This is a genomic window from Paenibacillus assamensis DSM 18201 (genome assembly GCF_000422445.1).
Classification (GTDB): domain Bacteria; phylum Bacillota; class Bacilli; order Paenibacillales; family Paenibacillaceae; genus Paenibacillus_B; species Paenibacillus_B assamensis.
The window spans coordinates 1-115,343 of the sequence record NZ_KE383838.1 but is presented as its reverse complement, the minus strand read 5'-3'; the positions used below and the strand labels follow the sequence as shown (position 1 = coordinate 115,343).

The following is a 115,343-nucleotide window of genomic DNA, read 5'->3' as shown; positions in this document are numbered from 1 at the left end:
AGACGCAGACTACGATTCACGGTACACTGCAGCAAATTAAAGATAATATTCATTATCGAATTAACGATGTCATAAGGGTATCATCCACCATTTATTATGATTATAACTTAGCTGATGCGATTCGCTACTATGAAGAAGGATGGGAAACGCATGAGAAAACCATTAAGATTGTCGTTCCAACTTTACATAATGCCATTACTTCAACGAATTTGAAAATATGGGCGTCTGTTTTTTTTCATAATGAAACACTACCGGAAATATATCATAAAACTTTTATAAATGAAGAACCAGATCAGACCGGACGGACCTATAACATTTTTCATATAAAACGAATAAAAGAACAATCATGGTATCAAGAACATCCTGTTGAACAGTACAGTAGAACATGGGCGTGGAGACAGGTGCAGTCTGATGCTGATTTTGGAAGAATCTCTTTGCTTCGAAGAATCGTCGATATTCAGCAGCCTTTAGATATGAAAGAAATTGGTTTTGTGAGAATCAGCATTAAGTTGTCTGATTTATTCGAAAGTGTGGATTACGCTAAAATTGGCGATGGAAGTATATTGACGGTCAGGGACAGATACGGGAATACGGTCTATCGTTCAGCAGCAAGTTCAGCCCCAGATCACGCTCGTGTAAATGATGAAACGTTCATGACGATTGAAGAAGCGTTAGATGACGGAGGATGGGTATTAACTGCATCCATACCTACTATGATTGTAGAGCAAGATGCGAAGCGTATTCGAATGTTTACGATATGGGTAGCTCTTTCCTGCCTCATCGTATGTACGTTCGCGGCTATTTTTATCTCTAGACATTTTTCATTACGAGTAAACAAAATAATTACGATATTAAATGCATTTCGTGAAGGAGATCTCCATAAACGAGTTCATTTACGCAACAAAGATGAATTCTCTGAAATTGGCAATGCAATTAATGAAATGGGAGAAAATATAGGGGATCTTATCAAAGAAGTATATGTCACGCAGCTTCAAAAGAAAGAGGCTGAACTAGAATCTTTACAGGCACAAATCAACCCTCATTTTCTGTACAATACGTTATCATCTATTAGTAGATTAGCTAAGTTCGGGGATACCGAAAGACTGCATCAAATGGTAATGGAATTGGCAAAGTTTTATCGCCTAACGTTGAATGACGGTAGAACGAATATTCCATTAGCTACGGAGTTAGAACAAGCACAAGCTTATATTGAAATCCAAAAAATTAAATTTGGCGAACGGATGGACGTTCTATTTTTAATAGATAGTGATATATGGCCTTATCAAACGATTAAGCTAATCGTACAGCCGTTTCTTGAAAATATATTCGAGCACGCATGGTGTGGGGATCGAATTCATATCCGTATTGAGGTTAAATGTTTGGATGAGCATATCAAAATTCGCATTGTCGATGATGGGGTTGGAATGACGGCGGAACGCATTAGTCATATTTTCGATTCGCAAGATCACGTGAATGGCGGCTACGGAATTCGCAATGTTCATCAACGTATACGGCTGCAGTATGGAGAACAATATGGGGTTAGCATTTTTAGCCGCATCGGAATCGGAACGGTTGTGGAAATCTCCATTCCAACTGTTAGACGATAATGTTGCAACATAAGGTCGAGCGTGAATGACTTTCATAATCTAATGGTCGTGGACGTAATTAATTATTCTATCATTTGTATGGAGGGATGCGTAGTATGCTGCATAATAAACGGATTCGGATTCGGTCACTCGTTCTAGGCGGCTTCTTCATACTATGTGTTACCGTTATTTTGATAAGACTTTTCTGGATTCAAGTGGTCAATTTTGAATTTTATGAACAGCACAACAATAAGACTTGGGCGTACGAAGTTAAAATGCCTGCACATCGTGGTGATATTGTCGACCGTAATGGGAAAGTGCTTGCTGCAAGCGCGCCATCTTATCATGTCGTTCTGCATCCTGAAATGGTGAGAGATAACAAACGTGAAGCGGATGTTGCGCGTGAACTATCACGACTATTAGGGACAACAGAATCCAAGGTGATGGAGCTCGTTAATAAGAAAAAGACGCAAGTTGAGTTACACCCACAGGGTCGACATTTGCCTTATGACAGATTGGAAGAGTTCAATCAAACGTTTGGGCAGTCTCGTATCCAAGGTCAAGATATCGTTTTCTATGAGTACGGTGTACGTTTGCAAAGAGATACGAAGCGCTATTATCCCTATAATGAGACGGCGGCTCATATTCTCGGATATATCGATCGAGAAGGTAAGCCGATTATGGGGGTTGAAGCTGAATTGAATAATGCACTATCTGGAAAAGACGGTTCAATTAAAGGACAGCGTGATCTCAAGGGTTATCCATTACCTCAATCGAAACCAGAAGTCGTTCAACCGAAAGATGGGCAGCAAGTTCAGTTGACGATAGATGTTGATATTCAAAAAATATTAGAAGATTCCATGCAAGACATGATGCGGCAATGGAATCCAAAGTTTGCAGTGGGATACGTTATGGATCCGAAGACGATGGAAATATTAGCGATGGCAAGCGCGCCGACTTTCAATCCGAATTCGTATTCGAAATCCGATCCGATACGTGATATGAAGAATAATGCACTGTATTCACGGTTTGAACCGGGTTCGACGTTTAAGCTCGTTACGTTGGTCGCTGCTGTGGAAGAGAAGAAGTTTAATCCTAATGCTGAGTTTCTATCCGGTCATATTAAAGTTCCAGGTATTAAGATTCACGACGCTAATGAAGTTGGCTGGGGCGTAATAGACTATTTAACGGGTGTGAAAAAATCAAGTAACGTTGGTTTCGTTAAGATGGGCCAAGCACTTGGAGAAGATACATTTATGAACTATGCCGATGCCTTTGGCATGAATGGAAATACGGGGGTTGAACTAGGCGATGTAGCGGGTTTTGTTAGATATAATCGTCCTTCTGAGTTCGCGACAACAACCTTTGGTCAAGGGGGGGCGGTTATAAGTGGTCTGCAAATGACTACTGCCTATGCAGCTGTTGCCAATGGTGGTGAATGGATGACACCTCAACTGATCAAAGGTGATACTTCACCTAGTGATAGCAATGAGCATAAGGATGAGCGTAGGCGAGTCATATCAGTTGCCTCAGCTAAGCAAGTGTCTGAAATATTAGAAGAGGTAGTACTGGATGGAACGGGACAGACTGCTCAAATACCTGGTATTCGGGTAGCTGGGAAGACAGGTACGGCCCAAAGAGCCAAAAGTGGCGGTGGATACTCAAAAACAACATGGCTGGTCTCCTTTGCAGGATATGCTCCTGTTGAAGACCCAAAGTATGTCATTGGCATTTTCGTGGATGATCCACAATTGGGTGGAGATTACACGTTGGCGAGCCAAGTTGCGATGCCAGTATTCAAGTCTACGATGGAGCGTAGTTTGCGATTAAGTGGTGTAGTACCTTCAACAGAGGAAAAGGCTAAGGCTGCTATCAGGTATCAACGTAAAATGCCGGATGTGACGAATAAGCCGGTTGGAGATGCGGTAAAGGCCATTCAAGCAGAAGGGATGAAGATTCGCCGATTTGGTCAGGGGGACAAAGTGTTGAAACAATATCCTTCTTCACAGACAGCCCTTTCAAAAGGATCGACGGTGTATATATTGACTGACAAGCCAGAGAATATTCCTACGCCTGTTTTTGATGGGTTGTCGCTTCGGGATGTACTCGCTATAAGCTCTTTCCTTGGCATCAAGGTGCGGGTAGAAGGGGAAGGGTATGTGACAGAGCAGACTCAAATTTCTTCAGAAGGTGAGCCGACTGAAGTGATGTTAAAGCTAGCTTCTCGAACTGTAGCTGCTCAGCCTCCAGATTCTGGTTGACAATCATATGATGAAATGATTAGAATCCTTCTTACTATTTTTATATCATCGTAAACATATTAAGGTGGAGGGGCTTGCTATGCCGCATATTTTAGGACAGAGAATTCGGTTAAGAGAGTACCGCAAGGAAGATATCGAAGAAGTTCGCAAATGGGTCAATGATGGCACGGTCACCGCTGGACTTCATGATCTTTTTCAAGCACCTCAATCGATCAATATGACAGAATCTTTTATAGAGATGAGAATGAAACCATCCCAGAAGGAGTACGGTTTCGTTATTGCTGAGCTGGATTCAGAGGCGTATATTGGACAAGTTGATTTGCAAATCGACTGGAAAAATCGAACGGGTACGTTCGGTATCGTTATTGGCAACAAAGCCTATCATGGCGCTGGTTACGGTGAGGAAGCATTGCGCCTGTTGATGGTGTTTGCTTTTGATCAATTAGGCTTGCACCGATTGCAGCTAGATGTAATTAGTAACAATGAACGCGCATACCGAAGTTATAAAAGATGTGGTTTTACAGAAGAAGGTCGATTGAGAGAGCGGATATATCGAGATGGAATGTATTTTGACTTCATCGCTATGGGAATATTGCGTAAAGAATTTTATCAGGATGAACGGAATCAAGTATTCAGACAATTGGCAGCGTGGACTTCGCCGCAAGTAACATAGATGGTTTGCTGCTTAATAAGAAAAAGAGGGAAGAAAGCGACGATAGATGTCGTTTATCTTCCCTCTCTTTGTAATTTCGCATGTGCCGCAAAAGGTTCTAATTATTCGTTGCGAAGACGATACCGATCGTATTCGGCCCACAATGACTTGAAATGACACAGCCTGTATACGAAGTATACACATGCTTAGCTCCCGTGAGCAGCTTAAGCTGGTCAACCACATAGGCAGCATCTTCATCAGAATAGGAATGAGTGACAAATATTGTGTCATTATCCATTCGATCTTTCAAATTCAGAGGATTGCTTAGAAGCTGCTCCAATGCTTTTTCACGTTTGCCGCGTACTTTGCTGGCTGCAATCATTTTGCCATCTACGACTTTAATGACTGGACGAATGCGAAGCAGCGTTCCAATGATGTTCTGCAAGCTGCTGCATCTGCCGCCCTTGTGCAAATAATCAAGCGTATCGATAATGAATTCGGTTTCGATATGCTTTCTCATTTCTTGTATGTGTAGAATGATATCTTCAATGCTGTTTCCAGCTTCAGCCATACGTGCAGCACGAAGAACCTGAATGCCGATCCCTGTTGATAAATTCATGGAATCAATAACATGAATACGTCCAGAATGTTCTTCAAGCATTTGAGATGCGATAATCGCATTTTGAATCGTTGAAGAGAGCTCTGTAGAAAGACCGATATAGATAATATCTTGTCCAGCTTTAACGAACGGTTCGAACTTTGCGACAAAGTCACCTGGAGACGGTGCAGCAGTCTTAGGAAGCTGACCACCTTGATCTACCATTTCATAAAGCTTGGCAGGGTCCATGTCCACGCCATCTTGGAACGCTTGATCACCGAATGTCACATAGAGGGGGACAATCCCGATATCATGTTGTTCAATTAGTGATGGTGGTAGGTCGCATGTACTATCAGAAAATATTTTGATCGATGCCATTGTTTAACCTCCTGCAGCAATCTGACAATCTATCTATTATATAATGAATTCCCTCATAAAGACATCGTTTCTATTATACTTCAATTCTCTAATTCATTCACGCTTAAATATGAACCCTAATTATGGATGAAAATACACTCGTTGTATGTGCACTTATTCTATATATAGGTGGAAGCTCTCTTGCTCGTTGCTTGACTGCTGAATCAGCGGTATACTGATTCACGTATGCAATATGATAGAACTATAGAATGTAACGGTACTTGATTGTGATTAGAGATGAAAGAGACAACAGGAGTTTACTTCAACAAGGGAGTCGGTTGGCAGATGAACCAAGAACAACAAGCATTTAAAAAGATATTATGGGGGCTAATCTTCTTAATTGATATTCGATTATGGGGGGTTATAGATGTACTTCCCGATGTGTTCGGAATGTTGTTAGTATTGAAGGCTTTGACAGAGCTGCAGCAAACAGCCCCATCTTTTTATCGCGCGAAGCGATTTATGCCTGTAGTAATCGTATTGACGGGTTATGAGTTTATTGGGCCCTTTATAGCGGGATTAATGGGTGAACAGTTATGGTTATGGTCTGCGATTATTCAGAGTATCGCTATTTTAGCAACGAATATTTATTTAATCTGGCTGCTTACATCTGGTGTGCGTGAATGGGCGAATGGCAAATCTTTATCGAAATTAGCTGATACAGCTAAGCGTCGTGGTATGTTTTATGGTGCCATTAACTTATTTGGTACGATAATCATGCTAGCTTTTTCTATCGTCTCTCCTCTGATATTCAAGGCGCTTGGTCAGCCGATGTCATTTTTGTATGTCGTTACAACGGTTATGGTTGTTGCCTTATTTAAACAAGCAGCCGCCACTGCAGTTGAAAAATAAAAAAGATACAGTATCCCCTCTTTAAGTAATCACGTGAGAACAACCATGTTCTCATGACGGTGAAGAATAAGGAGGGGATTTTTTGCGAAATAACTGATAATTCGACAACAAGATATGATAAACAATTTCATTGTTATATAAATATAATGAAATTGCATGTCCCATGTTCAACCTTTTGCCTATTGAAAATTCATCGTATAGAAAGAGAGAAGAGCGAGAAAAGGGTGATGGTATGAATCATTATTTGTTCTTTCGTAGAAGTCATCTAAATTGTTACAGAATCTCAGTTGCTCATCAGTTGCTCAATTGTGGGCATCAAGCAGAATATCTTTTTTATAATTCCTATGAAAGCTCGGATAACCTATATAAAGAGTTAATAGAGGAGAAAAAGGGTTTTTGGCTTTTACATATGGAGTGCTTGGAAGATGCTGACCTTTTACAAGTAGGCGTGAAGTTTACGGATTTCGAGGGCTCATCTATGGGTGAGGCTGTGCGGTTTGTTGAAATGAATTTGCATAATAAAAATGTCGTGTTTGCTGGTTTAAAGCCGAAGTATTTTCCAGAGCTTCATTTTATGGATGGAGAATCTACGCATTATATGATGATAGAGCAGTTTGTGAATCAGAAACATGCTGTATTGAATGATATTCGACATGTTGCATCGGAGACGTATGATTCAGAATTTGTACTGAATGTAGTCAGTCAATTGGAGTATCCGCTGTTTAGCATGCATGTGCAAAATATTGAGTTCACTGCTGAAACGAAGCAATTATTTCTCGATAGAGCGATTCAACAGATCATGAAGGAAGCGGGAAGTTCCAGATTGTTTGATAAAGCTCTTGACATGGTCAATCAGCTTCCATATGTAACGATGGAAGAGAAAAAAGACATCTTTCACACATTATTACAGCTGTTTGTTGTGCTCTGTGGATCACGATATATGTTCTCCAGTTATGTCAAACTTCTTCAAGTCCCCTCCTATGTGTCCAATATGCTGCATTACTGTTCTGATCTGGCGGAAGGGCTTAAAAATGTAATTATTAAAAAAGAAGCACAAATTCATATATTAAAACAGCCTATACAAATTGATGATTTAATTGAAAGATTGGCAGGGTTACGTGAATACGAACGCTTAACATTACTTGTTTTGAAAAAAGAAGTAGCAAAGGATGCTGAAGCATCTTCGTGGAACAAGCCCGAACAATTAGCAGCTGGTCCATTTCATTTAAGAGCAATGGCAATCACGAGCGATAGTATTGCTATTGAATGGGAAGCACCGATGCTAAAAGATCACGTCATAGCATTTGAAATTACGATAAATGACATGATGGTTGAAACGAGGGTGACGAGATATAAGTTCCAGAACGTAAAGCCAGATACAGACTATCATATCGTCGTTCGCTCAAAAGATATTTTTGGAAACGTATCGCAATTGCAAGCGGAGATTGAAGTAAGAACGGAGCCTAGCTTACTAGGAGAAGATTGGGCTTTGAATAAAATGGTATCAGCCTCGTCTGTTGAACCAGGTTTTGACGGTATGACTTTTCCAGCTAGTCATGTGGTAAATGGGAATAGTTCAACACGTTGGAGCAGCGAATTCTCGGAGCCGCAGTGGTTATATATTGACTTAGAAGAGAGAGTGGCTGTTTCACGCGTTGTTGTCCAGTGGGAATATTCTTTTGCTACGAAGTATGAAATACAAGTGTCGGATGATACTGAAACATGGGTAACGATAAGCACGAAAGAAAAAGAGAGAAGAGAAGGAGAAGAAGAGGTGGAAGTGAGTGAAGAAGTCATTGTTTGCCATGGTGAGGGCAGGTACGTTCGCATACTTATGTTAGAAAGGGAAACTACATATGGATTTTCCATATGGAATGTAAATGTATATGGACATAAGGTAGAAAGTGAGTCAATGTGCAAAGTTTAGTTTTTAAAAAGAGAGATTAGCTTCCGTCATTCCGTGATGTAACGAGTGTGTGAATGACGGAGCATCTCTCTTACCTATTTCTGCTGCACCCAATGGGAAAGTACGAATAAAGCAGGGGAATTCCAATAGATAGCTACTTCATTGGTGGCGTAACTATCTTCATGATCGATAAAGCATTGAGCTGGTGGCAGACCTTGGAGGCATTTTTTTGAAATATCATCATGTAAGCCAGCATTAGGTCCACCGCTAACAAGTCCAGGTACAGGGTCTTTAATGTCATCTGCAATACTTGGGCGGTAATGTGGATGTTGGACAGGACGATCTCCGAAACCTGTTATATAACTTAGATCAAGTGAATTACGTCCTAAAAGGTAATGAACATGATTCAATGCGGCTGCTTCGTATCGTTTGTCTTCAAAAAAGCGATAGGCTATCAATAACAGCATAGCGTTGTTCATCACAACTTTGTTGCTGCCCCAAATATATTCATCTTTAAGCAGTGAAATGCCATAACCGTCTGTTGTGCTCTTCCAGAGCATATAGTCGGCTTCATTCCGAAGTCCACTTAACAACTGATCATATAATTCGGAATCCGTCTGCGTAGTAACGCTCAGTAAATAGGCTATGGTGCCGTATCCACCGATATTGGACCAGCAAAGCCCAAATTTATGGAACGCTTCTTTGCTCATCGTCAGCAGTGCATCATGATAAACAGGGTTATTTGTCGTAGCGTACAATTCACAAGCAGCCCAATAACGATCGTCTATGTCTTGTTGGTCACTGTAATCGCCTGTACCGATGTCAGGTGGATTACGGAATGCGAGTACATCTGGATTGTTTACTAACCACTTCCATGCGAGAACAGATGCTTGCATACACTTGTGTGCATAGTCTGCATCGAATGGTTGGTAGATTCGTGCAGCCTTCGCCATTATCGCAGCAAAACAACCAGTTGCTGTCGATGACATGGGAGAAAAGATAAGCGGTTCTAGATCGTGCTCCGGCAAAGTAGTTAATGGAGGGAACTGATGTGTAGTAAGTTTGTGAAACACACCTCCGGACGGGTGCTGCATCTTAAACATCCAGTCTAACTCCCAACGGCATTCATGCAGTATATCTGGAAGGATTCCATCTGTTTCTGGAATAGGGACAGGACGACGAAAGGCGCTGGGATACAGCTCATATGCGAGCAGCAAGTCGGCAACCGCTTTTGCTCCAGGTACTATATATTTTCCGTAGTCGCCAGCATCATGCCAACCCCCTGAGCAATCCAAGCTTTGCTCAGGATTGTCATAAATGAATCCCACTGCTAGGTGGCAGGCACTATGGTGCCATGGGCCAGCAAGTTCTGGTGTAAGCTCTTGTCCACAGCGAAAGTAATAGAATGCTTTTAATAGTCCGTGATGAAGAGCGGTATATGGATGTGGCTGGATCGAAAATGAGGCAGAAGTCACGTTTTCCATTTCATGTTGTATGTAGAATCTTCCAACTTCGTTCAACTCGCTAAAATCACCGAGAGCCACCATGTGACCGCTAGCAGGATCGTTGTTTAAACAACTCGTTCGCCCTGTAAAAACAATTTTCCCACTGTTTTCGTTCACAACATGAAAGGTTCCATCCTTTGTGAACACAGCTTGTTTAGTGCTATGGAGAGGATAACCGATCTGATTAACAACAATGGCACGACTCGACCTTCGATTCATGAAATGAGGCTCCTTTCTATTTTGTTTCCAAATAAACGAAAAAAACTAATCTTATTATAGCTTAAAATATCTGTTGTCTGCTTCTTGTATGTTACAATATTTACGTATATCTTCCATTTTCGTTGATAGATACAAATAGGTTAGTAGTATGTATGGCGATAGTAGAGACAGAACGGTCTTTGCAGCTTGAGACTGACGATGACGCTAACGATTGCTTAAGGAGTGGACATAATAGTGGAAGTAATGAACAAGTATTGGCAGCCAATCGTGCGGCCGAGCGGCGAACAGTTGAAGAGCGCTCAATTTGATATGCGAAATAGTATACGTTATGTGGGTAGAATAGATTGGTCAGATGATGGTGGACCTATACTATCTTGGCCGGGAAGTTCGATTGCAGCTCGGTTTAAAGGCTCTTCCATTACGATGTATATGACCGTGAAACATCGAGATCACTCATGGGTAAATGTGAGCATAGATGGTGGCGAGCCCTACAAGCTCTACATTGATGCAGGGGTATCGGTATACACGCTGGCAACAGATCTTCGTGATGACGTACATACGATTGAAGTATATAAACGGACGGAAGGGATGTTCGGAAGTATTCAGTTTATGGGCTTCACCCTGTCTGAAGGGGGAACTTTTCTAGAACCGCCAGCACGGTTAACGCGCAAAGTAGAGATTATTGGCGATTCAATTAGCTGCGGTTCTGGTAATGAAGGCAGGGAAGAGGATCTAACGAAACCCGAAAATGAAAATAACGAACTTGCTTATGGCACGATTGCGACTCATGCGCTTGACGCTGAGCATCACACGATAGCTGTATCAGGTATCGGTTTGGTCGTTAATTATGACAATGATAGAGACAACACGATGCCAGTACAATATAAGAGGCTCAATCCAATCATACCTGAATCAAGATGGGATTTCTCGAGCTGGATTCCTGATCTCGTTGTCATTAATTTAGGAACCAATGATAATAACTTTGCTATTGATCAACAAGAGTTTGTCACAACCTATTGTAGATTCGTTACACGTATACGCAGCAATTATCCTCAGGCGAAGATTGTAATGACACTTGGTCCATTTCAACAATGGCCACTTAAAGATTATGTTGTTGAGGCATGTGAACAACTTCGAGCGGCAGGCGATTTGAATATTTACTCACTTATATTTGATTTGATTGATACGCAGCGGGATGGGCTTGGTGAAGAGGGGCACCCGACTACGAATACACATGTTAAAATGGCAGATCAACTTACTCAAGAGATTAAGCGTATAATGGCTTGGTAAAATGGTATAGGTACAGTAACAGGGGATGCACTTGGCATCCCCTGTTATACATTCATGAAATGATTGAGCTATCGGATTGACTGCCGTTCTGCTAATAGTACTCGATTGAGTTGGTCTATGTCATTTATCTCCATCCAACGTTTCAGTTCTGGAGAAGAATATTTGCTAACCAAATATTCTTTCTTTTGCATCAGTTCCAATTTTCCCTTTTCTTCATCAATTTCCCAGTCGTGCTCTTTCTCATGTGGGAAGTGAATGCTCATTGAAGCTCGCGCCAGTTTGATGGTAGCTCCATGTTGGAGAAGTGCCAAGGCTAGATCGATATCTTCTCCACCCCAAGTGGTGTAGTTCTCATCGAACATCCCGATTTCGAGCAGCGTTTCCCGAGGAACAGAAACATTACATGTCCAGAGTACAACAAATGGGGCAGGCCATGCTTCAAGATCGTCCCCAAACTCAAGATAGTGCTTTTCACGAATATCAAGAATTTTCATATTGCGCAATGTTTCTATAGCACCATCTATAGAGTTATCTTCGACAACTCCTCGTATCTCCTCATGATTGCTGGTTGCCATGTCATAACCGTAAACATAGCCCAGCACAGCACTTGGCTTACTGCTTTCTTGGTGAGCATTGATATGCTCTTGAATCGCATCTTTGTGCAGAATAATCCCATTATCAATGAAAATGCATAGATTACCTTCCGCATTGCGAATACCTAGATTGCGTGCAGCAGCAGCTCTGAAACCTTTGTCTTCTTGATAAAAGTATTTGATGTTCAATAGTCCATCGTATTTCTTCGCTAATCCTAGCGTATCTTCACTTGACCCATCGTCACAAATGAGAACTTCAAATTCATCTTTAGGAAGCTGCTGCTCGACTAAAGAATCCAATGAGCGTTTCAAATTGTTAATACGATTGTAAGTAGGAATGATAACTGAAGCTGAATAGATGTGTTCCATTAAAAGCCCTCCACTCATTTATATATGTATAAAATGTGAATAAACAATTAATCGAAAAGCCATTTCAGTTACTATCATTTCTGTGCAAATCAAAGAAGTAATAGGATAGTAGCTACACAACAATATGTAAGTAGATGGAAAATAATCTCCAAAGTTCAAGCGCTATAACAATTGACAGAACATATAGTTAGCGGTATTCTTCTAGATATAGCAACTTATTAGCAATATTTTCATGCTGTTAATGATTTATTAAGAAGTATAAACAATATAATTAAGAGAATCAATAATATTTGCAAATTATTGGTGTATCTTTAGGTTGATTTTAGGAAATCTGTACACTCTCGGGAAGTAATACTTTGAATACTTGTTATGGAACGAACGTGCATAATTAGGTATTTGCGAGGCAATCTTCTTTTTTGCTTATGTGTACGTTGATGTTTATCTATTCAGTGAACAATTATGTATATATTCGTATATTTATAAATGTTCTATTTATGTGCAAGTATATGTAATGCTTGTGTTATTCTATTAAACTACATCATGGATAATTCCTCATGTAAGGCTACAGGCTCTGCTTCGAATCATTTTAATTACACAATTATGCCAATCAAACGATTATCAGGGAAAGAGGTGCTCGTACATGCAGTATTCCATACCGTTAACACCGTACAACGATTTTTGGATGAATTGCATTTTGAACTCCCACTATACGATTGCAAGCCAGTTAGAACCAAGCTATAAATACGCCTCATATATGAACGACTATTCTTATAAAACATGGGGGGCAGCTATTGATTATTCATTTATGACGCCTACCATCGAGGTGTTGGATTATAGTACGAACTGGGACAAATACATATTGAGCAAAGTCATTGTTAAAGAAGAGCCAATATTCTTTAAAGACATGGATCATTTTGTTGAAGAGCTTAAGCACATTATTTTGGAAAAGAAGCAGCTTGTTAAGATCCACGTTGACTTATTTTATTGGCTGCCTAAAAATATCGCGTGGGAAAAGTTTCATATGAGTCATTATTCCATCATTAATGGTTATGACCCTGAAACGAATATGTACGCTGTCCTAGACGATGATATTGAAGGCTATCGTACTCATGAAGTGCCCGAGGAAAGGCTTATTCGTGCGTTTATGAATTCTACAGCGGTGACAACTCCAGCCAACGGAGAACCGCATGCTTTTACATATCAATTTAATGATGAAATTGAACCCTATCAACTATCGATTCGAGATGTAAGGCGCAATGCAGAACGATTGGTGGAGGAGTTAGCACAATTCTCATTTGATGGATTATGGGATATCAAGGCAGCAGCGGATCAGTTTGATGATTATATTAGTATTTCTTTAATTGGCATAAATATCATTGAGAATCGACATCTCGGCAATAACTTTTTGATTCAATCATTAGTTGAAATAGGCCAGATTGATGAAGCGCTAGGAAAAGAAATGAGTCGGGCAAACAAGCGTATTCAACAAGGTTGGAAAGCTATCAAACAAATCTTCATCAACAAAACACTTTCAGATGATAAACAATTGAATCTGAATCTAATCCATGCAAAGGGAAAAGAATTACTTGAGATGGAAAAAGAAATGTGGTCGTTGACGCTAGTAGCTGCAAAATAAAACGGAGCAATCTAATCAAATATTATGGGGTGGAAAAATGGAATCAACAGTAGAGTCGAGAGTTCGTGAAATATTTAAAACGTATAGTGTCGTAATGTCCGAGGATGAGTTGGATACGCCAATTGATGAACTGTGGGGCATCGATTCTATTACTCACGTGCAAATATTGACTGCAACCGCACAAGAATATAATTTCAAAATATCAGATGAAGATTTTTTATTTTCTGACCTCACGACTTTCAATAATATCGTAGCATTCGTGAAGAAAAAATCAGCGTAACACTTGTTAAATCAAATGTGTGAATCACTTTGTTGTATCGAAAGAGCACCTTTCAGCCGTACATGAGATGGTTGAAGGGTGCTCTATTTATTTGTGATGGTAATGAATGATACAACATGATAATGATGCTTTTTCTCAAGCAAACATTGACACGAATTGCTCATACCCTTCTTCCTTTAGTCTAGAAGCAGGAATAAAGCGTAATGCTGCCGAGTTTATGCAATAGCGAAGCCCTGCTGGGGTTGGGCCGTCATCAAATACATGCCCCAGATGCGAATCTCCGAAACGACTGCGGACCTCTGTTCTGATCATACCGTGGGTTAAATCCAGTTCCTCTGTAACGTTAAAAGGGTGAAGTGGCTTGGTGAAGCTTGGCCAGCCGCAGCCTGAATCGTATTTGTCCACGGAACTAAATAATGGTTCGCCAGAGACGATATCCACATAAATGCCTTCTTCTTCGTGATCCCAAAATTCATTTTGGAAGGGGGGTTCAGTAGCGTTATTTTGCGTAACGTGATATTGCATTGGATTTAACTTTTCTTTCAATTGATGTCGTTCTACATCACTGACTCCCCAATGTTCTGCGATGAATGCATCTCGTCCTGAACCTTTGCGATATCGTTTATAATGAGCTGGATTTTTCATGTGGTAATACTGGTGATACTCTTCAGCTTCATAAAACGTTGCAGCGGGTACGATCTCAGTGGCGATTGGTTTGTTGAATCTTCCACTGGCTTCAAGCTGCTGCTTAGAATGCTCCGCTAGCTCGCGTTGTTGCTCATTGTGATAGAATATGGCTGTCCGATAGGAGCGTCCACGATCATAAAATTGTCCTCCAGCATCTGTGGGGTCAATTTGCTGCCAAAAAAGTTCGAGCAGCTTTTGATAAGGAAAAACATGTGGATCATATGTAATCTGCACAGCTTCAGCATGACCCGTAGTTTCTGAACATACTTCTTTGTAAGTGGGATTTTCGGTGTGACCGCCAATATATCCGGAGACGATCCCGTGTATGCCTGGAAGTTGTTCGAATGGTGTCACCATGCACCAGAAACAGCCGCCAGCGAACGTTGCTTTTTCTAAGTTAGATGCGGCAGAGTTGTTACTCACAGCAATCACCTCTCCAAGTTATTTTGTTATCATCATAACCAAATCATACCCGATATTGCAATTGCCCAAGCAATCTCAAATAAGTTAAAAAAACTTGGTAAAAATACTCTTGAACTTATAGTATACCCGTGATATTATTATTACACGTTAAAGCACGTGACGGTTGGTATTTATACAACATCATAACTCCATAAGGGGAGTAGCTATACAGTATAGTCGTCATTCCAGGTTGCGCGGGCGTGCACCTCGGCTATGCTGGCAACGAATTCGTTGTTTGCGAGACCTTGCCGACAAAAAGGTGAAGGTCTCTTTTACGTGCGCCGTTACTTTTTTGGGTAGCGGCGCTTTTATATGCAAACGATATAAGGTACAACGACCAAATGAGGGGGATTACAATGGAACTATTTTCAGTGGAATGGTTCGGGGCATTACTTAGTATTATTTTGCTCGACCTTGTCCTAGCAGGCGATAACGCACTCGTTATCGGTATGGCTGCTCGTAACTTGAAGAAAGAAGAGCAGAAGAAGGTTATTTTCTGGGGGACTTTTGGAGCAGTAGCTATTCGTGCGGTAGCGACGATCTTCGTCGTTCAGTTGCTTGAAATTCAAGGCTTAATGTTAGTCGGAGGATTGCTTCTCGTCTGGATCGCTCTTAAGTTAATGCTTGAGGACAAAGGACATGAAGAAGTCAAAGCAGCTAGTACATTAATGGGCGCAATTCGTACAATTATTATCGCAGACGCTGCGATGGGTATCGACAATGTTATCGCGGTTGCAGGTGCTGCAAACCATGACAATATGCTTGTTATTATCGGTCTTTTGATTTCCGTTCCAATTGTTGTTTGGGGAAGTACGCTTGTTATTAAGTTGATTGATCGCTTCCCGATTGTTATTACAATTGGTGCTGCCATTCTTGCCTTTACAGCATCCAAAATGTTCGTTGGCGAAAGCTTCTTGAAGCCATACTTCGAAAATCCGGTTGCAAAATACAGCTTCGAAGCAGCTGTTGTAGTTGTTGTAGTAGCTACTGGTCTTCTTATTAAACGTAGCCGTGCTGCGAAGAAAGCTGCGCAAACAGCTGAAACTGCACATAAGCGTGCTAACTAAAATATACACAGGGCTGAGCGGGTAAATACCTGCCTCAGCCTTTTTTATTGCGATTCATTAGAATATGCAGTACGTAGGTATGAAGTTCATGGACTGTATGGACTTCATATCGGATATAGAATGATCATTCACATGCAAATCCGTACCTATAAAGTGAATAATGAGTACCAAAAATAACCCTCCACTCAAATGAGCAGAGGGTTTTACATTCATTAGCTATTCCGTCTCATGTAGGGTACGACGGTTCAATCCTGGAATAAGTGCAAACGCGAATGTACACAATGGAGATATCCAAAGGAACAAGGCAAATGGCGCGTAGGTGAGAACATCCATCCCGATTGCACTTGTCATCATTGCACCACTAACGCCCCATGGGACTAATGGATTTATAAGTGTTCCACAATCCTCTAATGTCCGTGAAAGCGTGAGACGGGGAATGCGTCGTTGTTCATATTGCTCTTGGAACATTTGTCCTGGAATTAGAATGGACATGTATTGTTCACCGGTCATAAAGTTAACACCAATGGAGCTCAATCCGGTTGTTACGACCATCGTTTGTTTCCGTTTAATGCGGGCCATTAACGGCTCAATCCAAGACCGAATAACTCCTCCGTGCTGAAGCAGCCCGCCGAACACAAATGCAATTCCAATCAAGGAGATAGACCACATCATGGAATCGATTCCCCCGCGGTTAATGACAGGAGCAAGCGTCTCAAGTTCAAAGTTTATTTTTAATCCACTTTGCATCGTCTGCATCCACATGGATACGTTCCAATTGCCTTGTATGAAGCCTGTAATAAGCAATGCTGTGCCGATTCCCATAAGCATCGTTAACAAGATGGGAATACGCTTCAAAGATGCAATAAGAACGACAACTAACGGAAGCAAATTCAGCAGATGAATATGGAATACTTGTTGAAGTTCCTGTTTCATCGCAAGAATAGAACTCATATCATTTGCCGTACTATGTCCAAGTATGGAAAAAGCAACGATTGTTATAAGGAAAGCAGGAATTGTCGTTTTCGTCATGTTGCGAATGTGACTTGTAATGCTAACTCTTGAAACAGCTGCGGCAAAGTTCGTCGTATCTGATAATGGGGACATTTTGTCACCGAAGCAAGCACCTGAAACAACAGCACCTGCCACAAGAGCAGAATTTGCACCCATAGCTTCAGAAATTGCAATAATCGCAACGCCAAATGTAGCTACCGTTGTAATCGAGCTGCCGATGCTCATCGAAACAACTACGGTCAAGAGCATAGCACTTAAAGCAAACCATTCAGGTAGAAAAAAGTTTGTGCCGTATACAAGCATGGCTGGAACCGTTCCACTCATCATCCATGCCCCAATAAGAATGCCGATCAGTGACAATAGCATGACAGGTTGAATGGAATCTTTCATGCCGCGGACAGCGGATTGTTCAATCATCTTCCAGCTTTGGCCGCATAATTTCAAAGCAAGCGCAGTACCGATGGCTGCAATTAATAAAGGCATATGCGGTTGAGCTTGCAAGCCGAGTATGGCATACAACAGCCATCCCAGGACAAGGATGAAGATAGCGGCTCCTTGCTGCCATGAGAGGGAAGACGGATGAGGCTGTTCCGTGTGATTGTGATTCATGTTGCATTCTCCTAATCTAGATGTTCTCTATTTCATGCAAGGTTGATTTGCTTTTTCACTTACACGCTTACACGCTTTTATGTGATAAAGTAATTTAACATATAATTTAATTTACTTCTCTTTCTAATATTCGTCAATAGAAAAAATAGGAATAATTACGTTGTTTCTAACAAAAAACCTTCCGAATCCGTATTAGGACAAGGAAGGTTTTATATAATACTTTAAATTTTATGGATAATAAACATAATAGCAATTACATAATTATTAATTCTATTGAATTGACTATGCCAAATTATAGACTTTTTCTTGTTAGTTGTCTTCCACTTCAACGATAATTTCGATCTCTACAGGAGTATGGAACGGAAGATCGCTTGTACCGATAGCAGAACGTGCATGGCGCCCAGCTTCTCCAAAGATGTCGATGAGCAGGTTGGATGCACCGTTGATTACGTACGGTTGGTCTCCAAAGCCTGGAGCGCTATTAACGAAGGCAAGCATCTTCACGACTTGTTTCACGCGATCAAGATCGCCTACTTGTTGTTTGACAACAGCCAGTGCGTTAATGATACATTGACGCGCACATTCTTGACCTTGCTCGATTGTTAAGTCGCTACCAACTTTACCTTCATAAATAAGCACGCCATCAACGCGGCAGTCCATACCAGAAGTGTAAACAAGGTTACCTGTTCTACGGCTTGGTATGTAAGAGAATTTCGGCTCTCCTACCTCAGGTAGAGTAATCCCTAGCTCTTGTAAACGTTGTTCGATACGTGACATTACATTCATCTCCTTTAATATAGGTAATGGAAGCAGGGGAATGATTTATCGAATGATGCATCGATTCACATTCCTGATTGATTTAGTGTCCACCACAGCAATGACGGACTTGGCGAGCAGCTCGCAGCATCTCGCCAGCATATACATTACGGAACTTTCCATGTTCCATCGTCCATTTTCCATTGACGAAAACATGCGAGATACCGTGCGGGTATTGTCTAGGATCTTCAAAAGTTGCAGTATCCTCAATCGTTTCAGGATTGAAAATGACCATGTCTGCTGCATAGCCAGGTACTAATAGGCCGCGTTTGCCAAGACGGAAACGTGCAGCGGGATACGATGTTAACTTGCGTACAGCATCCTCAAGCGTAATAATTTTACGTTCTCGTACATACTGAGAAAAAATACGAGGGAACGTACCATACAAACGCGGATGCGGTTTGCCTGTCTCACAGTGAAGACTATCAGAAGCCACCAAAGAGTAAGGGTAGCGAACGACTGCATCAACATCATCAGTTGCCATATGATAATAAACAATGGTTACTTTTCCTTGTTCTTCTAACAGAAGATCCATCATTGCATCAACAGGATGAATGCTGCGTTTCTCGGCTATTTCGGCAATGGACAAGCCTTCCAATGCCTTGTTGTTGTCGCTGTGTAGCGCAGATACAACGACACTATGCCAGCCTGTAGAAGCAACGAGGTTGTCCCAGTCATCCTGCTCTTCCGCCAACTCTTCATGCAGACGTTGGCGTATGCTAGGCTGCTGGAGAGCTTCCAGTACGCCAGCAAGTCCGCCTTGGAGCAGCCATGGCGGCAGCACTGTAGTTAACGTTGTTGATCCTGCATGATAAGGATATACATCACAAGTAACATCCATGCCGCGTGCTCGCGCTTGATCGATACGCTCCATCGCTTCTTGTACTTGTCCCCAGCTGCGTTTGCCAGCAGCTTTGAGATGACTAATATGAAGCGATACACCAGATTGCTCCGCGATCCAAATTACCTCGTCGATAGAAGGCAAAAGATGACGGCCTTCACCACGAATATGAGTGGATAGTAAGCCTCCATATTGAGCAACGACACGGCATAGTTCAGCGATTTCATCACGGTTAGCATAGCTGCCTGGCGCATAAAGTAGTCCAATGGATAGACCAATCGCTCCAGCTTCCATTCCTTCCTTCACGATCGCTTTCATCGCTTCAAGCTCTTCCGTTGAAGGAGGGCGGTTGTCAAAGCCCATTACACCGATGCGCAGTGCACCGTGGGCAACGTAAGTGGCCATGTGTTCAGCTGGCTTCAATTGATGAATCGCATCCATATATTCGCCAACAGAGTTCCAACTCCATTGATGTTTCGTCGTGCCGATAACGGGTGTTATATACTCTTGTAACATAGCAGCCCGCTCGGGAACGAAAGGCGCAGGAGCAAGACCGCAGTTGCCGACAACTTCGGCAGTAACACCTTGCTGCATTTTAATACCGCTTTCAGGATAGTCCATAATCATTAAATCAGAATGACAGTGGCCATCAATGAAGCCTGGTGTTAACAATTCACCTTTAGCATCAATAATTTGAGCGGCACTGACATCAACCGAACCAGGACCTCCCACGTGTGTAATGATACCGTCTTTAACGCCTACTTCACCCCAGTACCATGGATTCCCAGATCCATCAGCAATTCGAGCCTGTTTAACAATCAAATCGAGCATGGCGCCTTCGCTCCTTCATCCCAAGATGTAATTGTAATCAGATGTAGAACTAATTTACGTGTGACTATTCAACAACTACCAGTTATGGCCTCTAGCTGCGATGTTCATTTGATAAGGACTTTCTGTGCCATATATCCAGACGTTGTTATACAAATTTAAAGAGCTGCAAATATGGTTCGGAATAATATGCAGTCGATCTCCGACCTGTACGGAATGACCAGGCTGAATGCGGATGACACCATGCTCTTCTGACAGCCGCTCTAACACAGCATCGGGATATTCTACAATATGCCCGAATCCTTTCATAAAGAGAGGAGCGCCGTTAGGCTGAACATCAGTAGCGAAAGCTTTACTGCCGCCATCAATGACGAGTTGATCTTCATATGGACAGCTGACAACCGTTACTACAATAGTTGCGGCACAATCATGACGATCTACAAGATCGAATGCCATTTGCATACGATCATTGAAAATATATGTACCAGGTCTAATCTCAGACACGCCAGCCACTGTACCAGCTGCTAATCCCGTAGGAGAGGAGCCTACGCTGATCTCCAAAATAGTATGACCTGCTTGTCGCAACGTGTCAGCTACAGCCAGCATCAATTCGCTTTCCTCCACGCCAGCAGCATGCAAATCCGTAGTTGCTTGACCAGCGAGCATTGCGCCTCTAAAGGTAAAGATTCCTGTTAAATCCAAATGAGGGCAGGCTGCGATACGATCGGCAGTTCGAACAATGGCATCACCACTAACTCCTGTCCTACGCAGCCCCGTGTCTATTTCCAGTCTAACTTCAAAGCGAACTTGAAGCTCTTCGGCGATTTGATTAAGTATAGCGGCACCAGCTTCACTATCTACACCAACTATAATTCGTGCACGTTGTTGGAGAGCTGCTGCTCGACGTATTTTAGATGGCGTGACGATTGGGTAAGCGATAAAAATATCCGTAATTCCTTGCTCAACCATAACTTCAGCTTCAGATACTTTGGCTACTGTAATTCCTATTGCCCCCGTATTGAGCTGTTTCTGCGCAAAGTAAGGCATTTTATGCGTCTTGATATGGGGCCTTAGCTTAACACCCAACTTGCTTGCCTGCTCAGCCATTCGTTTTAAGTTAAGATCTACTTTACGCTCATCAATGAGAACAAATGGTGTTTCGGCTTCCGCTAAAACTGGAAATGAATCGATTGCATCCGTGCTATCACAGGTTTGAATTCCGCTTGATTGAGTCAAGTCACTGTGTTCCATTGCTATTCCTCCGCATTCCATTGTTTAACTTCATCTAGATAGCTATAGAGTGAATATTTGGATATCCCTAAGTACAGACAAATTTTCTCGCTAGATTTCTTAATAAGGAAAGCGCCCTTCTGGTCCAATAGAGCAATCATCTTCATTTTATCTTCCTTGCTCATGACAGCGACGGGCTTGCCTATTCCCTCTTGTGTTTCTTGAATAAGCACGTCCAACAAATCGTTTACGTTGGTAACGAAAGATTCTTTGACGTCGGTTTGCAAGTTGGTCATCGTGATTGATTGCAGCGTCTTCTCCGCGATCATAAGACTTGTAATATCAAAGTTGATGCAAAGTGATCCGATAATAGTTCCATCTTGGTTGTTCATATACAGCGAAGTTGAGCGAAGTAAGCGCCCGTCTTTCGTTTGTGTGACATAGTTCAGCTTATGACCATTCTCTGTGGATCCGCGAAGCAGCTCCAAGCCAAGATTCGTACCTGGATCTCCGACTTTTCTGCCTGTGACGTGGCCATTTTCGATGGCAACAATCGTTCTATCATAAGGAAGTGTCAGGTCATGGAGCACAACCTCGCAATTGTCTCCAAATTGAGCGGCGATGCCTTTTACTAGTGCTTGAAGAAACGGGAGCTCGTCTTGTATCGATTCCACTATCGCTTGACCTCCCTCTCAGCGTACAATAATGATAGGTGTATCAGAAATATTTGGTAAAGAACGATTATAGCTTATCACAATTTTTTAGCTGATCAAACAAAAAGTTTTTCTCCCTAACAAAAAGACATCATGATACAATCATTCATCAAAAGGAAGGCGAGGGGATAGCAGAATGCAATGGATCGTTCGTTCGCTTCATCGCAAAATGTCATTTATTCTTATTTTTGCAACTATGGTCCCCATAGTGTTACTAGGCTTTATCTCCTATTACACCGCATCAAAAATAACAGAAGAGAAAGTCACGATGTCCAATTTGAATACGTTGCGACAAGTCAACTCGTATATGGAAACGATTGTTCAGGATGTAGAGAATATGTCGGTCTTTCTTATCGGACAAGAACAAGTTCAATCTTATTTGAACAATACAAGAGCGAATGCAACCGATTATTTAGATATGACCGGGTTTTTGACGAATTTGGCATTTTCCAAGCGCTATATTTCAGAAATTCGTATCATATCGCTGCAAGGTATGCCAGAAGTCAGCAACAATACGATTCTTGAATCCTCTTTATTTCAAGTTGCGGATATGTCGGAATCGTACTGGAAGCAGCACTCTAAATGGTGGTCGCCACCCTTAGAATCCACCACGAGCGTAGGAAAGAAGCGTTCTGTATTTCTAGTAAGACCAATTCGTGACATAAATACGTTCAAGACGCTGGGCATGCTGTCGATTGGGATTGATACTGCGGTGGTGAGTGAGCAATTGCGTGTGGCTGTGCAGGAGCATGGTGTTATGTTTTTGCAAAATGAAAAAGGTCAAATTATCGCATCCAGTACATCGGATCTTGATCATGATGTGCTTGCGAATATACGGCAGCAGCCTAAATTGCAAGGCTATTCCGAACAAATGTGGGAGATGAATAACGGCTCAGGGCGCCATATTGTCATCGCAGATGACGTTCCGCTTATTTCATCGTGGCAAGCATATACTGTCATACCTTACGATGCTTTCAGTGCACAAAATCGATATGTGTTATTGCTAACAGCCGTTGCGGTTGGACTGGCGCTCCTAATTACAGCATTTGCTGTCATGTTTTTTGTGAAGCAGGTAACTAAACCGTTAATTAGGCTTACGAGGTATTTAGCAACGATAAATCCTGAAAGTGTATATCGTAGATTGCCCATTGAGACGCCAGATGAAATTGGACAACTTATTAAAACATATAATCGACTAAGTGAAAATATTGGACAGCTCACTGAGCAGGTGAAAATGAATGAGGCGATGAAGAAGGAGGCTGACTTGAAAGCACTTCAGGCCCAGATTCAGCCGCATTTTTTATACAATACACTTTCTTCAATACAGTGGATGGCATGGATGAATAAACAAGACCAAATTGCAGAAATGGTAGGTTCTCTTAGTGATTTCTTGCGATTCAGCTTAAATCGTGGTGTAGAAGTAACCAGTGTTAGACAGGAAATCGAACATGTTCGAAATTATATGAATATTCAAGCTATTCGTTATCCCGAACGATTCGATATGGAAGTAAATGTGCCTCCAAACTTATTGGAAAAGCCTATACTCAAACTGCTTCTGCAGCCGCTTGTCGAAAATGCTCTGCTTCATGGTATTTTAAAGGACGCTATGAAACAGCGCGGGCACATCATGATCGATCTACGTGAATGCGAAGAAGGATGGATGGAATGCCAAGTGTGCGATAACGGTGTTGGTATATCGGAGGAACGTCTCCACGAGTTACAAATACATATGTTGAACATCGCTGATGGCAGGCGGGGGACTTTCATTCCTAGCGATCCACTATTGGAAGCGGATCGGGCATCACATGGAAGCGGATGTGGATTAATGAATGTTCAACAACGTCTGTTGCTCCATTATGGAATTTCTGCACAAGTAAGCATCAGCAGCCAATTGGAACATGGAACATGTATTATATTGCGCTTTAAAGGAGAATGGTAGTTTTACATTTTAGTAGCACGAAGGTCAAGCCAATACAGTGGCAGCAAGTCCATCATGAATGGCGGGGGGATTTAAAATGAAAGCATTAATCGTAGACGATGAGGTCATTATTCGTAATGGATTATCTCAAGTAATTCCTTGGCAAGAGCTTGGGTTTGAGCTGCTTACTCCGTGCCAATCCGCTGAAGAAGCGATGAAATTGATAGCAGAGGAGAAGCCAGAGCTCGTATTGACTGACATTCGAATGAATGGTATCGATGGATTAACGCTTGCGGGTTATATACGCGAATGCAGCCCGTTAACAGAAACGATTGTATATACCGGTTATGATGACTTTACTTATGCACAGCAAGCGATCCGTCATGGGGTATCAGATTACTTATTGAAAACAACGCGGCCAGATGATATCGTTCGTGCAGCGCTCAAAGCAAGAGAAAGAATAGAATCTCGTCGTATGGAGCAGGTAGAACATGCGAAAAGAGAAGGGTTTTATCGTGATCAGTTGCTGCGCAGATGGTTATCCGGCCAATTATCTGTTGAAGAATCCAGAAATGCTGCTGAATTGCTTATCCATGAGTCTCATTTGTCTAGCCATTCTAGCAAGGATCAAGCAGTCGGTTATTACGAAGTCGCTGAATTGAAAGTAGAGGGTTGGGATTCCAAAGAAGAGTCGCTACTCCTATTTGCCGTTAGCAATATGCTGCGTGATTCAATCCGCTGTGCGGTGCTCCGAAATGATGCTCGCTTACTTGTTGTACGCTACGAAGCTTCCCAATCATGGGTACATGAGTGGGAACGGTTGATTTCGATGATTGAGCAGCAGCTTAAGTGCAGACTGTTCGCGGGAATCGGGCGTGCAACTTCCTTAGTGGAAGGCGTGTGTCATTCTGCAGCCGGTGCAGCTAAAGCAATATCCTACCATGTTATAGCAGCGAATCAGAAAACGGTGAGGGTTGAAGAGGCAGAGATGCGAACAGGACTCCCCTTACTTAGGCATGCGGAAGATGAGTTTGGTCTGATCCAACAATTGAAGTCTGGAAATGCTAGCGAATTGAGGTGCTGGATATCTGAATTTGTAGATCGGCTTACGAGTCATCCACAAGCGACACCGCATTCGCTGCAAAGTTATGTGAGTTCCTTATTTATAGGGATTCAACGTTGGATGGATCGAATGGCCGAAGATGCTTCTGCTAACATGCATCAGTCAATGTGGCAGATAACGATGATAGGTACTGCAGATTCCATGAATAGAGAACAATGGGAACGAGAACTTTATGCCGCTTTACAGCAGGCTATGCAAAGATATATTCATCTTGTAAGCAATACTTCTCAGTCTGTTATTTTAAAAGCAAAGCAGTATATTCGAGAGCATGCTGATGGTACGCTGACATTGAAGCGGGTTGCCGACGTCGTTCATGTCCATCCTCATCATTTGAGCGAACGTTTTAAGATTGAAACAGGGATGAACTATATCGAATTTGTAACGATGGTACGGATAGAGCGTGCTTGTGAGCTCCTACAAAATACAGAACTAATGGTGAATGAGATCGCTAGAATTGTTGGATATGAGGATGTTAAATACTTTGCTCAGCTGTTCAAGCGCTATATGAAATGTACACCTTCTGATTATCGTCTAAAAGCCTGAAAAAGTTCCCGTACGCATCGGAAAAATATCCCTCACGCTAAAAGTAAGCGCTTCCTTATAATTGACTCATTACCTACTCCTGCACAACAGGAGAGGCAGAACTATTAACAGGGGGGATTGTTAATGCGTAGAAATTGGATGATCGTACTCACTTTGCTTATCGTTGTTACGATGTTTGCAGGATGCTCTGGAGATAAGGGAGCGACTGGTATTAAAAGTGCTGAAGGGGATAGTATCAAGCTGTCACTTTGGCACAATTTCACGGGCGATGATTTGCGTGCTCGAACGATGAGAGAAATCATTAGTGAGTTTGAAGCGGCTAACCCAGGTATTAAGCTCAATGTTCAGGCTATTCCGCCAGACGGTTATCGAGCTCGTCTAAAAACCGTCGCAGCGGCAAATGAAATGCCAGACGTATTTATTATGTGGCCAGGGGCTATGACGAAGGAGTTTCAAGGAGGAGGCCTCATTCAACCTGTAGATGAGCTATTGCAAGCAAATGCGGCTTGGAAAGATGGCTTTTTGCCAGGTTCATTTGATAATTTCACAATAGATAACAAGGTGTATAGTGCTCCAATGAGCTTGACTCCAACCTCTATTCTTTATTACAACCAGTCTATTCTTGACAGTCATGGAGTGAAAGTGCCGCAAACATGGGATGAGCTGCTACAAGCTGTCCGTACATTAAAGGCTGCCAAAGTAACACCAATTGCACTTGGAAACAAAGCGGCGTGGCTGGCTCAATCCAGTATTCTCAGTTCATTGGCTGATCGTGTTACAGGTACGGAATGGTTCATCAAAGCCGCTGCTCAAGAGGGTGCAAAGTTCACAGATCCAGAGTTCGTACGTGCGCTTGAACTATTACAGCAGTTGCAGCAGGAGGGCGCATTCCAAGAAGGCTTTAATAGTATGGATAACACACAGATGGAAATGATGTTTGCTCATGGTCAAGCGGCTATGATGATCGATGGCGGATGGGCCTTGACGAATTTAACGGCAAATGCAACACCAGATGCGATTAAGCAAATGGGCGTAACCGTACTGCCTGCTATTGCTGACGGAAAAGGTGATCCAAATACAACATCAGGTGTAGTTGGGGTTGGACTTGGTTTGAGTGCAAAGACGGAGGGAAAAGTTAAAGAAGCAGCTCATAAGCTCATTTTTGCAATGTCGGGTCCTGAGGCTCAAAAGCGCACATTGGAATCCAATCAGTTGGTCAGCTATAAGGTTGAACTGGATAAGAGTAAAGTATCACCGATTTTCTCTAAAGTTTATGAACTGGTTAATGACATTCAATTTACGCCTGTCTATGATGGCATGCTTACGAGCGCAGGGGCAGACGTAGTGAATAACGGGATTCAAGAGCTTCTTATGGGCGGAGATCCAAAAGCAATCGCTGCAAAAATTCAAGAGGCACAAGCTAAATCACTTGGCAAGTAACATACATGAAGTTTAAAGAATGAGAGAGCAATGCCTTGCTTAGAGGCATCATCTTTGCAAGGCATTGCTAATCATAGAAGTGGAGGTGCACGATGCGAATTGGAACAGCTAGAAAATTATTTGTCGGATTTGGCCTGCTTCCATCTGTGCTGCTATATGCCGTGTTTGTTGTCGTGCCAGTATTCTGGTCAGCATATTATGGTTTCATGGATTGGAAAGGAATAGGTGAGGCACGCTTTATCGGTTTTGACAACTATGTGGAAGCGCTAACGCATGATATTTTTTGGCAATCGCTTGGAAATAACTTAATTGTCGTCGCGGCTTCCGTATTTGGACAAGTTCCACTTGCCTTATTATTAGCACTATTGCTTAGCCAAGGTACATGGTTTCAACGCTTCGTACGTGCTTCTGTGTTTATGCCAATGGTACTTTCTTCTGTAGTCATCGGTATTATCTGGTCTTATATTTATCAGCCGCAAATAGGATTGTTAAATGGCATACTCTCTTTTGTAGGGCTAGAAGAGTGGAAACGTGCGTGGCTCTCTGATCCGAGTATTGCAATGTGGATGATTGCCATTCCGATTATTTGGAATTTCATTGGACCCTACTTAATTATGTTTCTTGCCGCTTTGAGCAGCATCCCACAGGAGTTAAACGACGCAGCTGCCATTGATGGAGCGACAAGAACACGTAGATTGTTCTCGATAACACTGCCCATGATATGGGATACGATAAAGGTAGCAATCGTGTTGTGTATTTCCGGAAGCCTCAAGGCATTCGACCTCATCTATGTAATGACAAAAGGAGGCCCAGCACACGCCACCGAATTGTTGGCTTCGTACATGTATAACAATACATTTAATGTTTATCGTTATGGGTACGGAAGTGCAGTCTCGACGCTAATTGTAATTATCAGTCTACTCTTAATTGCAGGGTCGCAAATACTTATGCGGCGCAACAATCAATAGTTTAGGTGAGAGGTAAAGATACGGTTCTGATATAGAGAGGAGTGCAGCCTATGAGTACGTCGATGCCAGCACTGGACACAGGGTTGCATAAGACGCAACGGCAGAATAAGTGGTGGAGAAGATCGATTCGGAATATATTGCTTGGCTTGTATGCGTTAGTGACACTGTATCCATTATTTTGGATGTTTATGAGCGCGTTTAAGTCGAATGCAGACTTCTTTGCCAATCCGTTTTCACTGCCGCAGACTTGGAATTGGAGCAACTTTGTTCGTGCATGGGAAGTGTCAGGAATGGGCAAGGCAACGATGAACTCGCTATTTGTTACCTTTGTATCGTTGGTGTTAACGCTGTTCTTTGGAGCATTGACTGCCTATATCATATCTAGGTTTGAGTTCAGGGGCAGAGGGATATTGTATAGCTTATTACTGCTCGGATTATTAATTCCAATCCATAGCACGTTGGTACCATTGTTCAGTATGATGAATATGATGGGGATTTTTGATACGCATGCTGCGCTTATTTTACCTTATACAGCGTTTGAGCTGCCGATTGCTGTGTTCATTATTACTGCTTACTTGGCAAATATACCAAAGGAAATGGAAGAAGCGGCGCTTGTTGATGGAGCAGGCTATACGGGAATATTTCTCCGTCTTATTCTTCCCATTACACTTCCAGCATTGTCTACGGTAGCTATTTTAGGGTTTCTTCGCTTTTGGAATGACTTTGCGTTCGCACTAGTCTTTATCAATGACCCTAGTCTTAAGACATTGCCATTGAGCTTGTCCGTATTTGCAGATGGATTTACGACAGACTACAGCTTAACGATGGCCGCATTATCTATGGCATCTTTGCCAACGATTATTGTGTATTTAATGTTCCAAGAACAAGTGATGAAAGGGATGGCAGCAGGGTCAGTTAAAGGATAGTGGCATCATTTTCATAGGTCTATATGGATAGTAACTGTTTTTTGTATGTAGAGCTGGACGTGCCTGAACGATGGCGACGTCCAGCTTTTGTATTTCAACAACAATAATCGATGGGGCATTGAATGGAACGCCTGAAGTTAAATCATCATCTGAGGCATGTATAGGAGGTCGAATAAACGAATGATAGACTAGGGGAAAGTCACTCTAGCGGGCTATCAAGTAGCTCCTTTATACATTTAGTACGTTGCGATAAGTGATGAAGCAGAAATATCTTGAACAGAACGATTAATATGAACCTCACATGGTAGTTTAACGGATTTAGGCGCTTGATTGCGATTACGAATACGCTCTAACAGCAGCTGGATGCCATGCTGCCCGAATTCGTATGCGGGCTGGGATACGACGCTTATGAAAGGGTTTACTTGTTCAAGCATACCTAGATCGTCATAACTAGCAACTGAGACTTGTTCTGGTACTTTTACGCCCTCTTCTTCCAATTTGTTCAGTACGCTCATTGCCAACATATTATTTGCAGCAAAAATGGCAGTTGGACGCTTGTCCGGTTCGGCTTGAAGCCAGTGTGATAAGGAGAATTGCTGTTTGTCGTGCACATAGCTTGAATTCATCATAAGGCTTTCTTCAATCGGGAGCCCAGCTTCTACAAGAGCATCCTCATAGCCGAGTCTGCGTTCTCTCGCTGTCGAGACATTTTCTAAACCGTTTACAAGAGCAATTCTTTGATGCCCTCGCTTAATAAGTTCTCTTACAAGTTGCTTCGCACCTATACGGCTGTCACCAAGCACTGTGTCACAAGCGATACCAGGGACTTCGCGATCCAGCAGGACGAATGGAACATTTTGACGCTCAAGCCAACGTAAATGTTCGATCGACATATCATTGCTTGGAGCAAATAATACGCCATCAACACGCATTGATAAAATCATTTCAACATACTGGCGCTCTTTGTCTAGATTCTCGTCGCTATTGCCGAACATAAGGCGATAGCCGTACTTATGCGCCATATCTTCCGCACCGCGTGCCATCATCGTAAAAAATGGATTCGATATGTCTGTTATGAGCAGGGACAATACTTTGCTCTCTTGCGTGACGAGGCATCTTGCGACGGAGTTAGGAATGTAGTGCATTTCTTCCATGACTTGCTTAACCTTTGTACGAGTCTTCTCGCTCACGCGTCCTGTGTTATTGATGACACGAGATACTGTCATTGCTGATACGTTCGCTTGCTTCGCAATATCGTAGATAGTTGCCATGACGATTCTCCTACCCTTGTGGAATGATGCCTGAATTGTAAAGTTATACCGATTTTATTTTATTCCAACATTTCCATAAGGGCAAGAGGATTAAAGAAGGATGTTTGCAATTAGACTAACATTTTTTTGTAGAAGATTGTAGAATCCAGTTATTTAACTGTTCACGGGTAGGCATTCCGGCTTGTGCACCGAATTTCATAACTGACATTGCTCCAGCCGCAGTTGCCCATTGTATCGCCTCTGGTAGGCTACGTTGTTCTGCTAATGCGACAGCTAATGCACCGTTAAAGGTGTCGCCTGCTCCAGTTGTATCCACAACGGTCACTTTGTATCCTGAGCTGTGATGGATATGCCCAACTTCGTCTGCCCAATAGGCCCCATCCGCTCCTTTTGTCATAATAATGCGCGTAGGGGACTTGCTAAGCTTCTCTTGCCACTGTGTATCCTCTGGAATAGAGTTAAGCTGTAAACCAGTTACGATGTCCAATTCATGTTCATTAGGTGTAATCCAGCTCAATTGAGCAAGAAAAGACTCGTCGAGATGAATCGCTGGTGCAGGATTCAGCATGATTGGAACTTGATGCTGATTGGCTACTGCGACCGCTTTCTCGACAGCATCTTGTGGGATTTCCAATTGTATGAGAACGAGATCGGATTGGGCAATAATCGACTCATAATCTTGAATGTATGCTGGAGTGACTTCTTCATTTGCTCCAGCTACGATGATGATTCGATTGTCTCCCTCAGCAATGGTAATGGCTGCTATACCCGATGTCTGATTGGGAATGGTACGAATGCCTTCCGTATTTACGCCTTCATTGCGAAGGTTAGTTTGCATCATAGTGCCAAATGCATCGTCACCGACGCAGCCAATCATAGTTACTTGAGCACCGAGTCGGGCACAAGCGACCGCTTGATTGGCACCTTTGCCACCGCAAGTTGTGGCGAACCGTTCACCGTGAACGGTCTCACCTGCATTCGGCACGTTAGAGGTTACCGTCACTAAGTCCATATTCAAGCTGCCAATTACCGTGATGCGCGGCTGCGACGTCGTTTGTAGTTGTGTCATCTGAGATTTGTTGCTCCTTCCTATTTGCCATGCAGTGTATCTGTATCTAGAATACCAGAAACAGTCAAAGTTAGGTTGCGAGATATTTATTTTTCCACTGAACTATGATAACATGAAATATACTTACATTTTGTTAGCGATGAGGAGGGATGGTATAGATGGAACACCAACCGCTATTATGTCCAAGGTTCGAGGCTGCTTTTTGCATTTTAGGGAAACGTTGGAATGGATTGCTTATTCATGCACTTGTCTCGGGACCAAAGCGCTTCAAAGATATTTCTACGCTGATTCCGACGATGAGCGACAAAATGTTGAGCGAACGTATGAAGGATCTAGAGACAGCAGGCATTATTGTTCGAAATGTCTACCCAGAAACACCGGTTCGTATTGAATATGAACTAACGGAGAAGGGGCAGGCGTTGAAGCCAGTTATGGAAGCTGTTGAACAATGGGCAGCACAGTGGCTAGATGACCAAGAATTTACTCAGTCTGGATGTTCTTCCAAGGATCAATCATAGTCATCAACATCGAATCGAAGATGCCTATATCTCAAAGATATAGCCAACAAGACCGTGGGAACCCCATCGGTCTTATTTCTGTTAAGGGCATAGCGGGCAAGGAAGGTGTTGTATAAATTTAGGAACCAACACTCAAATGGAGCGTATGTAAAAGGTGGAAAGGGAGGTGGGCCATATTCAGCCCAATACGATACAGCTGCATTATATAGAATGGGACTCAGACTTGATGCAGGAGAAGGAGATTATCTCGAACTGGAATGTCACACGTGACTATATGTTCGTATGCAAGCTGACAGATGCGGTCCTCATTCGTAATCGACTCTGGGAGCATGTATCTCATGAGACGAATCAGTTGCAGCAGGCAGCCATTTACATTATACCATTTCTCGGAAAAAATGTGAAAGACTATATTTCAGGAATTCAAAGCGCTATTTTTGATGGTCAGTGTCAGGCTGCAGAACAATTTACAGTAGAGTGGCACTTGTGGAAGGAACAGTGTTTTCAACTCCTAACTTCTTATCAACCTCAAGGACCATTGGATGCAGCCTCATTGCTGTTAGACCATTATGCCTTTGTGGATCAAAGAGAAGTAGAAATGTTGTTAACGGTGTTGGATACGGATCGGAATACCTTATTGCTGTTTGCGAAGCAAGTTTAGCTTAATAAGCGAGTTTTGTTCTTAGGGAGTAAAGCAAATGAGAAAGAGAAGAGAGGAATGGAAATGACAGAAGAAGGAGCAACGACAGCCAGAACGAATAAAAAGCGAGCTTGGGCGTATGCTTTGCTTGGTTGTATGCCGCTTGCATTGACGGCTTGCGGAGATTCTGAGGTAGAGCCGACTGCTTATGAGGAATGTGTGTATGAAAAAGAAAAAAACGGACACTGGGAAATTGACTGCGATGATGATGGAAGCAGCAGTAGTGGTGGACGCAGCAGCAGCAACTGGTATGTCATGAATGGGTATAGTTCTAAGTCCTCCTATGCAAAGCAAGGTACGAAATTTTATAACTCTTACTCAGGTATCGGGAAAAGCGGCTATTCAAGCGGGGGATAGAGATGGAACGTAAAGATGCTACGCAAATGAGACCAACCATGAGCTTACCGTTAACAGCGAGCGAGGCGTTTCACGCAGAGCGCTTGCAGCATGTTCCTTATGTTCGGATGCATCAGCAGGAATATTGTATGACACATGCCATGCTTTACACAGAAGATGAAATAGCAGAACTACGTACAGCATCAGAGCAGTTACATCATATTTTTATGAAAGCACTACGCCTTGTACAGGAAGAGCTGCCGGATGAAATTGTTGCACAGCAAATAGGAATACCTGCTAAGCTGCTGGGAAGCGCTCGAATTTCCTTTGCCTTTAGCGGAATAGCTCGACAAGACTGGATTAAAGGGCCAGAGGGCTGGAAGTGTATTGAGAATAATGCGGATACGCCTACAGGCATACCTGAGACAGCATATTTAGCTGAACAGCTGCTGGCAGATAGCCGTGCAGCGGATCATTCATGCCAGACTCATTTATATAACCCTTCGGTTGACTTAGCGTATCGCTTGCAGCAAGCCCTTGGAGAAATGCTAGATCAGTATCGGGAGTTAGGCTTTGGTACGCGTGTAGTATGCAGCTCATTTGCAAATCACGAAGAAGATAGAGCCAATACGGCATATGTAATGCGTCTCATGCAGCAATTAGGATGGGAAGTAGAGTATTGCCCACTTGAAGAACTGCGCGTGGAACCCGCTCGTGGACTCATTGCCTATGATCGTCCTGTTGATATCTGGTATCGCCTATATCCACTAGAGTATTTGATGGATGATCTTGCACCTGACGGCTTTCCAGTCGGTGAAGCTGTGTTATCACTTGCGGAGGAAGGTCGGCTTGCGATAATGAATCCCCCTCAATCAATCATCTTGCAAAGCAAAGCGCTTCTAGCATTTGTGTGGGCGTGTTTCGAACATCATGATACGTTAAGTGAAGCTAGAGGAGAGCGGCTTTATTCAGAGGAAGAGCTTGCTGTTATTCAGCGTTATTTGCTGCCAACGTATTTGAATGAAACTCCCTTCCGCGAACGACAGCTGCCTTATGTGCAAAAAAGTATTTGGGGACGTGAAGGGAAAGGAACGAGCATTTATGGGGCAGACGGGAAGCAATTCCACACAGAAGATACGATCCGCAAAGTCGATTTGTCAGAATGTACAGTAGAAGAGCAAGAAGAGGTAATGCGCTATTATAACGATCAGCTCAAAATATATCAGCAATATGTCCCGATGGAAGCTGCTCGATTGGAGACGGAAGAGGGATATATGGATGGCTTCGTACTAACGGGGGTTTACACGCCAAATGGTCGATTTGGTGGCGTACTGCCTCGACTGGGTGGAAGAATAACTGGGGATTTGGCACGTTTTTGCCCTGCGGCAGTATGGAAGCGAGCGATATATAAGCTGAACTGATGAAATGAGGAGGAAAAGAAGTGAGTTCATTCAATTCATTTTTAGTAGATTTGGGTAATGTAGGTATAGGGTTGCTGCTTCTCATCGTAATACTATTAGCAGGTGCTTGGGTATTTAGTCGATTGACTCGATTTGATGATAAAAAGGAAATCGGGAAAGGGAATGAAGCTGCGGGCATTTATATGGGCAGCAAGCTGTTAGGCCTGTGTATTATTGTCGCGATGGTATCTTACTCGACTAGTAGTTGGCTCATGATGTTGGCATGGTCAGCCGTGGGTATCGTTGTTCTATGCCTTGTCTATTTCCTTGTAGATAAACTTCTTCCAGCGTTCCGCGTATGTGAAGAAATTGAAAAAGGAAATGTAGCCGTTGCCCAATTGCTGCGCTGCATTATTATTGGTATCTCAATTGTTGTAGGTACCTTGTTAATGTAAGTGGGTAAGACTGGTGTTTTATGCCTTCTTTTTACCGTTGTCAAGATGAAGCTAGCACCTTTATAATAATAGAATGGTACAGACAGAGAAGATGCTGTAAACACTACGATAGACAGGAGATTATCATGACTATTCATATCATCACGGATGGTAGCTCTGATTTGACACCGGAATTGGCTAGTAAGTTCGGAATACACATCGTTCCGTTGAATGTCCAATTCGGAGATGACATGTATACCTCAGACATGGAATCCAAACTATTTTACCAACGTATGAAGGAAGAGAGCGAGCTGCCGAAGACATCTAGTCCATCACCAGCTGCCTTCTATAATATGTTCAAGTCTCTTGATGCCGATAAAGACATTTTTGTTCTATGCTTGTCTGCTACGTTGAGCAGCACGTATAATCATGCTCTAATGGCGAAAGAAATGTACGAAGAAGAAGGACATCCTAACAAGGTCGAAGTTATTGACGCAAAGACAACCTCGATCGGTCTAGGTTTGCTTGCCGTTCGTGCTACGATTATGGCTAAGGCAGGCGAAAGTCTTCAAGAGTTGAATGACAAGATGAAGCAACTAGCGAAACAAACGAATACGTTCTTTTCGCTGGATACGTTGGAGAACGTTATTCGCGGTGGGCGGTTGAGCCGTTTGAAAGGCTCGGTAGCTTCGATGCTGAATATTAAGCTTGTGATGCGAGCTGCTGATGACGGATCTGTTGAAATGATCGATAAGGTCCGTGGGACACAGCGAGCAGTAAAGCGCCTTATTGAAAAAGTGGAAGAAGCATGGCAGCATCACGCTGATCGTGAATGGATTGCGTTTGCTCATTCTAACTGCGAAGAGCGGGCTCGTGAATTTATGAATATGATTCAAGAAAGCTATCCGTTCAAAAATGTGCTGCTTGTGAACATGGGGGCGGTAATTGGAACCTATGCAGGCGAAGGTGGCTTGCTCGTTACCTTTTCACAGTCGGACGCAGCAACGAACGAGTAATTGGACGTAATAATGAATCGATAGAACCTCTTGCTCCTTATCAGTCCAGGAGAGCGAAGGCAGTTGATTGCCTTCGTTTTCAAGTTACTGAAGGTGGCAGGAGGTTTTTTATTTTAGTTTATAACTTTTAGTTATGCCGGAAATGTGGGATCAGGTGATTGATCTGAATGTAAAAGGCGTATAAAAAGCTCCCGCAGCAGCGGAAGCTGTGAAAGAGTCTCCGTAACCGAATTATGTAAATGGGTTACATATGAATCCCTGTATTTGCTTTTACGAGTACCTCGTCAAACTTGGCATCCCGATTGTTATCTTTATTCGCCGATCTACTGGTCAATATTGTACCGAGCCATGCGCCTATAAAGCCGAGAGGTATGGAAATGATGCCTGGGTTCGTTAATGTAATGAGAGGTTCTCCAACTAGAATCGCTTTCCCTTCTGGTCCCCATACACTTGGGCTGATTGCAACGAGGATGATAGCAGAAAGCAATCCAGTCAACATCCCGGCAATTGCTCCAGCTGTGTTGAATCTTCTCCAAAATACAGTAAACAGGATAACGGGAAGATTCGCACTTGCTGCAACAGCAAAAGCCAAACCAACAAGGAAAGCTACATTTAGCTTCGAAGCAAGCAGAGCTAAAATAATCGAGAGTACAGATACCCCGATCGATGCCCAACGTGCAGCTGACATTTGTTCCTTTTCACTGGCTTTGCCCTTCCGAACGATGTGATTGTAGAAGTCATGTGCAAAGGCAGATGCGGCAGATAGGACAAGTCCTGTGACAACCGCTAGTATGGTGGCGAAGGCAACAGCAGAAATGAGGGCAAAGAAGAAGTCTCCACCAAGCTCACGAGCTAGCAGAGGAGCTGCCATATTGCCGCCTTTATCTGCAGCTGTTATAAGATCAGCTCCAACAAATGCAGCTGCGCCAAACCCTAAAAAGATGGTCATGACATAGAAAAGACCGATGACCCATGTTGCGTAAACAACAGAGGAGCGAGCAGTAGGCGCATCTTTAACGGTAAAGAAACGAATAAGAATGTGAGGTAAGCCTGCAGTGCCAAGCACGAGACCTAAATTTAGGGATAAGGTGTCTAGAGAATTGGTATATTTGTTGCCAGGGTTTAAAAATTGTTCGCCCAGCGGAGTGGCGGTTTTCATCGCTTCGAACATTTTAATTAGGTTGAAGTCGAACTTGGAGAACACGATCATGGAGAGTAGGAACGTACCACCCATCAGAAGTACGGCTTTAATAATTTGGACCCATGATGTAGCATGCATACCGCCAAACACAACATACAAGGTCATAAGACAGCCTACGATGATAACCGACCATACATAGTCGATACCGAGCAGCAGCTTAATAAGAGCACCTGCACCAACAAGTTGGGCGATCATATAAAAGGTTGAGATCGTAATCGTATTAAGGGCAGCAACACCTCGTACTTTGTTAGCCTGAAAACGCGCTGCTATCATATCTGCTAACGTATATTTGCCTAAGTTGCGGAGTGGTTCAGCGACGAGGTACAACACAACGAGATAAGCGACGAGGAATCCGATGGAGTAGAAAAATCCGTCGAATCCTACTAATGCGATGGAACCAGCAATCCCTAAGAAAGAGGCGGCTGACATATAGTCCCCCGCAATAGCAAGACCATTTTGCCAACCAGTTAGTCCCCCGCCTGCTGTGTAGAAGTCTGAAGCGGAGTTCGTTTTCTTGGAAGCAAAGTAGGTGATGACCATCGTAAGCAGTACGATGACACAAAATAGCAGGAAAGCGGTCATATTCATCCTCGTTCACCGCCCCATTCATTTTTCAATTGCTGTACATCTTGGTCAAATCGAGCAGCACGATGAGCATAGATCATACAGAGTGTCCACGTCATAATGAATTGAGCAAAGGCAAACACCCACGCCCATGTGATAGGCCCCAATGCAGATTGGTTCAGTATCGTTGTGTAAGAAGTGAGAATAGGAAGGGTAAAGTAAAAGGCGAAGAAAAATAAGGTCATTGGTAGAATGAATTTCTTTTTGCTCCGCATTAGTGATTTGAACTGCGCGGATTGAGCGATCTCAGCGTAATTAATATCGGACTTCATAAATGTATGTAACCTCCTGTCTATACCCATGTTTATTAGCGTTAGGTGTAGTTCTTGGTGGTTATAACTATATTTAATTAGTAAGCGCTTTCACCTCCTTTTCCGAGTATAAGTAAAGTTCATAATTATGTCAAATTAATTACAATAAGTGGGATATTGATAAGTTTGAGTAAGTTTTATCCGATACTGCATTATGCTATGATGAATAGGGAGTGTTTCATGAATGAAACTTCCTTCATTACTCACAAACTACGTTGCTAAACATAAAGATTCATGAACGGAGGAACAAGATGTATCGCATCATGATTGTGGAGGACGATGACAAGATTGCTTCCATGCTTCAATCATCGTTAGAAAAATATAATTATTTAGTTACGAGAGCTACAAATTTTAAAGCATTAAAGGAAGATCTGATTGAGACACAGCCAGATCTTATTCTGCTTGATATCCACTTGCCGGCTTACGACGGTTTCTATTGGTGCAGGCAATTTCGCACGGTTACGAACGCACCTATTATTTTCGTATCGGCGCGTGCAGGAGAGATGGATCAAGTTATGGCGATTGAAAATGGCGGAGATGATTATATTACGAAGCCATTCCACTTAGATATCGTATTGGCAAAGGTGAAAAGTGTACTTCGTCGTACTTATGGTGAATATGCCGTTGTCAGTGCTACCAATGGTGAAGAATTAAATCTTAATGGCTTGCTGCTTCATCGTACGAAAAATACGTTGGAATGGCAAAGTAAGCGCGTCGATCTAACTAAAAATGAATCCCTTTTACTCGGCTGTCTCATGGAAAAGGCGGATACGATTGTGCCGCGGGACACCTTACTGGAAGCTCTATGGGACGATGTAGATTTCGTAGATGACAATACGTTGACGGTTAATGTTACTCGTGTTCGTAAGAAGATGGAGGAACTTGGGTTGAATAAAGTGATTGAGACGGTTAGAGGACAAGGGTATCGACTGTTGACGGATTGGCATGAAGACGGTGTGGTCGAATGACTTTTTGGAAATATGTAAAAGATCGCTTCTTACTTATGGCAGCATGGATACTATCCCTGATGATGTCGCTAATCGTGGTTCATTTTGATATGCAAATTGGGGCGCGCGTGATTCGCAGCAACAGTCTTGTGTATGTGTTTGTTCTCGGTGTTTTTATTGTCGGAGTAGGAATTATTTATGACTATTTGCGGCAGCGGGAATGGTACAAAGAAATAAATTACGCTCGTATCCATGAAAATGACAATGAGTTTTCGTTATGTTTACAGAATCCAGTAACCGAAGAACAACAGGTTATGTACCAGCTCTTGCAGCGCCAATACAGCGCATTTACAGACCAAATGATGCTGATGAGGCAGCAGCGCGAGCAGCATGTACATTTTACAAACCAATGGGTTCATCATATGAAGACGCCTGTATCGGTGCTTCATTTGATTACACAGCAGCCCGCGCAGCGGATGAATGAGGAAGAAGTGCGTGCGTTGTTGGCAAATGTAAGTGAAGAGACGGACCGTCTTACAGGGGGACTGGAACTCATGTTACATACGGCTCGCTTAGATAAGTTTGAGCTTGATCTGCATGTCTCACAAGTGTCGCTTCACCATAATATTAGACAAGTTATTAACCAACATAAGAAGATGTTTATTCGTTACCGTATTTTCCCGAAAGTTATAGGTGAAGATAGACTCGTCGAAAGTGACAGTAAATGGCTGAGTTTTATCGTGACTCAGCTTGTGACGAATGCAATCAAGTATTCGAAAGATATACAAGGATCGAAATTGTTGCATTTTGAAATCGAAATGGCTGAAAATGATGATACGGTGTGGCTGCATGTTATGGATGAGGGAATGGGCATTGCACCTCATGATATCCCGCGTGTCTTTGAAGCTTTCTTTACGGGGGAGAACGGACGCAAGGAAGGCGATGCAACTGGAATGGGGCTATACTTAGTAAAGCAGGTGTGCAGCCGTCTAGGTCATCGAATACAGATTACATCCGAGATCGGAGTCGGAACGAAAGTCAGCATCGGATTTGAATCACGCACGATTCATAAAGGATTACTTTAATGGGATGAACATGTACGTGAAAGAAGGGGCCAATCAATGACGACAGTTTTGAAGGTCGAACAAATAACAAAAATATATGCTTCCAGAGGAAAGATGACCTACACCGCGCTAAATGATGTGAATATGCAGCTTGAACAAGGCGAATTCGTTGGAATTATGGGTCCATCAGGCAGTGGCAAGACGACGCTGCTCAACATCTTAGCAACAATAGATAAACCGACCGCAGGGCGAATTTCAATTAATGGTCACAATCCGTTAAAGATGTCCAACAGGGATCTATCAAAGTTTCGTCGTCGTGAATTGGGTTATGTGTTTCAAGACTTTAATCTTATCGATTCATTATCGATCAAAGAAAATATGATTCTCCCATTAGCACTGGACAAGGTCTCAAGTAGTGAAATTGAGCGTCGAGTGCAGTTAATAGCGGAACGCCTTGGCATTGAACATATATTGGATAAGCGTACGTATGAAATATCCGGTGGACAAAAGCAGCGCACGGCAATTGCCCGTGCTGTTATTCACGAGCCGTCCTTGTTGCTTGCAGACGAGTTAACAGGAAATTTGGATTCAAGGGCTGCTAAATCGGCCATGGATGCTTTAGAGCAGTTAAATACGGAGCTCGGAACGACTGTGCTTGTCGTTACCCATGATCCGTTCACAGCTAGCTATTGCAAGCGCATTTTGTTTATTAAAGATGGGAAGTTATTTACAGAAATAAGACGTGGTTCAAGCAGACCAGCTTTCTTCCAACAAATTCTTGATACATTGAGCTTGTTGGGAGGTAATTTTGATGACATTCCGAGCACTCGCCTTTCGTAATATTACATCCAACTGGCATCGATACAGTGCCTATTTTTTGAGCTGCACGTTTTCCGTGATGATATTCTTTTTGTATGTCTCCTACATGTATCATCCTCAGCTTGTGAAAATACAGGGGCAGCTTGGGGAAATCGGGCAAGGCATCATTGTCACATGTTCAGTTCTCATTTTTGGAATATCGTTTTTCTTTGTGCTCTATTCGTCTTCAGGATTTATAAGCTCCCGTCAAAAAGAAGTGGGATTGTTCTCCCTCTTCGGGATGTCCAAGTGGCAGCTGCGGCTTATGTTTGTGTATGAAAACTTATTCATAGCGATAGCTTCCATAGCAGTAGGTATAGGAACAGGTACAATATTGTTAAAGCTGTTCTTAATGAGCATGTCTTACTACATGATTCTCGAATCACCACTTCCTTTTTATTTTCCTATTCATGCCGCGATATTTACCACTATTGCTTATATGGCATTGTTCGGACTCATTACGTTGTGGACATTGCGCAAGGTAGGTAGGAAGGAACTCGTACAATTGATTCGTTCTGAGAAAGGGAATGATCAGAAGCTGCGATTTTCTTGGTTGTTGGGCATATTGTCTATTGTTAGCCTCGTATACAGCTATTATTTAGCTTGGCATACCTATGGGGAGCAACTTGGATCAAGAATGGTACCTATATTTGTTCTAGCTATAGCGGGAACTTACTTTTTATATACACAATTCAGTGTGTTAATCGTTCGAGTGTTGAAGCTGAATCGCAGTTGGTACTATAATGGGACAAATTTGTTGAATATATCCCGTGCAGCTCATCGCGTAAAGGAGAATGCGCGTGTTCTATTTACCATCTCCATTCTCGTTGCAGTAGTCTTGACTTCTTCGGCCTCTGTATACGCCTTGGATCGATCTATGTATCAGTTTAGCCGTGCCTCACATTCGTTTGCGTTTTCGATGTTGGAGGTACATGACAAGCCTTTTTTGCTAACGATTGATCAAGTCAAGACGGTTGCAGAGCAATATAAACATCAAATCACGGCTGTAGAATCGTTAAAAATGATCGATGCGGAGTCGAGCAGCATTTACGGTTACTTAGGAAGTGTATCTCTTATTCGCCAATCTGATCTCAATCGATTACAAGCCACATTAGGAATACAGACACTGGAACCACTCGAAGAGGATGTTTATTGGATTGATCAAAGAGTTACGGAGCTGTTTCAGGGTGGGCGAAGAAACAATCCAGAAACAATCGAAATCAAACTAAAAGAAGTGGATGAGTCATTCAAATTTAACATTAAACAAAAAATAGACACAACACTTATTCCGACTAGATATGCAGGTGGGGATGTACTTGCTCTGCCAGATCGTCAGTGGGAACAAATATATAATCAGTCATCACCTAAGCTAATAAGCAAGGTGATGATGGTGGATTGGACCAATTGGGAACAATCTTATTGGTTAGTGAAAGAATTAGAACGATTGGCGGACGCACCGAATTCTTATTATATGACAAGTCGAATCACTGATAACTATGAGGTACAGCAAACATCGTCGCTAGGATTTTTTATCGGGATCTTTATTAGCTTGATGTTCTTTGTAGCCAGCGGCAGCATTATTTATTTCAAAATGTTTAACGATTTACAAGAGGATAAGAGTTATTACCAATCGCTTATTCGAATTGGACTCTCTGTTCAGGAAATCAAGCGAGTTGTAAATGTGCAGGTCGGTATTATCTTTTTCCTTCCGTGTATAATCGGGAGCCTGCATACGATGTTTGCTATGAAGACGCTAAGTAATCTTATGAACGTAGATGCTATGAGCTATGGATTTACAATTGTACTCATATTTATAGCTCTGCAAACCTTGTATTTTTTGGCATCAAGAAGGGCGTATTTAAGGGTTATTTTACAGGGGATTGCAAGATAAACCTTTATCCGCACATATATGTTTACACTTATAAGCTTGATGTCATTTTACTATAAAATGGACACCACGGCGGATTGTAACGGGTTTGAAACTTTTTTGTCCTACATTTCGTGCATAATATAGTCAATAAGAGGCAGGCTTGGTGACTCGTAAGCCGGAAAGTGAGAGGAGACTATGAGAACACCACAACGACATAAGAGGATGACAGGGTGGGTATGCTGCTTTTTAGCTCTATTTGCAATGGGCTGTTCGACAGAAGTAAAGGTTTCACAATATGCATCACAACCTGCTCAACAGGCTCAGGCAAGTGAAGCAAGCAAACCACAAGTGGAACTTGTTATAGACGGCGGCACCTATGTACCAAATGTGAAGGACCGCGTTCAAATAGACTGGCATGAACAATTAACACTTAGAGAAGCATTGTTGAGTACAGGTAAGGTCAAGATGAAGGAAGACGGAGCGGGAATTGCTTCTGTCGTAGATGTTGGATTAGATTCCAAGACGAGATGGAGCGTTATGCTCAATGATAAGGAGCTTACAGCTCGCCAGTCGTTCGACTCTGTCATATCCCTTAATGATAAAATTACGGTATATGCGAAGAAATTGGATGTCGGTACGAGTGGTGCTACTGAGCCGAGTGTAACTTTGACGATAGATGGTGGAGATGCACTGAATGAAATTTCCAATTCTTATCTTATCCCATGGAAGCAGTCAGATACATTAGCAGGTGTCTTTGCAGAATTTGATTTGGTAAAGCTGTCTGAAGATAAGACGCGCATCGTACAGTTTGGCAAGCATGAATTAGATGATAAGTACAAGTTGTCTCTGAAAGTAAATGGAGAAAAAGTACAGCATAAAGATGTTTTAAATATGACCATTAATGCGAACGACCACATCGTTTTAGAATTGAAGCCGAAGACAAGCTCATAATGAAATGATATACAAGAACCTCCAAGTTCCACGAATTGCGTGGAGCCTGGAGGTTTTTAGGTTGTGCGATTATTTTGTTAAATACGGCAAATCGCTTTTGGACACATTTCACAATGGCATACTTCTTGCAAATGTTCTAATTCACGAATGATAATCATACCGTTATCATATTCAAGTACATTTTTTTTGCGTAAATCACTCAACATGCGATTCACACTTTCTCGAGTAGCACCAATCATATTTGAAAGATCAGTATGTGTCACTTTTTTATTAATGAGGATGCCGCCGTCTTTTAAATCTTCCCCGTACGTATTAGATAATCGGATTAGGGTAGAGCAAAGTGCCCCAGGCTTGCCATACAGCATTAAGTCTCTAACTTTTGTTTGCGTGAGTCGATGGTGAACACTCATCCATTTCATAAAATCAAGTGAAAAGTCGCAATGTTGGCAAATAACGAGTTCTAAATCACGCTGTTCAATAACAGCAACATCACATTCTTCAAGCACTTCCGCTGTAAAGCTGTGTTTACTTGCATGAAATGGATCGACTTGACCTACAATATCCCCAGCATGATACATATAAAGGATGAGTTCTTTTCCTTCATCTGTTGACTTTGTGACTTTGACGCGACCACTTTTCAAAAAATACAACTTATCGGCTGCGTCTCCTTCCCAGAACAAATGAGATCCCTCTGGATAGGTTCGTTCTTTGGATATTTCCATTAATCGCTCTCTATTCTGTTCTGAGAAACACATAATGTTGCTATGCTCGTCGTAAGGGGTTGTCATTGTCATATCGTCCACTCCGTTCTTGATAATGTCTATGTGTAAATGAGTTGAGGTATATAAAATAAATTACAGTAATCTTAACTTTGTGACATCTTTCACTATATCTTATGATACTTCTATATTGGACGTTCCCGTTAGTATTGTCAATTTAATTAACAATTAAAATTTCAAATAATTTTATAATATGATGCGATTTTCATTACTTTGACATCTTACTTTAGCCTCGTTTTGATATATGTATATTCTGTGATATTTCTTGCTGCAATCTGTGCTGACTGGATGTAATAGAACTTGTGTAAAATTATACTATTTTTTATGGTTTTATTGGTGTGATAAAGATCACATCCAAACAAAGAAAAATGAGGTACACTAAATTTGTGAAATGATTCACAAACAATATAAGGTATCCGGCCTGGCTCGATAAAGTATCTACCTTGCCTGTTTTGAGCTAAGGCATGAATCCACATATGGAGGCGGAGAACGATGTCAACAAAAGCTGATGTGAAACAAATTGCAGATAAAAAAGGAACCCCAAATGTAGAAGCGCATATTCAACAACTGATTGATCGTGCTAAACAAGCACAGGCAGCATTTATGAATATGAATCAAGAGCAAGTGGATCTTGTCGTTCGTCAAATGGCATTAGCGGGTTTGGATCGTCATATGGAACTGGCGAAGTTAGCTGTTGAAGAAACCGGCCGTGGTGTCTATGAAGACAAGATCACGAAAAATATTTTTGCTACGGAGTATATCTACAATCACATCAAGTATACAAAGACAGTTGGCGTCATCGAAGAGAATGCGTATGAAAACTGTGTAAAAATAGCAGAGCCCGTTGGCATCGTAATGGGGGTAACTCCTGTAACCAATCCGACTTCGACGACAATGTTCAAAGCGCTAATCTCCATCAAAACGCGTAACCCGATAATATTTGCCTTCCATCCATCCGCTCAAAGATGTAGTGCAGAAGCGGCGAAAACACTAGCACAAGCTGCCGTGAAGTATGGTGCTCCTGAGCATTGTATACAATGGATTGAGCTGCCTTCGATGGAAGCGACAAATGCATTGATGAATCATCCAGATGTGGCGCTCATACTTGCTACAGGAGGATCAGGAATGGTTCGCGCAGCGTACAGCGCAGGTAAGCCAGCACTTGGGGTTGGTCCTGGTAACGTACCATGCTTTATTGAGAAGACGGCCAATTTGGAACAGGCTGTAACGGATTTAATTTTATCGAAGACGTTTGACAATGGCATGATCTGCGCATCCGAACAGGCAGTCATTATCGAAGAATCTGTATATAAAGAAGTGAAGCAGCTGCTTCAGAAGTACGGTTGCTATTTTACGAATAAAGAAGAGACAGCTAAACTTCAGGCGATGGCTATTAAAAGCGAAACGTGTGCGGTTAATCCAACTATCGTGGGTCAGTCTGCTGTCAAGATTGCAGAGCTTGCTGGATTAAATGTACCTGCAAATACGAAAATTCTCATCGCAGAAATCGATGGCGTCGGCGCTAAATTCCCGCTGTCAGCTGAGAAGCTTAGTCCGATATTGGCCTGCTACAAAGTGAAGACGGCTGAAGAAGGTATCAATCGTGCAGCTGAAGTTGTAGCATTCGGCGGTATGGGTCACTCTTCTGTCATTCATTCCAATGATGATGAAGTAATTGCGAAATTCGGCGATCGCTTGCAAACAGGGCGTATATTGGTCAACTCCCCATCTACACATGGAGCAATTGGTGACTTGTACAACACGAACATTCCATCATTGACGCTTGGCTGCGGTTCTTATGGCCGCAACTCAACATCGAATAACGTTACATCAGTCAACTTAATCAATATTAAACGGGTGGCGAAGCGTACCGTGAATATGCAGTGGTTCAAAGTACCGAATAAGATTTATTTCGAAAAAGGAGCTACCCAATACCTAGCAAAAATGCAGGATATTAGCCGTGTGCTTATTGTTACGGATGAAATGATGGTGAAGCTTGGCTATGTGGAGAAGGTTGAGCATTATTTACGCCAACGTCGTAATCCGGTTGTTATCGAAGTATTTTCTGATGTTGAGCCGGATCCATCTACGGTTACGGTTCGAAAAGGTACGGAATTAATGGCGCAGTTCAAGCCAGACTGCATTATTGCTCTTGGCGGGGGTTCGCCGATGGATGCTGCGAAGGCAATGTGGTTGTTCTATGAATATCCAGATACAGACTTCAACAACTTGAAACAGAAGTTCCTTGATATCCGCAAACGTACTTACAAATATCCGCGCCTTGGTCAAAAGGCTAAGTTTGTAGCCATTCCGACAACGTCAGGAACGGGATCGGAAGTAACATCGTTTGCTGTTATTACGGATAAGGAGCACGGCAATACCAAATATCCATTAGCTGACTATGAATTGACACCAGACGTAGCGATTGTTGATCCAGAGTTTGTATACTCTCTTCCTCGTGTTGCAGTTGCAGATACAGGTATGGACGTCCTGACGCATGCGATTGAAGCCTATGTGTCAGTCATGGCGAATGATTATACAGACGGATTAGCGATAAAAGCAATCCAGCTTGTATTTGAGTATTTGGAGAAATCGGCAAATGAAGCTTGCCCGCTTGCACGTGAGAAAATGCATAATGCATCTACGATTGCAGGTATGGCATTTGCCAATGCATTCTTAGGCATAAATCACAGCTTGGCTCATAAATGGGGAGCGGAATATCATACAGCACATGGTCGTACAAATGCGATATTAATGCCTCATGTCATTCGCTACAATGCGAAAATGCCGACGAAGTTTGCGTCGTTCCCGAAATACGACCACTTTGTGGCGGATAAGCGCTATGCTGAGATTGCGCGCATTCTTGGCTTGCCGGCGAGCACAACCGAAGAGGGCGTAAACAGCTTGATTGAAGCTATTCGCGAACTGAATCGCAAGTTAGGCATTCCAGAGAGCTTCCAAGCCATTGGCTTTGATGCGAAACTATTCGAGGAGAAAGTGGACTATTTGGCTGACCGTGCGTTTGAGGACCAATGTACGACAGCGAATCCGAAGCTTCCGTTGGTGACGGAATTAGCGGACGTATACCGTAACGCTTTCTACGGTAGATTCTAAAGGTTACATGGAGGCAGCAGGATATGATAATGTTCTGCTGCCTTTCTTACTAAGATAAGAGGCAATGACATAGAGAGCAAGTGCCAAAGAAACACGTAAGAAGAAGCAAACAGAAACTTTTAAGCTGAAGAAAATAAGCTTAAAAGTTAATATTGTGATATTAATCACATAATAACTTTGTGAAAAGTATTACAATAAAACCATAGCAAATCGCTTGCATCATAAGCAGGATGTAAATAGAAAACCTACTTAATTTGGAGGGATTCAGATGTCGGTAGCTGAAAAAGATTTGAAAGCAGCAGAAGCAGTTCAACCATGGCGTGGATTTACAACAGGTAAATGGGGCAGAGAAGTTAACGTAAATGATTTTATCGAACAGAATATTGCCCCTTATCATGGGGATGAATCTTTTTTACAAGGTGCCACGCAAAATACGAAACAACTATGGGATATTGTCAGCAAATTATCCAAAGAAGAACGTGAAAGCGGTGGCGTGTGGGATGTCGATGTAAATACTCCTTCTTCTATCGTATCGCATCAACCTGGATATTTGGATAAAGAGAAGGAAAAAGTAGTTGGCGTACAAACTGATGCTCCGTTCCGTCGTGCCATACAACCATTTGGCGGCATCAAGATGATGATTGATGCTTGTAAAGCTTATGGCTTTGAAATGCCACAAGAAGTCATTGATATCTTTACGAACATACGCAAAACACATAACCAAGGCGTATTCGATGCTTACACTTCTGATATGCGACTAGCACGCAAATCGGGCGTTATTACAGGCTTGCCTGATGCATACGGACGTGGCCGAATTATCGGTGACTATCGTCGCCCAGCTTTGTACGGTGTAGATTTCCTAATCAAGCAGAAAAAGCAGGATTTGCTAAATCTCGAATTGGATGCATTGGATCAAGATACGATTCGCGATCGAGAGGAAATTTCGGAGCAGATTCGCGCATTGGGTGAATTGAAGCAGCTTGCTGAGATGCATGGCTTTGATATGTCGAAGCCGGCAATGAACGCTGCTGAGGCGTTCCAATGGCTGTACTTTGCTTATTTAGCAGCAATTAAAGAACAGAATGGTGCTGCGATGTCATTAGGACGTGTATCCTCGTTCCTTGATATCTACATTGAGCGTGATTTGAAAGAAGGAACACTAACGGAAGAAGAAGCGCAAGAACTCGTTGACCATTTCGTTATGAAATTACGTATCGTGAAATTCCTTCGTACTCCTGACTATAATGAATTGTTCTCAGGTGACCCAACATGGGTAACGGAATCCATCGGCGGCATGGGGATGAATGGTACAACTCGCGTAACGAAGAACAGTTTCCGATTCTTGCATACACTATATAATTTAGGGCCTGCACCAGAACCGAACTTAACGGTACTTTGGTCAGAGCAGTTGCCTGAAGCATTCAAAAAATATTGTGCAAAAGCTTCAATTGAAACGAGCTCCATTCAATACGAGAACGATGACTTAATGCGTCCGTTCTTCGGTGATGACTATGGTATCGCATGTTGTGTATCCGCGATGCGGATCGGTAAGCAAATGCAGTTCTTCGGTGCACGTGCCAACTTAGCGAAAGCTTTGCTGTATGCAATTAACGGCGGTAAAGATGAGAAACTAGGCATTCAAGTTGGTCCTGAGCTTCCGCCAATTACGAGTGAGTATTTAAACTACGATGAAGTCATGAAACGCTTTAAGCAGATGATGGAGTGGTTGGCGAAACTGTATATGAATACGTTGAACGTCATTCACTACATGCATGATAAATACGCTTATGAGCGCATCGAAATGGCCTTGCACGACCGAGAAATTTTACGCACGATGGCTTGCGGTATTGCAGGGCTTTCGGTGGCAGCAGATTCCTTGAGTGCGATTAAACATGCGAAAGTGAAACCAATTCGTAATGAACAGGGCATTGCGATTGACTTCGAAGTGGAAGGCGAATACCCTTGCTACGGTAATAATGATGACCGAGTGGATGGCATTGCCATTGAATTGGTTGAATCGTTCATGAACATGATTCGCAAGCATAAAGCTTATCGCAACGCACTTCCAACTCAATCGGTGCTGACGATTACATCAAACGTTGTATACGGTAAGAAAACGGGCACCACGCCAGATGGTCGCAAAGCAGGCGAGCCATTCGCACCAGGTGCGAATCCGATGCATGGTCGTGATAAGAAAGGTGCACTAGCATCCCTTAACTCGGTTGCGAAACTGCCGTATGAACATAGCTTGGATGGTATTTCGAATACGTTCTCGATTGTACCGAAAGCGCTTGGTAAAGATATGGATGGTCGTACGGCTAACTTGGTAGCAATGATGGATGGATACTTTGGACGTGGTGCACATCATCTGAACGTGAACGTGTTCGATCGTGAACAGCTTATGGATGCGATGGAGCACCCAGAGAACTATCCACAGCTAACCATTCGTGTATCAGGATATGCCGTTAACTTTATTAAACTCACTCGTGAGCAGCAAATGGATGTAATTAATCGTACTTTCCACGGTGCTATGTAACGGAGAGATAACCGTTTCAGTTTGAATATAAGTTGACTGAATAATGAAGTATGATCGAAAGTAACAGGGTAGGGCGCAATAAGTCGGAACAAACGAACCGTCTCGGTCGTGAACCTGACGGCTGCGCCCTTTTTTGCTAATGAATATTGTCTTGAATGCGACTTGCGTGCTCAAGAGGTGAAAGGGATGGATCGCAGATGAACGCACGAGTACACTCCATTGAAACGTTTGGGACTGTAGATGGACCTGGGATTCGTTTTGTATTATTTTTACAGGGTTGTGCACTTCAGTGCCAATATTGCCATAATCGTGATACATGGGACTTATCTGGCGGCAAAGTTATGACTATAGATGAGGTGTTGAGTGAAATTGAGCCTTACTTACGTTATTACAGATCCTCTAATGGTGGATTGACCGTAACCGGAGGAGAACCGACGCTGCAAGCCCCATTTGTGACTGAATTGTTCCGTGAAGTAAAGAAAAGGTGGAATCTTCATACGACGCTGGATACAAACGGGGTCAATGATGTGAATAAACTCAAGGATCTTTATGAGGTGACTGATCTTGTTCTGCTTGATATAAAACATATCGATAATAACAAGCATCTAGACTTAACGGCTGTATCGAATGCAAGAACACTAGAAACGGCACGTTGGTTGTCGGAAAACAACAAAAAAATGTGGGTCCGACACGTCTTCGTTCCTACGAAATGTGATGATGAACAGGATTTGTTGAATTTGGGACGATTTATTGGAACCTTGAATGGTGTAGAAAAGTTTGAACTGCTTCCTTATCATCAAATGGGGACGTTCAAATGGGAACAACTAGGGTTACAATATCCGCTAGCAGGTGTGGCTTCTCCAACGGAACAAGAAGTCGAACGAGCTATTCAGCTCATTGAGAAGGGGAGACAGGATAAAGGTGAAGATACAGAAACGAATGTAGAAATTGACTCAGATAAAAGGTATCCTTCTGTTTCATAGTCACATATCTGATTATATAGGAACTCGGCGCAGCTCTTGGAGAGAAGGGTTGCGCTGTTTACAATTTCCACCAAGAAGTGTATGATTATATGAAGATTTTATCCTATTTTAGTGGAAATATATCTCTTACTCAATGTGAATGAATTGTCATATAATCACATGTAACAATAGATCTCATAATATGGTTACTCTACAATATTTTCTCTCGAACTCATTCTATCTTCTGCCTTTTCTAAATTAAGTTTCACGCTAGACCGTGATGCGCTTACCCTTCTTGAAAGTATGAACCTCAAAAGTCACAACATTTTAAAGCGCTTACTTTTTTCTCCTAAAGTAAGCTATAACCTTTTTTCCTGCTGACATTATCATGAGCCGAGCCTAATTTTTTAATACGACCATATGGAGGAGCTTACATGATCCGAGTAAATCGTGTGGAAGTAACGAGAAAAGACTTCGAATACTTGTTGATCAACGTCGGTCAACAACAAGAAATGAAGCACGTTAAGGGGAAAGTGTTAGCGCTCTGCATGTCTGATCCAACTCACCTACTTGCCTGTATCCAATATCTTCGCAGCCAACATTGCTCGATGCTGCTCATACACGGGGAAACACCGCAGCAGACAGTCATTCAGCTTGCTCATCAAGCGGAGGTTCCGATTGTACTTGTGCAGATGTCTCATTCTTAATGGTCTGATATGCGGTGTACTTGCCTCATTAGCAAGAGGGGTCACACCTATTATGATTACGAATCGCAATCCGAAGCTGACATGGAATATGATTCGCGAGAATCTGATTTCATTTCATATACAATGCTCAAAACATGAGGAGGAGTTAATATGCAAAAACAAGAAATCGTACAATTTTTAATGGAGAGAGTAAAAGCAATGTCAACGAAGCCACAGGCTGTAGAGACAATGACAGAAGCGACGGAGATTAGCGCGTTGGGGATAGATTCCGTAACTCTTATTAATTTAGTTGTAGAGATTGAGCAGAAATTCGATATTTTCCTAGAAGATGATGAAATGACGGTAGAGCGTTTTAATTCTGTCCAAGACATTGCAGCATTGATTTCTGGAAAAATCTCAGTTAGCAATTAATTCACAACATGGAACAGTTTCATTGTTCACTGAGCTGCTTTCTCACCTACATCACGACTAAGAAGTGAATTGGTTTACACAACTGTTTAACGTTGATGTCTCTCAATAGTATGTGTACCATCTGGATCGACAGCAACATTATCGGAGGCTGCATCAATATTTGCGTCGTAGTCCTGAATCGCGCTCAATTATAGTTCAGCTGGACATGTATTACATGCCATATATGACTATATTCTATCATAAACAGCAGCTACCTCATTATGTAATCTTACAACGACTCTCATCAGGTGCTTAGTAGGATTGAAGAGCTTGTTCAAGCGGTAAGAAGAGAAGAAGCAGCATTTATGCAAAACATTATATCCCAAGAGGTGTCTTCATGAATGTATCGGTCTGTACGATATCGTTTAGGCACATGTTACTGTCATTTGCAGATATTGCTCAATATGTGCATGAGCAGCAATTTCAGGCGATTGAATTGTGGGGGGTTCATGCAAGGTCACTTTCCCAAGGTGGAGCAGCTGTAATCGAACATTGTCTCTCTTTATTGAAGCTATATCATATTGAGGTTTCTATGATTAGTGACTATATCGATGTCTCACCACAAGCTGATAGGAATGCATCGATACTAAAATGTGATGAACTTATCGCATTAGCTCATCAATTTGGCACGAATAAGATTCGTACTTTTGCTGGCAAAGCAGCTAGCCAGTCGGTGAATAGCCATGAACGTGAGATGATCGTGAATCATCTTCAAATTATCGGAGATCGCTGTGCAGCTGCAGGCATCATGCTTCTCATAGAGACGCATCCTTACACACTTGCTGATCATACAGAGTCAACTTTGCAGTTGATGAAGGAAGTCCGTCACGATGCAGTGAAAGTGAATTTGGATTTTCTACACTTGTGGGAAGCGGGAGATGATCCATTGGCTAGCTATGTGCAATTGCAAAATTGGGTCGAAAACTTCCATTTAAAAAACATTACATCCCTTGAAAATTGTAAGGTTTTTGATTCCAACAATGTATATGCGCCAAGCGGCAGTCGTTCTGGCATCGTTCCGCTATCTGATGGTCAAGTGGATTACACTTCCATTTTACGAGCCATTCATAAGTCGGGTAAAAATGCTTCTCTGGAATGGTTTGGTGATGATCCGCTTCGTTATTTGGCTCAAGACAGACAATGGATACAGCATATTGTCTAACGCTGCTGACTTGCCTAACGGAAACAAGCAACTAATTGATTAGAATATAAGGAGATAAAAATGATGAATGATAGAATTATTCAAGCGCTCAACACAGCAAATGCTCAATATGGGACGCCCTTCTATTTGTTCGATGAAGCTCAACTGAAGTTGGATTATGAGCAGCTACGCAATCATCTACCATCATCTGTGTCTTTGTATTATTCTATGAAAGCAAATCCGAATCCGGTCGTTATTCAGCATTTGCTAAAATGGAGTGCACAATTGGAGATTGCTTCCATTGGTGAGTTTCACCGCGCCATAGAGCTAGGAGCGGATGTGGCGAGTATCGTATTTACGGGACCAGGTAAGACGGTTGAGGATATGGAAATATGCTTGCGCAAAGGTATCGGAATTATTAACGTAGAGCATTTACAAGAGTTAGCTGTCGTAGAGCAAGTTGCTGCTAAACTTAGTATGGTCGCATCGATAACACTGCGTCTGAATTTAAGCCTTGATTCAACAGGCTCTAGGATGGCGGCCGGCGGTGGTGCAAGTCCATTTGGCATTGATGAGGAATGTATAGATGAAGCTGTTTCTATTATTAATAAGTGTGAACATCTTAAGCTTGTTGGTATTCATACCCATCAAGGCACTCAAAATTTTAGTATAGAGTACTATGAACAAGCAACCGAACGGATGCTGTACTGGTATCGAAAGCTTCATCAAGTTTATCAGTTTCAACTGACTACACTTGGTCTTGGTGGTGGATATGGAGTACCGACATTTATTGAGGATGAACCATTTTCAATTGAAATGTATGAGCAAATGCTGAAGCAGAAGTTGAATGAAAATGCAGACCTTGAAATCCCAAATGTGTTTATTGAATCAGGACGTTATATTGTATCGCGCATGGGCTATTTCGTGTCCAGTGTGCTGTATGAGAAACAATCCAAGGACAAAAATTATTTGATTATTGACGGTGGGACGAATCAACGTGCTGGTCTCGGAAGGACATTTAAGAAGCCACTTCCACTGTTAAAAGTGTCAGCGGATGGGCAAGTGGAGATTTCTGGCGAACAGCCAAATTCCACCTCGTATACCATAGTAGGTCCACTTTGCACACCTATGGATATTATGCAAAGCGGGGTTGATTTTGCAGAGGTTCATCAGGGAGATCTGATTGTATTTTCCAATTCTGGTGCGTATGGACTTACCTATGCGAATGTCCATTTTTTATCACATCGTCTGCCGCCCGAACTGCTGCTCACACAAGATGGCACCTTGCGTGATATTAGTTTGATCAGTCCGTTGAGGGAGGAGTCGATGACACGATGAACCATTATATTCATGATCTGCTGGATGCAGCGGCGTCTCGTTATCCAGACAAAGTTGCTATCCTTTCAGAAGCTTCGTCATGGAATTATACTGAATTGCAGCAACGAAGCAGTCATTTATACAGATGGTTAAAAACACAAAACGTACAAGTAGGAGACCGTATTTTATGTGCAATGCCGAACAGCAGCTTTGTACTTGCGGCATTGTTTGCTGCTTCTCGCCTCGGTGCTGTATTTGTACCAATACATGAGGAATTGAAGAGCAAGAATTTATCCTATATCGTTAGCGATTGCGAACCGACCATTATTTTTGCGGCACCAACAACAGCCAAATTGTTGGGATCTACTCATTCGTCTGTCGTAATAATGGACACAGTTGATGATGCATCTTTATGGGATCAGTTTGGTTTAGAGTGCGAGCCATATGAGCTAGCAACTGGAGATCATGGGTTAGGCTCACAAAGTGACATGGAAGTAAACGCGGATCAGCCTGTTTTGTTCATTTATACGTCTGGAAGTACCGGCAATCCGAAAGCGGTTATCTCCACTCATCAACAGGTTCTGTTTGCGGCATCTTCCATTCAGCAATGTTTACAGGTGCAGCATGATGATATCATCGGCAACTTTTTGCCGCTCTCCTTTGACTATGGACTGTATCAAATGTTCCTAGTCTGCTACGAAGGAGCTACACTAGCTCTAGGTCATAAAAAGGATATTGGCCCAATGTGGCTGAAAAAGCTCTATGCCTGGGGAGTTACAGGACTTCCGCTGATGCCGGCAATGGCTGACGGATTGTTGAAGTTGTCACAAAGACCACGCTCTCAACTTCCTGCTTTACGCTTTGTAACCAATACAGGAGCAGCTTTTCCAGCCTCCTATGTAGATTCATTAAGTCATTTATATCCAGACTGCAGTATATTTTTAATGTATGGGTTGACGGAGTGCAAGCGGGTTGCTATTTTACCAGCTGAAGAAGCTCGGGTGAAGGTTGGTTCTGTTGGTAAGCCGATTCCTGGTACAACATGCAAAGTGATAAATAAGGAGGGCGGCGAGGCAGCACCATTTGAAATAGGTGAGCTTGTAGTTCGTGGTCCTCATGTCATGTCGGGATATTGGAAACTACCGGAGCTTACGGCAACAAGATTCAGTATAGCCAAAGATACAGGTGAACGGCAATTGTATACAGGCGACTTTTTCTATGCAGATGAAGATGGATATCTCTATTACCAGGGCAGGTCTGATGATGTTTTTAAACAGCAAGGGTATCGTGTGAGTGCGATTGAGTTGGAAGAGACAGCGGTGAGTCACCCGAATGTTCGGATGGCTGTCTTATTGAAGCCTGATGAACAGTATGCATGTGTCCTTGCTGTCACAGGAGAGGTAGAAGAGAGAGAGCTGCTGCTGTTTATGGCAGAACAATTAGAGTATTATAAGCTGCCTGAACGCATAGTCGTTCTGGATGCTCTTCCTACTACATTGAATGGAAAAATTGATAAACAGGCTCTCAGATTATTGCTAGAAGCAGTTGGGAATCAGACAATTTAAAAAAAGCATAGGTACGGAGAACTGCTGTTAAGGTGAAAAAAGATAGTGAAATAGTAAATATGGGCTCTTAGACGGTTTATAGAATAGTTCTATAGTCGTTCTATAAGGGTCTTTTTTTGTTAAGGTGCACAATTTTATTTGGATAGTAGATAATTTTATCCCTCTGCTGTCGAATTATCATCCTTACAAGTATTAACATCGCGGTTTATAATGAAAGCGTATTAAAAAACCTTAACAAACTTTAAGGGAGGTCATGAGATGAAAAAAGGTCTAGTTCTACTAACGACACTTTTGTTCATCGCTACAACTGCATTGACGGGTTGCGGCGGAGGCGCTAAAGAAAGCGGTTCTTCAAACGGCACAACTACGCCAGAAACAAAAACAGACACAAAGACAGAAACGAGCAGTGAGCCATTTGATTTGAAGCTTCGCCATACGCAAGTTGGTGAATCCAAGAAAAACCGCTTTAACATTCTTCAAGACGTAGTTAAGAAAACAGAAGGTGAAATTGCTGGTTTGTCCGTCAAGTTGGACGGTGTAGAATCAGAAGTTAACCGTAAAGAAAAACTACGCGCGGAGATGACAAACGGAGATCCACCTGATATTTTCGACGCTTTCGGTAGCCCGGACGTTAAGCTTTATGCTGAAAATGGACTAGTTGCTGATATCGCTCCAATTCTTGATGAGTTGGGAATTAAGGACGATTTCCTATCTCATACACAATGGGAGAAGGACGGCAAGATCTACGGTTTGCCAGTAGGAGCTTCTATCGAAGGTTACTTCTATAACAAAGAATACTTCGAGAAGAACAAAATCGAAATTCCTAAAACATTGGCTGAACTAGAAGCTATCGCGGAGAAAGTGAAACAGGATGGCAAAATTCCATTCGCAATCGCTTCCAAAGATGCATGGGTTCCATTGATGACAACAAACAACTTGTGGACTTACTACGCAGGTGCTGATGTTACTAAAGGCTTCGCTAAAGGCGAAACAAAGTGGAACGATCCGAAAATGATCGAAGCTTTTGCTAAGCATGCTGACTGGTTGAAGAAAGGCTACTTCAAACAAGGTGAGCTTGGTCTTGAGTACGCTACACAACGTAACCAAATCATCAATGAAGAAGCAATCATGATGTACGATGGTTCTTGGGCTACATCTGTATTTGCTGACAAAGCTCAATCTGGTAAAATGCACGGAAAAGTTGGTTTCTTCATGATGCCTCCTCTTAACGCAGGCGATGGCTACAGCATCATGTTCGACTCTAACAACGGATATGCGTTCTCCCAAAAAGCAATTGATGATCCTAAGAAGCGTGAAGCTATCAAAGCATTCATCAAAAACTTGTACAATGAAGAAATGCAGCTTCGTGGCTTGAAAGAAGATGGCGTTATTCCTTCTATGAAAGTTGAACAAGCGAAGTTGAACGAAACAGCTAAAGGCAACGACTTGCTTGAAGCTATTCTAGCTCAAATGGGTGAAGTTAAGTACACATGGCCTGCGTTTGACGCTCTAGTACAAGCAGACGTGAACACTGCACTTAGCCAACAAATTCAAAAAATGATCAGCGGTCAAGCTACACCTCAACAAGTGGGCGATGAAGTACAAAAAGTTCAAGACGAGGCAAACGCTGCTGAATAATCTTTTATACAAAAAAGTAGAATAAATCTACTACAAGAGCACCGCCCTACTTAGCAGGGGGTGGTGCTCTATACATTATAGTCTGTTATTTCGGGATAGATCTCTCGATATTTGGAACGGACGGAGGGAAATCATGAACAAAGCACTTAGAAGTCCAATTACTTATTTCTTATTTTTGCTTCCAGCTCTTGTACTGTTCATTGCTTTCTTTATTTATCCTGTAATAGTAGCGATCTATTACAGCTTTACAAACTGGAACGGATTTGCAAACTATAAGTTTATCGGATTCGATAACTATATACGAGTGATGAGCAAGGCTGATTTCTGGGCATCAGTCAAAAATAACGGATTCTTTATTTTATTCTCATGCTTCGTCCAAGTTCCGTTAATTATTTTCTTCTCACTGCTCATCTCCAATGTCAAGCGTTTGAGAGGTCTATATAAGACGGCAGTGTTTATGCCATCTGTTATGTCAACAGCTGTAATCGGAATCTTGTGGGGATTCATTTATGACCCTGATGTCGGTTTGCTGAACAAGATTTTGGGAAAGCTCGGCATAGATCCGATCATGTGGTTGTCCGATGAAAAGTGGGCAATGATCTCCATTCTTATTACGAACGCTTGGCAGTGGACCGGTTTCTATATCGTTATGGTGTTGGCAGCAATCCTCTCTATTCCTAAAGAATTAGATGAAGCTGCTATGATCGATGGAGCAACAGGTATTCAACGAGCTCTCAAAATTACAGTTCCATTGATTATGCCTATCGTATCTGTAGTTATCATGCTTTCCATTGCTGGTGCAATGAAAGCAGCTGATATTATTATCGTAATGACAAAAGGTGGACCTGCAGGTTCCACTGATGTTATGACAACGTATATGATGAAACACTCGATCGCTAGCTTTAAGTATGGCTATGGTTATAGTATTTCAGTCCTTATTTTCATCTTCACGCTCCTCATTACGCTTGCATATCAGTTCTTGATTGCACGTAGAGCAGAAAGGATTGAATACTAATGGTCAAACTACTAAAGAAAAGTGTCAATCATATTTTCCTACTAGGTTACCTGGTCGTAATTTTATTCCCATTCTTATTTGTCCTTTTCTCTTCAGTTAAGACAGATAACGGGGCTATTTCAAGTAATCCATTCGGTATCCCGACGGAATTTGCTTGGGATAATTATGTAAAAGCTTGGGTTAATGCAAATATCGGGGGATATTTCTGGAATAGTTTGTGGATTTCAACGGTAGCTACAATAGCTACATTGATTATTGGCTCGCTCGCATCTTTTGCAATTACTCGTATGCGTTATAACAAGCTCAGTTTCATTACTTTCCAATTTATTTTACTAGGTTTGTTGATTCCAGGAAACGCATTGCTATTGCCTATATACGGTATTCTCAAACAACTTGATTGGTTGAATACACCAATGGCCTTGCTTCTTCCATACACAGCGTCAGCAATTCCGTTTACAGTTATTATATTGGCAGCGTTTATGCGCTCTATACCTTCAGAAATTGAGGAAGCAGCTGTTATCGACGGATTGAAAGCACCTGGTATTTTTGCTAGAGTCGTGATGCCGTTGAGTGTTCCAGCATTAGTAACTGTATTTATCGTAAACTTTATGAGCAACTGGAATGAGTTCTTGCTTGCTAACTACTTCCTAAGTGATGATACATGGCGTACATTGCCAGTAGGTATGGTAGGCTTCCGTGATGCTTACAATACGAACTATGCTCAAATGAGTGCTGGTATCGTATATAGTGTCGTACCTGTAATGGTCATCTATGCATTCTTGCAAGAGAAGATTATTGAGGGACTAACAGCCGGCGGCGTAAAAGGATAAAAAAAGTTGGAAATAATCGAATAATACAAGTGAATTGTTCTCTATAGCGTGGTAAACTGGAAAAGGTTCATCACAATAATAGAGACTAAAGGGGTAGTGAGAAGAATGAACTTACGTTATAAATTGTTTAGCGGCTTTGTTCTTCTGATCATTATCCCTTTATTTTTATTGGGGACGATAACGTTTACAATTACGTTTCAAATGATAGAGAAGAAGTACAGTGAACAGACCGAATTTTCTATGCAGGCGATGGGACATAGCATTCGATCCGTATTTAAGGAAGTAGAGAAGATTATTGATAACGGAATAGCCAATAATATTTTTCAACTTGCGTTAATTTCTCCGAATGTGAAAGATCAAGACTTAGTTCGGGCGGAAGAGACGGATGCTAGCAAAAATAAGGTCGGCGGGACTGAATCCGTTCAACCTCCATTAAAGGTTACCGATTTAAAAGGGATTGACTATTTGGAGATGAATAACCGTCAGCAGGTCTTTCGGCGGTTGTTGTTCAATCATCCGTCCATTAGTTATGCCTTTTTGTATAATTTAAAAGGCTATACATATTATCCAGGGTCAGGTTATACTGACATTATCCCAATATTCGCCAAAGAAAATTTTAAAACGATGCCTTTCGAGGAATTTATTAAGCATCCTATCTATGATGAGGTAATGAATAGTAAGGGGTCACCTGTTTGGCTTGGACCAAATGAAATACCGGAGCTGACTGGGTCAGAGCAAGTGTTTACACAAATTAAAGTCGTTAAGGATTTGTATACGCTCAAAAATTTAGGTGTCCTTATCGTTCAAGTAAACGACTGGGATATCGAGACGTTCTTTAATAACTTTTATCATGTGGAACAAATGAGGAATTCTAGATTTTTCATCGTGAACGAGAATGGGTTAATATTGTTCGATAATGAGAAGAGATTGAACGGCAACAAACTCCCTAATTATTTGGACAAGCCGTTGGAGATGAAAGAAGGCTATCACAGTTACAAAGACAAGTTTAATGATCAGGACAGTGTTCTTTCTTTTTATGAGATTCCTGAATACGGTTGGCATTTAGTATCTGTCCGTTCATGGAATTCCTTATCGAATGAGATGATGGAATACATCAAATGGGTATCGATTATTATGCTTATTTGTATGTTGGGTGCCTTGCTATTTCTATTTTTGTTCATGAATCGGGTTACGAAGCATATCGTTCGTACGGTTAGATTTATGAGAAGAGTAGAAGAGGGCGATCTTCAAGCGCGTGTAGATGAGGAAGGGCAAGATGAGCTTCGCTTGTTATCTCGTGGCTTCAACCGACTTATTGATAGAGTAACTGATTTGCTAGAGCAGGTGAAGCAGGAGCAGCAGCAGAAAAATAAAGCAGAAATGCGTGTGCTTCAAGCTCAGATTAAGCCTCATTTTCTATTCAATACACTAGAATCGATCAATGTGCTAGCTATACAGAATGAAGGTCGCAAAGTTAGCCATATGGTACATCGACTTGGGAATATATTGCGCATTAGTATTCAAGATAAAGAAGAGATTACGATTCGTCAGGAACTTGAGTACTTAATGAGCTATTTAGAAATACAAAAGTTCCGCTTTGAAGATGTATTTAATTTTGAGTTCGATGTGCCTGAGGAATTAATGCACTGTATGATTCAAAAATTAACGCTGCAGCCGCTTGTAGAGAACTGCATTCAACATGGATTTGATGGTATTTCTTATACAGGTTTGATTCGTATATCGGCATGTTCGATTGATGGAAGAATAATATTGAGAGTAGAAGACAACGGAGTAGGAATTTCCGCAAAGCAATTAATGCGGTTCCAATATATGCAGGATGATGATTCGAAATCACTTATTCCGCAAGAAGAAAAGGCGCTAAATATGGAGCGCCGTGGATTAGGCGTACGAAGTGTGGCTGACCGTATTCGCATTCAATATGGAAGTCAATATGGGTTAATTATTTGTTCGGCTCCTGATGAAGGGACGATCATACAATGTACAATACCGAGATATGAGCAGGGTGAGAACAAATGAGTGTGAAGGCTATTTTAATTGATGATGAAGTTCCGATCCTAAACAACTTGAAAATTGTGCTTCCGTGGGAAGATATGCAAATTCAAATTGTTGGTACTGCTCGTAATGGAGTAGAAGGGCTGAACCTTGTCCGAGAGCATGAGCCTGATCTGATTCTATGTGATATCCGAATGCCAGTAATGGACGGGATGGAATTTCTGAAGGAAGTGAGGCAGCTGGGCGGAGAGGTCGAAGTGCTCATGCTGACTGGATATCAGGAATTTGAATATGCTCGTATTGCACTCCAACATAGTGTAAGAGATTATATTTTGAAACCTATTAATTATGAAGAGTTAGAAAATACAGTACGTAAAGTTGCAGACATTATACGCAATCGCAAAATGGAGAAGAAGATGGCTGAGCGCCGGTGGGGCAAGGTCATCAGTCTTGCGTATGAGAAGATGATGTTTGATGTAATTATGGGCTTCTCTGCTGGTCATCCAAGTTATTTTACTGTCGATGATAAGGACCAGGCTGATCAGCTTGTATATACAGTCTTACTAGTAGACTTAGATCAATACGCGCAGCAGACGGTTTCTTGGAGCGATAATGAGCGCAGATTGTGGAATTTTGCTGTACGCAATGTCCTGCAAGATGCGCTGCAAGGTGATGAATGGCTTAAGTATGCTGTACTACAAACACGTGAAGGCGAATGGTGCATCCTGGTCCAATTTTATAAAGACCGCTTCGAAGTGGAAGAAAAAGATGTGGCAAATTGGTCATCCATGATTCAAGATGCAGTACGCAATCACATTAAGTTTACCGTGAGTCTCGCATGGGATTCTGGTCCTGTACCGATGACAGGCTTATCGAGTACGTTCAAGCGGCTTCAGCGTGTCCTGCTTCTCCATCCTGATGATGAAGTACTTGTCTCGGTAGATGAGAGCTCTATCGCTCGTCAAGCTGCATCTGTATCGCAGTGGCAACCTGTTGAGGAAATCGTATCAGGGATGAAGCAGAACGATAAAAAGAAGATAGAGCAGGGACTTGCAGCGCTTCAATCCAGTCTGTTGCAAATCTCAGAGCATTCTATTGTACGCGCCGAGAAGTTCCTACACTACGTTATTATTCATCTGTTGAGGGAAATGCGTGAATTGGAACTGCTTAGTAAGCAAGAAGAAGAGCAGGCATGGGAGAGGCTTCAGCACTGTGTCAGTGTAAAAGATTTAATGATCGTTATTTCGCAACTTGTTGTACAGACGAAGGAACATGCGATGAATAAGAAGTCTAGCGAGTTAATGATGATTGCCGCTAAAGACTATATCCAGCGCAATTTAAGCTCTGACATTGGCATTGATGAGATTGCTGACTATTTGGGCATAAGCTGTAGTTATTTTAGTTTATTGTTCAAAAATTATTATAGTGAGACCTTCGTTGAGTATGTAACCAAACAGCGCATGGAGCTAGCAAAATCCATGCTGCTCATGACCGATAAGAACATCACCCAGATTGGCAGCTTGGTCGGATATTCAGAGCGTCGATATTTCTCCAGAGTGTTTCAGAAGTATACGGGGCTTACGCCTTCTGAATATCGTGAGAAAGAAGCTCAAAGTTCAAGTGTATAAACTATAAAAATATATTATTTCATAAGGATGGGATTCATTATGAATATTAGTGAACTAACGCTGGAACAAAAAATCGGTCAAATGGTCATGTGTGGATTTAAAGGGTTAGAAGTTGACGAAGACATTACGACATTGATTGAGAAGAATCATCTTGGGGGTATTATTTATTTCCGTCGTAATTTAGATAACAAAGAACAGACTTGCAAGTTGTCACGTGATTTGCAATTGATCTCAAAGAAGCAGACGGACATTCCACTCTTTATCTGTATCGATCAAGAAGGTGGAATGGTCGCTCGTATAGACTGGGATGATGTTACATTAATTCCTGGAAATATGGCTGTAGGTGCAGCACGCGATGCGCAGCTGGCATATGATGCGGCTCGTATTTGCGGCGAAGAGCTATTGAAGATGGGTATAAATATGAACTTTGCTCCAAGTGTTGATATTAACAACAATGCAAAAAATCCAGTAATTGGAGTTCGTTCGTATGGTGAACGTCCTGATTTGGTTTCACAGCTTGGCAATGCTCAAATTCGCGGTCTTCAGGATGCGAATGTATCTGCTACAGCGAAGCATTTCCCTGGACATGGAGATACCGCAGTTGATTCTCACCATGGGTTGGCTTCTGTAGCTCATGACGAAGAACGATTGACGAATCTGGAATTGGTACCTTTTGTGCAAGCGATCTCAGCAGGTGTTGACCTGATTATGACAGCGCATGTTATGTTCCCTGCATTTGAACCTGAAGAGCGCCCGGCTACTGTGTCACGTCGCGTATTGACTGACTTGCTGCGTAATAGATTGCAATACCAAGGGATTATTGTAACGGATTGTTTGGAAATGAAAGCTATATCTGATGTGTATGGTGTTGCTGAGGGTGCTGTTATGTCAGTTGAGGCGGGAGCAGACGTAGTACTAGTTAGCCATAGATTTGCTGAACAGACAGCAGCGATTGAAGCGCTTGTTGCTGCTGCTCGTGCTGGCCGCATTTCTGAAGCTCAAATTAACGCGTCTGTAGAACGTATCCTTCAATTGAAGCAGCGTCGTCAAATGGACATATTGCCTGAAGTGACAGCTGACTTTGCTGAACAGTTTGCTACCGATGCTGCGAAGGCAGTTGTAGAGCAAATTTGTGAAAAGAGTATTACCCTTATTAAGGATGAAGGATTGCTGCCACTTCAATCTGAATTGAAGACGTTAGTTATTTGGCCGGAAGTACGTGAGCATACTGAGGTTGATGAGCCAATTGTTCAAAAATACACAGTTGCTACAGGATTGGAACCATACCTTGGCGATGTTACCGAGTATCGAATTGGAACACAACCAGATGCCGATGCAGTTGCTGCGGCGGTCAAATTCGCTGCCGACTATGAGCAAATTGTTATCGTTACGTATAATGCGGTATCCCAGCTTCATGCTGGGCAAGTTGAGATTGTAAATCAACTAGCAAATAGCCATGAACGGGTTATTGTAGCGTCGTCTCGCAATCCTTACGACTTGAATCAGTTTGACTCTGTGAAAACGTACTTGTGTTGCTACGAGAATCGCCCTGCATCAATGACGGCATTAGCAGAAGTGCTAGTTGGTCGTAAACAAGCGGAAGGCAAACTTCCTGTTACCATTAATGCTGACTATCCTTACGGATATGGATTAAACGATAGCAAGCAACCGATAGCTTAGTCGAGTTTTTAGTCATATTGTTGAGGCCCGCATGACTGATGAAATGCGGGTTTTTTCGTGCGATTATTTTACATAGGTGTAAAAAAATGCTAGGTTAATAGAAGTGATTCAGGTATAATGATAGGCATTGTTCTGTCAATAAAGGTAGAATGTGTCTTTAGACAAATGAGCATATTTATAGAAACTTTTCTATTCTTCGTGACGTCTATTACTATGTCTCCTTGAACAAGATGATCGGTCCAACGACGTTACGAGAGCAGACGAGGAATACTTTAGGAGTTAGGAGCGAAGGAATGAGTCATTTTAGATGGAAACGCACAATTGCTATGGCTTTAGTAGCACTACAATGTGCTGCTGTGATGCCAGTAGCAAGTGCATTAGAGCAGAGAGAGATGAATGATGCTGCACAAGTTCAAACGTTTGAGTCGCAATCTGTAGATGGCTACCAATCGTCAATGGATGGACAAGACTTGAGTGGTACGGAGCAAACGGGCAACAATGAAACTACTGAGGGCGAGGCAACGAATGGAGAAACGGTAGATCCTAATGTCGACGGTTCTACAGACCCAGCTCAGCCTTCTGACGGAACAAGCGGTGATCCTAATGCAACGGATGGTTCAACGATTGAGAATCCGGGCACCACAGTACCGAAATCTGCCGAGCATAATATAGATACAACGATATATGGTTCAGATGTACTCGTTATTTTGGCTAATAGTAACGTCATCGTGCATAACAATGTGACCCATTATTCTAAAGAGCCTATTACCGTTAAAAATGGTGTATCTTACATTTCTGTTCGTGGTTTAGTTGATCGTTTTGGCTTTCAGCTAGACTTCGATAATACAACGAAAGAAACGATTATTAGGCAGGGAGATCGCGAGCTGCGATATAAAGCGAAGTCAGATGTTTATCAAGTCAATGGCGAGTTGACCAAGATGAGCGGTGCTTCCTACTTGCAGAACAATACGTTTATGGTCCCATTGACATCAGCCCTACAGGCTATGCAAATGAAATATAAGTGGGAGCAACATACTAAGCGTATTATTGTGCAAATGTCTGCTGCGCCTGTAGCTAAGTTCAAAGTAACACCTGAACATATTTTTGCAGGTCAAACAGAAGTTGTGGTTGAGAATCAATCCTTCCATCCACGTGGTTTACAAATTATTGATTATGAGTGGACAGGACTAGAATCGTTCTATTCTGAGGCAGGTCAGTATGTGATTTCACTCCGTGTGCTCGATGAAAAAGGGGTATGGAGTGAACCGTACAGCGTCACCATCAACGTACAACCGCCTAATATGCCGCCTGTCGTAGACTTTTCAACGAATAAGAGTCAGTATAAGATGGGTGAACTGATCGAGTATTCGAATGAGAGCTATGATGATGAAGATGCGATCGATAAGGTAGAATGGACAAACAATAAGCAAGCGTTCTTTACTCCTGGTGAGCAGCAAGTGACGTTGAAAGTAACAGACAAGCATGGTTTATCAGCAGAAATAACGAAGTCTGTTACCATTACAAATGAAACCTTGTATACCTTTGATGAGTTCAATAAGATATATACGCAAGTCGGTCATGTGTATCCACTTGATGGATCGTCTATTCTAGGAATGAAGGAAATATTGCCGCAATTGCGCCACGGTCAGCGTACACTGTACCGTTCGAATAGCCCTGAATCCATCGTACAAGATGGTATTCTTTATAAAGATCACATTGCAGGTGGAACTCGTATTCTACTACATCATAAAAATGCGAAGCCTACGGATATCAAATTGTATGTTGTCGTTAAGAACGTTTCCAATGAAGATGCAGTCGTTCGAGTGGAGCGTGCTGGTACAGCAGGACCAAGTCTACATCCTCAGCAGACAGGTAAAGCAGCAGCGCAGCGCTACTTCCAGTCGTTCCGTGAGCACGGTATTATCTCAGAGCAGACATTGAAGCCGAAACAATCTGCACTTTTAATGCCTGAGATGAGCAATAGAGCGATTAAGCCGCAGCAAGTATTCACGATGTATGCTGATTTCTTGGGAGACAATAACTTGGAGTATAAAATTATTGCACTAGATGCAAGTAAGGATATTTGGAAAGAGCTACCTAACTTGCAAATTCTCCCGTCAGATGGTACACATATTCGTGGATCATTCAATAATGCAGACCGTACACTGACAGTCTCTGAATTAGTGGGCGAGGAATCTTCTCGCATTGTAATTGGAGATAACAAATCGGATAAAAAAATTGGAGGCTGGGATACAACTTCCAATAAAGATGTGGACAATGCAGGTAACTATGGGGTATTATATCGTGTCGTGTTGGATCGTGTTGCTCCAAATACATTAATTGGTGTTAATGCCCGCGGTGGTCAGTACTCTGGCTCTATCTTGGTTAACGGACAGGAAGTCGGACTACCAATCAATGGTATTTTGAAAAATAAAGATGAAGCAACGCCGATATACCGTACTGGTGATCGTGAAGAGAAGGTCGAAATTTGGTTCACACCAGCTGCGGCAAGTAATATGCCAGTGAATATATTTATGACACAGCTTCCACCGAAGCGTACGTAAGTATATTAGTTAACCAGTGACCATGTAGCATACGATTATGTAAGATCATCTATTATTCTAGCATTAGGTCTTATTGATGCTTATATTGCTATTGTTTATGTATGTTGAAAGACGCTGCAGCTTGCAGCGTCTTTCTTGCCGTTTGACAAGGTGTCAACCTTAACGCATTATAAAGATAGGGGGGACGAAAATGCTGAAGACTGAGCAAATGCTGCAAAAAATGTCGAGCCAAGGTTTACGTATTACAGAGCAGCGCCGCACATTAGCTACGCTCTTTGCTGAGACGGAAGGTTATTTGACACCGAAAGATGTATATGAATATATGGGACAGCAATATTCAGGACTTAGCTTTGATACGGTATATCGCAATTTGCGTGTGATGCATGAATTAGGTGTATTGGAACAAGTTATATTTGAGGAAGGTATGAAGTTTAAGGCGCATTGTTCGGCCAGCCACCATCATCACCATATGATTTGCTTGCAATGCGAGAAAACATATCCCATTCACTATTGCCCGATGCCTGCTTTAACGGATGTACCCGAGCGTTTTCAAGTTGTGAAGCATAAGTTCGAGGTGTTTGGGTATTGTGAGACTTGTCAATACAAAGAAGAGCAGGTGTAATAAGAATGAAACAAGCTAAGAGGTGGACTGCGGTTACACTAAAGGCACCGATTCATTTCTATCGTCGCTTTCTCTCGCCGTTGAAGCCACCTAGCTGTAGATTCTATCCAACTTGCTCGCAATACGCATTAGAGGCAATCGATGTACATGGTGCTGGGAAAGGAACATGGTTGGCAGTGAAGCGAATAGGTTGTTGTCATCCGTTTCATCCTGGTGGTTATGATCCTGTACCGCCTCGGACTAAAAATGAGGAATTTGGTTTATCTGAGCAAGTGGCTGAGTCTGAACATTCCCAAGATTCGGGTCATTCTAACCCATCCAGAGCTAATACGAACTAAAGTAGGCTAGCATGGAATGGATGATAATTGACAGTGGAAGCTGTTCAAGATATATTGAGTAATAATGTGTTCATTTGCAAATGTGAATATGAATATCCATTGCTGATGAAGAGATGAGTACACCGTTGTGCTATTGCAGAGAGCCGGGTATTGCTGTGAGCCGGTATAGCTACACGATGGAAGATGGTCTCGGAGGTTCTGGAAGTGAGCTGGTGTTTGCTCTTATGTTTATACATATAGTAGTGAAGACAAGTTAGCTTTCAGTGAGTCATTCCCATTACCGAATGCTGAGCTGCTGCATGCAGCGACAATGAAGCTGGCTAGTCCTACAAGCAATTGTTTGTAACGGATGCGTCAGAAATTTGGGTGGTACCACGTGAGGTTAACTCTCGTCCCAAGCGGATGGGGGTTTTTTTGTGTCTGCATAAGGTACATGGTTGTTGTGGGTTCTAACTTATATAGATATAGATGTAATTCAAGGAGGAAGTAATATGTCTAAACCTAGCAATACGTTCTACATCACTACACCTATTTATTATCCAAGTGATAAGCTGCACATTGGTCATGCTTATACAACAGTTGCAGGGGATGCAATGGCGCGTTACAAGCGTCTTCGCGGCTTCGATGTGCGTTACTTGACTGGTACTGATGAGCACGGTCAAAAAATTGAACGTAAAGCAGCTGAAGCGGGAAAAACGCCTCAGCAGTTTGTCGATGACATCGTATCAGGCATTAAGGATCTATGGAAGAAGCTCGATATTTCTTATGATGACTTTATTCGCACAACAGAAGATCGTCATAAAGCAGTGGTACAACAAATTTTTGATCAGCTTGTTGCTCAAGATGATATTTATAAGGGAACATACGAAGGTTGGTATTGTACGCCTTGTGAATCGTTCTTTACTGAGCGTCAACTGACAGATGGCAATTGCCCTGACTGTGGTCGTTCTGTTGAATTGGTGAAAGAGGAAAGTTATTTCTTCCGTATGAGCAAATACGCGGATCAGCTGTTGGAGTACTATGAAAAACACGCTGATTTTATTCAGCCAGAATCTCGCAAAAATGAAATGATAAACAACTTTATCAAGCCTGGTCTTGAGGATCTCGCTGTATCTCGTACCTCGTTTGAATGGGGTGTGAAAGTAAAAGGTGATCCGAAGCACGTTGTTTATGTATGGATTGATGCGTTGTCCAACTATATTTCAGCGCTTGGATATGGTTCAGAAAATACAGAACTATATGAGCGTTATTGGCCAGCAGATGTGCATTTGGTTGGTAAAGAGATTATCCGTTTCCATACCATTTATTGGCCAATTATGCTAATGGCGTTGAAGCTTCCACTGCCGAAGAAAGTATTCGGTCATGGCTGGCTGCTTATGAAAGACGGTAAAATGTCGAAGTCTAAAGGTAATGTTGTGGACCCAGTCGTATTGATTGATCGCTATGGTTTGGATGCACTTCGTTATTACTTGCTTCGTGAAGTTCCATTCGGTTCAGATGGCAGCTTTACACCTGAAAGCTTCGTAGAGCGCGTAAACTTTGATTTGGCTAACGATCTTGGTAACTTGTTAAATCGTACAGTTGCTATGATTAATAAGTATTTTGATGGTGTTGTTCCATCCTACGAAGGAAAAGTTACTGCTTACGATGAGAGCTTGGAATTGTTTGCTGTTCAAACGGTTGATCGTTTCGAAGAGGCAATGGAAAAGATGGAATTCTCCGTTGCATTGACGGCACTGTGGCAATTTGTAAGTCGTTCCAATAAGTATATCGATGAAACACAGCCTTGGACGCTTGCTAAGGACGAAGCGAATCGAGCTGAATTGGCTTCTGTTATGAATCACTTGGCAGAGAGCTTGAGAATTATTTCAACGATGCTGCAACCATTCTTGACGCAAACTCCAGCACGTATTTGGTCTCAGCTAGGAATTGATCAAGCGCATGCGACATGGGAGCAGTTGCGAACATTCGGCGTCATACCTACGGGTACGAAAGTAGAGAAGGGTGATCCGATCTTCCCTCGATTGGAAGTGGAGGTAGAAGTAGCAGCCATTGCCGAAAGCATGAGCGGCGGTGTTCAGCAAGCAGAGGCTGCTAAGTCTGAACCTGCGGTACAGGCAGCAGATGCGGCGAGCAAGCCTGCACCAGTAGAATTGAAAGAAGAGATTAGCATTGATGACTTTGCGAAGGTAGAGCTTCGTGTGGCACAGGTGAAGCATGCAGAACCAGTGCCTAAGGCGGATAAGCTTCTGCGCTTGGAGCTAGATCTTGGATTCGAGGAGCGTCAAGTCGTTTCTGGGATTGCCCAATACTATCGTCCTGAGGAGCTCATTGGACGCAAAGTCATTGTTGTGACGAACTTGAAGCCAGTGAAGCTGCGCGGTGTCCTATCTCAAGGGATGGTGCTGGCTGCATCCCATGAAGGTCAGCTTACGCTTGCAACGGTTCCAGAATCGATGCCAAATGGTGCAGTTGTAAAATAAGTTTAATTGAACGAACCCTATAAAGAACCTCTGTGTTCTCTTCCGATTCGAAGAGAACACAGAGGTTCTTCTATTTTCAAATAACGGGCATACTACGATATGCGTCTATAGCTGTAAGCAACAATCCTTCTTAATAGACATCATTTTTGGTTGACACATGGTAGGTAGGTGTCTATAATCTTAATAGTAATCATTACGAAAAAGAGCGAGCTACATTTGTGCTTGTTTATAAAGATGAAAGCTAACAGGTTATTTGGAGAGAGAGGAAGTTGTTCAGATGAAAAGAAGCAAGATTTGGTTGTCCATACTGCTAGGAGCTATCATTATGTTGACAACTGCCTGCGGAAATTCGGCAGCAGTGCAAATTGAGGAAGGAAAAGTGAACGTTGTTACCAGTTTCTATCCTCTCTATTATATGGCTAAAGAGATCGGTGGGGAGCATGTTAATGTGGTGAATTTAATCCCTTCCGGGGTAGAGCCTCATGACTGGACACCGAAAAGTGTAGATCTTCAGAACGTTTCTAAAGCGCAAATTATGCTGTATCAAGGTGCTGGATTCGAAGGTTGGATCGAAGATTTTAAAAATGGATTGGATAACAATTCTAAGGTGAAGCTAATTGAAGCAAGCAAAGGTGTTACGTTGATCGAGGGGACTCATGCTGAGGAAGAGTCCGGACATGGTCATGAGCATGGGCATGAAGCTGGACACAATGAAGAGTCAGGGCACCATCATGAAAATGAAGAAGGACACAGTCATGAAGGAGGTATTGATCCTCATACATGGGTAAGTCCAAAGTCAGCCATCGTAATGGCGGAGAATGTGAAACAAGCACTTATTGATGCGGACAGCAGCAATAAAGCCTATTATGAAGAGCGTCATAAACAACTTCATGATAAGCTTGTTGCATTGGATAAGCAGTATGCTGACTCGATCAAACAAACTAGCAAAAAAGATATTATTGTTTCCCATCATGCATTTGGATACTTAGCTCGTGATTATGGTATCCATCAGCATGCGATTATGGGAATCGCACCCAATGCTGAACCGCGTGCGCAGGACATTTTACGGTTGACCAAACTAGTAGAAGAGAAACAAATTAAATACATTTTCTTCGAAGAGCTTGTATCGGATACTTTGGCAAAGACGCTGGCTAGTGAGGCAAATGTAGAAACACTTGTACTGAACCCACTAGAAGGTTTAACAAAAGAGCAGGAAGCCGCAGGAGAAAATTATTTAACACTGATGGAACGCAATCTTCAGCATTTGCTCAAGGCACTGCAATAATAACTGGAAATGAATCGATCAAGGTGAATGATACGTATGCTATCATTCACCTTACATCGTTCGGATTAAGGAAGTGAAAAGAAATGAGTGACAATCGTGCCTGTCATAATCAGGTCGTTACATTAGATCAGCTTAACTTTAAGTATGAAGATCAACATGTATTTCAAGATGTAAGCTTTGAAATTTATGAACGAGATTTTGTTGGTGTTATTGGTTCAAATGGGGCAGGAAAGACGACATTGATGCGCTTAATGGTCGGATTGTTACAACCGACTGCCGGAGAGGTTCGCTTATTTAATACCCCAATCCAGCAGTTCAAAGCATGGGAGCGTATCGGATATGTACCGCAGAAAAATAATTTCAATCCGTTGTTTCCAGCAACGGTTATGGAAGTTGTTGAATCAGGTGTATATAGCCGCAGTAAAATATTCCGTCGTCTGACACAGGCTGATCGCACCAAGATTGAAGATGCCATGAAAGTAATGCGTATCGAGAATTTGGCGAACAAGCGAATCGGTCAACTGTCAGGCGGCCAGCAGCAGCGTGTCTTTCTTGCGCGCGCTATGGTAAATAAACCAGAGCTACTTATTTTGGATGAGCCTACAGTAGGAATCGATGCTGAGACTCAGCGTGATTTCTTCAATTTGCTGCAGCACTTACACGAGCATCACAACATGACTATTATTATGGTATCTCATGATATGGAGATGGTGAATGCATGGCTTGGAAGTGAACCTGTGCATCGCAGCGGCAAGTTTAGTTTTTATCGTAAGCATTCTCACGAGCAGGTGTGTCAGGAAGAAGATTTCGTACATGGTGTGTTCGTCTAAGTAAGAAGTTCTCGTTAGGAGTAGGAGACTAACTATGTTAATGGATTTAGTATCATCTCAATTTTTTCAACGGGCTCTAATCGGTGGGCTCTTAATAGGAATTACAGCTCCCTTAATGGGAATGTTCCTTGTATTGCGTAGATTATCTATGATCGGGGATACGCTGGCACATGTTACGATTGCTGGTGTTGCATTAGGGTTTTTAATTAATGTGTATCCACTTGCAGTAGGACTTGTTTTTGCGTTAATTGGTTCGATAGCTGTGGAAAAGCTGCGCAAATCGTATAAGACGTATGCGGAGCTGTCGATTGCGGTCATTATGTCAGGTGGAGTGGCTCTAGCTTCATTGTTTTTTACACTTGGAATGAGCTTTAATGCCAACGTGACAAGTTATTTCTTTGGCAGCATTTATACACTTACGCCTGCGGATTTGTACGTGATCGGTGGTGTCACCGTCATCGTAATTGGCTTTATGCTAGTTTTTTATAAAGAAATGTTCTTGCTTACTTTTGATGAAGATGCAGCTGCGGTAAATGGACTTCCTGTGCGTTGGCTAAATATAGCGATGACAGTTCTTACAGCTCTCGTTATTAGCGCAGCGATCAAAATTGTTGGCGCATTGCTCGTATCGGCTTTACTTACCATTCCGGTAGCTATCAGTTTACTGATGGCTCGTAGTTTCAAAAGGGCAATTATCGTATCCGTGTTTATCTCGGAAATAGCTGTTGTTGCAGGGTTGCTCGTTGCAGGTGTTTGGAATTTGGCGCCTGGCGCGACGATTGTTTTGCTGCTCATCCTTGTCCTAATTGTGACAATGCTTGTACGTAAAGGAGTAAAGGTATAAACTGGATATAGTAGTTCACATCATGTTTGAATTGTGGAGGCATATGCATGACGATTTCCATTGGCATTGCATTTTTAGCGGGGATAGCTTCGTTCTTTTCTCCATGCTGTTTGCCACTCTATCCATCGTACTTATCTCTCATTACAGGCATGTCCGTACAGCAATTGAAAGAGGAGCAATCGAAGCGGGAAGTACGTAAGAAAATATTGCTTCATACCTTATTCTTTATCCTAGGCTTTAGCGTTGTATTCTACACGTTAGGATTGGTAGCGGGCGTATTCGGTTCGATGCTTGTCCAATATCGTGAGTTGGTGCGTCAAGTCGCAGCGATTTTCATTATCGTCATGGGTTTAATGTTATTGGGGATTTTTCAACCCCAGCTATTAATGAGAGAACGTAAATGGAACGTTGCTGGCAAGCGTGGCAGTTACGGCGGCTCATTCTTATTCGGTATCGGCTTTTCGGCAGGATGGTCACCGTGCGTTGGACCTATACTTGGAGCTATACTTGGTTTGGCGGCACAAGATCCAGGCTCTTGGTTCTGGTTGTCCACCGTTTATGCCATTGGATTTGCACTGCCGTTCTTCGTACTTGGATTTTTCATTGGTTCAACACGTTGGCTTGTGAAATATTCAGGTGTACTTATGAAGGTCGGCGGCGTGCTAATGATTGTGATGGGGATATTGTTGTTTACAGATCAGATGGCGAGAATGAACGCTTGGCTGCAAGGGGTAACACCCGACTGGCTGTACAATTTAATGTAATGTAAATATCGGTAGCTGCAAGCTCGTTTTTATAGCATGCAGCTACTGCTATTTTGCTGGAATAGCCGATTATTTTTACATAGACTTGTACGTCATGATGATTAAAAGGTAAATGCTAGCAGTGGTTGGTAGATCAACTAAGGTTGAACTTACAGGGCAAACCATGTAAACTAGAAGAGCCTTTGTGGCAGAGATGATGTTGAAGTGGAAAAGAGGGAAAATGATGCCAACACCCAGTATGGAAGATTATTTGGAGCGCATCTACAAATTAATCGATGAAAAAGGATATGCTCGTGTCTCGGATATTGCGGAAGGTCTAGAAGTACATCCTTCATCAGTAACGAAGATGATTCAAAAGCTGGATAAGGATCAGTACTTAATATATGAAAAGTACCGTGGCTTGGTACTTACTAGTAAGGGGAAGAAAATTGGCAAACGGTTGGTGGATAGACATCAGCTGTTGGAGGATTTTCTTACTACGATAGGTGTACAAGAAGACCTTATTTATCAAGATGTAGAAGGCATCGAACATCATCTAAGTTGGAACTCCATTACTTGTATCGAAGCGTTAGTTGCATACTTCAATCAGGACCCTACTCGTGTAGCGGATTTGCGCCGAATACAGAGTGAATTAGATAATGATTCTTAAAGCATCTGTTTCTACCGAAACAGATGCTTTATTTTTGGCGTCTAAGTATATATAAGTTTGTATTTTATGAAATGGGAGAGTACAAATATGAATATCAAAAAACGTATAGTGGTTATTGCTTGTACTGCAGCTTTGCTGAGTACAGCGATTATGCCTATGCAAGCTTTTGCTCAGAAATCCAATGAAATTAAGATTTTGCTAAATGATCAACGTCTAAAAAGTGATGTTCCTCCTTATATTATTCCTTCCAAAAACGTGACGATGATGCCATTTCGCTCGATTGGGGAAGGGATAGGAGCTACAGTAGATTGGAATCCTGCTAGCAAGGAAGTTATGTTTGAGAAGAATGGCCGTACCATTGTATTAAAGGAAGGCAGTGACTCTGCAATGGTAGATGGACAGCAGAAGTCGTTGGATGTTAGTGCTCAAATGAAGGCAGGACGAGTAATGGTTCCGCTGCGATTTGTGAGTGAAAATTTAGGAGTTGCCGTACAATGGGATGCTAAGTCACGCACTGTCGTAATGACGATGGAGGATGGCGAGGTCATTGAGATTCCAGCATTGCGCGGTACATGGATCTCGACGGTATACAATATTGACTGGCCGAGTGACCCTCGTAAATCTTTCAATGCAGAGAAGCAGAAGCAGGAATTTACCGCAATGTTAGATAAACTAAAGCAAACAGGTTTAAATACCGTATTTGTTCAGGTCCGTCCAACAGCAGATGCATTCTATCCTTCAACAATGCTTCCTTGGTCAGAGTGGCTGACAGGCAAGCAGGGGAAAGATCCAGGTTATGATCCGCTTGCCTTTATGATAGAAGAGACACATAAGCGAGGCATGCAATTTCACGCATGGTTCAATCCCTATCGAATCAGTGTGCAAGGCGATGTAAACAAATTAGTCCAAACTCACCCTGCGCGCAAAAATCCTAATTGGGTAGTGAAGCATTCGGAGAAGCTAATGTTTGATCCGGGAGTTCCAGCAGCTAGAGAATTTATTCTTGATTCGATCATGGAAGTCGTAGAAAATTATAATATTGACGGTGTTCATTTAGATGATTATTTCTATCCTTATGGTCAGGAACGTGAGCCATTCAAAGATGATGCGTCATATCGTACATACAACAAAGTATTCAACAATAAGAACGACTGGAGACGCAACAATGTCAACTTGTTCGTGCAACAATTATCTGAACGGATTGAAACAACCAAACCGAATGTTTCGTTTGGAATCAGCCCATTTGGAGTATGGCGCAATAAAAGTGTAGACCCAACAGGCTCGGCAACGAAGGCAGGGGTTACTAGCTATGATTCCTTGCATGCAGATGTCCGCAAATGGATTCAAAGCAGTTGGATCGACTATGTAGCACCGCAAGTTTATTGGCATATAGGGCATAATGCGGCTTCATACGATACAGTGACTGACTGGTGGATAAAAGAGACGGAAGGAACGGATGTTGACTTGTACATTGGTCATGCAGCCTATAAATTAGCAGACCCAAAAGAAAAGCAACATTGGACAAGTGCGGAAATATTACTAGAACAGCTTCGTTATAATGAAACATATAAAGAGGATATTGAAGGTAGTATTTTCTTTAGCGCAAATGATATTATGAAAAATACAAAGCAAGTGGCAGATCAATTAAGCTCCTATTACGCTGAGCAAGATGCAGAGAAAAAGCAATAATTCATTCATCTGATTACGAATATTTTAAGATAATACTGGCTTTCGCATATATAATTTCTAGTTTCTAAATGCAATTAACAACATGTCAGTCGAAACTTCTTATATATTTTTTATGGGGAACTGATTTATAGGTGGGTGGATGGGGAGATTCACTCACCACGTATAACTATAAATATAGTTTTGCTAATAATAGCTATTAATTAATAAAATATCCAACTAATATGAAGGAAGGGACCATTAGGTTCTTTCCTTTTTCTATTGTTCATAAATGCTCAATTCCACTCATACACATCCACTAAACAACTACGATGTCTGCATAGATGGGGTATGCAGCGTGAGGAGGCTCTTACGCAAATGTATATCAACGGTGTGTTTGAAGGTGGGGGCGTAAGGGGAATATCATTGGTTGGAGCTGTTAAAGCGGCTGAATTAAATGGAATAAAGTTTCGTAAAGTGGCAGGGACCTCTTCAGGGTCAATTGTTGCTTCTTTAATCGCGGCTGGCTATAGTGCGGATGAGATGAAGCGTCTGATTATTGACATGCCTTTTTCTTCTTTTCTAAAAAGGGCACCTATTTTTAATGTGAAATGGATTGGACCAGCACTGCGGTTGTTAGTGAAAAAAGGGCTGTATTCAGGCGAAGCACTTGAACGCTGGATGTGTTCTTTACTTGAAGCTAAAGGTGTGCGGACATTTGGGGATTTGGAAGACAATCAGCTGCGCATTATCGCTTCTGATATTACGAACGGAAGATTAATGGTGCTGCCAGATGATATGGCTCAATACGGGGTGGACCCTAAACGTTTTTCCGTAAGTAAGGCAGTACGTATGAGCACGAGTATTCCTTATTTCTTTGATCCTGTTATATTACGGCAGAGCTTGTCGGCTGACCGGAAGAAATCATTCAAGCAGCAGTTCACGTATGTGGTGGATGGTGGGATGCTTAGCAATTTTCCATTGTGGCTGTTTGATGATGATTGCCATCCTGAGACAAGACGGCTTATTCCTACGGTTGGTTTTCAAATGGTGGGGAAAACAACGAATCAGCCGCACCAAATCAATGGGGTCGTATCGATGCTGCAAGCCATTGTTGATACGATGATTTCTGCGCATGATGAGCGATACATCGAACTGCATAACCGTTTCCGTACCGTAAAAATTCCAACCCTTGGTGTAGGGATAACGGAGTTTGACATTACGCTGGAGAAGAGTCTAGCTTTGTTTGAATCGGGCTTGCTAAGTGGCAATGAATTTTTCCACGATTGGGACGACAAGCAATATGAGCAAAAGCTGCTTCATACAAAACAACTACGAAAATAAAAGTAGCGCTACACGGATGTAAACGTGGTATTCATGAATGTTGAATTGGTATCGATTACTTTGAGATGAGGTTTTGATAACGTATACATTTGACGTAGAAGCCTGCACAGAGTAACCTAATCCATAGACTCCTTTTCTGAGCGCTAATTATGTCTATTTGATAGGACCAGAAGAGGGGATTCTTTTGGATCCGGGGTGGAACTATTTCCAGCAACAGTTTAGTATTGTTACAACGTAGAGAAATACCGCAAGCAGCTAACGTATTTGCCGAACAGTTCATGGAAGATCCGCTATATAGGTTTATATTGCCTGATCAACGTACAAGACTGAACGTGCTGCGTATCTTTTTTCGAAATTATTTGGACATGTTATATCCTTATTCCAATTTATATGCAAGTTCCACTCAGCTAGAAGGAGTAATGCTTGTATTTTATTCTGAGAAGTTTGGCAGCTCGAAGATCGCTCAATTGAATTATTGGAGAAAAATTGCATTCGCAATTCTGAAGTCGCTGCCAGCCTGTAAATATATCGGGATAAAAGGATTGTTTAGAGGTGTTTCCATACTAAGAAGTATGAGCTCAGCATGGCTCAGTATGTTGGAAGATCGACCATATGCGCATATGGATATGCTGGTTGTACAGAAACAGTACCGAGGTACTGGGCTCGTTACAAAGATGATAATGCCGCTGATTGATGAATGTTCCTCTAATAATGTAGCGTGTACGCTAGAAACGCAAAATCCGAACAATGTGCCGTTATACGGACGATATGGATTCGAATTGGTAGATACGATCAAAATGCCTGACAGCGAATTGGAGCAGTACTGCATGGTCTATAATCGTTAATGGGAACAGTATTCTCTAACTAAGGAAAAAGGATAAGAGTCGGGAAGAAATGCAGCATGCGTACATGTCGCTGGTTTCTCTCCGACTCTTCTTTTACCAAGAAAGCCAAGGCAGAAGTAAGTTCTATCGTTAACTTAAGTTCCAATGTTGCTCCGTTCGGTCTTCGTCATCCCAAGTATGACTAGATCATAAGAATGATCAATCATGGCTTCTATTTCTTCATCTGTCAAATTTCCGTCCAACGATACCGTGTTCCAATGTTTCTTATTAAGGTGATAGCCTGGTTTAATTTCGGGGTATTGCTCCCTTAATGAATCTGCTCGGAAAGGTTCGCATTTTAAGCTAACAGTTGGGGCGTCTCCTGATGAGAAGAGTGCATACATTTTGCTGCCTACCTTCATGACATCGACTTCCGGCCCAAACGGATTGGTTAGGCTCGTCCCTCTTTTGGTCATACAGTATTCCAGCCATTTGTTCATAAGTAGCCGTATCCTCCTTGTCATCTTATGTACCCAGTTCATTGAAACAACAAAGCCCTTCCAACTACCTTCTTAGGAAGTGAAAGGGCTGTTAGCACTCATGTCGATAACATGATGCAGGAGATGGTTATGTTATGGAGCTCTTATTGAGATTCACTTGTTGAGGATTTTTCAATGGAACGACTTGAATCGTCTTTTCCTTTGTTTCCATCAATGACAGTTAAGCTAGCAGAAGAGCGTCGAGTCTTGATCGGCTTATGGTTTCTGACGTTCTTGGTATGCTTCGTATTTCGCATCGCTTTCATCTTTGCTTCCGTCGCAGCAGATTTTTTCACACGTGGGTGTGAATTGGTGCGCTTTGGACCTAAACGATAAAAGATGAAAATGATAGCTGCTAATACGAGCGGGATCGAATAAGCGATGGGATTGGATGAAAATCCGATTACAAATCCTAGAGCTGCACATCCAAGTACGACGTAGACGAGCCAATTTGGCACTCGATTCATCTCGCTAACCCCTTTCCATTACATAGTTAAGCGCTTGTACGAGCACTTCTTTCTTCACCAATGGTACGGTCTAATTCAAGCATGCGCTCAAAGGAGGCAATAGATACTTCAACTTGATCATCAGTAGGTTCTTTCGTTGTAAGAAGTTGCAGCCACAAGCCTGGATATCCTAAAAAGCGGAGTACAGGAACGTCGCGCAATGCATTTGTGAAACGCAAAATTTCATACGAAACACCGATTACAACGGGAAGCAATAGCAATCGACCAATAATTCGATCAATCATTGTATCGTAAGGCACGAAGCTATAAATAAAGATACCGACGATAATCGTCAAAATCATAAAGCTGCTGCCGCAACGATAATGCAAGCGAGTGAACTGTTGTACGTTGCTGACGGTAAGCTCTTTGCCTGCTTCATAGGCACTTATCACTTTATGCTCTGCACCATGATATTGGAACAGACGTTTAATAAGCTTCGTTTGGGATATAAACCACAAGTAGATAAGAAGCATAAATAGTTTGATAATACCTTCAATAATCGTATGAAGCACTCGATTATCGAATGCTTTGCCGAAGAGGAATTCTTCGATAACAACAGGAACTGCCGTAAAAATAACTTTGCTGAAGACAAAAGACAAAATGCCTACAACGGCAACACTAAGAATCATTCCAATATCCCAAAGCTTGCTAGATTTTTGATCTGGGTCTGGTGGGCCTTCTTCATCCTCAGCATACTTCTCAGTTGCAAAATTTAAATGCTGAGCTCCGCGGGCACTGGCTTCTATAATACCTACTAAGCCGCGAATAAAGGGGATTTTCTTTAGAGCTGTTACCCATTTCTTATCCTCACGCGGAACTTCATAAAAAGACAGCTCCTTATTCTTTCGGCGAACAGCTGTTACATTTACATGCTTGCCTGCAAACATAACGCCCTCAATAACCGCTTGTCCGCCGTAAATGGATTTCGGTTGTTCTGACAAACCTTTCACACCTTCCCACCATATTAGTAATAAAATGTAAATTTCAACTGCTGGTAGAATCCTTTTTATATATTGTATAGGATTTGCCGTTCTTTTTCCAGAAGAGAACCTATTCAGCAAACCAATCCGTTGTGAGCTTCGTTAATCTGTCTTGCTTCCGCGCATACTACTAACAAGTTTCAAGTTGGGAGCAATTACACATGATGGATAAGGAGCAGGTAAAGTGACACAACATCAATCAAGAAACAAACAGAATCAACAGAATCAACAGAATGACCAACCTAAGACCAACCCTTGGTGGTTTGCGCTGCAACTGGGATTTTATGCGGGGTTAATATGGGGAGGGATGCGAATTATTTCTTACGAATTGCATTTTACCGTTAATGTGCCGGGCTTTTTGTTGGAGCCGTTTTTGCTAAATAGCTTTTTGCAAAGTCAACAGGGGCGATTTGCAGGCTGGGGAGCATTTATATTGTTCTCCGTTCTATGCAGTCTGCTTTATACATTTACAATGAGGAAACGAAAAGGTCCTTGGCCAGGTATATTGTATGGGATTTTGTGGTGGGTGATATTATTTGTAGCCGTAGGACCGGCACTAGGATTAGTGCTTCCTGTAACTCAAACTTCGTATAATTCGATTACGACAGAATTATGTATATTTTTATTATGGGGGTTATTCATTGGCTATACTGCGGCAACCGAATTCAATGATGAGCGATTGAGAGAGCCGGAAAACGAAGAAGAAAGCGCTTCGGATGATGCTGCTCATGCCGCGGCAAATGCCTCTTCGTGAACGGTTAATGCTAGTTGCGCTACGATGATGCTTCTCAAGTGCTTGTTCCTATGATAAAATACGTGAGTATTGGTCTGATAAGTATCTTCTATATAGCGCTCGGTAACTCGAATGCTTATTAAGACAGGTGGGATACAATGGCACGTTACTTGGTATTGAACGGACCGAACTTAAATATGCTTGGTATACGTGAACCTGGTGTTTACGGTGCAACAACGCTTCAAGATATTGAGGATCGCTTACAGCAATTGGCTGCACAGCTGCAAGTAGAGCTGGAATTTATGCAGACCAACCATGAAGGGGTGTTAATCGATCGCATTCATGCTGCCTACGGGCAATGTGACGGGATAGTAATTAACCCTGGAGCTTGGACGCATTACAGCTACGCCATCCGTGATGCGTTAAGTGCGGTAGCAATCCCTGTTATCGAAGTTCATTTATCCAACATACATAAGCGCGAGGCGTTTCGTCATGTTTCGGTTATTGCTCCAATTGCGGCAGGTCAAATATGCGGCTTGGGTGCTTATAGCTATGAGCTGGGCTTACAGGCTTTGCACCATATCGTGTGCAATCAATCGCAGGAATAAGCAGCACGAACATTAGCGGACAGGAGAGGATTCAGATGAGCAATGCTCGCGTGGAACGTCTTCGTAAGGAGTTGGAACAACGAGGGCTCGAAGGCATATGGATCGCAAGTGAGTATAATAGACGGCATATGACAGGATTTACGGGATCAGCGGGATATGTATTCATTACTGCAGATCGTGCTGTGTTACTGACAGATTTCCGTTATATGACACAAGCTCCTGAACAAGCGATCGGATTCGAAGTTTTGGAGCATGCTCCAAAAGTTACGGATACTTTGGCATCGCTGCTAAAAGAAGCGGGCATTAGCCGAATTGCATTTGAGCAGGATCATATGAGCTACGGCGTGTACGCTAAATATGCGGAAGCATTGGATGGAATTGAGCTTGTACCTGTTAGCGGATTGGTTGAGCAGCTTCGTATGGTGAAGGACGAGAATGAGTTGGCTATTATGCGTGAAGCTGCTGATCTAGCAGACCGTACATTTAGTCATATCCTAACTTACATCAAACCTGGTATCTCAGAGATGGATGTTGCATTGGAGATGGAGTACTTCATGCGTAAGCATGGGGCGACATCAAGCTCCTTTGATACAATCGTTGCTTCTGGCGAACGTTCAGCATTGCCTCACGGCGTAGCAAGCGATCGGATTATTGGTACAAACGAATTCGTCAAGCTGGACTTTGGTGCTTACTACAAAGGTTATTGTTCCGATATAACTCGGACCATTGTAGTAGGGGAACCGACAGATCGCCATCGTGAAATTTACAACATTGTGCTTGAGGCACAGCTTCATGCTCTAGAGCATATTCGTCCTGGTATGACAGGACGAGAAGCAGATGCGCTTGCACGCGACATCATTGTCAAACATGGATATGGTCCGCAATTTGGCCATAGTCTAGGTCATGGCTTGGGGATGGAAGTACATGAGTACCCACGCTTGGCTATGAGTGATAATACGGTGTTAACTCCCGGAATGACCGTAACTGTTGAGCCTGGTATTTACATACCTGGATTTGGCGGTGTTCGCATTGAAGATGACATTGTCATCACGGAGAACGGGATTGAAATAATAACACATTCAACGAAACAATTGCTCGTCATCTAGAACGAATTCGGACGAGCTCGAACGACCTTAGGAGGGAATATCGTGATTTCAGTTAACGATTTTAAGACAGGACTTACTGTACTAGTAGAAGGGGATATCTTCACAGTACTTGATTTCCAACACGTTAAACCAGGTAAAGGTGCAGCATTCGTGCGCTCCAAGCTTCGCAACTTGCGTAACGGAAACACAGTAGAAAGAACATTCCGTGCGGGTGAAACAATTGGCCGTGCACAGATCGATAATCAACAAGTTCAATACCTTTACAACAGCGGTGACGAGTATACGTTCATGGATAACGAAACGTATGACCAGTTCAACTTGACTCACCAACAATTGGAGTGGGAATTGAACTTCCTTAAAGACAACATGGTAGTTAATATTTCTAGCTACCAAGGTGAGATTCTTGGAATCACTATGCCGAACAGCGTTGAGTTGAAGGTAGTTGAAACAGAGCCAGGAATTAAAGGTAACACGGCAACTGGCGCTACGAAGAACGCGAAGCTTGAGACTGGCTTGAACGTTCAAGTTCCACTCTTCATCAATGAAGAAGATGTATTGCTTATTGATACACGCGAAGGTAAGTACATTTCCCGCGCGTAATAATCAATCGTCATCATAATGTATAAGTGAGAAAGCTCTGCATCCTATTTAGGTATGCAGAGCTTTTTTAGTACAAATTTTCTTATACTTAATTCGTATAATTTTCCACCACAACATCTGGAAACGTGCTATAATACACAATTAAATGAAAAGATACATTCCGAGGATTAGGAGTTGAGCGGTGTGGCTTTGTTCGTCATGAAGTTTGGTGGAAGTTCAGTTGGTGATGTCGAGCGGATGCAGAGAGTCGCCAAACGAATTGTTGAGAAGAAACTAGATGGCCACCAATGTGTGGTCGTTGTATCTGCAATGGGCGATACGACGGATGACTTGATTGATAAGGCTAAACTGCTGAACAGCTCGCCGCCTGCACGAGAAATGGACATGTTATTGACTACAGGTGAGCAAATTAGTGTATCCCTGTTGGCTATGGCGGTTCATCAACTTGGGCATGAGGCTGTTTCGTATACAGGCTGGCAGGCTGGATTCCTAACGGATCAAACCCATAGTAAAGCACGTATCGTGGATATTGATCCGGCACGGGTGAAAAAGTCGCTTGATAACGGTCAAATTGTTATCGTGGCTGGTTTCCAAGGTGCTTCAGATACTGGGGAGATTACAACATTAGGCCGCGGAGGATCCGATACAACTGCTGTAGCCTTGGCCGCAGCTATTGAGGCTGATGTTTGTGAAATTTACACCGATGTAGATGGCATTTATTCTACAGACCCTCGGATTGTACGCTGTGCTCGCAAACTTAATGAAATTTCGTATGATGAGATGCTTGAGCTCGCTCACTTAGGTGCTGCTGTACTGCATCCACGTGCTGTCGAATATGCGAAGCATAACAAGGTATGTCTAGTTGTTCGATCAAGCTTTAATCATAATGAAGGTACAACGGTGAAGGAGGAAGCGGTTATGGAGCAGGGAGTTGTCGTCAGCGGCATTGCTTATGATAAAAATGTGGCAAAAATCAGTATTATGGGAGTACCTGATGAGCCGGGAGTGCTGGCTACCGTATTTGGTAAATTGGCTGATGCTAGTATCGATGTTGATATTATCGTACAAAGCGGTGTGCAGGATGGAACAGCTGATTTCAGTTTCACAACTGCTCTAGATGATAGAGAGAGAGCACTCCAAGTAATCGAAAGCTTCCGTCAACAAGTACCATATCATAACGTATCCTCTGAGGTTGATCTTATTAAAATTTCTATCGTTGGCGCTGGTATGGTCAGTCATCCTGGTGTAGCAGCAAAAATGTTTGATGTCATTTCTAAACTCGGCATTAGTATTAAAATGGTGAGCACTTCAGAAATTAAAGTTTCTTGCGTAATTTCTAAACATCAGCTAACTGATGTTGTTGGTGCTCTTCATACAGCTTATGGCTTGGATACGGTAGAAAATGTATTTGTGGGTGGTCCACAAGATCGTCGTTAATAAGTCCCAATGCAGTCCCATCTCAAGATTAACACCAGATGGAGTACTCATCCGTAAGCTACATGAATAATGGAATGTAATTAAACAACCTCCGATGCCCATTGTATCAAATGGACTCGGAGGTTTTTGGTTTCTATTCGGCTTCTATCGTTCGTATCCGGATTAAGAGGATTGACGGTGCGGAATTAACAGATGTTCATGTAGAGTTGGCACGAGGTGAACTTGATTCGTAAGAGAGCAGTATTCAACATCGTCACCAAATCCTAGCTTGAGCAGGCGCTTGCCACTGGAACTTTGTCGAACTGCGTCATGAATATGTCCCTTATGCTGTTTGTAGGCACTAAGAGCGAGCATACCAAGATCGTTCGTAATGATCATTCCAGCCTGATGATCAGCTATCATCTCATGTAATATCATCCCTGCGCAAAGGGCGTCTTCAAATGCAAATGCATCCTGTGTTCCAGTGCAGAGTAAGGCAACGTTCCTTCGTAAGCTTAGTGCGAGCTGGGCGCACGCGGATGCATTTAGAAATGCTCCGGCAAGAACATGTTCCGCACGAACTGCCTTCTGAATCGCACGTGTCCCGTTAGACGTAGTAAGGACGATGCGTTTATTTAGACACAAGCTAGACGTATATTCGTGTGGAGAGTTGCCTAGATCGAAACCAGCTATTTTTTTGCAAAACCGCTCTCCTCCCAGCACATCGCCTTCCGCGTACTGCTGCCTCGCTTGACCAACCGTTTCTACAGGTAAGACCGATGCGGCGCCATTAGCTAATGCTGTAATAATCGTGCTGGTCGCTCGCAGCACGTCAATTACAATAACCGTGTGTTGATTCAAGTCTACTGCTCGCGCTTCACCGATACTAGCAATGACATCAACTTGTAACTGCATATGCTTCCTCCTTTCCTTGCTGTATGGGTGAAGGTGCTTGTACGTATTCAGCTGTAGGAACATATATCAACGATGTTGGCGATCCGAGTACGCCTGTTTTTCATTAATGTTATACATATAACTTGCATGTAGCATGCTCTCCCCACTCTATTTTTCTAGATGAAATATGAACCTGCGTCCGTACCTCCAGCGCTAGAACAGTCTCAAAGCCTGTTTCTGAAATCATATGACATAAATAAAGATCCATGACTGTTGATAGGAGCGAGTTGCTGCTCCACTCTTAATGATGGATAGCACCCGCGCATCTACTGCCTCCGAATACATGTTCAATATATGCGTTGTTCCAATGACAGGTGCCTATATGCCGGGACAGATGACCAGTGAGCATCAAGGACAAGTGATTTATTTCGTGGGTCAAAATAAATTCCTTCTAGGTGTAAGTGGATGAGACAAGTCATAATTAGCAACTACGATCATACATATGGGAGTAAGCGGCCAAGCCTGCAGAACAGATCGAAATGCATGATCGAATTATGCAAATTCGCCTATTTCAAGAAGGGAGGACCATATGGCAGTGACAACTGCGTCAGGATGGATTCATGTCTTGCCGCCTGCTCTTCGTTCCATTCTCACCAACATTCCTGGTCAAGTACTGAATGAACTGGAAGAAGTAAGGATTCGAGAGGGTCGTCCGTTGGAAATTGGCTTTATGGGTGAGTATTATTTCGTTACGGCAGAAGGCGTACTGACAAGTCAGTTCCATGAGGCATATATCCCTGTTCGCGAAGACGGTCACCAGTTGTTAGATGTATTGACCAATCACTCGCTATATACGATGGAAGAACAGCTCAGACGTGGCTATGTAACAATTGCAGGAGGACACCGAATAGGACTAGCTGGAAGAACGGTACTAACCAATGGCAAAGTTAGTCATCTGCGTGATATTGCAGGCTTTAACATTCGAATCGCGCGTGAAAAACAAGGGATATCGGCTAGTTTAATGCCACTTTTACTAGACTTTAGACAGCAGTCAATTCACCACACGCTCATCGTATCTCCACCTCAGCACGGTAAGACTACAATGCTTCGTGATATGGCGAGATCCATATCCGATGGAAGGTGGAACCATCCAGATGTGAATTGGCGAGGCTTGAAGGTAGGTATTGTGGATGAACGCTCGGAAATTGCAGGTTGTGTACGCGGTGTCCCATGTTTCGATGTAGGAGCTAGAACGGATGTATTGGATGGTTGTCCGAAAGCGGAAGGAATGATGATGCTCATCCGCTCGATGTCGCCAGATGTGCTAGTCGTTGATGAGTTTGGCCGTGAAGAAGATGTATCTGCGATGAATGAAGCGATACATGCTGGTGTTCGTGTCGTTGCATCGGCACATGGTGCAGATGTGAAGGAAATCGCACGCAGGCCTGGCATAGGGCCACTTGTTGAAAATGGTGTTTTTTCTCGTGTCGTTGTGCTGAAACGAGTAAGGAAGCAATGGACTCATCGTGTATATGACGAGAAGCAGCGAGCTCTTCAAATAGCTGCATCCAGCCGTCTTGGAAGGGAGGGAGAAGCTCATTATTAAGTTGCTTGGAGCTGCTATTGTTATTGCTGCAGCGGGTGCAATAGGTTGGATACAAGCGTCTCACTATGCGGCCCGCCCTCGCCAGCTCAGACAGTTGCTTATTGCGCTTCAACGGTTAGAGACATCTGTCATGTATGGACATACCCCACTTGATGAAGCATGTGAACAACTAAGTGCGCAGGTGCCACCTCCTCTGAACAAATTGTTCGCACAAGCAGCGGCAGGGATGCGGGCAAGAGATGGCCATATTCAGACGGCTAAGGCGGCTTGGCATGCAGCCCTTCAATCAGAAGCGCCTCACAGTGCCTTGAAGTCACAAGATGTGCGTATTTTGTATGATCTAGGAATGAGCTTGGGAATTAGTGATCGAGAAGATCAGCGCAATCATATTCGCCATGCCATGAAGCGATTAGAGCAAGAAGAAGCCAATGCAAGCGATGAAGCGGGGCGGTATGTAAGAATGTATCGAAGTATTGGTGTGTTAAGTGGTATTTTAGCTGTCATTTTAATGTATTGAGGTGCCTGATTATGAATGTGGATGTGAGCGCGATATTTCAGATCGCCGGAATCGGCATCATCATTGCTATGATCCATACGGTCCTGAAGCAGATGGGCAAGGAGGATATGGCACATTGGGTCACAGTTATCGGATTTGTCGTCGTTCTATTTATGGTCGTTCGATTGCTGGATCATTTATTTCAAGAAATCAAAACTATTTTTTTATTTCAGTAGGTGATGTTGATGGAGATTGTGCAGATTGTCGGCCTTGGCCTTATTGCGGCCATACTCGTACTAGTCGTTAAAGAACAGAAGCCGATGTTTGCCTTTCTCATATCGGCTTTCGCTGGCATTGTCATCTTTTTGTTCTTGATCGGCAAGATTGAGACCGTTATTGAAGTGCTAGATTCTTTGGCAGAGCGTTCAGGCATTGAGCCTGTTTACGTGAAAACGATCTTGAAAATAATCGGTATTGCATATATTGCTGAGTTTGGTGCGCAGGTAGTAAGGGATGCTGGTCAGGACGGGATCGCAACAAAGATAGAGTTGGCAGGCAAAGTATTGATTATTGTCATGGCCATTCCCATTATTAGCGTCATCATTGAAACCGTTATGAAGCTGCTGCCAGCTTGATGGAGGGAGAGGCTGTGAACGAGCTGTACGACCGCACGACGAGTTATAACAAACGCATTTCTTTATTTGTATTCGTGGTCATCCTATCACTGCTCGCTTGTGTGTCTGGCGCTTATGCCTCTTCGGACTCTATATCACCGGAGGCAGTACGTTCTACCACGGTACAAGCGGCTGTCGATGGGACAAGCTCAACTACTACGCCGGCAGCTGCCCCGACAGATAGTTGGATTAAAGAGCAGACGAAACAGCTGCCAACAAGTGAAGTTGAAGGGTATTGGCAAGAATTGTTGACCAAATACGGCGGTTTCTTCCCCCGAGACTCACTACCGAACTTTGCCGATCTTCTGCTCCCAGGCGGGGAAAAGTTGACGTTAAGCAATACGTTTAAGGCGCTCGGCAAGTTTCTTATGCAAGAAGTGATTACAAATGGGAAATTAATCGTCACCATCGTTATTCTTGCCGTTTTTAGTATGGTGCTTGAAACGCTGCAAACAGCTTTTGAGCGAAATACAGTCAGCAAAATTGCCTATTCCATTTCCTATATGGTCATCATCATTTTGGCTATTAACAGCTTTAATGTGGCCATCGGCTATGCGAAAGATGCAATATCAGGCATGATTCACTTCATGATGGCTATGGTCCCAGTGTTATTTACACTACTTGCATCTCTAGGCAATGTTGTAACGGTATCCGTCCTGCATCCGCTCATCGTATTTATGATTCATTTGGTAGGTACGATTATTTACACAGTCGTCTTCCCGATGTTATTTTTCTCAGCAGTACTGCATATTGTTAGCTCTCTTACGGACAAATATAAAGTGACACAACTCGCTAACCTTCTTAGAAACATTAGTGTAGGATTGCTTGGTATTTTACTCACCGTATTTCTCGGTGTTATTTCTGTGCAAGGAGTGACCAGTTCGGTAACAGACGGTGTGGCCATTCGTACAGCCAAATACATTACAGGAAATTTTGTGCCTGTTGTGGGCAGAGTGTTCTCAGATGCGACAGATACTGTAATTACGGCTTCTTTGCTCGTGAAAAATGCGGTGGGTCTCACTGGGGTCATTATTTTGTTGTTCCTATGTGCATTCCCTGCATTAAAAATTTTAACGTTGGCGCTCATTTATAACGTATCAGCTGCTATTATGCAGCCACTAGGTAATAGTCCAGTTGTCGGCTGCTTGCAAACGGTTGGAAAGAGTATGATTTATGTCTTTGCTGCACTTGCAGCAGTGGGACTTATGTTCTTTTTATCCATTACGATATTGCTGACTGCAGGTAATGTAACGGTGATGATGCGATGACAGCAAGTTCAAGGAGGAGGGGTGAGTATGAGCTGGCTCAGTGAATGGTTGAAAGAGATCATTATGCTTATTTTACTGGCGGCTTTTGTCGATTTGCTGCTGCCAAGCGCAAAAATGCAGCGATATGTAAAGCTCATGCTCAGCCTGATCATTTTACTGGCTTTGCTCTCACCGATTATGAAGCTGTTTGATAACGATCTAGCGGAGCAAGTGGCGCTTGAATGGGAGCAGTCCAATCCGACAACAAGTGCATTTGCTTCTTTGACTAGTATTCAACGAGATGCTGCACGGCTGCAGCACCAGAGACAAATGAAGGTGAGCGAACTTGCCGAATCTCAGCTAGAGTCTCAGATGACGAAGCAGTTGAATGAATTAGCAGAGGGATCGAATGCCGAACGGCTGGAAGAAACAGAAACGTTGCAAGCTGCTGAAACTGCCTCGAAAGTGAGGCCCACTAGCGATTATGGAGTACAAGCAGAGCAAGTAAATGTGAAGTTAGGGGTGTCTGCTAATGAGCCTGAACCTTCGATACAATCGATAACGGTTTCTATGACATATAGCAGGCATGCAGTTTCCGCTACTTCAAAACATAATGAGCAAACAGAAGGAGTCATGTCCGTCGAACAGGTTAAAGCCGTAAACGTGCAAACTGAATCTATCGAAGAACGCCCATCATCTGCTCAAAGTGGTCTACGCACTTCGGTAGAACAGCATGTGGTGAAGATGTGGGAGAAGAAAATTACGGATATGCTTACTTCGCAATGGCTTGTTAAACCAGAAGAAATCCATATCGATTGGAAAAAAATATAAAAATAATGCGTGTTAACGTGCTAAGAAGTCGTAATTGCTAGTCATATTTTTAGACAAGCTGCGTATAGGTGAAATAAGGACAAGATGGAGCACGACAATTATCAGTTTAAGGAGGGTGGGTAGCGCTCATGGCGAAATGGCTGCAAAAAATTGAATCTATCCTTGGAAGCGGATCTAACGGACCGAAACGAGTGAAAGCATTTCGTTGGCTACTCCTATTAGGTCTCGTCGGTGCGGCGCTCATCTTAGTTAGCTCGTTTTCAAGTGGACCTAGAAATGGCAATTGGCTGATGGGAAGCTCAGGCAGAGAACCTCCTGCTGTGACAGGTGTAATGAGTGAACAGGAGCTAAATGACAGCGGAGCTTCTGTTGCAACGCCTGATCCTAATAATCCATTTGCAACGATTGAGCAATCCTTTGAAATTCGTATGAAGTCAGTCCTTGAAGAGATTGTCGGTGTTGACCAGGTACAGGTGATGGTTACAGTTGATTCGACCGAAGAGCTAGTTATTCAGCGGAATATGAAGGACAGTCAGCAAGTTACGGAAGAAACGGATGCGAATGGAGGCAAACGTCACATCACGCAAACATCTCGCGATGGTGAAATTGTGATGACGGAGACCTCAGAGCATCAGTCGCCTATCGTAACAAAACGAGTGAAGCCTAAAGTTAGAGGTGTTATCGTCGTTGCCAAAGGCGCTGAGAATGCCGTTGTGAATCAAATGATCGTAGATGCGGTGGAAAAAGGATTGAATGTGCCTTCCCACCGGATATCGGTGGTGCCACGAAAAATAGCAGAGTAAAGTGAGAACACCGAGAACTGAGATGTCAATTATAAGGAGGGTTTATCTTAATGAATACGAAACGACAAACAATTTGGTTAGTATCCATGTTGAGCCTTATGGTCGTCCTGTCCGCGTATTATTTGTTTACCGAAGAGCCTGCCAAGCCTGATCCAGCAGCAGGCGTAGCCGCAGTTAATCAAGCAGCCGGAGAAGCAGGGGCTGCGCTTGAACAATTGCCAAAGGTTGAAGTAACTCAGGTAGGTGGTACAGAAGCAGAAGCGCAGCCGAATGCAGAAGGAAAAGTGGAGGGTGCAACCACATCTCCTGAAACAAAGGAACCAGTCGATGCTCCAACGACGAAGCCAGACAACCAAACACCTTCGAACGAGTCAGCAGCTAAAGATAGCAAGCAAACACTCACAGATGGTGAGAAGGCGATACTGGATCAGGTTGCTGCGCAAGGAGTTATGTCCCGCAGCACCATTGAACAAAAGGCAATGGAACGCTCGGATCAGTATCAGCAGCAGCTTGAAAACATTTTAACAAAATTAAACGGCTCTAAGGTAAGCTCAGAAGAGATGACAAAGTTGTATGATGATATGAATCGCTTGGAAGACAAGGAGCAAAAAATTACCGCTTTAGAGGCGGAGTTGCAAAAAGATTATCCTAATGTTGTCATTAGCGAGGAAAACAATAACGTTAAAGTCATCGTACAAGCTGAGAAGATGGAAGCTAGACAAGCGGTTGATATTATTGACAAAATTATTAATGAGCTTCAAGTGACACAAGACAAAGTAAGTGTACAATACGTTACAGAATAATGTCCGTAATCATCAATTAGAAAACAATGGTCAGCCCGGTTCCCGAAACTGGGCTCTTTCTATTTGGTTCGATTGTGTTATAATACATACGTCCATATTGATTGTCCATCAATTAGCGGTAATCCCTTAATGATACAACAGTCACGAGGAGTGAATGAATTGTTCAAAATAAGCGAGATTAAAGAACTCATTAAACTTGTGGATCAGACTTCTGTTCACGAGCTAGAAATTGAAAATGAAGGCTGTCGCATCGCGATTCGTAAGCCTGGCAAATCTGAGGTAGTTACGATTCAATCAGCTCCTGCAGCCCATACATATACGCCTGTACCTGTGCAGGCGCCAGTAGCTGCGGTAGAACAAGCTGTTCCAGCCAAGCAAGAGGCAGCACCAACTGCTGTTGATCACACAGCAGGCCTTCATAAGATTGTGTCGCCGATGGTGGGTACGTTCTATTCTGCACCGTCACCTGATGCTGATGCATTCGTTTCTGTAGGTTCCAAAGTGAGCGAAAAGACGGTCGTGTGCATTCTAGAAGCGATGAAGCTGATGAATGAGCTGGAAGCGGAAGTGAAAGGACAAATTGTAGAAGTTCTTGTAGAGAACGGTCAATTAGTCGAATTCGGACAGCCGCTATTCTTGGTTAAAGCGGAATAACGTTAGCTTATAATGCCCTAATGGCAGCCAAGTCAAGGAGGTTGAACGATGACATTTCACAAAGTGCTCGTCGCGAATCGTGGAGAAATTGCAGTCCGGATTATTCGTGCGTGCCGAGAGCTAGGAATTGCCAGCGTAGCGGTATATTCTGAAGCAGACCGAGATTCATTGCACGTTCGTTTGGCGGACGAGGCATATTGTATTGGTCCTACTGCGTCAAAGGATAGTTATTTGAACTTTACCAATTTGATGAGTGTTGCAACGCTGACTGAATGCGATGCTGTTCATCCGGGATATGGATTTTTAGCCGAGAACGCAGACTTTGCTGAGATTTGTGATTCTTGCGGGATTACGTTTATTGGCCCTTCTCCAAATGCGATTGAACGCATGGGGGATAAGGCTGTTGCTAAGCAGACAATGAAAGATGCCAATGTTCCAGTCATTCCAGGTTCAGATGGCTTAGTTGAAAATATGGACGATGCGATTATGATTGCCCGAGATATCGGCTATCCAGTTATTATTAAAGCTACAGCTGGTGGTGGAGGTAAAGGTATTCGCATTGCTGAAGATGAGGACTCACTAGTTAAGCAGATCACGACTGCTCAGCAGGAAGCAGAGAAAGCTTTCGGTAATGCAGGCGTCTATTTAGAAAAGTTCCTAACAGGCATGAAGCACGTTGAGATTCAAATTGTTGCTGACAAGCATGGGAACGTTGTTCACCTTGGTGAGCGAGATTGTTCGGTTCAGCGACGTCGTCAAAAGCTTGTTGAAGAGGCGCCTTGTCCAATCCTGACGCCAGAAATTCGCGAGCGTATGGGGGGGGCTGCAGTTCGTGCAGCTCAAGCTGTAAACTATTCAGGAGCAGGAACACTTGAGTTCTTGCTTGCACCTGATGGACAATTTTATTTCATGGAAATGAATACACGTATTCAAGTGGAACACCCTGTAACGGAAATGATTACTGGACTTGATATTATCAAGGAAATGATTATGGTTGCTCAAGGTGAGCAGCTTTCCGTAAAACAAGAAGATGTCCGTATTAACGGCTGGGCGATTGAGTGCCGTATTAATGCAGAAGATCCATCGCGCAACTTTATGCCTTCTGCAGGCAAGATTAATTTCTACTTGCCACCTGGTGGCTTCGGTGTCCGTGTTGACAGCGCTGCTTATCCGGGATATGTAATATCACCGCATTATGATTCGATGATTGCGAAGCTGATCGTATGGGGACCAACAAGAGAAGAAGCAATCGAGCGAATGAAGCGTGCATTATCGGAATTTTCCATTGAAGGTATTCACACTACGATTCCGTTTCATAGTCGTCTCTTGCAGCACCCAACGTTTTTACGTGGTGATTTTGACATTAAGTTCTTAGAAGAGAATGAGGTATAATCGTTTATTTCATCGATTGTTTGTCATAAAAATGGACAAATGATATAGTTATGAGTAATAAGCGGACAGGGTAACGATTAACCTTGTGGGATGAAAATGTGAGGAGTGGTGATTGATGAGTCAAGCAGTTTCTGAGTTTGAACGCACAGATTTGGGGAATATTCAAATTGCACCTGAAGTTATTGAAGTTATCGCAGGTCTTGCGACCATTGAAATAGAAGGTGTAGCAGGCATGAGCGGCGGATTCGCAGGTGGGATTGCTGAGCTTCTAGGCCGTAAAAACCTTTCTAAAGGTGTGAAGGTTGAGGTTGGCCAACGTGAAGCAGCAGTGGATGTTTCCATTATCGTAGAATATGGTCACCGTATCCCTGAAGTTTCTTCGAGTATTCAAGCCAATGTAAAGAGATCTATTGAAATGATGACAGGTCTTCATGTTGTTGAAGTAAACGTGCATGTACATGATGTACACTTCAAATCTCAAGAGAAGCAAGAAGAGATTGAAGCTCAGTCACGCGTTAAATAATGCTGCATGAGAGAACCCCCTCCTGATGGCAGGGGGTTTACCTGCAATTCAACAAGGAGGCAGGACAACATGGGACGTATAGTAGACAGATTGCTATTGTTTGTATACAGTTTGACGATTGGTACGTTGTCAGCAGCTGCAATCGTCGGTGCTAGTGGGCTTTTGACGGATACATCCGAATTTTATTTCAATTTGTCTGAACCAGCTTGGTTGCGAATGGCCATTATAATTGTTGCAGCAGTTGTGTTCCTAATTAGCTTGCGGATGTTTGTTTTGTCCATTAAGCGTGACAGCACGGCGATGACTTCCATCGATCAGCGTACTGAATTTGGTGATATCAAAATTTCACTTGAAACAATTGAAAATGTATCTTTGAAGGCTGCTGCTCGCGTACGTGGCACTAAGGATCTGAAAGCTCGTATTCGTGCAATTGACTCTGGATTGGATATTACGATACGTGCTGTTGTAGATGGGGAAACTTCAATTCCAGAAATGACAGCCGAGGTTCAGCGTAATGTGAAAGAGTATGTTCAAACCATTACAGGTATTCCTGTATCACTCGTATCTGTTTACGTGGCCAATATCGTTCAAACCCAGACTTTCAAAGCACGCGTTGAATAGGTGGTGAGCTTTCCAATGTGGGAACAGTTATGGGAGAGTCACAGTGGACGCATCATTGGTATTGTGGCGGGAATTGGACTTGGAATAGTCTACTTGCTATCAGGATTTTGGGATATGCTGTTTGTAGCACTGCTCGTATTTACTTGTTACACCATAGGTAAAAATAAAGATTTGAATGAAGGTCCGATAATACCTTGGCAGCGTATTGCCGTATGGCTGTCTGACCGTTGGAGATGGTTGAAGTAGTCCTATGGACGCTCCGAACGACTGCGGAACTGTCGGTCAACCCGATGGGACGATCGGAGCGCGCATAGGATTTTTTGTGGCGTGTGCCATAATACTTTAATCTCGATCTCAATCCCAATACAATTGCAAGCAACATATGCAGGAGGAACTATCATGAAAAGACGTATTGCCAGAGAATTGGCTATTCAAAGTTTATATCAATTGGAAATGACCGGCGTTACAGCAAAAGAAGCGGTAGAGATGGTTATTGACGAAGCTCAAACCGAAGATAATGAAATGGGTGTTGAGACGAAGCATGTCGGCAAGTTGAAAAATGAAGTATTGGGTTGGGTTACAAGCACGTGGGAACAACGTGAAGAGCTTGATAAAGAACTAGCACGCTATTTGAAGGGTTGGCAAGTTGATCGTCTATCTCGAGTAGACCGTCAAGTGCTTCGTTTTGCATGCTATGAGCTGCTGCATAGAGAAGATGTACCACCTAAAGTTGCTGTCAATGAAGCTGTTCTATTGGCAAAATACTTTGGTACTGACGAATCCGGTAAATTCGTAAATGGTGTACTTGGCCAAATGCTGCGCCAACGCGAAGGTACAGAAGCGCAAAATTCAGAACAGAAGTAATCGACACAAGTGTTGCCTACCGTAATTTTGGACAAATTGCGATAGGCATATTCGTTTTTTCTATGTATTACTGTATTGCTTATATTGCTATATCTACGTATAGCTCTATATACATTTTATATGATAAATAAGGTTGGGGGAGAGAGAGTAATGACAGCATCTTTGATGAACGGTAAGGTAGTAGCGCAAGCTATGCGTGAAGAAATGAAGCAAGAGGTTCAGAAATTGCAATCTGCAGGTGTACAGCCTGGACTAGCGGTTGTAATTGTAGGTGAAGATCCAGCATCACAAGTCTACGTGAACAGCAAACATAAGACCTGTCTAGAGCTGGGTTACTACTCTGAAGTGCATCGTTTGCCTGAAGATACAACACAAGAGCATTTGCTTGAGCTTGTAGGTACGTTGAATGCCCAGTCTAATATTCACGGTATACTCGTTCAGCTGCCGCTTCCGAAGCATATTGAAGAGAAGGCTATCATTGATGCTATTGCCGTAGAAAAAGATGTAGATGGATTCCATCCTGTTAGCGTGGGTAACATGGTTATTGGCGATGAATCTCTCCTTCCTTGTACGCCAGCTGGCGTTATAGAGCTGCTAAAGCGTTATGATGTAGAAATTGCAGGTAAACACGCTGTTGTTATCGGAAGAAGCAACATTGTAGGCAAACCGGTTTCATTGTTGTTGCAACGTGAACATGCAACGGTGACGATGTGTCACTCTCGTACTGCGAACATGAAAGAACTTACGAAGCAAGCGGATATTCTTGTTGTTGCTATCGGCAAAGCAAACTTTGTAGATCGTTCTTTTGTTAAACCAGGAGCAGTAGTTATCGATGTTGGTGTCAATCGATTGGATAATGGCAAGCTAGCTGGTGATGTTCATTTCGATGATGTGTCAGAAATCAGTTCCTTACTTACACCTGTACCTGGTGGAGTAGGACCACTAACGATTACAATGCTGATGCATAATACATTAAAGGCAGCGAAAAGCATCCACAACATTGAATAGTACGAACGATTAAGCGATTTAACGTTATTTATATATAGTTTTTATGTTATAAGGGAATGCCTAATCACGCGTTGTAATGGATGAGAGGAGGTGCAGTCGGCGCTGTGAGTGAAGAACGCATTTTAAGTATTAAAGATTTGAACAAGTATATTCGAATGAAGTTGGATGGAGATTCAACCTTGCAGGATGTATGGATTCGTGGGGAAATATCCAATTTCACTCATCATTCCAGCGGGCATATGTACTTCACTCTGAAGGATAAGGATAGCCGTATCCGCGCCATTATGTTCGCCTCGTATAACCAGAGACTCGCGTTCCGACCTAAGGAAGGCACACGAGTAATTGCGAGAGGGCAAGTGACGGTGTATGAGCGAGATGGGCAGTATCAGTTCTATGCTCAGCAAATGCAGCCTGATGGTATCGGAAGCTTGTATTTAGCTTATGAGCAGTTGAAGCAAAAGCTTAGTGAAGAAGGGCTGTTTGATCACGAGCGTAAGCAGCCACTGCCGAGATTTCCTCGGGCAGTTGGGGTTGTTACGTCAGCAACAGGGGCTGCTGTTCGTGATATTATAACAACGATTCAGCGCAGACAGCCTGGTGTTCCTATCTTGCTGTACCCTGTACTTGTACAAGGGCAGCAAGCCGCACCATCCATCGCTCAAGCGATAGAGGCTTTCAACCGCTACGGTGAGGTTGACCTACTGATCGTTGGTCGTGGCGGTGGTTCGCTCGAAGAGCTGTGGGCTTTTAACGAAGAAGTTGTGGCTCGAGCAATCGCTGTTTCATCGATTCCGATCATATCTGCAGTTGGACATGAGACTGATTTTACCATCGCTGATTTTGTGGCGGACATGCGTGCACCTACACCTACTGCCGCTGCAGAATTAGCCGTTATGCATCAGGATGATCTGCGACAGCATCTGAACCATATGTCACGTCGGCTGGAGCAAGCAGCTGTACGTACAGTTCAAGTTCAGCAGGAACGACTGCTGCGAATTCAGCAATCGCCTGTTATGCGTAAGCCGAAGCAATCTATAGAACAGCATCGGGAGCGGCTAGTTATTCAGCAGGAGCGGCTGCGTCATCGTGGTCAGCTCGTACTGGATAAAGCGAACCAAAGGCTTCAACGTTGGGCAGGCCGTTTACGTGAGCAAAGCCCAAGGCATCAAGCTAAATTTGCTCGTTCCCAACTGGGCGTACAATCCAAAAATTTGCGAAATGCGATGGCTGTCTTGTCGAAGCGACATGCCCAGCAGCTGCACAGCACAATTAGGCAATTGGATGCGTTAAGCCCACTCAAAGTAATGTCACGAGGGTATAGTCTCGTTTATGATGAGCAAGAGAAAAATCTCATTCGGAAAATGGAAGACGTACAGCTTGGTGATATTGTAAAAGTGAATGTAACGGACGGACAGTTGGACTGCCAAGTGTGGTCGATGAAAGGGAGGGACGCTCATGAGTAATATAGAAGAGCAGCATCAAGCATTGAGTTTTGAAGCAGCTATGGAGCGACTTGAGCAAATCGTCAATCAATTGGAAAGCGGAGACGTACCGTTGGAACAAGCGATTGAACTATTTCAAGAAGGCATGCATTTGTCTAAAACCTGCTCTTCCAAGCTAGAGCAAGTGGAACGCCGTATTGAGGTGTTAACCGAGCAGCATGGGGAATGGGACAAACAGCCGTTCCAAGCGGAAGCAGGTGAAGGAAGTGAGTAATCCTAACGGTGAACTCTCTTTTGAACAGTATTTGAAGCGTAACGTTCAGGAAGTTGAACAAGCACTTCCTGGATGTGTTCCTTCAAATTGGAATATCCCTGCACCACTTCATGAATCATTTCTGTATTCATTAATGGCTGGAGGCAAACGTCTAAGACCGATATTGGTACTTGCAGCAGCTGAAAGTGTGGGCGGACAAGCCGAAGTTGCCATGCCAGCAGCATGTGCAATTGAAATGATACATACTTACTCACTTGTACATGATGATTTGCCAGCCATGGACAACGATGATTTCAGACGTGGCAAACCAACGAATCATAAGTTGTATGGCGAAGCAATGGCGATTCTTGCAGGAGATGCGCTGCTGACTCATGCATTCTATACCGTTGTTCAAGCTTCAAGAAAGCATGGAGTGTCTGCTGAAGCCGTGCTTACAGTAGTTGAAGAATTGGCACAGTATGCGGGTCTCCCAGGTATGGTAGGTGGGCAAGCAGCAGATATGCTTGGTGAGCAAGGTGAGACGAATCTGGAGCAGCTTCAATATATCCATGAACACAAAACGGGAGATCTCATTGTTGCCTCATTACGTGCTGGTGGACATATTTCCGGAGCAAGCGCGGAACAAATCGATGCCTTAACAACATTTGGCAGACAAATCGGTTTGGCTTTCCAAATTCAAGATGATGTTCTTGATGTAGAGGGTGAGCAAGCTGTTACAGGTAAGCCGAAAGGTAGCGATGAGAAGAGCGGTAAGGTGACTTTCCCCTATTTCATGGGGATGGATGCTTCTAAGAAGGAAATTGAGAGGTTGACTTGCGAAGCACAGGAAGCGCTCACAGCAGGATCGATTCCATACCCAGAACGTTTATTGCAGCTTGCTGATTACCTAATGAAACGAAACCATTAAGTGCATGATTCGTAATACTCTATGTTATAATCATGTATAAATGTGTGAATACCATTCTAGAAGTTAAGGGATGGTCATGACAATTATGGTCTAATAGTAAACATTCCGTACCATTGAGCGTTGGTATTTCGCCGAACGATATGCTGAATTCCTACATTCATGATTGCAGTGTTGAGCTGGGGGATTAGCAACTGAGCAATCAGCTTGGCGTAAGCAACTCGTCTGATGCGGAATGTTTTTTGATAGATGAGCTGAGTACAGGTTATTATTAGTTATAAATAGATACATGCTAATAATGAGCTACAGTGTCATGTACTATGGTTCTAATCAACGAAAGCGAGGGAAATCCCGTGCTGCTCGAACAAATCAACCAACCGAGTGATCTGAAACAATTAAAGGTCGAACAGTTGCCACAGCTGGCAGCAGATATTCGTCAATTTCTGATCGAGAAGCTATCAGTAACTGGCGGTCATTTAGCTCCCAACTTAGGCGTCGTTGAGCTTACGATCGTGATGCATTACTTATATAACAGTCCGAAAGACAAATTTATTTTTGACGTCGGACATCAAGCTTATGTCCATAAAATATTGACAAATCGTAAAGATCGCTTTGATACGTTGAGAAAACACAAAGGTCTATGCGGTTTTGTAAAACGTGCTGAAAGTGAGCATGACGTATGGGAAGCAGGACATAGCAGTACGTCATTGTCTGCTGCTGCAGGCATGGCGAAAGCTCGCGACTACAAGAAGGAAGACAATCAAGTACTTGCTGTTATTGGTGATGGAGCGTTAACAGGAGGCATGGCGTTTGAAGCCTTGAATCATATTGGTCATGAGAAGACGAAAATGATTGTCGTGCTAAATGACAATGAGATGTCGATTGCACCTAATGTGGGCGCTATGCATCAATATTTGGGCAAAATTCGTTCAGATCGCACGTATGCGAAGCTAAAGGACGAAGTTGAATACTTACTTAAGAAAATTCCTGCGATTGGCGGTAAGTTAGCTAAGACTGCTGAGCGCGTTAAAGATGGTTTGAAATATTTAGTGGTGTCAGGTGTGCTATTTGAGGAGCTTGGCTTTACTTATTTGGGACCTGTAGATGGTCACGATATTCCTAAGCTGATGGAAGTGTTTGAACAAGCCAATAAAATTGACGGACCCGTACTTGTTCATGTCATTACGCGCAAAGGTAAAGGATACTCGCCAGCTGAGGCGGATTCACATAAATGGCATGGTATTACACCGTACAAGATGGAGTCTGGTCAAGTCGTTAAGTCTGTAGGCAATCCCATGTATACAGAAGTTTTCGGTAATGCGCTTATTGAGCTTGCAGAGCAGGATGAACGTATCGTTGCCGTTACACCTGCGATGCCAGGAGGCTCTGGGCTGCTGAAGTTTGCTGATCGCTTCCCTGGGAGAATGGTCGATGTAGGAATTGCCGAGCAGCATGCAGCGACATTCTGTGCTGCGCTTGCTATGGAGGGTATGAAGCCTGTTTATGCGGTATACTCTACATTTTTGCAACGTGCTTATGATCAAGTGCTGCATGATATTTGCCGTCAAGATGCGAACGTTATATTCGCCATTGACCGTGCTGGCTTCGTAGGCCCTGATGGTGAAACTCATCATGGTGTATACGATATCGCGTATTTGCGTCATTTGCCGAATATCGTTCTTATGATGCCTAAAGATGAAAATGAACTTCGTAATATGATGAAGACAGCCGTTGATTATAATGATGGCCCGATTGCAATCCGCTATCCGCGAATAAATGTGCCAGGCGTTGCAGTAGATGATGTTATGAAACCAATTCCACTTGGTACATGGGAGACGGTTCGTGAAGGTGATTCTGCGGTCGTATTGGCGGTTGGTCCAATGATTCAAGTAGCTGAAGAGGCTGCTGAATTATTGAAGCGTGAGGGCTTGAATCTACGTGTCATTAATGCTCGTTTTATTAAGCCAATGGATGAAGAAATGCTGTTAAGTTTAGCTAAAGAACATCTGCCAATGTTTGTGATGGAGGAAGGTACTGTACGCGGTGGACTTGGAAGTGCCGTACTGGAGTTCTACGCGGAACGTCACATTTTTGATCAAACGATCGTGCCAATTGGTGTGCCTGATGCTTTTATAGAGCACGGAAGCATTCAACAGCAGCGTGAAGAGGTAGGCTTGACGGCAGAGCATCTAGCTAGCGAAGTGAAGCGGCTGTTGATCGCGCGTTGCGATAATCGTCTTACACGCGCATAAAAGAATTAGGAGATGAAGCATGTCTACATCGAAAGAGCGCATTGACATTTTGCTCGTTGAGCAAGCCTATTATGAAAGCCGTGAGAAAGCCAAAGCGGCAATTATGGCAGGTCTCGTCATTGCGGACGGAGAACGGATTGAGAAAGCGGGGATGAAAGTTCCGCGTACAGCCGCTATTACGGTCAAAGGAGCACCGCATCCTTACGTAAGTCGCGGGGGCCTTAAGTTGGAGAAGGCGATTAAACAATTCGGCCTGCAGCTTGAAGGTGTTACGATGATGGATATTGGTGCATCTACGGGTGGATTCACAGATTGTGCACTGCAAAATGGGGCTGAACGGGTTTACGCCATTGATGTAGGTTACAATCAATTGGATTGGTCCCTCCGTAATGATGAACGTGTCATCGTCATGGAACGAACGAATTTCCGTTATGTTGAGGCCGAGCATTTGGATGGACCTAGACCTGGTATTGCGACGATTGATGTATCTTTTATTTCGTTAAAGCTGATCTTGCCGCCACTGAAGGCCTTGCTGCAAAGACCGGGTAAAGTCATTGCACTCATTAAACCGCAGTTCGAAGCGGGGAGAGAAAAGGTTGGCAAGTCTGGTGTTGTACGGGATCCTCGTACGCATGAAGAGGTGCTAAGGGAAGTATTGGATTTTGCATGTGAACTTGGGTTTGTGCTCGAAGGTGTGACCTATTCTCCAATTACAGGGGGAGAAGGGAACATTGAGTTCCTTGCTTATTGGACGGTCCCAGACCAAGCAGAACAACTGGAGCAGCCGAACGTTTCACGTGAGCTAATTCATGATTTAGTTAAGGAAGCCAACACGCAATTCCGATCTGTATAATGGACCCGATAACGACTTGAATGAAACTCATCCGACTAGGAACGGTCCTACGGGTGAGTTTCTTTTGCGAGTAAGTCTTTTATAAGGAGGCTTATCAATGCTCGGTGATTCCTTTGTTCTTGTCATTATTATGGTGGGCCTTGTCATATGGGGGCTAGTTGCGCTGTATCGGTATTGGAATCGAGAAGAGCCGATGGAGCAGTTGTATATTAGCGAGCATATGGTGCACGATGAAGAAGTGGAGACATTGCTGGAAAAGGAAGGATATGACGTCATAGGCGGCAAATTCTACGTTCCACTCTATATCCAAATGGACAATCAGGAAGAGCAGATGAGTCGGATATGGGTTGACTTGCTCGTTACGAAGCACAACAATTGGTATGTAGTACGGTTAGTACGTGAACGGATGCAGTTGGATTGGACGACAAATGGCATTCGCAAGCTATGGCTAAGTTACAAAATCGCGTTTCCCGATTGTGATGGGCTGTTAATTGTGAATCAAGCTGAACGTTCGATTAAGCTTATTCGAATGCATGTAGGAGAACCGACTGCATCTGGCGAATAAACATACATCAAGATGTTTGAATACAAGGTGGAGGGTCTTTTTTATGAAAGGTCAACGACATATTAAAATTAGAGAAATTGTGATGAATAATGATATTGAAACACAGGACGAGCTTGTAGATTCGTTGCGCAAAGCAGGCTTTCAAGTTACACAAGCTACTGTGTCTCGTGATATGAAGGAACTGCATCTCATTAAAGTTCCGATGGACAACGGACGCTACAAATATTCACTACCGATCGATCAACGTTTTAATCCAGCTCAGAAGCTGAAACGAGCGTTGTTGGATAATTTCGTTAGCATTGATTACGCTGAAAATCTGGTAGTCATGAAATGTCTTCCAGGCACGTCTAATGCTATTGCTGTATTGATGGACTCCATTGAATGGCCGGATATTTTAGGAACGGTATGTGGAGATGATACGATTCTTATTGTTGCTCGTTCTAAAGACAGCAGCAAAAAAGTAATTGATCAAGTGATGAGCTACATTTCATAATCATTGCACAGGAGCTTGAGCTTATATATTTTTGGTCTGGCAATTATTTTGAAAGGCAGATCTTAATTTAAGCTTATGGCTTGTTAGGTTCAGGAGGAGATGTTGGATGTTAGTTGCTATGTCTATTCGCAATTTGGCAGTAATTGAGCATGTACAGCTGCAATTCCATCAAGGATTTCATGTGCTGACAGGGGAAACAGGTGCAGGTAAATCAATCATTATTGATGCACTTGGTCTTATAGCTGGAGGCAGAGGTTCTGCTGATTTCGTACGATATGGCTGTGAGCGTGCCGAGGTTGAAGCTTCCTTTGATCTTCCTTCTGATCACCCAACTTGGGGGATAATTGAGAAACTTGGCATTCACGCTTCACGAGAAGAAATGTTGATCATTCGTCGCGAGCTGACAGCTCAAGGCAAGAGCAATGGTCGAATTAATGGGCAAATGGTCAACTTGAGTATGCTTCGTGAAGTGGGCGATCAGTTGATTAACATACATGGACAGCATGAGCATCAATCTTTGCTCAAAGTTGAGAAGCATATCGAGTGGCTGGATGCCTTTGGCGGTGAGCCGCTAGCTCAAATTAAAGCACGTTATCGCGAACAATATCGTGCTTATAAAGCTTTGCACCGAGAAGCTGAGCAATTGCGTCAAACAAGCCAAGAAACGTTTCGTATGCTCGATTTATATCGTTTCCAAATCGAAGAGCTATCAGAAGCGAAGTTAAAACTAGGTGAAGATGAAACATTAGCGGATGAAAAGGGCAAACTAGCCAATGCAGAGAAGCTCATGGATAGTGTAAATCGTTCTTATGAGCATTTATACGGTCAAGGTGCGATGGATGCTGTTACATTGGCAGTGGACAAGCTGGAACAGATCGTTCATGTCGATCCAGAAAAGTTCCAACCCATTGTAGAACATTTGCAAAATGCTTTTTACCTCTTAGAAGATGCTTCTTTCCAGCTTCGTGACTACCGTGAACAGATTGAGTTTAATCCAGCACGCTTGGAGCAAATTGAAGAGAGGCTTGATCTGTTAACTTCTTTGAAACGCAAATATGGTTCAACCGTTGAAGATATGATGCAGTACTTAGAGAAGATTACAAATGAAGCAGATAAGCTGGAAAACAAAGATGAGCGCTTAGAGAAGCTGGATGCTGAATTAGCCAAGCAGCTTGTGCTTGTTGTAAAGGAAGCGAAGCTATTGAGTGAGCAGAGGCGTATCCTTGCTGATCAGCTTACAAAGCGCATTGAGGCAGAGCTTAAACATTTACATATGGAGCGTACTCGCATGGGAGTACGTATGGAAAGGCTGCAGGATAATAACGGACCAGAAGTAGACGGAATTGGCACTAGGTTGACCCAGCATGGCTGGGACGATGTAGAGTTTCTTATTACACCAAATCCAGGTGAGCCGCTTAGACCATTGCATAAGATTGCGTCTGGCGGTGAGCTGTCACGTATTATGCTTGCTCTGAAGGCAATTTTCTCAGAATTGGATCGCATTCCCGTTCTTATCTTTGATGAGGTGGATACAGGTGTTAGCGGGCGCGCAGCACAAGCAATTGCCGAGAAATTGGTCGAGGTAGCTGCCAACGGGCAGGTGTTTGCGATTACTCATTTGCCACAAGTCGCTTGTATGGCCGATCATCAATATTATATTGAGAAGCAAGTTGAGAATGAACGCACAGCTACAAAGGTCACTGCTCTAAATGAAGATGGTCGGATACAGGAATTGGCACGTATGCTTGGCGGTGTTGAAGTTACTGAGAAAACGATACATCATGCACAAGAAATGCTTAAATTGGCTGAACGACAAAAAGGTGCTTAAATCAAGGTAAGGAATCATTTTCACTCATAAAAGGTAAGGGTCAGGGTTAACTTAATGTTACTGATTAGGGGCTGCCATCAACGGTATGCTTCGAATTGCTACAAAGGAGTGTGACCCCTTGACCCCTTACGTTAAACGGCTAATAGGTCTTATGCTTGTCATCATTATTTGTGCTGGCAGTAATACCCCTTCGTTTCGTGCTTATGTAGCATGGCCACAGCAATTGAGGTTATTCGAAGGTCAGCAGAAACAGTTAAACTTGTCCATGCCTGTTATGGCTAAGGCTACGATTGACCATCCAGAAATCTTACAAGTAAATGGCAACAAGCAAGCGGTAGTGAATGTTTCCCTGAATCAACCGTTAGCATTGCAGCCTAAGCAAGTTGGACAGGCTGAACTTAAGCTTAAGTTGTTTAATCGTATTCCTCTTCGAAGCCTAAAGGTAAATGTCGTACCTGATCTTCGTGTTATTCCTGGAGGCCAGACGATTGGTGTTAAGGTTAAATCCAACGGAATTTTAGTTGTCGGTCATCATCTTGTTCAAGTGGAAGACAATCGTAAGGTATCTCCTGGTGAAGAAGCAGGCGTAAAATTGGGTGATCTTATTGTACGCATCAACGAAGAACGTATCCAAGATTTATCTCAAGTTGGCCTGCTTGTGAAGGCGGCAGGAGAAGCGAAGAGACCATTAAAGTTGGAAGTTCGACGCAATGGTCAATTGGTGAACACAGAACTGCGCCCTGCCTATGATGCAGAAGATAAAACATGGCGGTTAGGCTTATATATTCGTGATTCAGCGGCAGGAGTAGGTACATTAACGTTTTATGCCCCTGATCAAGGTGTCTATGGTGCTCTGGGACATGTCATAACAGATCTCGATACACAAACACCTATTGAGGTAGGTCGTGGTGAAATTTTGCAATCGAATGTGACGTCGATATCCAAAAGTCAAAATGGAGAACCTGGCGAGAAACGCGCTCATTTCTTGAAAGAAGGACGCGTGCTTGGAAATGTAGAGCGAAATACTCCCTTCGGTATTTTTGGGAAGATGAAGAGCAACCCAGATCACAGTTTGTTCAAAAAGGGTATTCCAATTGCTTTTAATGAAGAGGTTCGTGAAGGTCCAGCTGAAATGCTTACTGTTGTGAATGGTCAGCAGGTGGAACGATTCAAGATTGAAATTGTTCATGTTACTAGACAGTCTGCTCCTGCAACGAAAGGTATGGTTATTAAAATAACCGATCCACGTCTTTTGCAAAAGACAGGTGGAATCGTTCAAGGGATGTCAGGCAGTCCAATTATCCAAAATAATAAACTCATCGGTGCAGTAACACATGTATTCGTCAACAATCCTAGCTCTGGGTATGGTTGCTTTATTGAGTGGATGCTTCAGGATGCAGGTGTTGTATTATCACAATCGCAATGGAAGACCACGAAAAAGGTTCACGCTGCAGCGTGAATCTTTTTAACCGTTTGTCGAATGTTAGGAACTCGGCGTGAATGAGCGTGAACGTTGTAGAAATATAAACAAATTTATTATTATAAATGATTTTGTTAAAAAAAGAAAGAAAAAAACTTATTCGACAGAAGGAATTCTTGTGGCCTTGTCGAATAAGTATAACTTGTAAGCGAGATGTTCACGTCACAATTGAAGATATGCTGACGAGACGCTGCAAAACGGGTTAAGGGAGGATCATTAAGTTGCAAAAAATTGAAGTTTTATTGGCAGATGACAATCGGGAGTTCACGAATTTATTGGCGGATTTCTTATCTGAGCAGGATGACATGACCGTAAGTGGTGTAGCCTACAACGGTGAAGAGGTGCTTCAATTTTTGGAGCAAACGAGAACAGTGCCGGATGTACTCATTCTCGATATTATTATGCCTCATCTTGACGGCCTTGGCGTATTGGAGCGCCTTAGAGAACTACAATTGTCGCCACAGCCTAAAATCATCATGCTGACTGCTTTCGGTCAAGAGAGCATTACACAGCGTGCTGTACAACTTGGTGCTTCTTACTATATTTTGAAACCGTTTGACATGGATGTGCTAGCGAATCGTATTCGTCAACTAGCTGGCTCTGCAGCAGCACCTTCGATGACGGGTTCATCTTCTTATGTAAGTAGTGTGATGAAGTCCAATGTTGTACCTTTGGCAAAGACGAAGAATCTTGATGCTAACATTACGACTATTATCCATGAGATCGGCGTACCAGCGCATATTAAAGGTTATCAGTATTTGCGCGAAGCGATCACAATGGTGTATAACAATATCGAAATTCTTGGTTCTATTACGAAAACGCTTTATCCAGCAATCGCTGAAAAATACAAAACAACGCCATCTCGCGTCGAGCGTGCAATTCGTCATGCGATCGAAGTTGCTTGGACACGCGGGAACATCGACAGCATTAGTCGTTTGTTCGGCTATACGATCAACATCAGTAAGTCGAAACCTACCAATAGCGAATTCATCGCGATGGTTGCAGATAAGCTTAGAATCGAGCATAAGGTATCATAAAATGACGTACTGGAGCGGATTGAAGGTTGCTACGAGTGCTTTACATACCAACGATGAAAGCCAACCAATTCGTCATATAGCTTTAATATCTATCTCCACCTGACCCGATAAATCCTAGAGATTTATCGGGTTTTTGGTTGTTATAATAGTACTAATTTATAAGTGCTTTGCCATATAAAGCGACTTCCGTGTTCATGTTAATCATTCTTACTTCAATCAGTATTTGCAAATACTACAAGCAACAGGCTATTTATAGCTTATGGGGGGAGAAAATGAATAAAGTACTATTAGTGATTTTTGTAGCTTTACTGGCTATGACTATAGGGTGCCAAAATGAAACAAAAAATATTTAACTCCGTATTATACGATCGAAGAAAAATACATATAGCATACTAGCTTTATAAGAAAGCAAAAATTTTATTGAAGAAACTCAATATCTAAATCAACTTGTTGAGAAATATAAGACATCAATAGTGAAAACTGGAGTTATTGGGAAGGTAAGAACTTCAATAGGGAGAAATTCGGTTTTTTTAGTTCTAATTTCCTCAGTGGTTATTGTAGTTTCGTTATCTTGCGGTTACATTCCAAAATGCGTACAACAACTGGCTTCCAGCGTTATACTCAAGCTGGAGGTGCATGATGAAAAACATAGAGCATGCTAATTTTTATAAGCTTTGGTTAGGACAGTCTATAAGTTTGTTAGGTATCCAGTTTACAGTAGTAGCGCTGCCTCTTTTTGCAATAGAGGTGCTGAAAACAAGTGAAGCGAATGCGGCTATGCTTCGAGGAATTGTATTTTTACCTTATCTAATATTCGGATTAGTTGCTGGAGCTCTGATTGACATTCTTTCTAGAAAAAAGGTTTTGCTCATTTGTAGTATTTTTCAGGGTGTATTATTTTTATCGGTATTTATATTGGCTGCAACGAATGAAATAACGTTCCCATTATTGGTGTTTCTCATGTTTGTGAATGGAATATTGACCACGTTTTACAACATTGCCGTTCCTTCTTTTTTACCGGAAATAGTAACAGATAAAAACAATTTAAAAAAAGGAAATGCGCAGCTAGCCCTTTCGGAGTCACTTGCTGTTGTGATTGGTCCTATGCTAGCAGGTATCGTGATTACGCTAGTGGGTTCAACAGGCTCATTCTCGGTTAACGCAGCGACGTATTTTGTTTGTTTTGTGTGCCTATTATTTATTTCAAGATTTAAACCGCATACAGTAGGTTCTTTAAAAAATGCAAATATAAAATCCGTTTATAAAAACATATTTGAAGGTTTGATATATTTTAAAAAACATCCTGTATTGGAACCGATTGTAAGCTGCGGCGCTGTTTACGGTTTTTTTAAATACATACTATATAGCATTTTAGTCATATTTCTTTATAAGGTAATGGGTCTATCTGAACTTGAAATAGGCTTTGTTGTAGGTTCAGCTTCGGTCGGATTTTTAATAGGTAACACGATATTTTTAAAGAAAAGTAAACACATGAATCATACTAAAATGCTTGTTTATAGCGCGGCTGTGTCCGTAAGTGGTCTATGTTTAATACCTGTAATGGGATATTTGGGAACTGTGTACGGCATAGTGGCTGTAAGTATCATACATGGTATGGGAGAAGGTGTATTTGGCCCTTACGCTGCAACGATACGACAACTTGTCTCTCCAAGTCACATGCTAGGCAGAGTAAATGCTGTACAGCGTACGCTGAATTGGGGAGCTTGGGCATTGGGGAGTTTTGCTAGTGGATTTTTAGTTTCCATATTTGGACTTCAAACGACGTTATTTATCGGAGGCTTCGGCACAACATTGTGCTTAATAGCGTTGGTAAGGCGAGGGATATTAAAAGGAACGAACATTGAATATACGAGTCTAAACTGATTGTAAATATGTGAAGCTATAACTCAAACCACTATAATCGAACTCATCCGAGATTAGCCTAATGTTCTCCCTCTTCGTCTTATTTAGTTAAGAAGGAGGGAGATCATGATGTCACATGTAAAAGGCTTGTAGCAGTAATAAGCGGGTGGTAAGTTAGTAATAGATGGACTCCGTGGCTATACAGCACTTTTAGGCAAAGGGGTGTTTGTTCTATGAAAAAATGGATTACAGTACCCGTATCAAGTATGATACTAGCATCTACTTTATTGTTCGGAGTGGCAGGCGCGTCATCTGCTCCCACAGCTGGTTGGCCTTCTCCCTCACCGGTTTATACGGTACAATAATGAAGTGAATTATTGAATTCTTTATTTTGTAAAATAAGGTCAATTTCATACGATATCCGTAAAACACCCTTACTGTTTCGATGTGTATACATTGTCGGTTAAGGGTTGTTTCGCGTTCAATCAAGGATTGAGTTTGAGTGAAAATGTCTAATTTAAATTTCAAATTTTATCTATTTCAGTTGCAAATTATGATACGATTCCGTTACAATATATTTCACTTGATCTTCGAATACTAGAGTCGCTGTAGTCGCTGTTATCTGAACATTTGCTAGTCGAATACATAGGATGATCAACTAGAAATACATCTCGAAGGTACGAAATACATCTTAGAGAAGGAAGGTACTGTTTTGAATGCAAGCTTATATTAAACCTCTTATGGATGCGGCGCTATTTTTTCCATTCATAGCGCTAGCGTTAACTCTACCATTTCTTGTCGTACAGTATCGTAGATATGGATATGTCAACAAACTTCGTGCTGCTGTCCTTTATTCAATGCTGCTGTATATGATATCTGCTTATTTTTTAGTCATTTTACCTTTACCGAGCAGTACGGATAATTGTATCCGAGAAGGCGCGTTTTGGACGTATTCACAATTGGTTCCATTCACATTTGCATCTGAGATTTTGAATCAAACACAAGTGAACTTCTCGCAGCCAAGTACGTATATGTTGTTAGTAAAAGAAAAAGCGTTTCTCCAAGCTATATTTAATGTTTTTTTAACGATTCCTCTTGGTGTGTACGCAAGATATTATTTCAGACGAACGGCATTTCAGACAGGATGCATCGCATTTGGTGTTGCGTGTCTCTTTGAGATAACACAGATAACGGGATTGTTCGGTATTTTTGATTGTCCGTATCGTTTATTCGATGTTGATGATTTCTTCTTGAATACGACTGGTGGATTACTCGGTTATTTCCTTACACCGCTCCTGACATTTTTCTTACCTCGTTCTGAGAAGTTAGATGAAGATGTTGAACTGTCACAAATGACGGTTGGTTATGTACGCCGCTTAGTTGCTTTTCTCATCGATACGGTTGTTTATACGATTGTTACAGGGATTTTCACATTCGGGATAGGGCTCTTCCTACATCGAAGTCTAATAAATCAGGGTATGGATACGGTATTGGCTTGGATTTTATATGCCTTGACAAGCATCGTAGGTGTACTTATTTACTTTGTAATTGTTCCTACAATGACAAATGGGCGGACGATAGGGAAAATGGTAACTCGCATTCACATAGTTGATGATAGACTGCAAGCTGAACAACAGGGGCGAACGATAACAGCGAAAGCGCTGTTCCATCGATACAGTCTCTTGTATACCATTATTATCGGGTATAATTACGTATTTGGATTCATATTCAGCTTTACAGATTTACCACCGATCATTTTGATGAGCGCTCTTTTCTTATATTTTGGTATTGGCGGATTGCTAGTTCTTCATCTCATCGTGAATTTCTTTACGCGAGATAAGCGATTGTTCTATGAAAAGTGGAGCCATACACGGAATGTCATCACGGAACGCAAAGATTCTACAAGCTAAGGAACTGTCTTTCACCATTTAGGCATCAGCGTACTATACTGTATGAAGTATTGTTGTCAGCTCTGTTGCCTAGACGGACGAGAAAGGCGGCTTCCTATGAATAGGCGTGATAAACATAACCCATATCGGAGAAGTCGTCGGGATCAGCGTAGTGGTCGTAGGCGGAAAGAGGCTTACCTGCACAACAACGAGGGAGAAGGAAAGGGCCCTCCGCCATTTGGACCAGGTGGTAAGGGATGTCCGAAAAAGCCCCCGCCGATTCCTCCGATTACACTGCAGAAGGCAGTTCTTCTGGCCGCTGTGTTAAAGGATTGGCTGATTGTCGAGACTGTTATTATAAATCGAAATAAAACCGTTCAAGTTATTTTAGCAGGCGATTTTGGCAAATTTGGCATTCGTCCAGAATTTTTGAATGAAGATAATGTCGGTTTATTCGAAGCGTTGGAGGATACGGGGATATTCCCGGTGCTTGGCGAAGGACCTGAAGGGGCTGTACCTCCAGAAGCTGGGGGATAGCATGTGGCATGTGTTCATAAATTGAAACAAAAAAGAAGGAAGTCCGCGGTAAACTGGTACCCATAGACTGGACACTTTGAAAAAAAGGTGTTTGGGCTATGGGTACTTTTTCGTATACTGGAAGAGTAACGGGGGGGATGACATGAGCAAGAAATATTTTAATGAGGGACAACGCGAAGTTTTATCAAACAACAGATATATCGCTAGAGTTAGTGAAAAATCCATTGCCTACACAGATGAATTTAAACGGCTCTTCATTGAACAATACATGCTCGGGAAAACGCCTAGGGAGATCTTTGAGGCGAGTGGATTCGATGTCAGCACCCTAGGAATGACTCGTGTCGAACAATGCGCAGATCGCTGGAAGAAGGCTTATGAAAGGGATGGGATTATCGGGCTCACCGACTCAAGGAAAGGTTCCTCGGGTCGTCCGTTACAGAGGGAACTGACTGCTGCCGAAGTGATTGCCAAACAAGAGGCAAAAATCAAGCTTCTCGAATCACAGCTTGAACTGTTAAAAAAGTTCGACAAGAACGAAAGGAGGCTAGTACTAGAGAAAAGCAATCTAAGCATAAGTCATAAATTCGAACTGATCCATGAAGCCGTAAAGCAAGGATTGGGACGAATGACTCGGTATTTCTGCGAGCTGCTAGAGGTCTCTCGCTCCGGATACTATCGTTATCTTCAGGCTGCGGATACACGCCTGCAACGAGCTAGAGAAGACGAGGAGGCCGGTACCTGGATCAAAAAGGCCTTTGCTCGTCGAGGCTTCAAGAAGGGTTCACGCTCCATTAAAATGATCCTGGAACACGAGTTTGGTATTGTGTACAACCTGAAGCGAATCCGCAAATTGATGAAGAAATTTGGATTAGTCTGCCCTCACCGAAAGCCAAACCCATATAAACGAATAGCTAAGGCAACGCTTGAACACCGGACGCTACCTAACCTTTTACAGCGAGATTTCAGGAAAGAAATCCCGGGCCTTGCGCTTCTAACGGACATCACTTATCTGCCTTACGGTCGGTCGGAGATGGCCTATTTGTCAACCATATTGGATGCTTCTACAGGCGAGGCCCTGGCACATCATCTATCTGACCGAATTACACTTGACTTAGCTACTGATACCATAGAGAAGTTCATGCAACAAAAACGAATCAAACTGCCTAAAGGCGCCTTTATCCACTCCGATCAGGGCAGCCACTATACAAGCCCCACCTTCCAAAAGCTTCTAAAGAAGCACAAGTTGGGGCAATCCATGTCTAGACGAGGAAACTGCTGGGATAATGCCCCTCAGGAATCCTTCTTTGGTCATCTTAAGGATCATGTCGACCACAGAGCCTGCCTGACCTTTGAAAGTCTTAAGCAAGATGTAGATCGGTACATTCGCTATTACAACAACCACAGATATCAATGGGGACGAAAAAAGATGACTCCTGTACAGTACAGAAATCATCTTTTGTCCGCAGTTTAAAACCCATAAGCTCTTTCTTTTGAATGTGTCCTTGACAAAGGGTCCAGATCA

At 42.7% G+C, this 115,343-nt stretch carries 105 protein-coding genes (1 of these 105 running past the window's edge); 87 read left to right on the top strand and 18 right to left on the bottom strand.

The annotated features are described in order from the left end of the window. The 3 genes from H580_RS0118865 to H580_RS24770 all read left to right on the top strand — a co-directional run. Positions 1–1,607 carry the 3' portion of a cache domain-containing sensor histidine kinase gene (locus tag H580_RS0118865; protein ID WP_028596170.1) on the top strand. Its footprint begins 142 nt before the window's first position, so 1,607 of the gene's 1,749 nt are visible here — the last part of the coding sequence; its start codon lies off the left edge, out of view; the stop codon is at positions 1,605–1,607. Between the two features lie 95 nt (positions 1,608–1,702). Further along, complete coding sequence (locus H580_RS24775) at positions 1,703–3,847, top strand: penicillin-binding transpeptidase domain-containing protein (RefSeq protein WP_051217564.1); 2,145 nt, start codon at positions 1,703–1,705, stop codon at positions 3,845–3,847. A 79-nt stretch (positions 3,848–3,926) separates the two neighbouring features. Next, positions 3,927–4,520 carry a GNAT family N-acetyltransferase gene (locus H580_RS24770; RefSeq protein ID WP_051217563.1) on the top strand — a complete coding sequence of 198 codons (594 nt, stop codon included), beginning with the start codon at positions 3,927–3,929 and terminating at the stop codon, positions 4,518–4,520. Between the two features lie 97 nt (positions 4,521–4,617). Here the strand turns inward: H580_RS24770 and H580_RS0118850 are convergent, their stop codons facing one another. Then, the gene (locus tag H580_RS0118850) at positions 4,618–5,475 is read right to left on the bottom strand and encodes a DegV family protein (RefSeq protein WP_028596169.1); all 858 of its coding nucleotides are present in this window, start codon (positions 5,473–5,475) and stop codon (positions 4,618–4,620) included. A 324-nt stretch (positions 5,476–5,799) separates the two neighbouring features. Here H580_RS0118850 and H580_RS0118845 point away from each other — a divergent pair, with 324 nt between their 5' ends. Together H580_RS0118845 and H580_RS0118840 are read left to right on the top strand one after the other, a co-directional pair. After that, on the top strand, positions 5,800–6,366 hold the full coding sequence (locus tag H580_RS0118845; protein WP_028596168.1) for a hypothetical protein: 567 nt from the start codon (positions 5,800–5,802) through the stop codon (positions 6,364–6,366). A gap of 409 nt (positions 6,367–6,775) precedes the next feature. Next, positions 6,776–8,293: a discoidin domain-containing protein gene (locus H580_RS0118840; protein ID WP_028596167.1), complete on the top strand. Its 1,518-nt coding sequence runs from the start codon at positions 6,776–6,778 to the stop codon at positions 8,291–8,293. Positions 8,294–8,367: 74 nt separating this feature from the next. On the opposite strand, the gene H580_RS0118835 is transcribed toward H580_RS0118840, so the two are convergent. Further along, positions 8,368–9,996 carry a glycoside hydrolase family 9 protein gene (locus H580_RS0118835; protein WP_028596166.1) on the bottom strand — a complete coding sequence of 543 codons (1,629 nt, stop codon included), beginning with the start codon at positions 9,994–9,996 and terminating at the stop codon, positions 8,368–8,370. A 243-nt stretch (positions 9,997–10,239) separates the two neighbouring features. Between H580_RS0118835 and H580_RS24765 the strand changes: the two genes are divergently transcribed. Then, the gene (locus H580_RS24765; protein ID WP_245583609.1) at positions 10,240–11,286 is read left to right on the top strand and encodes an SGNH/GDSL hydrolase family protein; all 1,047 of its coding nucleotides are present in this window, start codon (positions 10,240–10,242) and stop codon (positions 11,284–11,286) included. A 68-nt stretch (positions 11,287–11,354) separates the two neighbouring features. Here H580_RS24765 and H580_RS24760 read toward each other — a convergent pair whose 3' ends face one another. Beyond that, complete coding sequence (locus H580_RS24760) at positions 11,355–12,248, bottom strand: glycosyltransferase (RefSeq protein WP_051217561.1); 894 nt, start codon at positions 12,246–12,248, stop codon at positions 11,355–11,357. Between the two features lie 640 nt (positions 12,249–12,888). On the opposite strand from H580_RS24760, the gene H580_RS24755 reads away from it, so the two are divergent. Continuing rightward, complete coding sequence (locus tag H580_RS24755; protein WP_051217560.1) at positions 12,889–13,884, top strand: hypothetical protein; 996 nt, start codon at positions 12,889–12,891, stop codon at positions 13,882–13,884. A 37-nt stretch (positions 13,885–13,921) separates the two neighbouring features. After that, positions 13,922–14,164 (top strand): acyl carrier protein, encoded by a 243-nt coding sequence (locus H580_RS0118815; RefSeq protein WP_028596165.1) that lies wholly within the window; start codon positions 13,922–13,924, stop codon positions 14,162–14,164. 135 nt (positions 14,165–14,299) lie between these two features. Here H580_RS0118815 and msrA read toward each other — a convergent pair whose 3' ends face one another. Then, positions 14,300–15,274, bottom strand: a complete 975-nt coding sequence (gene msrA / locus H580_RS0118810; RefSeq protein WP_028596164.1) for a peptide-methionine (S)-S-oxide reductase MsrA — start codon at positions 15,272–15,274, stop codon at positions 14,300–14,302. Positions 15,275–15,669: 395 nt separating this feature from the next. Between msrA and H580_RS0118805 the strand changes: the two genes are divergently transcribed. Then, positions 15,670–16,380 carry a TerC family protein gene (locus H580_RS0118805; RefSeq protein WP_028596163.1) on the top strand — a complete coding sequence of 237 codons (711 nt, stop codon included), beginning with the start codon at positions 15,670–15,672 and terminating at the stop codon, positions 16,378–16,380. Positions 16,381–16,596: 216 nt separating this feature from the next. Here the strand turns inward: H580_RS0118805 and nhaC are convergent, their stop codons facing one another. The 5 genes from nhaC to H580_RS0118780 all read right to left on the bottom strand — a co-directional run bounded on the left by nhaC (position 16,597) and on the right by H580_RS0118780 (position 22,389). Further along, positions 16,597–18,000, bottom strand: a complete 1,404-nt coding sequence (nhaC, locus tag H580_RS24750; RefSeq protein WP_051217559.1) for a Na+/H+ antiporter NhaC — start codon at positions 17,998–18,000, stop codon at positions 16,597–16,599. Positions 18,001–18,309: 309 nt separating this feature from the next. Then, positions 18,310–18,777, bottom strand: coding sequence for a RidA family protein (locus H580_RS0118795; protein WP_028596162.1), 468 nt, complete (start codon positions 18,775–18,777; stop codon positions 18,310–18,312). Between the two features lie 82 nt (positions 18,778–18,859). After that, a complete protein-coding gene (locus tag H580_RS0118790; RefSeq protein WP_028596161.1) occupies positions 18,860–20,488 on the bottom strand; it encodes an N-acyl-D-amino-acid deacylase family protein in 1,629 nt (542 codons plus the stop codon). Between the two features lie 75 nt (positions 20,489–20,563). Beyond that, positions 20,564–21,736 carry an alanine racemase gene (locus tag H580_RS24745; protein ID WP_084509360.1) on the bottom strand — a complete coding sequence of 391 codons (1,173 nt, stop codon included), beginning with the start codon at positions 21,734–21,736 and terminating at the stop codon, positions 20,564–20,566. Positions 21,737–21,738: 2 nt separating this feature from the next. Then, positions 21,739–22,389, bottom strand: coding sequence for a helix-turn-helix transcriptional regulator (locus tag H580_RS0118780; RefSeq protein WP_028596160.1), 651 nt, complete (start codon positions 22,387–22,389; stop codon positions 21,739–21,741). Between the two features lie 175 nt (positions 22,390–22,564). On the opposite strand from H580_RS0118780, the gene H580_RS0118775 reads away from it, so the two are divergent. The 5 genes from H580_RS0118775 (at position 22,565) to H580_RS0118755 (ending at position 29,346) form a co-directional block, all read left to right on the top strand. After that, complete coding sequence (locus tag H580_RS0118775) at positions 22,565–24,367, top strand: cache domain-containing sensor histidine kinase (protein ID WP_028596159.1); 1,803 nt, start codon at positions 22,565–22,567, stop codon at positions 24,365–24,367. Positions 24,368–24,443: 76 nt separating this feature from the next. Beyond that, complete coding sequence (locus tag H580_RS0118770; protein ID WP_028596158.1) at positions 24,444–26,012, top strand: response regulator; 1,569 nt, start codon at positions 24,444–24,446, stop codon at positions 26,010–26,012. 123 nt (positions 26,013–26,135) lie between these two features. Then, positions 26,136–27,452: an extracellular solute-binding protein gene (locus H580_RS0118765; protein ID WP_028596157.1), complete on the top strand. Its 1,317-nt coding sequence runs from the start codon at positions 26,136–26,138 to the stop codon at positions 27,450–27,452. Positions 27,453–27,544: 92 nt separating this feature from the next. Continuing rightward, entirely contained in the window at positions 27,545–28,420 is an 876-nt protein-coding gene (locus tag H580_RS0118760) for a carbohydrate ABC transporter permease (RefSeq protein WP_028596156.1), read from the top strand. A 50-nt stretch (positions 28,421–28,470) separates the two neighbouring features. After that, a complete protein-coding gene (locus H580_RS0118755; protein WP_028596155.1) occupies positions 28,471–29,346 on the top strand; it encodes a carbohydrate ABC transporter permease in 876 nt (291 codons plus the stop codon). Positions 29,347–29,582: 236 nt separating this feature from the next. Here the strand turns inward: H580_RS0118755 and H580_RS24740 are convergent, their stop codons facing one another. Then, positions 29,583–30,617 carry a LacI family DNA-binding transcriptional regulator gene (locus tag H580_RS24740; protein WP_036605518.1) on the bottom strand — a complete coding sequence of 345 codons (1,035 nt, stop codon included), beginning with the start codon at positions 30,615–30,617 and terminating at the stop codon, positions 29,583–29,585. A 115-nt stretch (positions 30,618–30,732) separates the two neighbouring features. After that, a complete protein-coding gene (gene rbsK / locus H580_RS0118745; RefSeq protein ID WP_028596154.1) occupies positions 30,733–31,686 on the bottom strand; it encodes a ribokinase in 954 nt (317 codons plus the stop codon). 158 nt (positions 31,687–31,844) lie between these two features. Here rbsK and H580_RS0118740 point away from each other — a divergent pair, with 158 nt between their 5' ends. The 6 genes from H580_RS0118740 (at position 31,845) to H580_RS0118715 (ending at position 36,087) form a co-directional block, all read left to right on the top strand. Next, on the top strand, positions 31,845–32,204 hold the full coding sequence (locus tag H580_RS0118740) for a winged helix-turn-helix transcriptional regulator (protein ID WP_028596153.1): 360 nt from the start codon (positions 31,845–31,847) through the stop codon (positions 32,202–32,204). A 166-nt stretch (positions 32,205–32,370) separates the two neighbouring features. Next, positions 32,371–32,862 carry a hypothetical protein gene (locus H580_RS0118735; protein ID WP_028596152.1) on the top strand — a complete coding sequence of 164 codons (492 nt, stop codon included), beginning with the start codon at positions 32,371–32,373 and terminating at the stop codon, positions 32,860–32,862. Positions 32,863–32,925: 63 nt separating this feature from the next. After that, positions 32,926–33,258: a hypothetical protein gene (locus tag H580_RS0118730; RefSeq protein WP_157283013.1), complete on the top strand. Its 333-nt coding sequence runs from the start codon at positions 32,926–32,928 to the stop codon at positions 33,256–33,258. Positions 33,259–33,260: 2 nt separating this feature from the next. Next, a complete protein-coding gene (locus tag H580_RS0118725; RefSeq protein WP_084509358.1) occupies positions 33,261–34,658 on the top strand; it encodes a glutathionylspermidine synthase family protein in 1,398 nt (465 codons plus the stop codon). Between the two features lie 20 nt (positions 34,659–34,678). Further along, positions 34,679–35,092: a DUF350 domain-containing protein gene (locus tag H580_RS0118720; protein ID WP_028596149.1), complete on the top strand. Its 414-nt coding sequence runs from the start codon at positions 34,679–34,681 to the stop codon at positions 35,090–35,092. Between the two features lie 125 nt (positions 35,093–35,217). After that, positions 35,218–36,087: a DegV family protein gene (locus H580_RS0118715; RefSeq protein ID WP_028596148.1), complete on the top strand. Its 870-nt coding sequence runs from the start codon at positions 35,218–35,220 to the stop codon at positions 36,085–36,087. 244 nt (positions 36,088–36,331) lie between these two features. On the opposite strand, the gene H580_RS0118710 is transcribed toward H580_RS0118715, so the two are convergent. Together H580_RS0118710 and H580_RS0118705 are read right to left on the bottom strand one after the other, a co-directional pair. After that, positions 36,332–37,876 carry a solute symporter family protein gene (locus H580_RS0118710; RefSeq protein ID WP_028596147.1) on the bottom strand — a complete coding sequence of 515 codons (1,545 nt, stop codon included), beginning with the start codon at positions 37,874–37,876 and terminating at the stop codon, positions 36,332–36,334. Then, entirely contained in the window at positions 37,873–38,184 is a 312-nt protein-coding gene (locus H580_RS0118705) for a DUF485 domain-containing protein (protein ID WP_051217558.1), read from the bottom strand. Before H580_RS0118705 ends, H580_RS0118710 begins: the two co-directional genes overlap by 4 nt. Positions 38,185–38,474: 290 nt before the next feature. Between H580_RS0118705 and H580_RS0118700 the strand changes: the two genes are divergently transcribed. The 5 genes from H580_RS0118700 (at position 38,475) to H580_RS0118680 (ending at position 43,913) form a co-directional block, all read left to right on the top strand. After that, positions 38,475–39,191: a response regulator transcription factor gene (locus H580_RS0118700; protein ID WP_028596145.1), complete on the top strand. Its 717-nt coding sequence runs from the start codon at positions 38,475–38,477 to the stop codon at positions 39,189–39,191. Beyond that, entirely contained in the window at positions 39,188–40,255 is a 1,068-nt protein-coding gene (locus tag H580_RS0118695) for a sensor histidine kinase (protein WP_028596144.1), read from the top strand. Before H580_RS0118700 ends, H580_RS0118695 begins: the two co-directional genes overlap by 4 nt. Before the next feature lie 36 nt (positions 40,256–40,291). Beyond that, on the top strand, positions 40,292–41,074 hold the full coding sequence (locus H580_RS0118690) for an ABC transporter ATP-binding protein (RefSeq protein WP_028596143.1): 783 nt from the start codon (positions 40,292–40,294) through the stop codon (positions 41,072–41,074). Continuing rightward, positions 41,046–42,983, top strand: coding sequence for an ABC transporter permease (locus H580_RS0118685; RefSeq protein ID WP_028596142.1), 1,938 nt, complete (start codon positions 41,046–41,048; stop codon positions 42,981–42,983). Before H580_RS0118690 ends, H580_RS0118685 begins: the two co-directional genes overlap by 29 nt. Before the next feature lie 201 nt (positions 42,984–43,184). Further along, the gene (locus tag H580_RS0118680; protein ID WP_028596141.1) at positions 43,185–43,913 is read left to right on the top strand and encodes a hypothetical protein; all 729 of its coding nucleotides are present in this window, start codon (positions 43,185–43,187) and stop codon (positions 43,911–43,913) included. 77 nt (positions 43,914–43,990) lie between these two features. Here H580_RS0118680 and H580_RS0118675 read toward each other — a convergent pair whose 3' ends face one another. Beyond that, complete coding sequence (locus H580_RS0118675) at positions 43,991–44,707, bottom strand: Crp/Fnr family transcriptional regulator (RefSeq protein WP_028596140.1); 717 nt, start codon at positions 44,705–44,707, stop codon at positions 43,991–43,993. A gap of 477 nt (positions 44,708–45,184) precedes the next feature. Between H580_RS0118675 and adhE the strand changes: the two genes are divergently transcribed. From adhE to H580_RS0118545, 27 genes are all read left to right on the top strand, one after another. Continuing rightward, a complete protein-coding gene (gene adhE, locus H580_RS0118670; RefSeq protein ID WP_028596139.1) occupies positions 45,185–47,806 on the top strand; it encodes a bifunctional acetaldehyde-CoA/alcohol dehydrogenase in 2,622 nt (873 codons plus the stop codon). 268 nt (positions 47,807–48,074) lie between these two features. Beyond that, positions 48,075–50,342 (top strand): formate C-acetyltransferase, encoded by a 2,268-nt coding sequence (gene pflB / locus H580_RS0118665; RefSeq protein ID WP_028596138.1) that lies wholly within the window; start codon positions 48,075–48,077, stop codon positions 50,340–50,342. Between the two features lie 197 nt (positions 50,343–50,539). Next, positions 50,540–51,325, top strand: coding sequence for a pyruvate formate-lyase-activating protein (gene pflA / locus H580_RS0118660; protein WP_028596137.1), 786 nt, complete (start codon positions 50,540–50,542; stop codon positions 51,323–51,325). 413 nt (positions 51,326–51,738) lie between these two features. Further along, on the top strand, positions 51,739–52,011 hold the full coding sequence (locus H580_RS0118655; protein ID WP_028596136.1) for a hypothetical protein: 273 nt from the start codon (positions 51,739–51,741) through the stop codon (positions 52,009–52,011). A 150-nt stretch (positions 52,012–52,161) separates the two neighbouring features. After that, positions 52,162–52,422, top strand: a complete 261-nt coding sequence (locus H580_RS24735; RefSeq protein ID WP_036605517.1) for an acyl carrier protein — start codon at positions 52,162–52,164, stop codon at positions 52,420–52,422. 112 nt (positions 52,423–52,534) lie between these two features. Next, entirely contained in the window at positions 52,535–52,717 is a 183-nt protein-coding gene (locus H580_RS27080) for a DUF6005 family protein (protein ID WP_425414138.1), read from the top strand. A gap of 81 nt (positions 52,718–52,798) precedes the next feature. Beyond that, positions 52,799–53,623, top strand: a complete 825-nt coding sequence (locus H580_RS0118645) for a sugar phosphate isomerase/epimerase family protein (RefSeq protein WP_028596135.1) — start codon at positions 52,799–52,801, stop codon at positions 53,621–53,623. 60 nt (positions 53,624–53,683) lie between these two features. Beyond that, entirely contained in the window at positions 53,684–54,940 is a 1,257-nt protein-coding gene (locus H580_RS0118640) for an alanine racemase (RefSeq protein WP_084509356.1), read from the top strand. Continuing rightward, on the top strand, positions 54,937–56,484 hold the full coding sequence (locus tag H580_RS0118635; RefSeq protein ID WP_028596133.1) for a class I adenylate-forming enzyme family protein: 1,548 nt from the start codon (positions 54,937–54,939) through the stop codon (positions 56,482–56,484). The genes H580_RS0118640 and H580_RS0118635 overlap by 4 nt, the downstream gene beginning before the upstream one ends. 258 nt (positions 56,485–56,742) lie before the next feature. Next, positions 56,743–58,122, top strand: a complete 1,380-nt coding sequence (locus H580_RS0118630; RefSeq protein ID WP_028596132.1) for an ABC transporter substrate-binding protein — start codon at positions 56,743–56,745, stop codon at positions 58,120–58,122. A gap of 133 nt (positions 58,123–58,255) precedes the next feature. Beyond that, positions 58,256–59,137, top strand: a complete 882-nt coding sequence (locus tag H580_RS0118625; RefSeq protein ID WP_028596131.1) for a carbohydrate ABC transporter permease — start codon at positions 58,256–58,258, stop codon at positions 59,135–59,137. Further along, positions 59,137–59,967 (top strand): carbohydrate ABC transporter permease, encoded by an 831-nt coding sequence (locus H580_RS0118620; protein ID WP_028596130.1) that lies wholly within the window; start codon positions 59,137–59,139, stop codon positions 59,965–59,967. Before H580_RS0118625 ends, H580_RS0118620 begins: the two co-directional genes overlap by 1 nt. Before the next feature lie 105 nt (positions 59,968–60,072). Continuing rightward, complete coding sequence (locus tag H580_RS0118615) at positions 60,073–62,004, top strand: sensor histidine kinase (RefSeq protein WP_028596129.1); 1,932 nt, start codon at positions 60,073–60,075, stop codon at positions 62,002–62,004. Beyond that, positions 62,001–63,608: a response regulator gene (locus H580_RS0118610; protein ID WP_028596128.1), complete on the top strand. Its 1,608-nt coding sequence runs from the start codon at positions 62,001–62,003 to the stop codon at positions 63,606–63,608. Before H580_RS0118615 ends, H580_RS0118610 begins: the two co-directional genes overlap by 4 nt. Before the next feature lie 39 nt (positions 63,609–63,647). Beyond that, a complete protein-coding gene (gene nagZ, locus H580_RS0118605; protein WP_028596127.1) occupies positions 63,648–65,288 on the top strand; it encodes a beta-N-acetylhexosaminidase in 1,641 nt (546 codons plus the stop codon). A 293-nt stretch (positions 65,289–65,581) separates the two neighbouring features. Further along, positions 65,582–67,852, top strand: coding sequence for a copper amine oxidase N-terminal domain-containing protein (locus H580_RS0118600; protein ID WP_028596126.1), 2,271 nt, complete (start codon positions 65,582–65,584; stop codon positions 67,850–67,852). 190 nt (positions 67,853–68,042) lie between these two features. Beyond that, positions 68,043–68,474, top strand: coding sequence for a Fur family transcriptional regulator (locus H580_RS0118595; RefSeq protein ID WP_028596125.1), 432 nt, complete (start codon positions 68,043–68,045; stop codon positions 68,472–68,474). 5 nt (positions 68,475–68,479) lie between these two features. After that, positions 68,480–68,812: a membrane protein insertion efficiency factor YidD gene (yidD, locus tag H580_RS24730; protein WP_084509352.1), complete on the top strand. Its 333-nt coding sequence runs from the start codon at positions 68,480–68,482 to the stop codon at positions 68,810–68,812. Positions 68,813–69,303: 491 nt separating this feature from the next. Further along, entirely contained in the window at positions 69,304–71,295 is a 1,992-nt protein-coding gene (metG, locus tag H580_RS0118585) for a methionine--tRNA ligase (RefSeq protein WP_028596124.1), read from the top strand. Between the two features lie 277 nt (positions 71,296–71,572). Beyond that, positions 71,573–72,580, top strand: a complete 1,008-nt coding sequence (locus H580_RS0118580; protein ID WP_028596123.1) for a metal ABC transporter solute-binding protein, Zn/Mn family — start codon at positions 71,573–71,575, stop codon at positions 72,578–72,580. A gap of 83 nt (positions 72,581–72,663) precedes the next feature. After that, a complete protein-coding gene (locus tag H580_RS0118575) occupies positions 72,664–73,410 on the top strand; it encodes a metal ABC transporter ATP-binding protein (RefSeq protein ID WP_028596122.1) in 747 nt (248 codons plus the stop codon). A 40-nt stretch (positions 73,411–73,450) separates the two neighbouring features. Beyond that, complete coding sequence (locus tag H580_RS0118570; RefSeq protein ID WP_028596121.1) at positions 73,451–74,254, top strand: metal ABC transporter permease; 804 nt, start codon at positions 73,451–73,453, stop codon at positions 74,252–74,254. Between the two features lie 47 nt (positions 74,255–74,301). Beyond that, positions 74,302–75,018, top strand: a complete 717-nt coding sequence (locus H580_RS0118565) for a cytochrome c biogenesis CcdA family protein (protein ID WP_036605515.1) — start codon at positions 74,302–74,304, stop codon at positions 75,016–75,018. A 223-nt stretch (positions 75,019–75,241) separates the two neighbouring features. Next, positions 75,242–75,667: a transcriptional regulator MntR gene (gene mntR / locus H580_RS0118560; RefSeq protein ID WP_028596119.1), complete on the top strand. Its 426-nt coding sequence runs from the start codon at positions 75,242–75,244 to the stop codon at positions 75,665–75,667. A gap of 87 nt (positions 75,668–75,754) precedes the next feature. Further along, positions 75,755–77,356 (top strand): family 10 glycosylhydrolase, encoded by a 1,602-nt coding sequence (locus H580_RS0118555; RefSeq protein WP_028596118.1) that lies wholly within the window; start codon positions 75,755–75,757, stop codon positions 77,354–77,356. Between the two features lie 354 nt (positions 77,357–77,710). Further along, positions 77,711–78,676: a patatin-like phospholipase family protein gene (locus H580_RS0118550; RefSeq protein ID WP_028596117.1), complete on the top strand. Its 966-nt coding sequence runs from the start codon at positions 77,711–77,713 to the stop codon at positions 78,674–78,676. Positions 78,677–78,900: 224 nt separating this feature from the next. Next, positions 78,901–79,521, top strand: coding sequence for a GNAT family N-acetyltransferase (locus H580_RS0118545; protein ID WP_245583598.1), 621 nt, complete (start codon positions 78,901–78,903; stop codon positions 79,519–79,521). A 134-nt stretch (positions 79,522–79,655) separates the two neighbouring features. Here the strand turns inward: H580_RS0118545 and H580_RS0118540 are convergent, their stop codons facing one another. The 3 genes from H580_RS0118540 to H580_RS0118530 all read right to left on the bottom strand — a co-directional run bounded on the left by H580_RS0118540 (position 79,656) and on the right by H580_RS0118530 (position 81,486). Then, positions 79,656–80,000: an MmcQ/YjbR family DNA-binding protein gene (locus H580_RS0118540; protein ID WP_028596115.1), complete on the bottom strand. Its 345-nt coding sequence runs from the start codon at positions 79,998–80,000 to the stop codon at positions 79,656–79,658. A gap of 143 nt (positions 80,001–80,143) precedes the next feature. Further along, positions 80,144–80,506 (bottom strand): prepilin peptidase, encoded by a 363-nt coding sequence (locus H580_RS0118535; protein WP_028596114.1) that lies wholly within the window; start codon positions 80,504–80,506, stop codon positions 80,144–80,146. A gap of 26 nt (positions 80,507–80,532) precedes the next feature. Continuing rightward, the gene (locus H580_RS0118530) at positions 80,533–81,486 is read right to left on the bottom strand and encodes a DUF1385 domain-containing protein (RefSeq protein WP_028596113.1); all 954 of its coding nucleotides are present in this window, start codon (positions 81,484–81,486) and stop codon (positions 80,533–80,535) included. Between the two features lie 223 nt (positions 81,487–81,709). On the opposite strand from H580_RS0118530, the gene H580_RS24725 reads away from it, so the two are divergent. The 5 genes from H580_RS24725 (at position 81,710) to H580_RS0118505 (ending at position 86,009) form a co-directional block, all read left to right on the top strand. Further along, positions 81,710–82,279 carry a YqhR family membrane protein gene (locus H580_RS24725; RefSeq protein WP_051217557.1) on the top strand — a complete coding sequence of 190 codons (570 nt, stop codon included), beginning with the start codon at positions 81,710–81,712 and terminating at the stop codon, positions 82,277–82,279. 137 nt (positions 82,280–82,416) lie between these two features. Further along, positions 82,417–82,866: a type II 3-dehydroquinate dehydratase gene (gene aroQ / locus H580_RS0118520; protein WP_028596112.1), complete on the top strand. Its 450-nt coding sequence runs from the start codon at positions 82,417–82,419 to the stop codon at positions 82,864–82,866. A gap of 35 nt (positions 82,867–82,901) precedes the next feature. Continuing rightward, positions 82,902–83,972, top strand: coding sequence for a M24 family metallopeptidase (locus H580_RS0118515; protein WP_028596111.1), 1,071 nt, complete (start codon positions 82,902–82,904; stop codon positions 83,970–83,972). A gap of 42 nt (positions 83,973–84,014) precedes the next feature. After that, a complete protein-coding gene (efp, locus tag H580_RS0118510; protein WP_028596110.1) occupies positions 84,015–84,572 on the top strand; it encodes an elongation factor P in 558 nt (185 codons plus the stop codon). Positions 84,573–84,755: 183 nt separating this feature from the next. Continuing rightward, the gene (locus H580_RS0118505) at positions 84,756–86,009 is read left to right on the top strand and encodes an aspartate kinase (RefSeq protein ID WP_028596109.1); all 1,254 of its coding nucleotides are present in this window, start codon (positions 84,756–84,758) and stop codon (positions 86,007–86,009) included. Positions 86,010–86,171: 162 nt separating this feature from the next. Here the strand turns inward: H580_RS0118505 and H580_RS0118500 are convergent, their stop codons facing one another. Continuing rightward, entirely contained in the window at positions 86,172–86,903 is a 732-nt protein-coding gene (locus tag H580_RS0118500; RefSeq protein WP_028596108.1) for a 2-phosphosulfolactate phosphatase, read from the bottom strand. A 568-nt stretch (positions 86,904–87,471) separates the two neighbouring features. Between H580_RS0118500 and spoIIIAA the strand changes: the two genes are divergently transcribed. The 30 genes from spoIIIAA to H580_RS0118355 all read left to right on the top strand — a co-directional run bounded on the left by spoIIIAA (position 87,472) and on the right by H580_RS0118355 (position 115,292). Then, positions 87,472–88,488, top strand: coding sequence for a stage III sporulation protein AA (spoIIIAA, locus tag H580_RS0118495; protein ID WP_036605514.1), 1,017 nt, complete (start codon positions 87,472–87,474; stop codon positions 88,486–88,488). Between the two features lies 1 nt (position 88,489). Beyond that, entirely contained in the window at positions 88,490–89,005 is a 516-nt protein-coding gene (gene spoIIIAB, locus H580_RS0118490; protein WP_245583597.1) for a stage III sporulation protein SpoIIIAB, read from the top strand. A gap of 11 nt (positions 89,006–89,016) precedes the next feature. Next, positions 89,017–89,220: a stage III sporulation protein AC gene (gene spoIIIAC, locus H580_RS0118485; protein WP_005546700.1), complete on the top strand. Its 204-nt coding sequence runs from the start codon at positions 89,017–89,019 to the stop codon at positions 89,218–89,220. Positions 89,221–89,229: 9 nt separating this feature from the next. Next, positions 89,230–89,619 (top strand): stage III sporulation protein AD, encoded by a 390-nt coding sequence (gene spoIIIAD / locus H580_RS0118480; protein ID WP_028596105.1) that lies wholly within the window; start codon positions 89,230–89,232, stop codon positions 89,617–89,619. Positions 89,620–89,633: 14 nt separating this feature from the next. Further along, the gene (gene spoIIIAE, locus H580_RS0118475) at positions 89,634–90,926 is read left to right on the top strand and encodes a stage III sporulation protein AE (protein ID WP_245583596.1); all 1,293 of its coding nucleotides are present in this window, start codon (positions 89,634–89,636) and stop codon (positions 90,924–90,926) included. A gap of 27 nt (positions 90,927–90,953) precedes the next feature. Continuing rightward, positions 90,954–91,736, top strand: coding sequence for a stage III sporulation protein AF (gene spoIIIAF, locus H580_RS25595; protein WP_051217556.1), 783 nt, complete (start codon positions 90,954–90,956; stop codon positions 91,734–91,736). 128 nt (positions 91,737–91,864) lie between these two features. Beyond that, positions 91,865–92,539: a stage III sporulation protein AG gene (spoIIIAG, locus tag H580_RS0118465; RefSeq protein WP_028596103.1), complete on the top strand. Its 675-nt coding sequence runs from the start codon at positions 91,865–91,867 to the stop codon at positions 92,537–92,539. Positions 92,540–92,589: 50 nt separating this feature from the next. Beyond that, a complete protein-coding gene (locus tag H580_RS0118460) occupies positions 92,590–93,342 on the top strand; it encodes a SpoIIIAH-like family protein (RefSeq protein WP_028596102.1) in 753 nt (250 codons plus the stop codon). Positions 93,343–93,501: 159 nt separating this feature from the next. Continuing rightward, the gene (gene accB / locus H580_RS0118455) at positions 93,502–93,996 is read left to right on the top strand and encodes an acetyl-CoA carboxylase biotin carboxyl carrier protein (protein ID WP_028596101.1); all 495 of its coding nucleotides are present in this window, start codon (positions 93,502–93,504) and stop codon (positions 93,994–93,996) included. A gap of 48 nt (positions 93,997–94,044) precedes the next feature. After that, on the top strand, positions 94,045–95,388 hold the full coding sequence (accC, locus tag H580_RS0118450) for an acetyl-CoA carboxylase biotin carboxylase subunit (RefSeq protein WP_028596100.1): 1,344 nt from the start codon (positions 94,045–94,047) through the stop codon (positions 95,386–95,388). Positions 95,389–95,503: 115 nt separating this feature from the next. Next, positions 95,504–95,911, top strand: coding sequence for an Asp23/Gls24 family envelope stress response protein (locus tag H580_RS0118445; protein ID WP_028596099.1), 408 nt, complete (start codon positions 95,504–95,506; stop codon positions 95,909–95,911). A gap of 69 nt (positions 95,912–95,980) precedes the next feature. Next, on the top strand, positions 95,981–96,532 hold the full coding sequence (gene amaP / locus H580_RS0118440) for an alkaline shock response membrane anchor protein AmaP (protein WP_028596098.1): 552 nt from the start codon (positions 95,981–95,983) through the stop codon (positions 96,530–96,532). A gap of 15 nt (positions 96,533–96,547) precedes the next feature. After that, positions 96,548–96,778 carry a DUF2273 domain-containing protein gene (locus H580_RS0118435; RefSeq protein WP_028596097.1) on the top strand — a complete coding sequence of 77 codons (231 nt, stop codon included), beginning with the start codon at positions 96,548–96,550 and terminating at the stop codon, positions 96,776–96,778. A 153-nt stretch (positions 96,779–96,931) separates the two neighbouring features. Continuing rightward, entirely contained in the window at positions 96,932–97,396 is a 465-nt protein-coding gene (gene nusB / locus H580_RS0118430) for a transcription antitermination factor NusB (protein ID WP_028596096.1), read from the top strand. Between the two features lie 150 nt (positions 97,397–97,546). Continuing rightward, positions 97,547–98,404: a bifunctional methylenetetrahydrofolate dehydrogenase/methenyltetrahydrofolate cyclohydrolase FolD gene (gene folD, locus H580_RS0118425; protein ID WP_028596095.1), complete on the top strand. Its 858-nt coding sequence runs from the start codon at positions 97,547–97,549 to the stop codon at positions 98,402–98,404. 80 nt (positions 98,405–98,484) lie between these two features. Further along, positions 98,485–99,867: an exodeoxyribonuclease VII large subunit gene (gene xseA / locus H580_RS0118420; protein WP_211224423.1), complete on the top strand. Its 1,383-nt coding sequence runs from the start codon at positions 98,485–98,487 to the stop codon at positions 99,865–99,867. Further along, positions 99,860–100,120, top strand: coding sequence for an exodeoxyribonuclease VII small subunit (xseB, locus tag H580_RS0118415; protein WP_028596093.1), 261 nt, complete (start codon positions 99,860–99,862; stop codon positions 100,118–100,120). The genes xseA and xseB overlap by 8 nt, the downstream gene beginning before the upstream one ends. Further along, on the top strand, positions 100,065–101,027 hold the full coding sequence (locus H580_RS0118410; RefSeq protein ID WP_084509350.1) for a polyprenyl synthetase family protein: 963 nt from the start codon (positions 100,065–100,067) through the stop codon (positions 101,025–101,027). Before xseB ends, H580_RS0118410 begins: the two co-directional genes overlap by 56 nt. Before the next feature lie 350 nt (positions 101,028–101,377). Then, positions 101,378–103,276 (top strand): 1-deoxy-D-xylulose-5-phosphate synthase, encoded by a 1,899-nt coding sequence (dxs, locus tag H580_RS0118405; RefSeq protein WP_028596091.1) that lies wholly within the window; start codon positions 101,378–101,380, stop codon positions 103,274–103,276. Between the two features lie 19 nt (positions 103,277–103,295). Then, complete coding sequence (locus tag H580_RS0118400; RefSeq protein ID WP_028596090.1) at positions 103,296–104,129, top strand: TlyA family RNA methyltransferase; 834 nt, start codon at positions 103,296–103,298, stop codon at positions 104,127–104,129. Between the two features lie 97 nt (positions 104,130–104,226). After that, entirely contained in the window at positions 104,227–104,694 is a 468-nt protein-coding gene (locus H580_RS0118395; protein WP_028596089.1) for a hypothetical protein, read from the top strand. Positions 104,695–104,737: 43 nt separating this feature from the next. Continuing rightward, the gene (ahrC, locus tag H580_RS0118390) at positions 104,738–105,187 is read left to right on the top strand and encodes a transcriptional regulator AhrC/ArgR (RefSeq protein ID WP_028596088.1); all 450 of its coding nucleotides are present in this window, start codon (positions 104,738–104,740) and stop codon (positions 105,185–105,187) included. A gap of 106 nt (positions 105,188–105,293) precedes the next feature. Further along, positions 105,294–107,015, top strand: coding sequence for a DNA repair protein RecN (recN, locus tag H580_RS0118385; protein WP_028596087.1), 1,722 nt, complete (start codon positions 105,294–105,296; stop codon positions 107,013–107,015). 118 nt (positions 107,016–107,133) lie between these two features. After that, a complete protein-coding gene (spoIVB, locus tag H580_RS0118380) occupies positions 107,134–108,474 on the top strand; it encodes a SpoIVB peptidase (RefSeq protein WP_028596086.1) in 1,341 nt (446 codons plus the stop codon). Between the two features lie 242 nt (positions 108,475–108,716). After that, entirely contained in the window at positions 108,717–109,532 is an 816-nt protein-coding gene (gene spo0A / locus H580_RS0118375) for a sporulation transcription factor Spo0A (protein ID WP_028596085.1), read from the top strand. A gap of 639 nt (positions 109,533–110,171) precedes the next feature. Further along, entirely contained in the window at positions 110,172–111,416 is a 1,245-nt protein-coding gene (locus H580_RS0118370; protein ID WP_028596084.1) for an MFS transporter, read from the top strand. Between the two features lie 212 nt (positions 111,417–111,628). Next, entirely contained in the window at positions 111,629–111,760 is a 132-nt protein-coding gene (locus tag H580_RS26855; RefSeq protein WP_281167984.1) for a hypothetical protein, read from the top strand. Between the two features lie 351 nt (positions 111,761–112,111). Next, a complete protein-coding gene (locus H580_RS0118365; RefSeq protein WP_028596083.1) occupies positions 112,112–113,305 on the top strand; it encodes a VanZ family protein in 1,194 nt (397 codons plus the stop codon). Between the two features lie 96 nt (positions 113,306–113,401). Then, positions 113,402–113,821, top strand: a complete 420-nt coding sequence (locus H580_RS0118360; protein ID WP_028596082.1) for a hypothetical protein — start codon at positions 113,402–113,404, stop codon at positions 113,819–113,821. A gap of 142 nt (positions 113,822–113,963) precedes the next feature. Then, a complete protein-coding gene (locus tag H580_RS0118355) occupies positions 113,964–115,292 on the top strand; it encodes an IS3 family transposase (protein WP_028593456.1) in 1,329 nt (442 codons plus the stop codon). The last annotated feature ends 51 nt before the right edge of the window (positions 115,293–115,343 follow it).

Coding starts and splice junctions, on each gene's coding strand:
- H580_RS0118365 (WP_028596083.1), top strand. CDS start 112,112: ATGCAAGCTTATATTAAACCTCTTATGGATGCGGCGCTATTTTTTCCA.
- H580_RS0118765 (WP_028596157.1), top strand. CDS start 26,136: ATGCGTAGAAATTGGATGATCGTACTCACTTTGCTTATCGTTGTTACG.
- H580_RS0118645 (WP_028596135.1), top strand. CDS start 52,799: ATGAATGTATCGGTCTGTACGATATCGTTTAGGCACATGTTACTGTCA.
- H580_RS0118725 (WP_084509358.1), top strand. CDS start 33,261: ATGGAACGTAAAGATGCTACGCAAATGAGACCAACCATGAGCTTACCG.
- H580_RS24770 (WP_051217563.1), top strand. CDS start 3,927: ATGCCGCATATTTTAGGACAGAGAATTCGGTTAAGAGAGTACCGCAAG.
- H580_RS0118635 (WP_028596133.1), top strand. CDS start 54,937: ATGAACCATTATATTCATGATCTGCTGGATGCAGCGGCGTCTCGTTAT.
- H580_RS0118690 (WP_028596143.1), top strand. CDS start 40,292: ATGACGACAGTTTTGAAGGTCGAACAAATAACAAAAATATATGCTTCC.
- aroQ (WP_028596112.1), top strand. CDS start 82,417: ATGGCACGTTACTTGGTATTGAACGGACCGAACTTAAATATGCTTGGT.
- H580_RS0118730 (WP_157283013.1), top strand. CDS start 32,926: ATGACAGAAGAAGGAGCAACGACAGCCAGAACGAATAAAAAGCGAGCT.
- xseB (WP_028596093.1), top strand. CDS start 99,860: ATGAGTAATATAGAAGAGCAGCATCAAGCATTGAGTTTTGAAGCAGCT.
- spoIIIAF (WP_051217556.1), top strand. CDS start 90,954: ATGAGCTGGCTCAGTGAATGGTTGAAAGAGATCATTATGCTTATTTTA.
- metG (WP_028596124.1), top strand. CDS start 69,304: ATGTCTAAACCTAGCAATACGTTCTACATCACTACACCTATTTATTAT.
- H580_RS24775 (WP_051217564.1), top strand. CDS start 1,703: ATGCTGCATAATAAACGGATTCGGATTCGGTCACTCGTTCTAGGCGGC.
- H580_RS0118400 (WP_028596090.1), top strand. CDS start 103,296: ATGTCTACATCGAAAGAGCGCATTGACATTTTGCTCGTTGAGCAAGCC.
- nagZ (WP_028596127.1), top strand. CDS start 63,648: ATGAATATTAGTGAACTAACGCTGGAACAAAAAATCGGTCAAATGGTC.
- H580_RS0118845 (WP_028596168.1), top strand. CDS start 5,800: ATGAACCAAGAACAACAAGCATTTAAAAAGATATTATGGGGGCTAATC.
- H580_RS24760 (WP_051217561.1), bottom strand. CDS start 12,248: ATGGAACACATCTATTCAGCTTCAGTTATCATTCCTACTTACAATCGT.
- H580_RS0118595 (WP_028596125.1), top strand. CDS start 68,043: ATGCTGAAGACTGAGCAAATGCTGCAAAAAATGTCGAGCCAAGGTTTA.
- H580_RS0118695 (WP_028596144.1), top strand. CDS start 39,188: ATGACTTTTTGGAAATATGTAAAAGATCGCTTCTTACTTATGGCAGCA.
- H580_RS0118835 (WP_028596166.1), bottom strand. CDS start 9,996: ATGAATCGAAGGTCGAGTCGTGCCATTGTTGTTAATCAGATCGGTTAT.
- H580_RS0118815 (WP_028596165.1), top strand. CDS start 13,922: ATGGAATCAACAGTAGAGTCGAGAGTTCGTGAAATATTTAAAACGTAT.
- pflB (WP_028596138.1), top strand. CDS start 48,075: ATGTCGGTAGCTGAAAAAGATTTGAAAGCAGCAGAAGCAGTTCAACCA.
- H580_RS0118445 (WP_028596099.1), top strand. CDS start 95,504: ATGAGTCAAGCAGTTTCTGAGTTTGAACGCACAGATTTGGGGAATATT.
- accC (WP_028596100.1), top strand. CDS start 94,045: ATGACATTTCACAAAGTGCTCGTCGCGAATCGTGGAGAAATTGCAGTC.
- spoIIIAC (WP_005546700.1), top strand. CDS start 89,017: ATGAATGTGGATGTGAGCGCGATATTTCAGATCGCCGGAATCGGCATC.
- spoIIIAG (WP_028596103.1), top strand. CDS start 91,865: ATGGCGAAATGGCTGCAAAAAATTGAATCTATCCTTGGAAGCGGATCT.
- H580_RS0118705 (WP_051217558.1), bottom strand. CDS start 38,184: ATGAAGTCCGATATTAATTACGCTGAGATCGCTCAATCCGCGCAGTTC.
- H580_RS0118655 (WP_028596136.1), top strand. CDS start 51,739: ATGATCCGAGTAAATCGTGTGGAAGTAACGAGAAAAGACTTCGAATAC.
- H580_RS0118500 (WP_028596108.1), bottom strand. CDS start 86,903: ATGCAGTTACAAGTTGATGTCATTGCTAGTATCGGTGAAGCGCGAGCA.
- H580_RS0118535 (WP_028596114.1), bottom strand. CDS start 80,506: ATGAATCGAGTGCCAAATTGGCTCGTCTACGTCGTACTTGGATGTGCA.
- H580_RS0118715 (WP_028596148.1), top strand. CDS start 35,218: ATGACTATTCATATCATCACGGATGGTAGCTCTGATTTGACACCGGAA.
- recN (WP_028596087.1), top strand. CDS start 105,294: ATGTTAGTTGCTATGTCTATTCGCAATTTGGCAGTAATTGAGCATGTA.
- rbsK (WP_028596154.1), bottom strand. CDS start 31,686: ATGACACAACTACAAACGACGTCGCAGCCGCGCATCACGGTAATTGGC.
- H580_RS0118640 (WP_084509356.1), top strand. CDS start 53,684: ATGATGAATGATAGAATTATTCAAGCGCTCAACACAGCAAATGCTCAA.
- H580_RS0118600 (WP_028596126.1), top strand. CDS start 65,582: ATGAGTCATTTTAGATGGAAACGCACAATTGCTATGGCTTTAGTAGCA.
- H580_RS0118550 (WP_028596117.1), top strand. CDS start 77,711: ATGTATATCAACGGTGTGTTTGAAGGTGGGGGCGTAAGGGGAATATCA.
- H580_RS0118565 (WP_036605515.1), top strand. CDS start 74,302: ATGACGATTTCCATTGGCATTGCATTTTTAGCGGGGATAGCTTCGTTC.
- yidD (WP_084509352.1), top strand. CDS start 68,480: ATGAAACAAGCTAAGAGGTGGACTGCGGTTACACTAAAGGCACCGATT.
- H580_RS0118355 (WP_028593456.1), top strand. CDS start 113,964: ATGAGCAAGAAATATTTTAATGAGGGACAACGCGAAGTTTTATCAAAC.
- xseA (WP_211224423.1), top strand. CDS start 98,485: ATGAGAGGAGGTGCAGTCGGCGCTGTGAGTGAAGAACGCATTTTAAGT.
- adhE (WP_028596139.1), top strand. CDS start 45,185: ATGTCAACAAAAGCTGATGTGAAACAAATTGCAGATAAAAAAGGAACC.
- H580_RS0118610 (WP_028596128.1), top strand. CDS start 62,001: ATGAGTGTGAAGGCTATTTTAATTGATGATGAAGTTCCGATCCTAAAC.
- H580_RS0118680 (WP_028596141.1), top strand. CDS start 43,185: ATGACAGGGTGGGTATGCTGCTTTTTAGCTCTATTTGCAATGGGCTGT.
- ahrC (WP_028596088.1), top strand. CDS start 104,738: ATGAAAGGTCAACGACATATTAAAATTAGAGAAATTGTGATGAATAAT.
- folD (WP_028596095.1), top strand. CDS start 97,547: ATGACAGCATCTTTGATGAACGGTAAGGTAGTAGCGCAAGCTATGCGT.
- H580_RS0118850 (WP_028596169.1), bottom strand. CDS start 5,475: ATGGCATCGATCAAAATATTTTCTGATAGTACATGCGACCTACCACCA.
- mntR (WP_028596119.1), top strand. CDS start 75,242: ATGCCAACACCCAGTATGGAAGATTATTTGGAGCGCATCTACAAATTA.
- H580_RS0118410 (WP_084509350.1), top strand. CDS start 100,065: ATGGGGAATGGGACAAACAGCCGTTCCAAGCGGAAGCAGGTGAAGGAA.
- H580_RS0118620 (WP_028596130.1), top strand. CDS start 59,137: ATGGTCAAACTACTAAAGAAAAGTGTCAATCATATTTTCCTACTAGGT.
- H580_RS0118570 (WP_028596121.1), top strand. CDS start 73,451: ATGGATTTAGTATCATCTCAATTTTTTCAACGGGCTCTAATCGGTGGG.
- H580_RS0118580 (WP_028596123.1), top strand. CDS start 71,573: ATGAAAAGAAGCAAGATTTGGTTGTCCATACTGCTAGGAGCTATCATT.
- pflA (WP_028596137.1), top strand. CDS start 50,540: ATGAACGCACGAGTACACTCCATTGAAACGTTTGGGACTGTAGATGGA.
- H580_RS0118370 (WP_028596084.1), top strand. CDS start 110,172: ATGAAAAACATAGAGCATGCTAATTTTTATAAGCTTTGGTTAGGACAG.
- H580_RS0118460 (WP_028596102.1), top strand. CDS start 92,590: ATGAATACGAAACGACAAACAATTTGGTTAGTATCCATGTTGAGCCTT.
- spoIIIAA (WP_036605514.1), top strand. CDS start 87,472: ATGGCAGTGACAACTGCGTCAGGATGGATTCATGTCTTGCCGCCTGCT.
- H580_RS0118360 (WP_028596082.1), top strand. CDS start 113,402: ATGAATAGGCGTGATAAACATAACCCATATCGGAGAAGTCGTCGGGAT.
- H580_RS24745 (WP_084509360.1), bottom strand. CDS start 21,736: ATGGAACACAGTGACTTGACTCAATCAAGCGGAATTCAAACCTGTGAT.
- H580_RS0118625 (WP_028596131.1), top strand. CDS start 58,256: ATGAACAAAGCACTTAGAAGTCCAATTACTTATTTCTTATTTTTGCTT.
- H580_RS0118805 (WP_028596163.1), top strand. CDS start 15,670: ATGGAACTATTTTCAGTGGAATGGTTCGGGGCATTACTTAGTATTATT.
- H580_RS0118770 (WP_028596158.1), top strand. CDS start 24,444: ATGAAAGCATTAATCGTAGACGATGAGGTCATTATTCGTAATGGATTA.
- H580_RS0118790 (WP_028596161.1), bottom strand. CDS start 20,488: ATGCTCGATTTGATTGTTAAACAGGCTCGAATTGCTGATGGATCTGGG.
- H580_RS0118395 (WP_028596089.1), top strand. CDS start 104,227: ATGCTCGGTGATTCCTTTGTTCTTGTCATTATTATGGTGGGCCTTGTC.
- H580_RS0118700 (WP_028596145.1), top strand. CDS start 38,475: ATGTATCGCATCATGATTGTGGAGGACGATGACAAGATTGCTTCCATG.
- H580_RS0118755 (WP_028596155.1), top strand. CDS start 28,471: ATGAGTACGTCGATGCCAGCACTGGACACAGGGTTGCATAAGACGCAA.
- nusB (WP_028596096.1), top strand. CDS start 96,932: ATGAAAAGACGTATTGCCAGAGAATTGGCTATTCAAAGTTTATATCAA.
- spoIIIAD (WP_028596105.1), top strand. CDS start 89,230: ATGGAGATTGTGCAGATTGTCGGCCTTGGCCTTATTGCGGCCATACTC.
- H580_RS24755 (WP_051217560.1), top strand. CDS start 12,889: ATGCAGTATTCCATACCGTTAACACCGTACAACGATTTTTGGATGAAT.
- H580_RS24765 (WP_245583609.1), top strand. CDS start 10,240: ATGAACAAGTATTGGCAGCCAATCGTGCGGCCGAGCGGCGAACAGTTG.
- H580_RS0118685 (WP_028596142.1), top strand. CDS start 41,046: ATGACATTCCGAGCACTCGCCTTTCGTAATATTACATCCAACTGGCAT.
- H580_RS0118710 (WP_028596147.1), bottom strand. CDS start 37,876: ATGAATATGACCGCTTTCCTGCTATTTTGTGTCATCGTACTGCTTACG.
- H580_RS0118840 (WP_028596167.1), top strand. CDS start 6,776: ATGGAGTGCTTGGAAGATGCTGACCTTTTACAAGTAGGCGTGAAGTTT.
- H580_RS0118630 (WP_028596132.1), top strand. CDS start 56,743: ATGAAAAAAGGTCTAGTTCTACTAACGACACTTTTGTTCATCGCTACA.
- H580_RS0118775 (WP_028596159.1), top strand. CDS start 22,565: ATGCAATGGATCGTTCGTTCGCTTCATCGCAAAATGTCATTTATTCTT.
- H580_RS26855 (WP_281167984.1), top strand. CDS start 111,629: ATGAAAAAATGGATTACAGTACCCGTATCAAGTATGATACTAGCATCT.
- nhaC (WP_051217559.1), bottom strand. CDS start 18,000: ATGAATCACAATCACACGGAACAGCCTCATCCGTCTTCCCTCTCATGG.
- H580_RS0118615 (WP_028596129.1), top strand. CDS start 60,073: ATGAACTTACGTTATAAATTGTTTAGCGGCTTTGTTCTTCTGATCATT.
- H580_RS24740 (WP_036605518.1), bottom strand. CDS start 30,617: ATGGCAACTATCTACGATATTGCGAAGCAAGCGAACGTATCAGCAATG.
- H580_RS24735 (WP_036605517.1), top strand. CDS start 52,162: ATGCAAAAACAAGAAATCGTACAATTTTTAATGGAGAGAGTAAAAGCA.
- H580_RS0118675 (WP_028596140.1), bottom strand. CDS start 44,707: ATGACAATGACAACCCCTTACGACGAGCATAGCAACATTATGTGTTTC.
- H580_RS0118760 (WP_028596156.1), top strand. CDS start 27,545: ATGCGAATTGGAACAGCTAGAAAATTATTTGTCGGATTTGGCCTGCTT.
- H580_RS0118540 (WP_028596115.1), bottom strand. CDS start 80,000: ATGAACAAATGGCTGGAATACTGTATGACCAAAAGAGGGACGAGCCTA.
- H580_RS0118515 (WP_028596111.1), top strand. CDS start 82,902: ATGAGCAATGCTCGCGTGGAACGTCTTCGTAAGGAGTTGGAACAACGA.
- H580_RS0118795 (WP_028596162.1), bottom strand. CDS start 18,777: ATGTCACGTATCGAACAACGTTTACAAGAGCTAGGGATTACTCTACCT.
- H580_RS0118575 (WP_028596122.1), top strand. CDS start 72,664: ATGAGTGACAATCGTGCCTGTCATAATCAGGTCGTTACATTAGATCAG.
- H580_RS0118740 (WP_028596153.1), top strand. CDS start 31,845: ATGGAACACCAACCGCTATTATGTCCAAGGTTCGAGGCTGCTTTTTGC.
- H580_RS0118435 (WP_028596097.1), top strand. CDS start 96,548: ATGTGGGAACAGTTATGGGAGAGTCACAGTGGACGCATCATTGGTATT.
- amaP (WP_028596098.1), top strand. CDS start 95,981: ATGGGACGTATAGTAGACAGATTGCTATTGTTTGTATACAGTTTGACG.
- H580_RS0118555 (WP_028596118.1), top strand. CDS start 75,755: ATGAATATCAAAAAACGTATAGTGGTTATTGCTTGTACTGCAGCTTTG.